This window comes from Aquimarina atlantica (genome assembly GCF_000626715.1).
Classification (GTDB): Bacteria; Bacteroidota; Bacteroidia; order Flavobacteriales; family Flavobacteriaceae; genus Aquimarina; species Aquimarina atlantica.
The window spans coordinates 57672-173014 of sequence record NZ_AQRA01000010.1 but is presented as its reverse complement, the minus strand read 5'-3'; the positions used below and the strand labels follow the sequence as shown (position 1 = coordinate 173014).

Sequence of the window (115343 nt, the reverse complement as noted above, 5' to 3'; positions counted from 1 at the left end):
GGTAGAACTTACAGCAACATCATCAAGATCTTGCTTAGAAATTTCTTCTACAGTAAAATCATTTTGTACACCATAAGAAGCAAGATCTGTAATATTAGAATTACGATTGCGCCCAAACCGATGATCATATCCTATAATAACATGTTTTGCTTTAAGACAATCGATAAGCATTTGTTGTACATACTCTCCTGCACTTAGACGAGAGAATTCTTTGGTAAATGGATGAATAACCAGGTTGTCTAGCCCTGTTTTTTCTAATATCTGTATACGTTCATCAATAGTATTGATAAGCTTGATATCAGAATCCTGTTGTAATACCATTCTGGGATGAGGAAAAAAAGTAAGAATAACCGATTCCAGATTATTTTTTCTGGCACTTTCTACGAGGCGTTCTATTATTTTTTTGTGGCCAATATGCACACCATCAAAAGTACCTATAGTAACTACAGAATGGGTCTGGCTATCATATGTTTTTGCATTTGAATAACGTTTCATCTGTTTATTTTTGATTTGATTTCAACTGTCAGATAGAATTCGTTAATGAATAATATAGCCTGTCTGTTGCCAGGTAGATAAGCGTTGATATGATTGTTATGGCTCATTTCGAGAAGTAAGATTTTAAGCAGTTGTAAAAATAAAAAATAGTTCTGAGACATTTCTTTATTTTCCGTTAAAGGTATTCATTGTATTTGATGTTCCTGCAGTAGCAAAAGATTTGATCAAAGCGATTCCTTTTTCTAATCGTTCTGGTATAGCAGATTCTTCTTCAGGACTCCATTCTCCCAGTACATAATCAACTTGCCTGCCTTTACCAAATTCATTGCCAACTCCAAATCTAAATCTGCAATATTTAGAAGTTTGTAATTGAGCTTCGATATCTTTAAGCCCATTATGACCACCGGCACTACCTTTGGATTTGAGTCGGATTGTACCAAAAGAGAGATTGATATCATCGGTTATGACCAAAAGGTTTTCTAAAGGTATTTTTTCTTTCTCCAGCCAATACCGAACTGCTTTTCCGCTAAGGTTCATATAGGTATTAGGTTTGAGAAGGATAATGGTTCTCCCTTTGTGTTTGTATGTAGCAAGGTCACCTAGTTTTTTGGTTTCGAAAACGAGATTTTCTTCTTTGGCCAAAGCATCCAGGATTTTAAAACCGATATTATGACGAGTGTTATGGTATTTTGGACCAATATTACCGAGACCGGCAACAAGAAATTTTTTCATGAGATCTTCTTGAGTTTCATAGGGTTGTTTAGAAAATAATTTTTTAATTATCGAAAACATGTTGTTTTTATTTGCGTAAGGGATAGGAGCGGCATCCTTTTTTTGTAATCCAGAGACTAGTCGAAGGATTGCAAAAAAAGATACAGCATATAGCCCGGCCTCCACGCCAAAGTGGGGGTACGCCCAAAAATTTCTATAAAAATAAAAAAAGCATTCTGAATACAATTCGGAATGCTTTTATATTATATGAGACTATAAAATTATGCCTCTGCTGCAGGAGCTTCTGCACCTTCAGCTGCACCTTCAGTTTCATCTTCATCTTCATCATCGTCTGCAACTGCTGTACGAGATGTCTTAACCATACAGATAACGGTATTATCTGGATGTAGGATAGTATAGTCATCACTTGCTACATCGGTAACATACAATTTGTTTCCGATTTTTAGATTTGTGATATCTCCTTCGATTACGTCTGGTAATTTAGCAGCAAAACCTTTTACTTTAATACGTCTTAAGTTAAAACGTAGTACACCACCATTACGGACCCCTCTAGAGTTTCCGACAGTTTTAAAAGGAAGTTCTACTGTGATTGGTTTGTCGTCAAAAATTTCGATAAAATCGATGTGTAAAATTTTATCGGTTACAGGATGAAATTGGATATCCTGTAGGATAGCATTTATTTTTGTACCATTATCCAACGCTATTACCACGGTATGAACGTCTGGAGTATACACTAAGTTTTTGAAAGCAATTTCTGGTGCTGCAAAGTGTACAATAGTGTCTCCACCATAAATAACACAAGGTACCTGTCCAGCATTACGTAAGGCTTTTGTTGCTTTCTTGCCTACGCTTTCTCTTTGAGATGCATTGATTGTTAATGATTTCATTTTAAAAATTTATTAATTATTATTTACATTATAAAGTTAGAACTGATCGACTGGTTGTTATGAACTCGGTTCATCACATCTGCAAATAGATTTGCACAGCTTACAACTCTGATTTTATTACTTTCTTGTTTTAGAGGAATAGAATCGGTTACAATTAACTCTTCTAATTTTGAATTTTCTAGTCGCTCATAAGCATTACCAGAAAGGATAGGGTGAGTACAGATTGCTCTAACACTTTTTGCACCTCTCTCTATCATTAGATCTGCTGCTTTAGTTAATGTTCCGGCAGTATCTACCATGTCATCTACTAATACTACATTTTTTCCGGTAACATCCCCAATGAGTTCCATATGCGAAATTACATTGGCTTTTGCTCTTTGTTTATAGCATATTACTACATCACTCATTAATGCTTTAGAATAAGCATAAGCTCTTTTTGACCCTCCCATATCTGGCGAAGCAATCGTAAGATTATCCAGATTTAAAGACTGTAAGTAAGGTAAGAAAATAGTAGATGCAAAAAGGTGATCTACCGGCTTTTCAAAGAATCCCTGGATTTGATCTGCATGTAAATCCATTGTAATGATTCTTGTAGCTCCTGCTGTTTCCAGCATTTTTGCAATTAACTTTGCAGCAATAGGAACTCTTGGTTTGTCTTTTCTATCTTGGCGAGCCCATCCATAATATGGCATTACTGCTGTAATATGTCTTGCAGAGGCTCTTTTGGCAGCATCAAGCATTAATAACATTTCCATAAGATGATCAGAATTGGGATGAGTTGACCCGATAATAAAAACTCTGGATCCTCTTACAGATTCTTCAAAAGAAGGTTGAAACTCACCATCACTATAGGTAGATGTAATAACATTACCTAGTTTAGCACCATAAGCAGTTGCTATTTTTTCTGCAAGTTCGGTACTTTGACTACACGTAAAAAATTTTGCTTCTGTAACTGCGGATTGCATAGGGTAAAATGTTGTATTGTAATGAGTTAAAACTTTTTTTCTGAAAACAAGGTGCAAATTTAAAAATTTATTTTCACTCTGACCTTTATTTTGTTACTTATTTAATGGCTGAAAAAAAATATTTTGCTAATTTTGCCATCCAATATGCTCGAGTGGCGGAACTGGTAGACGCGCTGGATTCAAAATCCAGTTCTTTCGGGAGTGTGGGTTCGATTCCCACCTCGAGTACAAAAGCCCTAATAGATGAAAATTTATTAGGGTTTTCTTTTTATTAGGGTAATTTTTGAAATAAAATAGTTAGTGCACTGCTAAACATTACAGAAGAATCACTTTAACAGGGATATACCAACCTACTAATTTTTTATTAAAATTAGTAGGTTGGTATGAAAGATATCTATATATGCAATCTATTAATATCCAGGATCTGTATCATTTTTAAAATCAAAATCACGAGGCATATAGTAATTATCAATTGAAATAGGTAGCTGATCTAACTCTCCAGATTTTACACGTTCATTTACTTTATTAATCAAAATATCTGTACTTCTTTTTATACCATTACTATCGGTTATTGTACCTGCCCAACTACTTGAATGTTTAAACCCTAAAGTATGACCTATTTCATGATTAATAACTGCATACGACCATTTTGTGACATGGTTTTTCAATTGACCTGGCCCTACACCTAGGGTTGAACCACCACCAAGGCCAGAAACATGTGCTACTACTCCTAATCTATAGAAGGGTTTGTTGATTAGTTTATTATATGTTGCTTCTCTTTCCTCTCTGGTCTGTAATACCTTATCATTCTTAAATAAAGGTTCATTTAGAATGGATTCTTTATATTCTTCACGTAATACTGTATATCCATAATTGATAATAAAACTACTCCATCTGCGCCAATCATGTGGTGTAGGATCAAGTTTCCAATTCCTGTCTGGATTGTTATCGTCATTATAATCGTGATAAGCGATTTCCCAATTCAATTTTGCCAATGACATTAGCTTTTTTGCGATCTGAGATTCTCCGCTAAAATTAAAAGTTATATGATTTGGGTTTACTCCAGAAGTAACCAGAGATGTTAAATCAACTTTATTTCCGTCTATATCCAAAGTGTGTTTTTTACCATCTATAAATAAATAAGGCATTACACGTTGAGCATGAGCTCTTAACTTTTTAATCTTAAAAAGTTGTATATCTTTTTCAAAGCCATTAATAGTTGCTATAATGGTAATATCCTCAAGGTCAATGGGGGCAAAATTAGTAACCTCTATGTTAAACTCATCTATAGGGCGTACCCTAATCACTTTACCAATATGATAACGGCCTAAAGAGGAGGTTGTTTCTTCAACAGACATACCATCTTGTAATATCAGTTTAGAATTTGAATCAGAATCTAAAGCTATAATTGATACAGCAGCGGTATCATCAATTATCAAATCATTGTCAATAAACGATGAAGTGGAATCGTCGTTAGAACATGACAAGAAAAATAATAGCAGAGGGAAAGCTAAGTATTTCATAAATATTTATTTAAAGTTTATGTTTTGGGACTAAAAAATGTTATCTATTAATTATTTACTATATTTTACAATAGATTCCAGAACATGAATATCTATCTAGTAGTTGTATCCATTTTAGAGAACACTAAATCAGCATTAAAAGAAGCCAAATTGTTAGAAACATGTTTTCTAACATTCATATAATATGCTACCTTTTGTTTTAATGTTTTTACTAACAATATTTAGATTAATCTATAGATGTTAATTTTTAATTATTTCATTTCTATGTTTAATTCCCCAGTCTATAATCCCTTGTATTAAATCTTCAAGAGTTTCCCCATGTTGAGTTATAGAATATTCTACACTAACTGGTTTAGTATTTTTAACATTTCGAATCACTAATTTGTTTAGTTCCAAATCTTGTAAATCCCTTACAAGTTTTTTTGAAGCGATTCCGTGCAAACACCTTTTTAACTCCATAAAACGTAATGTGTGACCTCTAATTAAAACACTAATTATATGTATTTTCATTTTCCTGATAATAATTCCATAGTATCTCTAATAGCTCTTAATTCTCTGACACAATGATCAGAAAGTTCTTTGTCTTGATGGTTAAACATACGGCGAATATACATATTAGTTTCTGCAATTTTATTTCCTTAATAGTTTCCTAAAGGAAACTTCTCAAATGTTCTATATCAAGGTTTAGTAACAAGTATTTATTTTATTTTCGTCAAGAAACCAAGTCTATATGAATACAAAAATATTCTTAACTATTCACGGATTAATCTATACTTTATTTGGAGTTGGGATGTTTTTATTCCCAAACATTTTTTGGGAAACATATGGAGCTAAATTAAAAGATAAATACACTTTCTTTTTAGTACAGCATACTACAATATTTCTAGGAGGATCGACTATTGTTATTTCATTCTATGGAGATTTTAAAGAAAACTCAGAAAAAGCAAAGAAAATTTTATACGACCTACTTTTTACTAGTATCATAGGAGATATAATCACATCACTTGCAATCTTTAAAAGTATTTTTTACGACTTTAGTTGGATTGACTTGATATTTTTTTTGGGTATATGCATATTGACCTTAATAAAATTGAAATAAAAGTATCGTTTATATTCATTGTCGATAAAATGCGTATAGAAACCGATAACTATTATAATAATAAGATGATCTTGTGTTTATAAAAAACGTCATTCTAATTATCCAAATAAAGCATATTTTGCTTCTCAACCACATAGTAGTAGGAATATAAATTCTTATTAAATAAGTTTTTTTCCACTTTTTGTTAAGTACTTATTAAAAACATAATAGATGTAATTATTTGAACTATAATATGTTGTGATCATTTGAATCTGCTCGAAAAATGCAATGTGTTCAAATTGTTATTTATACTGGTATTCACAATAAAATTAACATAAAATTAAGAAGATATATGAGAAAGTCATTATAATTTTACTGGTGAAATAATCTTTGTTAAAGAAACAAAGTGAAATTTCATTATCATTTCTTGTTCTTTTATTAGAAATAAGAAATGTTTAAAAGGAGAGCACAGGTCAAGCAAATTTTGCTAATTGACCAACCCCCGGTGTGATTTTCGAATCTTATCGAATTTTAATAATACCAATACCCCACTAATTACTTTTTAAAACAAATAAAAATCAGTTGATTGGAAAATGCTAATTGACCAGCTTGTAGTATGCCCAATCGTAAAAATACTTATTTACAACCACACGTCGAATTAAGGTTATTTCTTAATGAGATTAAAGATTATTATCAACTCTTAAAACAAACCAACTTAAATAATGACTACACCTAAACCACACCAGATTTTTTTAAAAAAATAAGAATCAGTTGATTAGAAAATGCTAATTGACCAGCTTGAAGTATGCTCAATTGTAAAATTTATATCCACAACCACATGTCTAATTAAGGTTATTTCTTAATGAGATTAAAGATTATTATCAACTCTTAAAACAAACCAACTTAAATAATGACTACACCTAAACCACACCAGATTTTTTTAAAAAAATAAGAATCAGTTGATTAGAAAATGCTAATTGACCAGCTTGTAGTATGCCTAATTGTAAAATTTATATCCACAACCACATGTCTAATTAAGGTTATTTCTTAATGAGATTAAAGATTATTATCAACTCTTAAAACAAACCAACTTAAATAATGACTACACCTAAACCACACCAGATTTTTTAAACAAATAAGAATCAGTTAATTGGAAAATGCTAATTGACCAGCTTATAGTATGCCCAATTATAAAATATACTCACAACCACACACCTAACAAGGCTATAGCTTTTTTAGTAGATCTTAATAAAATTAAAGATCATTATCAACTCTTAATAAACCGACTTAAATAATGAATACAGCTAAATCTAATCAGACCATATATCCTAGAGCGGTATTGGAAAGAAGAAGAAAAAGAAATGAAAAAAACTGGTATATTTTTTATACCTCTCCACGTGCCGAAAAAATAGTATATAACGATCTTTTGGCAAGAGAATATGATGCATTTCTTCCATTGACTAGAACATTGAAAGTATGGAAAAATAGACAGAAGAAACTTATAGAATCTCCACTTTTTCCAGGTTATATTTTCGTAAATACCATAATGAGCGAGATTTATGATATCTCGAGACTACCCAAAATAGCTACATATATTAAATGTGGACAAAATCCTTCAGTCATTTCGCCAAATGATATAAATACGATCAAAAAAATGCTATTACTTGAAGAAGGTGTTTCTGTAGAAACTACTTTTTATGAAGGAGAACAAGTAAAAATTATTCATGGACCATTAACCGGCCATGAAGGCATTTTGGTAGAGCAAAAAGGTAAAACAAGATTTGGGATTCGTCTCAAAGAAATAAATCATACCGTGTTTATTAATGTTTGCACCAATATTTTACAAAAAGTAAATAGTCCCTGCCCGGTTAAATAAAAGTAACCATATCCTCCCTTTGTATTTTCAACATATCCCTTTGGTGTTAATCTAGATTATTATCACTATCCACACCTCGTGTCTTTAAAATTAAATTTATAAAACACGAAAAAGCAATTTTAAGCTAGGGAAATGGAACGAGCAGGTCTTAATAAATTTTTATAAGAAGTATCAGAGATATTTATCGATTTTATGTAGTTACTATACTACAAAAATTTAAAAAACATTAACTATTCAGATACTTTTTCATAGTTACTACACAAGAAAATGATAGATAAAGAAATACTATTAGAATCAACAGAGTCTTATCTTAAGTCTCTTATATCTCAATTTAGTCAAGTACCAATTGGAGATAATTGTGTATCTACTCCATTTCAAGAGTTAGGAATCGATTCATTTCGTATTCTGCAGATTATCAAAAAATTAGAAGAAGAATTCGGAACTTTACCAAAGACTTTACTTTTTGAAAATTTCAATATCGGTGATCTAAGTTATTATTTCGTTGATAAGCATGAAGGAATACTAAGAGAGAAATTTAAGCAAGAAAAGGAAGGTAATGATCGAGCTGTATACTCTAATGAAGAATCATCAAATTCAACCGAAGAAATTACAGAAATATTTGATAATCGTTATGATGTGAATAAGGAAGAAACTCCTGTTCTTATATTAGAAAAAGAAGCTAATAAACACCCAGAATTACTAAAGCTGGTAGAAAAACTATTTAACCAATATAAGAATGAAGGCTCTGCATCAAGAGGAACAAGAAATATAGCTCCTAATCTTTTTATTGGGGCAGAAAAAAAAGGGTACTTTAATTATAGTCGTTATAAGGATATCATATTAGTATATAGCTATACAGGAGCCAAAGATTATCTATCTGTTATAACAGAAGAAATATATCAATACTGTATCAACAATAATTTTGAACTCAATCTTTTCACGGTCGATCAAGTAGAATCGATAAGAGGGGTTTTATTTACAGCTACTCCTTTTGGCGTTTTGTCAAGGGTAAATATAAAAGATTTCACGCTTCAAGGAAGCAAGATGCGTCGTTTACGATATCAGGTATCAAAGTTTGAAAGAGCAGGAAAATGTAGAATTGAAGAGTATCAAAATGGTTCTGATAAAAAAGTAGACAAAAATATTACCCAAATTATTGATGAATGGTGTGCACCAAGAACAATGGTTAACCCGCTCATTCATATAGTTAAAGAAGAAATTTTATCTGGTAACTTAAGTGCAGAACACAGACTTTTTCTAACATATCTTGATGATGTCCTGCAGAATGTAATCCTTATCTCAAAATTGTCATCAGAAGAGAATGGATATTTAATGGATTTAGAGTTCTACCCAAAGAGTATGCCTCTGGGAGGATTAGAATATGCAATTGTAGAGATTATCAAAACTTTAAAAGCCGAAGAGTATACTACTTTAAGTTTAGGAGGTACATATGGTTGCAAACTAAACTCTTCATCGAATGCAGATCCAGAATTAGATAAAACACTAGATTATCTGCGCGGGCAAAATATTTTTAATGATGAAGGAAATTTGCAATTCAAAAATAAATTCAGGCCAGAACATAATACTGTATTTCTTTCCAGACCCGTAGGAAGCAATCCTGATAATGTAACCGATATTATTATGATGATTGCAGATCCGATGAAAATGCAAACTTCAGACGAAGAAAATCATACGTTCACCAAATTAGATAAGCAAACCGTTGCATTAGAGTCAAAAACAGCAAGGCAAAATACATCAAATTCAAATGGAGAGTTTAAGCAAGTAAAAGAAAACCCACAAGTAGAGAAACATAAAGTGGTGATTGAAGGAGAAGAGCGATCTATTATGCTATCGGATTATGGTTATAATCCTTTAAACATACCAGGTGATCAGGTTACATTTGATCTGAAAACCGATTCGTGGGCCCAATTAGAGCTACCTGTTATTCAAAATCAGTTAAGCTTTTTATATACACAGTTACAACAACCGGTCGATCTTGTCGAGAGTTTAAAAAATATATTTCCTTTTTCTTATTTTACGTTAACCACTGCAGGCCGTACTGCAGAACGTGCTTTTTGTAAATCATGGCCTAAAAAAGGAAAAGTACTTCAGAACCTGCTTTTTCCTACCATGATTTTTAATCAGATCGAAAACGGATTTACACCAATAGAGTTACCACATCCAGGGGTATACAAGTTAGATGCTGAAGACCAATATAAAGGAAACCTAAATTGGGAAGCTCTTAAAAAACAAGTAGAAGAAGACCCAGAGTCGATAGCTTTTGTTTTTATCGAAATGAATGATAATGCTGCCGGAGGAGCACCAGTGTCTTTACAACATCTCAAACAAGTCAAAACCTTCCTTTCAGAATATGCTATTCCTCTTGTTTTTGATACCACAAGAATTGTAGAAAATGCATTATTTATCCTGGAACATGAAAACGAATTTATTGGGAAGAATGTATGGGATGTAGTACGGGAAATGGTCTCTTATGCAGATGCAATAATTGCAAGTCTGGCTAAGAATTTTTGCGTAGATAAAGGAGGATTGATAGGTACCAATGATGTTGAACTTTACAATAAAATTCAAAACTTTATTCAGGAAGAAAGCATTGGACTTGATGTAATCGATAAAAAAGTTATTGGATTATCCTTTCATAACAGAAATAAGATAGAGGCTTGGGTTCGCAATAGACTACAATCTGTACAGACAATCTGGAGGGTTTTAAAACAACAAGGAATTCCTGTTGTGCAACCAGCATTGGGGCACTGTATATTAATTGATGTTAAACAAATTCCTGAATTTGAATTATTTGAATACCCGGTTGCATCATTTGTATCCTGGTTATATTTAAATACAGGGATTCGTGCAGGAGCTCATAATGTAGGAATGCAAAAAGATACAGAAATTAATAATCTGGTACGTCTGGCTATACCTGTGGGCTTAAAACAGGAAAAAATAGAGGAAATCGCTAATAGGCTTATTAAAGCTTTTCAGAAAAAGACTAATATTCCTGAGATTTTACCCAAAGACAATCAATCAGAAACATTTGGTAATATACATACCAATTTCAACCTCAAAAAGTATCATAATACTTCTGGAAAAGTAGTTTCAAAAACACTCAATTCTGAAACCTCTTCAATAGATAACGATAATAATTTCTCTATTACAGAAAGCACAGGAAAATCTACCCAAACTGATTCAGATATTAAAGTAAAAGAAACCGGGGCAAATCAGAATATACAAAATGATAAGCCATACCAAACGGGCGATATTGCTATTGTTGGGATAGCCGGCCGTTATCCTAAGGCCAAAAATATGAACGAATTCTGGAATAATCTGGTTCAAGGAAAAGATTGTGTCGAGGATATACCAGACGTTCGTTTTGGACAACGTCTTCATAATAAGTTTTCAGAAAAATATCGAGGTGGCTTCATCGATGATATAGACAAGTTTGATTCACTTTTTTTTAATATCTCTCCTAGAGAAGCTGAATATCTTGATCCACAGGAAAGACTTTTTCTTGAAGTAGCCTGGGAAGCTATCGAAGACGCTGGTTATTATCCAGAAACATTAGTAGATGACAATGCTTCTCGAAATATAGGAGTTTATGTAGGAGCTGTATGGACACTTTATCAGGTAATCGGTACAGAAGAAAAGCTACAGGGGAATTTTGTTAGCCCCAGTTCACATTTATGGGGTATTGCTAATCGGGTATCGTACGCTTTTAACCTATCTGGTCCGAGTTTGCCTATAGACACGGCTTGTTCCTCAAGTCTAAGTGCACTATACCTGGCTTGTGAAGCAATTTATAAAGGCGAATGCTCTGGTGCCATTGTGGGAGGAGTTAATCTTGACGCACATCAAAGTAAAATAGACATTAACAAAAGTGGTGGTGCACTTTCAGCAGATGGTGTATGTCGTACCTTTGGTAAAGGGGCCAACGGATATGTGGCTGGCGAAGGTGTAGGTGCAGTTTATATTAAACCTCTTGATAAGGCAATAAAGGATGGTGACCATGTGTACGGAGTGATCAAAGGTATTGCCGTTAATCACGGAGGAAAAACAAGTGGATTTATGGTCCCCAGCCCTAAATCACAGGCGCAGGTAGTTACTACCGCATTAGAAAGCGGTAAAATCGACGCTCGTAGTATTGGTTATGTCGAAGCACACGGAACAGGAACCGAATTGGGAGATCCTATCGAGATTTCTGGTTTAACTGCTGCCTTTCAGGAATATAATGTAGACAAACAGGAGTGTTCTATAGGTTCAGTAAAAACCAATATCGGACACCTTGAAGCTGCAGCTGGTATTGTAGGATTGCATAAGGTGCTCTTGCAAATGAAATATAAAAAACTAGTTCCTTCCCTTCACTCTTCTGAGTTAAATCCTTTTATCGATTTTAAAAATTCTCCATTTTATGTAGAACAAACGGTTAAAGAATGGAAACCTAAGACAATCGAAGGTGTTCAGTATCCACTTCGAGCTGGTATTAGTTCTTTTGGTGCTGGTGGAGCCAATGCACATGTTATCATTGAAGAATATGTAACTCCGATTGAAGAAGAAAAAACACCATCTTCAAAATTTAAGGAGTATATTTTTCCGCTTTCAGCTAGAAATGAAAATCAACTTCGCGAAACAGCAATACGCTTATCTACATACCTTCAGGATGATTTGTCAGGAGAAAAACTACTTACTTGTAAAGATATTGCGCATACGTTACAAATAGGAAGAAAATCTTTTGATCATCGCTTGGTTATAATTGCAAAAACAAAACAAGAACTAGTTCAAAAACTTACTTTATTTATTGATGGTAAGCAAGATAATGCGATGCTTACCGGAGAGGTAAAAAATAGTCAAAATATTACACGATTACTAAACCGTAAAGAAAAAGAAGAATTTATTAAGTTCCTGTCGCAAAGTGGAGATCTAAGTAAGTTAGCGCAGCTATGGAGTGTTGGATTTCTTGCAGATTGGCAAGGAATACAAGCTCTAGAAGCAGGAGCAAAGATTTCTTTACCAACTTATCCTTTTGCAGATAAGAGACACTGGATTTCTGATACTTCAAAATCATCCAACCTTAGCTTGCATTCAACCACTGCTCTTCATCCGCTAATCGATTCTAATGAATCAACATTCGAAAGACAGGTCTTCAAAAAAACCTTTCATGATAAGGATTTCTTTATATACGATCACTTGGTATCTGAAATTCCTACGCTACCTGGTGTTGCTTATTTGGATTTTGCACGTAAAGCAGGAGAACTGGCAACCGGAAGAAAAGTTCAAATAATTAAAAATATTCTCTGGTTAAGTCCCCTTACTGTAGTTGATTCGGTTCCCAAAGAAGTATGTATAGAACTAAAGCCTAACGGAGGATTAGTACATTTTGAAGTATTTAGTGAAGAAGAGAATAATACAAAGCAAATATATTCGCAAGGAAAACTTATATATGCAACTCATGAGGAGCTTACCGCAGAACCCGAATATATTGATTTAGAAGAGATTCGTACAAGATGTGTAAAAGTTACCGACGGAAAGGAAGCATATCCACTTTTTAAATCATTAGGATTAGATTTAGGACCTAGTTTTCAAGTGCTTCAGGATATTTTCAAAAACGATGATGAAATACTAGGAGAACTCCTTATTCCAGAGATCCGAAATAATGATTTTAATGATTACTTGCTCCACCCTTCACTTGTAGATGGTTCTTTTCAAGCAGGAATGGCAGCACAATTAGGAGAGCAAACAGGAGAAATGTTTGTACCATACTCAATAGGCGAAGTCGAAGTTTTACAACCGCTGAAACCAAAATGTTTTAGTTATGTCAAAAAAGTAGATGAACCAGGGTCCAAGGTTTCCAAAGTGAATGTTTTTATTGTGGATGAAGACGGAATGATACTTGTGAAAATTAGAGAGTCTATAGGAGTTCCACTGGTTAGTGTTCACGAAAAACCAGATCAAACTAAAGAAGAAGAGGAGTATTCAAAGTTATATTACTCTCATGAATGGAAGAAATCTCTATTAGAACAAGAAAAAGTATTATCTAATGAATCAGGGCCTATTTTACTTTTTAGCCCGGATGAAAAACTCCAAAAGGTTTATAAAGATCGTTATAAAAAGAATGAAGATATTATACTGATCGAACCTGGAGATAAGTTTAAGAAATTAGGAAGCCATAAATATAAGATCAATCCGCAAAACCCAGCAGATTTTAAAAAGCTTTTTGAAGCTTTGAATAAAGATATCATCAAAAATATATGTTTTGCCTGGCCGATAGGTGATGAATTAAAAGATGATGATGAATATGAAGAAGGTTTTATTCAGAAATCTTTTGATAATGGAATTTATTCATTCCTTATGCTCTGCCAATCTTTGATAGAGCAAAAACTAGATAATGTTCAATTGTTATATCTGTATTTAGGACAAATAGGCACTTCCCAACCACATCATGAAGCGATAAATGGCTTTGCCAAAACCCTTCAGATGGAGCATCCAAAATTGTATTGCAAAATTCTGGAAATCCAGCAGTCAAAAAAATCTTACGATAAAATTCTGGATATAGTTTTAACCGAATTGCATTCTGATAATTCTAATGAAATGACTATTCGCTATCAGGAAGAAGAGCGATATGTCAGAAAAGTAAAAGAATTTTCCTTACTTCAGGATCAAGATTCAGATAGGACTGATAGCTTTGGGCTAAAAGAAAAAGGCGTATATATTATTACTGGTGGCGCAGGAGGATTGGGACTTATATTTGCAGAATATTTAGCTGCTCAATGTAAAGCACGGTTAGTACTTACCGGAAGATCAAAACTCTCGGGCGAACGTCAAACAAAATTAGATAGATTAAGTGAGGTTGGTGCAGAAGTAATGTATATACCGGCAGATGTTTCGATAGCTAAAGATGTCGAGAACCTGGTTAAGAAAGCAAAATCGAAGTTCGGGAAAATTAACGGAATTATTCATAGTGCAGGTGTTTTAAGAGATTCGTACGTAAGGAGTAAAACGCGCGAAGAAATGGAAGCGGTTTTTGCTCCAAAAGTATACGGGACACTTTATTTGGATAGAATAACCAAAGATGAAGACCTGGACTTTTTTGTAACGTTTTCATCCCTGGCAGCAGTAGGAGGAAATGCAGGGCAGTGTGATTATTCGTTCGCAAATCACTTTATGGATTCCTTTGCAGAAAAACGTAAGTTGTTACAAGAAAAAGGAGAAAGATCAGGAGTAACGTTAAGTCTTAACTGGTCTTTATGGGCAGATGGAGGAATGAAGTTGGATGAACAAACTGAAATTTTCTTTAAAAAGAATCTGGGGATAAAACCTTTAAGTATAAAAACTGGCCTGGAAGCATTTGAAAAAGGACTTCATACCAGAAAAGCACAATTTGTTGTATTAGAAGGAGTACAGGAAAAAATAGAACGAGCCTGGGGTATTAAGGAAAAGGAAACCCCGGAAGCTGTAGCAACAGACTCTAAAACTTCTACTGACTCTGAAGTACAGGTGGATCAACAAGCAGATAAAGAATTATTTATAGTAGTTCGGGACGCACTATCTAAAATTGTTATGGAGATGTTGAAACTGGATCCAGAAGACATTTCGTACGATAAGATATTATTGGATTTAGGGTTTGATTCTATAGGTTTAACAACCTATGCAAACAGAATCAACGAACTTTATGAATTAGATATAACTCCGGTACTCTTTTTTGAATATCCATCAATTAAGGAAATAGCAACATTCCTCTCTAGAGAACATAAAAATGAAGTACAGAAAACTCATGAAGTTTCAGGAGGTACTTCTACCTCTGATATCAAGAAAGAAGCTAGTCAGCCGGCAAAAAGAAAAGAGGAATATTCGGATGCAGAGAAAGGCATATTAAGCATTAATAAAGGATGGAATGCAAGTGCATTAGATCAGCAATCTCAATCCCCAGGAGAAGCATTATCTACAGAAAGCCGTTTTATAGATCAACCCATTGCAATAGTTGGTATGAGTGGAGTTATGCCAGGATCAGAAAACCTGGAAGAATTCTGGGAAAACCTTGAGAATGAAAAGAACTTAATCACTGTGATTCCTGAAGATCGATGGAATTGGGAAGACTATGATGGAGATCCTTTTAGAGAGAAAAATAAAACCAATTCTAAATGGGGAGGTTTTATGAGTGACGTGGATAAATTCGATCCTTCATTTTTTGGAATTTCTCCCAGGGAAGCCGAAATGATGGACCCACAACAGCGAATATTTTTAGAAACAGTATGGAAAGCTATTGAAGATTCTGGACATAAAGTTTCTGATCTATCGGGTACTAAAACAGGATTATTTGTTGGAGTAGCAACAAGAGATTATGCAGATTCATTAGTAGATAATCAAATTCCGCTTGACGGATATACCGCTTCGGGAAATTCACACTCTGTATTGGTTAACCGGGTTTCTTTTCTATTAAATCTTCGAGGGCCAAGTGCTCCACTTGATACAGCATGCTCCAGTTCTTTGATTGCAGTTCATAGAGCAATAGAATCCATACATACTGGGAGTTCTGATATGGCAATAGTTGGAGGAGTACAGTTAATGCTCACTCCTGCTGCCTATATTTCATTCGGAATGGCTGGTATGTTAAGTGGTGATGGTAAATGCAAAACTTTTGACAAGAGTGCAAATGGATATGTAAGAGGAGAAGGTTCTGGAGCTATATTTCTTAAACCTCTGGATAAAGCAGAAGCCGATAGAGATCATATTTATGCTGTTATTAAAGCAACTACCGAAAATCACGGAGGAAAGGTTACCATGCTTACAGCACCTAATCCCGTTGCTCAAACCGATTTACTTGTAGAAGCTTATCAAAAGGCTCATATTGATCCCTCGACAGTTGGATATATCGAATGTCACGGTACTGGTACCAGTTTGGGAGACCCTATTGAAATTCAGGCGTTAAATAAAACCTTTTCAGAATTATATAAAAAACATAATAAAGCTCCTGCAAAAACTCCTCACTGTGGTTTGTCTTCTGTAAAGACTAATATCGGTCACCTAGAAACAGCAGCTGGAATAGCAGGAGTACTTAAAGTACTGTTATCTCTTAAACATAAAAAAATACCAGCAACACTTCATTTTGAAGAACTCAATCCATATATCAATCTTAAAGATAGTCCACTCTACATTGTAGATAAAACACAAAATTGGGAGGTTATAAAGGATGATCAGGATAATACTTTACCAAGAAGAGCAGGAGTAAGTTCGTTTGGTTTTGGAGGTGCAAATTCACATATCGTTTTAGAAGAATATATTCAGGAAGAAGATCATTCTCAAATTCAATTAGATGAACCACATATTATTGTACTTTCAGCAAAGACTGAAGATCGACTTAAAGCATACACTCAATTATTATATAATCATGTAGAAAAACATGATATTAATCTTACTAATCTTGCTTTTACACTTCAGGTGGGAAGAGATGAGATGGATGAACGATTGGGATTGGTGGTAAATTCGATTGAAGAACTGAAAGAGAAACTTTCGGACTACCTAAGTCAAAAAGAAAACATAGAAGATATTTTCTATGATAGAGTTAAACAAAATAGTGCAGCTGTTATAGACTCCACAGAAAAAAATGATTTCTCAGAAACGCAGATAGATAAATACATTAATGATAAGAATTATTCTAGGTTAACCGAAGCTTGGGTAATGGGTATTCATATAGATTGGGCACAGCTTTATAAACAAGTAAAACCAAGACGTATTAGCTTGCCAACATATCCTTTTGCTCGTGAGAGATACTGGTTTAATTTGGTAGATAGTGAAAAATTGAAATCCGCAGGAGAATTTGAAAAACTTCATCCATTGTTACATTATAATTCCTCTACACTAAGTCAGCAGTGTTATACTTCTACTTTCAGTGGTAAAGAATTTTTTATAAAAGATCATAAAATACAACAGCAAAATGTAATGCCTTTTACCGCCTGTTTAGAAATGGCCTATGTAGCTGTAAAAAATGCAATGCCAGATCTTAATGAATCTACAACTCTGGAATTACGAAATACCTTTTGTGTAAATCTACTTACTATTAAAGATAACAAAGAAGTCAATATATCACTCGTTGAAAATAATGATAAAGGAGTTGACTATGAGATTTATAGTATAGAAGGAGAAAAAGAAATCATCCATTGTGAGGGAGAAGTTGTGATTCTAGCAAATCAAAATTCAACAAACATTGATATAGTACAACTCAAAACTCATTTTACAACACAAGCCATTAATCCAGAAGAACTTTATCAGGTTTTAAAGCAAATGGATATGAGTTATGGCCCTTCTTTTAAAGGAATAAAAAACTTTTACAAGGGAGAAGATCAAATTCTGGCCCAATTAAGTTTACCAGAAACTATAACCGATGATTATAAAAACTATGCTCTTCATCCAAGTCTTATTGAGAGTTCGTTACAATTAGCAATCGGTTTATTGACCGATCTGGATTCGAAATTAAATCAACCCATATTACCGTTTGAAATAGGATCTGTGAAATTATTTTCTCCTTGCCAAAAAGAATTATATGCCTGGGTACGATATTCAAAAGGAAGTAAACAGGAAGATGATATAGTGAACGTAGATATTGATCTTACCGATAAGTCTGGTGAGGTATGTGTTAAAATGAAATCTCTGGCATTCGACAGTACTTTATACAAGCAGACAAAGAAAAATACTTATAAAGATTTTGAAATGCTTATAAATGCAATCCATAATGGTGATACGAGGGAACAAGAATATGCCGAGACAGAAAATTCCGAAACTAGTTTTAATCAATTGTTAAAAGATTTATACTAAAGAAAATACAATGACAGTAATTGATAATATATTCGAAAAAATTGTTTCAAAAGAAATTGATGAGAAGGAAGCAATTCAAAGTTTTAAAAATTTACAGGAGTTTGAACAAAAAGAATTGATATCCAAACTTAGATATCAATTATCAACAGGTAATAAGAAGGATTATACTATAAAAAAAACACTAACTCCACTTGATCAAAGAGATTTAAGTGATAAGCAAAGGGAGTTTATAAAAAAACTGGCTTTAGATTATGAAAACTTTGTTCCAAAATCAAAAAATAATGTGATTGAACACCAATCATATTTTGTTGACCAAAGAAGAGCATTTCATTTAATTAAAGAAATTAAGGAATTACATTTTCAAATTACTTATGAAAATGCAGAAGGTGCTTATGTGTATGATATCGATGGAAATAAGTATATCGATATATCGGGTGATATGGGGGTTAATATTTTTGGACATAAGCCTAAGTTCATTTTGGATGCTGTAAAAAAGGCAATGGATCAGGGAATTCCCTTAGCAGGTTATTCAAATGCAATATTTGAAACAACAAAACTTTTTAGTGAGATAACGGGACATGAGAGAGTACTTTTTACACAATCAGGAACAGAATCTGTAATGGTTGCCGTTAGGATAGCACGTGCTGCAACACAGAAAAAGAAGATAGTACTTTTTGAAGGAGCTTATCATGGATTATCTGATGCGGTAATGGCAATAAAAGACCAAGGAGGAAATAGTTTTGCTGCCGGTCCAGGAATGTTGCAGGAATTTGCAGAACAAATACTTGTGTTAGATTATGGTGATAAAAATGCTTTAGACATAATTGAAGACCATATTGATGAACTCGCAGGTATTTTGGTAGAACCAGTACAATCCAGATTTATTTATAATAAACCTATTGAATTTCTTAAAGAGTTACGAAAGTTGACCTTGGAGAAGGGAATACCACTAATTTTTGATGAAATGATTACAGGATTTAGGGTATCCCCCAAGGGTGCTCAGGGGATATTTAATATTAAACCCGATTTAGCAACATATGGAAAAATAGTAGGAGGAGGATTACCAACAGGGGTAATCGCAGGGTCAGCAAAATACATGGATTTGATTGACGGAGGGATGTGGAATTTTAATGATGATTCAATGCCAAAATCAAAACGAACCAGTATGGGGGGAACACATTCACAAAACCCATTAAAAATAGCCTCATGCCATGCTGTACTATCCGAAATAAAAAGAAAACTATCTAAAGATCAGGAGTGTAATAATGATAATTGTAAATGCTTCTTATGTGAGTTAAATGATAAAACGAAACATATGGTAGAGGAGCTCAAGGCATTCTTTTTGGAAAATAGACTACCAATAACAATCGATTATTTTGGCTCATTATTTCGGTTTAGGTATCTGGATAGTTTTTGGGGAGTAACCGAAGCATTGATGTTTATTTTGATGAGAATGAATGGTATTGAAACAAATATTCAAGGGAACTGTTTTTTAACAACTTCGCATACAAATAATGATATCAAAAAGATAATTGAAGGAGTAAAAGATAGTTTGAAAACCCTAATTAAGGAAGGTTTTTTTTATGAGAAGAAAGAAGAAAGAAAAGAGATAATAGAAGAAAAGAAAGTTCATGAACTAGCATTTAAAAAAAATGAATCAGTTACTACTCAGAAGAAAGTTGATAAGAAAATAAATGACGAACAAATGGCTAAGCTTAAAGAGCTTATTGTTAGTGACCTGATTAAAGAACAAGAATTGTATTAGTATGGAAACAGTAGAAGAAACAACTATTTATGATGCAGTAAAAAGTATAGTCGCATCAACCTTGAAAATTCCTTCGGATAAGTTTGATGCCGATTCAAATCTTGAAACTTTCGGGATGGATTCTATCATCGTTATGGAATTGATGACAAATTTAACAAATCAATTAAGCGTTTCTGTTACCCCGGCACAGTTTACCGAAGTAAATACACTAGGAGATTTGGCCGGTATAATAGAGAAAGTAAAAAATGAAAAGCAAGAAAACATTGATGAAATAGATATCGTTGAGGAAGAGTCTTTACCAAAAAATTTGTCTAATGATACTGATATATCTTTAAAAAAGCCTTCTATAGAAATTAATGATAGATTACGTAAAAAGAGACGTAAAAAAAACAGGCCTTTTCAAAGAGTATTAAATTATATCAATCAAAAATATGCTATTGATCTTTCATACAGAAACTTCAAATCTATTGATGAGATAGCAGAATGCCTGATAATAAATCATTATGAAGATTTAACGAACAATATTGATGTTTTTAAAGAAATTGATATTAATAAACCTCAGGTATCTAAAATTTCAAGCCAGAAAATAGATTCTTCTTTCAAAGAAAATCATGATATTGCTATTGTAGGTATAAGCTGTAATTTTCCTGATGCGCCAAATACACAGATGTTTTGGAATAATTTAATTAATAAAAAGAATAGTATTCAGGAAATTCCAGAGTCAAGATGGAATTGGAAAGACTTCTATAATAAATCAACTACACCAAATACAACTATATCAAAATGGGGAGCGTTGATAAAGGATGTGAAATGTTTTGATCCTGGTTTTTTTAATATAAAACCAGAAGAAGCAATCTTTATGGATCCTCAAGAACGACTGCTCATTCAGGAAGTATATAAAGCATTTCAAGATGCGGGAATGGATATCGATAAACTCAAAGGATCTAATACTGGTGTTTTTATGAGTTATGAATATGCAGAGTATGAGAATTATCTAAGAGATAACAAAAATAATATCAAAGGAGTTGATCCAGAGTTTTTAGTTTTTTCTTCTTCAAGTCCATCTTATTATTTGGCAAATAGAATTTCATTTGTTTTTGATTTTTTAGGTCCGAGTGAGTGTATTAATATGAATTGTGCAGGATCTGCGGTTGCCATCAACAGAGCGTATTACTCCTTACTTAATAGGGAAAGTGATGTGGCAGTTGTGGGAGGTGTATCTTTAAACCTATTTGCAGAAGATTATATTTCCTTATCAAAAATTGGAATGTTATCACCTAATGGGACTTGTGCTGTTTTTGATGAGAACGCTAATGGATTTACAAGAGGAGAAGGAGCTGCTTCAGTAGTCTTAAAAAGACTTGATGAGGCAGAAAGAGATAATAATAGAATCTATGGGGTTATTAAGAATAGTCATCAAAAAAATAGAGGTAATGCCAGGTTTTTACAAGAAATTAAAGTAGAGTCGTTTACAGATGTTATTAAAGAATGTTATAAAAAAGCTTCAATAAAACCAGAAACGATAGATTATATTGAAGTTGATGGTTATGCCACAAAATGGGGAGATTCTTTTGAATATGAAGGGATCAAAAAAGTATTTAAAGATAATGAGTCAAAAGAAAAGAAATGCGCTTTGGGTAGTGCAAAAGGAAATATAGGTCACCTTGAATCTGTAAGTGGATTGGTTAGTCTTATTAAACTATCATTATCATTATATAACAAAAAATTTCCGGCAACGATATCAAAAAACAAAACCAGCTCATTCATTGATATTCAAGATTCATCTCATCCACTTTATATTGCAGATTCTGATATCCCATTCGAATCAATACGAAAAGATAGTTCCCCAATAAGAGCGGGGGTTAATTCCTTTTCAGATAGTGGAGTTAATGTTCATATTCTAATGGAAGAATATAATAGGAAGGTTTCTAACGATATTAAAGAAAGCAAGACAGAACCACAATTATTTATTCTTTCTGCAAAGAATCGTAGTAGTCTGGATAAATATGTTCTGAAATATATAGATTTTATATCCACAGCCGATGAGGAGCTTTTTGGTGATATGATTTATACACTACAGACAGGACGTCAGGTAATGGATGAAAGATTAGCTATTTTGGCAACATCCTATAAAGAGTTATCCGAAAAACTTACAATGATCAAACAGGCTAATGGTAAAGAAATATCATTAGAAAAAGAAGGGGTTTTTTATGGAAACATTAATTTAATTAAAGAAAATAGAATAATCAATGCTCTAACACAAAGTGTTATGTCTTCAATGATTGAGCAGAACCTGCATACTGCGCAATGGGAACAATTAGCGCAATTATGGATTTGTGGCCTTCCTATAGATTGGGCGATAGCTTGGAAAGATAAAGAAGTGTGCTCCGTATCTTTACCAGAGTACCCTTTTGAAAAAGAAAAATATTGGGTTGATTTTGATAAGAACGATCAATCAAAGGATAATAAGATGCAAGAATCTATTCCTGATGATAAAGAAAAACTTCATACTACTTCAAAGCAGCCTAAATGGTTTTTCTTTATGTCTAAAGATGCCTCTGAAAAGAGTTCTATGAAACCAAAAGAAAAGATAGATTTATTTTTTAAACAAGAAATAGCTTTACAACTCAAAAAATCTGTTTTAGATATTGCAAATAATCAGAATTTTATTGATTTGGGAATGAGTTCAATAGGTTTAATTTCAATGATCGCTCAAATAAACGATTTACTTCATATAAGCATATCACCAGCTATTTTGTTTGATTACTCAGATATACAAAAACTTACAGAATATTTGGTCGACAACTATGCAGGAAAAATAGAAAACCTGCTTGTAACAAAGGATAAAAAACAATTTTTCAAACAATATTCTTCCCCAGAATTAAAAGAAGAAAAGGTTAATTCTGCAGGTTTTGACAATATGGTTGCAATGAATGTTAAAGGAGAAAAAGAACCTATTTTTGCTGTTCCTGGAGCTGATGGAAATATGATCCCATTACAGCATCTAGTTCATGCATTGGGTAAAGAACAACCTTTTTATGGTATAGAAGCAATTGGACTCGGAAAGAAAGCATTATCTTTTAAAAGTGTTAAAGAAATTGCAGAATTTAATATTGCTACTATAAAAAAAGTAAAGCCTAAGGGACCATATCGTCTATTAGGGTTTTCAAATGGAGGGATAATTGCTTATGAAATGGCTAGAATATTACTTAGTAACAACGAAAAAGTAAGTTCTTTAATACTTTTGGATACTATTTCACCATTGCAACCTTCAATTGATATTTTTGATGACTTGGTAGAAGGTATTAAGGCAGTTTTTATAAATTCATCCGGACAAATATTAGACATAGATGTCGAAGAGCTAAAAAAGGTTCCGGAAGATAAAATAATAGACTATTTTTATAATAATATCAAAGATTTAGGATTCAATTTTCCAAAAGAACAATTGGCTATAAGTATCAATACAGCTCTTGTCAATGATAAAAATTGCCGTTCATATAAGCCTTTAGGATTGCCATCAAAGATCGATGTAATACTCATTAAAGCAACCGAAGGTTATACAGAGGTATATAAAAATGCTCCAGAAGATTATGGATGGAATGAATTATTACAAAAACCAGCTCATATATATTCAATTAAAGCAAATCACTTTTCTATTATAGACAGAGATAATAGTAAAAAAATAGCTAAAAAGATTAATACTTTTTTCAATAGAACTATACCCAAAAAATTATCTGCCCAAAAATAAATGAAGCCATCAAAATACCCCCTGTAGCTTTACTCTGGGTACAGTTTAGTCTCGAGAACTTTTTCTGTTAAAAAATGATTTGTTTACCCTTATCCATTCATATTAGTTTTAAATGAGATTTTAGGATATCAGGATATCGATTTATTTTTTATAAATGGCTTGATGAAAATGTATTAGAAGATAGCAGCGTAAAACCTAGAAACCAATGATAATTGGGTGAAGACTTAGAACAAATAGCTAGATCCTAAGAAGAGCACCCAATGATAAAGCAAGAATAATCTACAAGAATATTAAATAATTAAACGGTTATTATTAAAGAATGTAATAAAACATAACTATGGTCAATATCTCTAAATCCATAACTCACTTTCTTGAAAACACTACTAATATAGTTCGAAAGAAAAGACTGATGATCTGGTTAGCTTTTATAGCTATTACTGTATTTACAATGCTTGGAATACCTAAAACTAAATTTGATATGACCATCGAAGGATGGTTTCCAGATGATGATCCGGTATTAATTGCAATGGATGAGTTTAAAGCAGAATTTGGAAGTAATGAAGGAGTTTATATAGGATATAAACCTATTGATGGAGATGTGTTTTCTTCAAAATCATTAGAGGTAATTAAGAAAATTCGTCAGGATATTCTCGATGCAAAACATAAAGATGATTCAACAATATTAAAACATATTGTTAAGGTCAATACCCTTGTAAATGCCTCTGTTTTAAAAGCTGAAGGTGATGTGTTGGTTTCTCAAAAACTTATAGGTGATAATATTCCAACTACACAGGAAGAGATTGAAAAGGTTCGTAAACTAGCACTATCTCAAAAGTCTTTTCCATTACTTTTCTTTTCAAAGGATATGAAATATGGAGGAATGCTTATTCAAACTGATTTTGGTACCGAACGCTTAGAGGAAGAATCAGATGTCGCTATAGAAGAAGGGGATGAAGATGCAATTGATATGGATGAAATGATTGTTGCAGATATGAGTGAAATCCAAAAAAGTGAAGAAAGGGTTCGTTTTAAACGAGCAGATTTAAGCGAATTGGTTCCTTTGATGGAAGAAATAAATACCATCCTTAATAAACCTGAATATAAGAATCATTTACAATATTATGCGGTAGGAAATGCACCTCTTGCTTATGAACAGCAATCAATAGCTATGAATGAAGCAGGCCCTATTTATTTAGGACTTTTATTAATAATATCATTATTACTGTGGTTTTTTATTCGTTCGTTTAGTGCTGTGGCCTGGTCACTTATCATAGTTATAATAAGTGCTGTTTGGGTAATTGGTTTGGCAGGTTGGTTAGAGGTAGAAGTCACAGTTTTTCTAATGCTAACGATTATGCTGATCCTAACTGTTGGAGTATGTGATGCCGCACATATATTTTCGGGCTATGTATATTTCAGAAATCAGGGAAACGACCGAAAAGAATCCATACAAAAAGTGTTTAAATCAACTAATAAAGCAATTGTATTGACCGCGTTTACTAATATAATTGGTATGCTGGCTTGTTTTTTAATTCCAATTCCTCGTATTCAGGTTTTCGGTATAATGTCAGCTGCAGGGGTCGCTTTTGCTTGTATTCTTACCATTTTCTTTTTGCCCTTGTTACTTGATGTATGGGCACCAGGAAGAGATAGTACACTGCAAAAAAAGAAATTCAGATTATCAACAAATAAATATTTACCTAATTTTTCTCTGTTCCTGCAAAAAAAAATGGGCAATGTATTATCATTGGTACAAAAGAACCCTATCAGTATTATTTTGTTGTTTCTATTAGTTTTAGGAATAAACATTTATGGTGTAACTATACTTAAGGTAGATACAAACATTGCCAACCAATTTGTAGAAGGCAACCCTTACAGAGAATCTGCAGAGATTATTGATAAAAAACTAATGGGAAGTCTGAATATGGAGATTTTTTTAGATCTGTCTAAAACCAATGCTTTTGAAAATCCATCGGTACTGAATACAATTGATGAATTGCAAAGAAAGTTAGAAAGAAAATATGAAGATGTAGTTGTGAGGACATCATCTCTAGTAGAAGTTGTAAAAAAAGCCAATAAAACATTGAATGAAGAGAGGGAAGAGATGTATTCTATTCCAGAAAACCAGAGTGCTCTATCTCAAACTCTTTTCCTTTTTAACCTGGCAAATCCTGAAGATCGAAGAAAACAAGTTTCAGATAATTATAGTAAGTCACATATTTCTGTACAATTATATAATGTGGGTTCTCTTAAATACCTTGATGTATATGCTAATATGCAAAAGGATATTGATGAGGCCGTAACGATACTCAAACAACAATATCCCGACACCAAAGTATCTATAACAGGAGCGTTACCTATGAATATGAGATTTGTACAGGTGATCGCAAGTAATGGTTTACAGGATATTATCATGGTTCTGATTGTCGTAACTATAGTGTTGATTTTTGTTTTTGGATCCATGCAAGGAGGTTTGATAGCAATTATTCCTAATCTTATTCCATCAATGTTAACTTTAGGGTTGTTAGGGTTAACAGGGCGATCTGTAGATGTAGATATATTGTTGTTACTTCCGGTAGTAGTTGGTATTTCTGTAGATGATACGGTTCATTTTATAAGTCATTATCGTGATATGGTAATGAAGGATGGAGATATAAAAAAAGCTTTGTACCATACAGTAAAAGAAGTGGGACAGGCTGTTACGTTTACTAGTTTGATTTTAGGATTAGGCTTTGGGATATTATCTTTTTCGGCGATGGAAGGAACCGCTAATGTAGGAAAATTTGGTTCCATCGCAATTTTTTCGGCTTTAATGTGTGACCTTTTCCTATTGCCAGCTTTGATCTTAGTGTTTAAACCAAAATTTCAAAGGAAAAGGAAACCAAAACTTCAAAGAAAAATGGCAATGCACAAATAAGATGAGAAAACAAAATACTTGCTTGTTGGCGAGACAGGCATATATATTTTCTTCGTTTTTGCAATCATTTTGTGTTTGTTGGTCATATAATAAAATCACTTTAGACTTTTCATAAAGAAATCAAAATCTATTATATCTTAACCCTTTGAATTTGATATGGTTATATTAAAATGTATTTAATATGCATTGGGTAGTAGTGATATTGTTTCTTGTTAAAACTTTTAAACTTAAATAAGAAAATAATGAAAAAAAAACAGATTGTATTACTTGTAGTTACAATGGCCTTAACATCGTCATTTTCAAAAATGCAGTTGCCAACTAAGTCGGCAAAGGATATTATGCTAAAGGTACACAAAGTGGCCAAAGAATCTTTTAACACGTCTGTACAGAGAATAAAACTATCTACTTGTAAATATACAGTGTCCAATAAAAGGATAGTATGTACCGAAGAAGCAAGAAATAAATTATTGGAGAGTGTTGCTAAAAACTATGGAAATAGCAATCAAGATAGTCGATCAATTTCTATAATAATTGAGCCTAAAAAAGAAAAAGGAGTAGGAATGTTGACGTATGAATATGGAGAATTAGGTAAAGATAATGATAGTTGGATTTATTTTCCTGAATTAAGTAAAGTAAAACGCCTGGCATCAAGCAAAGGCAGTAATGATAATAGTGGAAGTTTTTTTGGTTCAGAATTTTCCCTTGAAGATATGGAAGACCTGAAAATTGATGAATATAACTACAAGATTTTGAAGGAAGAAAACTATAAAGGGCGCGAAGTCTGGGTTATTGAATATACCCCAACAGAAACAAAAATAAAAAAATCAAAATATAGTAAAACAATATCGTGGATAGATAAAGAAAGATACATTAGCTTAAAGAAAAAACTGTATGTCAAAGGAAAACTCTATAAACAGTTGACAATGTCAAAAGTTGAAAAAATTGATAATATCTGGATGGCAAGAAAATTAACAATGAATAACCTTGCTACTCGTAACATCAGTATTATGAATATGACTTCTGTGGCTTTTGATCAGGAGGTTTCTGATGATTTTTTAACGACAAGAACTTTGGAGGATTTTACATTTAGAGAACAAAGTTTAGTCAAACTTCGTAATAGTTTGAAATAAGTATAACGCAGATTATGTAATAGAACTTCATTATGAAGCTTTGAGATAAAATAGGTTTTCTATCATATAATATAGAATTAAACCACTCCATTAAGAAATCATAGAAGTTTTATAAAAATGGTATATAAAAAAAGAACCATAATAATTTTATCTATATCAACCGAAAAGGATCATTGATAAATCCCACTGACCAGCCAGCAGACAGGTCTGACTTCTAAAACAATTTTATAAACAGATGAAATATTCAAATAGAGAAGAACATTTTGATGCTATAATAGTAGGTTCGGGCACTTGCGGAGCTACAATAGCCAAAGAATTAAGCAAACAAAACAAAAGAGTCCTTATTCTGGAACGAGGAGGTAACGGACCACTAAAAGAATCCCTTATCGGGTATGCCAAAATTTCTAATGAAATCCGCGTTACAAATAAATTAAAAGATTTACGTGCTTTTACTACCGGAGGTACAACAGCTATGTATTTTGCAGTGGCAGATCCACCACCTATAAAAACTTTTCAAAATATGGGAATTGATCTTACTCAGGATCTCGAAAATGTACGTAAAGAACTACCAGTTGCCGAAATATCAGATGAATTAATTGGTAGTCAAGCAAAAAAACTTGGAGAAAGCGCAAGACAGTTGGGATATGAATGGAAAAAAAACCTGATGTTAATAGATCAATCCAAGTTTAATCATAAAAACTATTATGAAGTAAAGTGGAAAGCTAGAACATATGTAGAAGAAGCTTTAAAAAATGGAGCTAAGCTGACCAATCAGGCAACGGTTGAAAAAGTTATCTATGAAAATAACAAAGCGGTTGGAGTAGAGTATACTATTGGGAAAAAAAAGAAAATATTTAGGGTTTATGGAGAAAAAATAGTCCTTTCGGCTGGATCTTTGGCAACTCCAATTATTTTGAAGAATAGCGGAATAAAAAATGTAGTGGATCATGGGTTTTATATCAATCCAAGTATCGGTTTAATAGGATCTGTACCAGGGCTTTCATCTGGAGAGAACTTTTGCGGTTGCATGGGTGGAAGATTAGATAATGATATTGAGTTAATGGATGCAAATTTTCATCGTTTTCTTTTTAATGTTGGAATGCTCGTTTCTGCAAAACCTTTGCGAATAGCTTCATATCCCAAGCATATCGGAATTACTGTTAAAGTAAAAGAGCCACTAGGAGGGCAACTTACAGAAAAAGGAAAGTATCTTAAAAAACTGACAGAAGAAGATCATAGAAAATTAAAGAAAGGAATGGAAGTGGCTCATGAAATACTAAAAAACACTGGAGCCAGAAAAATCTTTAAAACAAACCTCATATCTGGAGGGGCACTGGGAACAGTGAAGATTAAGAAACACATAGACGAGAACCTACAAACCGAATACAATAACTTATACGTATGTGATGGGTCTGTATTACCTGAAAGTGACAGGGTAACACCAACTCTTACACTTGTTTGTCTGGCTAAATATCTTTCCAGGCATTTGATAGCCTCTTAAAAAAGTAAGCAACTAAATATTTTAAAACAGGTAAAACTCATGGTTTTGAATCATAACACAAAAAACAAATAATATTATGGAACATTCTAAGAAGAATAAGACCAATAGCTTTTTATTGATATTGGTACTTTTAAGTATTGCAGTAGGAGCAGTAGCTCCCTTTGTATGGAACAGATTTATTGATGGGCAATTAGGGATTATAACTTTAGTTTTGGCCGAAGTATTATTACTGACATTTATTTTGACTTCAGCACATTCTCTTTGGAAAAAATCGGGATCAAGTCAATGGAAATTGAAATCTGATAAAAAACAAATGAAGGTCTATACGCTGAAAATTCCCGGAGAAAAATTGTTAAAAATTAAAATTGTTGGAAGACTAAAGTCTATTAGGTTAGCTAGCATTTTGACCCTAATGAGAAATCCAGATTCGGCAGAAGATGTAAATATGTTTGATTCGCATTATATAGATGATTCAATGTATCCAGAACTTGTATATTATACTTTTAAACAGAAAGTTTTTCCTCCTTTTAAAGTTAGAGAATATGTGGTTAAATCCGAGTTTTCACAAGATCCTGTTAGTAAAGAAATGAAATTTAATTTTGTTGGTGTACCAGATAAATTACCCATCAATAAACGTTACCACAGGGTAACTAAAATGCATAACAAATGGAGATATACTCCTTTGAAAAATGGTGAGATCGAGTATGAGTTTATTTATGATGCAGAGGATCCTGGGGGGTATTTCCCGTATGCGCTGGCAAATTGGTTAATCCCTAGTATGTTACCTTTTGCATTTGCAAAAATGCCCAAAATATTAGATAAAGAAAAATACCGTAATGCAGTAGTAGATTATGTTCGGGAAGTTGATCAACCCGAAGAAATGATGATATAAAAATCAGATATAATCTCTTTACTTAATTTTTTATTGCAATAGAGCATACGTTAGAGAAAATTTCTAAAAGAGGTGCATTATATATACATCCTACCCATTGAGATCTCAAATTATATTCAATTAACCAAGGTTATAAAAAGTTTGGTATAGGATTGTTTCCCAATTTTAATGATTATAAATACAATGAATAAAGTGTCTGAAAATCGAATATATAGTTTAAACATACCACAAATGTTATGGGATGGTCTGTCCGAAAACTGGTTAATGAAAGAACTAGGTGATATACACTGGAAAATGATATCAGAAGGACTGAAAACAGAATCAGACAAGTTGATTGATAGTAATGGAAATAGGTTGTATGCTAGCTTTGTTCGAATAAAATGGGAATCTAATAATTGCCTGGGTGAATTTAGTGAAAACGAAGAAATAAAGATTAAAAGCCATCTGTCAAAGTATGGTAAAAAGATGTTTTTTAGTAATGGTCAGGTGAGCGGAGATAATAAAGACATAAAAACAGAATTAATGTCCGTTTTTTCTTCTCGAAATTCCGGAAATAACCAGAAACTGGAAAAAGGAACACCCTTAAACGTAGAGCATAAAAATATTCCGGCCCACAACAAACTTCCTGAAATTGCAAAAAACTTTTTTAAAGTGAAATCCTGTTTTTTTCAGTCAGAAAAAAATGAAGAATATAATGATGTAAAAGAAATAATTCTTAATGATAGCTCTTTTAATATCTCTACCGATATAGAACCATTGTTTCAAAAAAAATATCAAATTGATTCTTATGATGATATCAATGGTGTTGGACTTTTATATTTTGCTTCGTATCCTAAAATAAGCGATAAATGCGAATTGAGTTTTTTTCAGGAAAATTACATTGGAGAAATCGACAACTATAATTGGGCTAAGACCAGTTCTACGATTGCTCGGGATATACACTATTATGGAAATGCTAATGCAAATGAAGAGTTAGTATATAATCTGGAACAGTTTTCTTTCCTGGATAAGGACACAATCAAACTAAGTTCTTCTCTTGTAAGAGAAAAGGATGGGATGCTGATAGCAAAGATATTTACGATCAAAAAACTATCGAAGCCATTAAACATTGCAAGCATTTGGGCTAGAGGAGAAAAAGAAGAGGAAAAAAAGCCTTTTTCAATACCAAATACACCTGATTTGAAAACTGCTAAGTTTTCGGATAATCGCTCAATATTTAATCAAAATATTAAAAAGAATAGTGATTTAAGTGAAGAACAATTATGCGAAACTATAATCAGCTTTTTTTCTAAAATTTTAGAAAGTAATGAGGTTACAATCCATACAGATTTAAGAAGATTTGGCGTTGAGTCCATTGTATATACCGAACTTTCAGAACATCTCAATATAGAGTATGATTTGCAAAGTAATCCAAGTACATTTTATGGATTATTTACAGTGAAAGAAATTGCATCTTTTCTACTTTCTGGCCATAGTGCTTTATCTGATTTAAAAGAAGATAATGAAGTTGTAAATACTAAGAGAAATCATATAAATTCTGATGATATTGCGATTATAGGGCTTTCATTAAAAGTGCCTGGAGGAAATAATAAAGAAGAGTTTTGGGAAAATTTAGTGAATGGAAATTCTTGCATCACTAATACTCCCGAAGAGAGGTGGGAATGGCCAGAAAATATAGATATAGGTGGTATTCATAAAGGCATCAACTATGGAGGGTATATCAAAGATGTGGATAAGTTTGATGCATCTTTTTTCGAAATATCTCCACGAGAGGCAAAATTAATAGATCCTCAACAAAGAATTCTTCTTGAATTGACCTGGGAATTAATTGAAAATTCTGGCTATAAACCTTCTTTACTAAAAAATAGTAAAACCGGTGTATTTATAGGAGCTAGCGGTAGTGATTATGAAACTTTACTACATAAAAATCCTGAAATTAAAGAGTTTTCAGCTACCGGAACAGCAATGGCAATGCTTTCGAATAGGATTTCATATTTTTATGATCTTGATGGACCAAGTTTAACCATTGATACAGCTTGTTCTTCATCTTTGGTTGCCATAAATAATGCAGTTGTAGCCATCCAACAAAACCAATGCGAACAAGCCATAGTTGGAGGTATTCACCTTATGTGTGAACCAACAAAGAGTATTGCTTACAAAGAATCCAATATGTTAAGTGTCGATGGTAAATGCTACACTTTTGATGAAAGAGCTAATGGATATGTACGTGGCGAAGGCGCTGTAATGCTTCTTTTAAAACCGTTATCCAAGGCAATAGCAGATAATGATAATGTGCTGGCTTTAATTAAAAGCACAGCCATAAATCATGGAGGCTACTCAGGAGGGGTAACGGTTCCTAACCCAAACAAACAAAAACAGCTCATTGAAGAAGCTTATTCAAAAGCCAATATTGATATTCAAAAGGTATCATATATAGAAGCTCATGGTACAGGAACCAGTTTGGGAGATCCTATAGAGATTTTGGGTTTGACGAAGGCTTTTCAATTATTACAAGATCAAAAAAATAAAGAATATGCACCTTGGTGTGGAATAGGATCCGTAAAAACCAATATAGGTCATTTAGAAGCGGCATCTGGAATTGCCGGATTGCTTAAAGTAATTTTGGCAATGAGGCATAATTATTTACCTCCAACCCGGAATTTTGAAAATATAAATAACAAAATTGAAATAGAGAATAAACCTTTTCATATCCTGGAAAATGGAATGGAATGGTTCCCCGATAAAAATAAAACAACCGTAATTGCAGGAGTAAGTAGTTTTGGAATTGGTGGAGCAAATGCCCATGTAGTTGTTGAATCTTATGAAAATGATAAGATAGAGAATTCCAATGTAATTGAGGGGCCACATTTATTCGTGTTATCAGCAAGACGAGAAGAAATACTGAAGAGTTATGCAAAAAACATGTTGGAGTATGTAGATCAAAACCCTGCTATAACTCCCTATCAATTAGCATATACTTTACAAACCACCAGGGAAGAGATGGAGCATAGGTTAGCTTTTCCATATCATACTCTGGAGGAGCTTAAAACATGTTTGAAAAACTTTTTGGAAGGAACATCTAAGCCTGACATTTACCTGGGTAGTATTAAAAAATCAAAATTAAACCAGCTGGAAAATAACAACGTTAATATTGACAGCTTGGATTTGAAGCATATAGCAGAGCAATGGTGTTTGGGACAGAATATAGACTGGATAAAATTATGCCCTGTAGCAACTAAAACTCTTGAGATTCCAACATATCCTTTTGACCATAAAAAAGGATATTGGGCTTCTTATAAAAAACAAAAGGATATTGTAAAAAAACATTCCGAATTAACTCCTCTGAAACTTCAGGAAAAAGATAACACTTCGGTAGAAGTCCAGATTCCTTTAAGAGTCTTAGATACCAAAGAAGATAACGTTGTATCTTCTGATCAGGATCTTGATAAAGAATCATTATCCAAACCTGCCAATATTTTATTACAAAATTTACATGAAACACAGGAAAAAGCAATTCAAGATGAGGTAATACCAAAAGCACAGTTTAGCTTAGCCACCACCGGAACTACATCAGTTACTTTAAAAAAATCAAAGACAATCTCTGATATAAAATTATATAATCGAAGTCAGGGTGTTTACAGTCTTGAGATAGATACAGAACAGGATAATTTTCTTTCAGAAGAACTTATAGGAGATTTGGTACATAGCTTTGATTATGTAAAAGATCTTCAGGGATTAAAAGTTTTGATAATAAGAGGAACGACTAAAACTTTCCTTCAGGGAGGTCGTGACTCTTATAATGAGTGTTTAGCTCAGGGGCTTTACAATGCAGTCGCATCTTTTCCTTATCCAATAATAGCAGAGATGCAGGGAGATGCAAAGGGAGCAGGTTTCTTGCTTGGAGCCTTATGTGATTTTATGGTTTGTAGTAAGGAATCTCGCTATGGATATACCGACACTGAAGAAGGACTATTTCCTACTAAGGAAGAGGAATCGTTATTTACCGAGCGTTTTGGCGCTGTATTATCCAGGGATTTTTTATATCGTTTTGGAGTATGTACAGGTGCTTCTTTGAAGAAAAGAGGTTGGAGTATTCCGATTGTAGCTTCTAATGAAGTTGACCAGTATGTAGAGGATCTATCCCGATCCTTGAGTGAGAAGCCTGTAACTTCTCTTGGTTTATTAAAACAACATCTTGGTCGTAATCTAGAAAAGCAAGTAGCAGGATTATTACAGGTAAATATCTTTAGTACAGAAGAATTTACAGGGTCTGATAATAGGGTAACCACCCGATCCAAATATTTACAATTAGATATTCCGATATCAGGAGTGTTAAGTATTCGAATAGATACGGGTAGTAAAAACTATAAGTTAAAGACTTTAATTTCAGGTTTAGAAGATATTTTAAACCAGATAGAAAATAGATCGACTTATAAGGTAATTGTTCTTAGTAGTGCTGCTAAAGATTTTTTAAGCGTATCTGATTTATCAAGTTCAGTAGAGGAAATCAAACAACTTCAAGATTTATTGATTAAAGCTTCTGTTCCTGTTATTGGAGTTTTTGAAGGCAATGCTACAGATCTGGGTTGGCTACTGGGTGAGTGTTGTGATATGTGTATCTATCATAGCGAAGGTATGTATTGTGCTTTGGGTCTGGTTGGAGTTTCAGAATTGGGTAGGATATCGCTTCCGTTTTTTGTTCGTGGGTTAGGAGATTATATGGCCCAGGAGGTACTGTTAACAGGTAGGGAGTATAGTGGATTAGAGTTACAACAAGAGGTTGGTTCTGTAGTGGTTTCGGCAGATCCTATTACCGAGGCCTTAGACCAGGCAGGATACTGGTCATCGTTACCTATTGCAGTTATAAAAACCTGGAGAAAGGCCCAGGGATCATTGATAGGATCGGTACTAGACGAGTCACCATTATGGGTTATAAATGAAGAAGGATCCACGACATTTCCAGAGGAACCAACAAGAATAGCCTTACAATCAGAAGTAATCAAAGCTATTTTACATCCTGAGGGTATTGTCGAGATCATTATGGAAGACCGGGAGGCGAGGAATATGTTTTCAGATGCCTTCATGGAAGGTATGATAGAGGTTTTTGATCATATAGAAGAGTCTTCAATCTATAAAGTAGTGGTATTGACAGGGTATGATAGTTATTTCATCTCCGGAGGAACCAAAGAAATGCTACTAGATATTCAGGAAGGTAAAATTAAATTTACTGACACTGCAATATATCACTTAGCTATGGACTGTAATATTCCGGTGATTGCAGCGATGCAAGGTCATGGTATTGGAGCAGGCTGGTCAATGGGTATGTTCAGTGATTTCCCCATCTTGAGTAAAGAGAGTCATTATGTAAGTCCTTATATGAATTATGGTTTTACACCGGGAGCAGGTTCAACATTGATTTTTCCTAATCGCATTGGGTACGATCTTGCTCGTGGGACTCTACTGACAGGGACTGAATATCCTGGTCAGATACTAAAACAAAAAGGAATACCCTTACCAGTAGTGTCACGTAAAGAGATAAGTGAGTTTGCATTTACATTGGCAAAAGAGCTAACTCGTAATTCGAGAAGTAGCTTAATTGCGTTCAAGAATCAAATGACCTCTTATATCAAAGATCGTTTGGAAGATACGTATACCTTGGAACTAGCTATGCATGAGAAGACTTTTGTAGGACGATCAGATACCCTGGAACGCATTGAAGGTAATTTCAATAATACTTCAGAAGATGCTCAGGAATATACATCCCTTGAGGAAAAACCTGTTTTAGGGATTGCTGAAAAACAACAACAGCAAGCGGCTGATGTATTACCAATGATTAAAACCAATCTCAAAACCTTGTTGGCTCAGGAACTACATATGGAAGAAGAAGAGATTGAAGAAGACAGCCAGTTTGTGGATCTTGGTTTAGATTCAATCATTGGAGTAACCTGGATTAGAAAGATCAATGAAAAATATAAGATTTCTATTAACGCAACCAAAATATATAGTTATCCAAACCTTATAGAATTTAGTGGTTTTGTTAAAGAAGAAATGAAGAAGTTAGGAGTATTACCTGTTCAGAAGGAAGTAATACCTGTTATCGATACACCAATAAAACCTCGGGATATAGATGTTTTATCATCAGATCAAAGAGAAATTGCTTCAAAATCAGAAGTATCTATAAAAAAACAGGAGGCAAAATCAAACGATCAACTACAATCCATAGCCATTATTGGTATGGCAGGTCAGTTTCCTATGGCAAATGATGTAGAAACCTTTTGGAGTAATATAGCAGAAGGAAAGAACTGCATCAGTGAAATTTCCCAACAACGATGGGATATTTCAAAATACTATCACGATGGAGAAGCTACCCCTGGAAAAACGTATAGTAAATGGATGGGTGCACTTGAAGAATATGACCTTTTTGATCCTTTATTTTTTAATATTTCACCATCCGAAGCAGAATGTATGGATCCACAGCAAAGGCTGTTTCTACAAACTTGCTGGCATGCCATAGAAAATGCGGGTTATAATGCTCAATTATTAGAGAAAAGTAAATGCGGCGTGTTTGTTGGTTGTGGACAAGGAGACTATCATTTGTTATCCGATCATATACGAACAAGTGCTTACGGTTTTACAGGAGGAAATAATTCGATACTGGCAGCAAGGATATCCTATTTTTTAAACCTGCAAGGCCCTAGTTTAACAATTGATACAGCTTGCTCTTCCTCATTGGTAGCGATTGCTAATGCTTGTGATTCATTAATTTTAGGTCAGAGTGATCTTATGTTGGCAGGGGGTGTGTACGTGGGTGCGGGAGCAGACATGCATATCAAGACTTCTCAAATGGGGATGTTATCAGCAGATGGCAAATGCCATACCTTCGATCAAAAAGCCAATGGTTTTGTTCCGGGCGAAGGGGTTGGAGTTGTTATGCTAAAACGACTTGAAGATGCCGAAAGAGATGGAGATAATATTCTGGGAGTGATCAAAGGTTGGGGTATTAACCAGGATGGAAAGACAAACGGGATTACAGCACCGAATACTGAAGCCCAATCAAAGCTACAACAGGAAGTTTATAATAACCACAAAATAGATCCATCCTCTATCCAGTTGGTTGAGGCACACGGGACAGGAACTAAATTGGGAGATCCAATTGAAGTAGAAGCTTTAGTAGAATCCTTTAAAAGATATACTTCAGAAAAAGAATATTGTGCAATTGGTTCTGTCAAAAGTAATATTGGTCATTGTTTAATGGCTGCAGGCGTCGCTGGGGTAATCAAGCTTTTGATGTCATTGAAATATAAAAAGTTACCTCCAACTATTAATTTCGAAAACCTGAATGAGCATATCAATATAGATAACAGTCCATTTTATGTTAATACTCAGCTCAAAGATTGGTCCATAGACCAAAATCAACAACGACAAGCGGCAATTAGCTCGTTTGGATTCAGTGGTACTAATGCTCATATGGTCATATCCGAATATAATTCCGGAGATACTAACACTCTAAATTCAAAAAATAATCATACAGGCTATATTTTCCCTTTATCTGCAAAAACAGAAGAACAGTTAACACAAAAAGCTGTTGACATACTGGAGTATGTAAATAAACAAAAACAATCTTGCGACCTTGATCGGATAGCATATACGATGCAAGTTGGAAGAATGGAAATGGAATACCGCTTGGGAGTAGTAGCAAATACTCAGGATCAGTTGGTAGAAAAACTGAAAGAATTTATTGATGGTAAAAAACAAGTTCAGGATGTATTTGTAGGAAAAACAGAAAATAATGAAAATACAATTTCATTATTTTCAAAAGATACAGATTTACAAGAAACGATAGATAAATGGATACAGCAGAAAAAGTTATCCAATCTGGTTAATTTATGGGTTCAGGGCTATAACCTGGATTGGAATAAATTGTATGGAGAAATTAAACCCAGACGTATTGAATTACCACTCTATCCTTTTACCAAAGAGCGATATTGGATTGAGGAGAATGAGAGCAAAAACAGCATAGAACCAGTAGCTGAACAAGAGATAACTCAGACACTATTTTTTGACGAATATTGGAAAAAGGAACAACATACAATTACTCCAATAAAGAAAAGAAATCACTCAACTATAGTTTTTGCTGATAATGAGTTCAGCAAAATGCTGGCAAAAGAAATACCAGAAAACGGACCCGAGATTATAGTTGTAGAACAGTCTGATCGCTATCAAAGAGCCACATCTCAATTATATAAATGTAGTCCGGAGAATACAGCAGATATAGAAAAAATACTTGCTGTTGTGAACCATCAGGAGCACAAACCAATACACATTCTTTATTTATGGGCAAAAGACATGGGAGAAGAAGGTGTTTACAGATTATTTGATCTGTTTAAAATGATCAGATCATCTGCTTTACCTGTTGATAAAATAACACTTGTTGGACATTATGATATACAGGAAATAAGTACCTGTTGGGATTATTCCTGGATTGGCTTTGAAAGATCCTTAAAACTCCTTTTACCAAATACAGAATTATCACTGTTTTATATCAATTCACCGATTTATCCAATCGAGTTGATGACTGAAACATTACAGAGTAATGGGATAGTATGGTATAAAAATGATCAAAGACATAAGTTGTCTTTACGACCTTTCGAACCGGGCAAAATAACCAACGAATCAGTTCTTAAACAAAAAGGGAATTATTTAATTACCGGAGGATGTGGAAAACTAGGTTTACAATTCGCTCATTTTTTGGCAGAAAATTACCAGGCAAATTTACTACTGATTGGTAGATCTCCAATATCTTCAGTAATTGAAGAGCAAATTGAAATAATAAAAAATGCGGGAGCAGGACAGGTATATTATCGTTCGGTTGATGTAAGTAATGAAGAAGCGATGTTGGCATTGCGATCACAACTACCTTTTGAGGTTTCGGGGATTATTCATGCGGCAGGAGTGGCTTCTTCCCAACCGTTTGATCAGAGATCAACAGACGATATTAAAACTACACTTTACCCCAAAACCTTAGGGACTATTATGCTCGATAAGATATTAGATCAGTCTTCTTTGGATTTTATCTGTTATTTTTCTTCAGTATCAGCTTTCTTAGGAGATTTTGGGTCTTGTGATTATTCCATTGCAAGTCGTTTCCAAATGGCGTATAGTTTTTATAGAGAGCAAAAAGAAGGGATAGGAAGTAAGACTATGGTGATCAATTGGCCATTATGGGAAGAAGGAGGAATGGGAACCAGTGATGCAGAACAGGCTTCTTTTTATTTAAAAAGTAGTGGGCAGGAACCTTTAAAAACATCTCGGGGAATAGCTTTATGGCAGGATTTGTTAAAAACAGATAAACTGCAAACCTTGGTTATGTTAGGTAAACCATCAAGGATAGAGCAGGTTTTAAATCGTTTGTACGATACAGAGCAACTACACAGAATAGAAAATGTATTGACTAACACAAACGACCTTGGAGAAAATAAAAAGAAACTTTACGATCATGGAATTTCCATAAAAGAGTATGTAACCAATGATCTAAAACAACAAATAGCAAATCTGACCAAAATCAACCCTGGTCAATTAAGAATAGATAAAAACCTTACAGAATATGGTTTCGACTCCATTAGTTTAAGCAAATTGGCCACCAGGTTAACGACTTATTTTGGAGTAGAAATAACACCAGCAGTATTCTTTAGTGCAACTACAATTCAAAAATTAACAGACTATATTCTGGAGGAGTATGTTGATCAGATAAACGATTTTTACATTACCGAATCCAAAAATACTGATTATAAGAGAGTTAATAAAAAAACTGACAAGTCGTTTCCTTCGCAGTTTTATTCGAAACACTCAGTTTTATCTAATAGCGAACCTATTGCCGTGGTGGGAATGTCAGGACGTTTTCCACAAGCACAAACAGTAGATCAACTTTGGTCAATACTCGCAGAAGGCAAAGATGCCATTACCGAAATACCTGCAAACAGGTGGGATTGGAGTGATTATTACATAACACGGGGAAATAACAATAATAAGATAACAACTAATAAAGGAGGTTTTATTCCTGGAGTTGATGAGTTTGACCCTTTGTTTTTTGGAATTTCACCTCGTGAAGCTGAGTATATGGATCCGGCAGAACGTTTGTTACTGATAGAAACCTATAAAGCTATTGAAGATGCCAGAATATCCCCAAAAGATATCAAAGGAGAAAGAATAGGGGTTTTTGTAGGAATGGAAGAAGGGCAATACGATCAAATTACCGGGAAACAGGGAATAACTACTACCGGTAATGCAATGATAAGCTCAAGACTTTCTTACTTTTTGGATCTTCAAGGGCCTACTATAGCTACGAATACAGCTTGCTCTTCAGGATTAGTAGCACTCCATCAGGCAGTTTCCAGTTTACGTTTGGGAGAATGTAAAGCAGCCATTGTTGCTGGAGTTTCATTATTACTTTCTCCGGAAAGTTACGTGATGATGAGTGATGCAGGTATGCTCTCGGAAGATGGACGTTGTCATACGTTTTCAAAAAATGCCAAAGGTATTGGAGTAGGAGAATCTGTAGTAGTTCTAATGCTGAAACCACTATCCGCTGCTATCGCAGAAAATGATACAATCTATGGTACTATTAAAGCTAGCGGAATTAACTTTGACGGAAAGACAAATGGGGTTACAGCTCCGAATGGAGATAGACAAGCTGCATTAATTGAGAAAATCTATACTGATCATCAAATCAACATAAATGATCTCTCATACATTGTTACTCACGGTACTGGAACTAAGTTAGGTGATCCGGTTGAAATAAATGCATTGGCCAAAGCTTTCAAAAAACTAAAAGGAAACCAAAATTCCATTACACAACAAGGGTATTGTGCATTAACCAGTTGCAAAAGTAATATAGGACATACATTGGCAGCATCGGGATTGGTAAGTGTAGTTAACCTACTGAAAGCAATGCAACATCGTCAAATACCTGCAAGTCTCAACTGTACAGAAGAAAACGATTATATAAACTGGAAAGATAGCCCTTTCTTTATCAACAAAGAGACAAGAGAATGGAACAGAGATCAAGGTAACCCTTATATAGGAGCTGTCAGTTCTTTTGGAAGAAGTGGTACCAATGCACATGTGGTAATAGAAGAATTTTTGGTTTCTGAAGAGAGTAAATACACTTCTCCTACCGAGATAAATGACGAAAAGGTAATGATCCTACTTTCTGCAAGAACAGAAGAGCAGTTGCATCAAAAAACTCAGGATTTGCTGGATATGATCTCAATATCCACAGACACTTTCGAATTACCGGATTTAGCATATAGTCTTCAGGTTTGTAAAGAAGAGTTTGATGAAAGACTAGGGATCCTGGTGAATACGAAGTATCAATTAATCGAAAAACTTGAAGCATATCTAGAAGGTTCGGAAACAATAGAAGGAGTCTTTTTCGGTAAAGTAAAACAAGATCAGGAAGATATGAATATCATCAATGGAGATGATGATATGAAAGAAGCAATTGAAAAATGGATTGTCAGAAGAAAACTGTACAAACTGATGGAGTTATGGGTGAAAGGCTTGAGTATCGATTGGAAAAAATTCTATGGAGAAAACCTGCCCAAACGCATTGCATTACCTGCTTACCCTTTTGCACAAGATCGTTATTGGACGGATATTTCTCAAAAATATTCGAAAATAGCTGGTAATAGCATCCATCCATTAATACATCATAATACCTCAAATCTTATTGAACAAAATTATAGTTCAACTTTTAGCGTAGAACAGCCTATTATCGCTGGGTATCGATATCAGGAGAATACAATAATTACAGCAGGGGTATACCTGGAAATGGCAAGAACAGCGGTCGAAGAGGCTGTACCTTCTATAGAAAACTCTATGGCTATAGAATTAAATAATATAGAGTGGAGAGTGCCATGTCTGATTGATAAAGATAAAAATATAGGGATTTCATTATCGGTAGCCAATGATAACAGAATTCTATATGAAATAAAAAATCAAGAGAAAGAAACTCAGGAAACTTATTGTGTTGGAAATGCAACACTAATAACAAAACCTGAAATCCCAAAATTGAATATTTCAGAACTTAAAAAACAAATCAAAACAGAAGAGATAGAAATATCCGGTATATATAATACTTTAAAAAAGGATGAAGTAAACTATGAGAAATCTTTTCAGGTTCTTGATGAAATTTACTTTGAGGATGGACAAATATTGACAAAACTTGTATTACCATTTACAGAGCATAAAAAATATGTCTTACATCCGGGGATAATTGAAGGTGTTTTACAAGCGAGTACAATGCTATCTTCAGGAACAAAAGCATTGATGCCCTTAACCCTGGAAACTCTGATGGTGATTGCTCCTTATACAGAGGAAATGTTTGCCTGGATTAGAATAGTATCAAAAGAAGAGTCCCAAAACAATTTTATAAAACTAGATATTGATCTATGTGATGCAAACGGTAAGATTATTGTTATTATGAGAGGTTTAGAGTTGATAAAAACTTCTGAGTTTTTATCTCTTTATAGCAAGACATCTATGATAGCAGATGACCTGAATTGGGATGATCTTAGTTATCAACCGCAATGGGAAGAACAACCTGTTGAACCATCAAGAATTGAAACAACTCATAAAAACATATTGGTCGTATGTAGTGGAAATACCTCAGGATTTGAAGAAGAAATACAAAAATATTATAACCGGAATAAAGGAAATGAAATTTTTGTTATTAGGATTTCAGATAAAACAGTAAAGGTGTCAGATAAAGAATGGCAATGTGGAATACACGACCCTAAAGGTTTTCAAACCTGTTTACAAAATATGGGTGCGATAGATATCTTGTATTTCCTTTCTCTTGAAAAGAAATTTTCTCAACCAATTAATCAAACAAAATTAAAGCAAAATTACGAGGCGCAAGAGATCCAGTTTTTACGTCTTATCAAATTCCTTAAACAGGAAAATAGCATTAACGAAAAAATTGAAACTTATGTATTAACATTGGATACACATAAGATCCATCATACAGAGGCAAATCAATTTAATGGAGCAGGAATTACAGGTTTAGCCTATTCCCTTGCACAAGGGAGTTATCAATTCCGTATTAGAAATTTAGATGTATCTGCAAAAGATTTAGAGACGGCAAAAGACCAGGCTCAATTACTACAAATGACTCTACAAGAACCTCCTTCGGATAGAGGAGAAGTATTTAAGATCAGATCTGGAAAAAGATACCAACAGAAACTATATAAGTTAAACTGGAATAAACAGGATATAACTGCAATTCGTCAAAATGGTGTCTATCTGATTATTGGAGGGAGCGGTACTGTAGGAAAGATTATTACTCATCAATTGATAGAAAAATATGAAGCTTCTGTAGTATGGATAGGAAGAAGCGAAATAACCTCCGAAAAGGTGAAAACTGCTATGCAATCCTTTGATGAATACAAAGGTAATTTAGAGTACTTGCAAGCAGATGTAACAAACCTGGAAGCTATGAAGGAAGCTATGTCCTCCATAAAACAAAAATACACTACTATTAATGGAGCTATTTTTTCAGGAATGGTCTTCAATTTTGAAAATTCCTTAGATCAAACTACAGAAAAAGAATTTAGTTCCATTTTTGACCTGAAAGCTCAGGGGAGTTGGGTTTTCTATACGGCCCTGAAAAAAGAGGCACTGGATTTCATGTGTTATTTTTCATCAGGACAAGCCTATTCTTTTTCAGGAGCATCCAAACTGTCTGCTTACGCTAGTGGAATAACATATGCCGATAGTCTGGTGCAATCAGTAAGAAAAGAGTCAAAATTTCCGATAGGAATTATAAACTGGGGATTCTGGAAATCCTCATTGGATACAATGAAAGAAGGTAATGAGGAAATTTTGACAGATAATTTTAAAGCCCTTGAAGACGATGAAGGTTACACATGTTTCGAACAATTTATCACGGAACTGCGCAATGGAAGAATTCGTCAGGTTTTATGTATGAAAGCATCAGAACCTATAAAGGAATTAATGAATTGCAACCAAAAAGAGTTCATTTCTTATGAAAAAAAATCAGTATTACCTTCAATAGAACTGTCTGCACAGGACATTGAAATTCCACAAGAAAAAATAAATCAACTAAAAGCGGCTGAAGAAAAAAGCGAACTCGAAGATAGGCTACTTCAAATGTTATATTGCCAAATAGAACAGTTGATACAATCAAATAATCAGGAAAAATTCCTTAAAATTTCTGATGTAAGGAAACAATGTGGGATTATAGATAAATATGCTTCCTGGTGGGATAACTGTTTTAAAAGGTTTAATCAAAACGGATATGTTAAGTTTAAAAAAGGGACTATCAGCTACCTGAAAAAGAAGAATGTAGAGGAAGTATGGAATAAGTGGGAAGTAGAAAAAGAAAAACACATACAAAACCCTGATCAGAGAGCATGGATAACACTTGTTGATAATTGTCTGGAAAGATTACCAGAGATTTTAACTGGTAAAGTTTTAGCGACAGATATAATATTTCCGAATGCTTCTATGGAAAAAGTTGAAGGGGTATATAAAAACAACTTAAAATCAGATACCTTTAATGAAATAATAGCTAATGCAGTTGCTACGTATGTACAACAAAAATTGGAATTTGATCCGGAAGCAAAACTTAGAATATTGGAGATTGGAGCAGGAACGGGAGGAACATCAGCGATAGTTTTTTCAAAATTAAAGCCCTTCAAAACTTCTATAGATGAATATTGCTACACAGATCTTTCAAAGGTTTTCTTTTTTCATGCAGAAGAAAAATATGTACCAGACAATCCTTACGTACGTTGTCAGCGATTGGATATAGAACAACCAATAGAAGACCAGGGAATTGAAGCAGGTTCATATGACCTTGTAATAGCAACTAATGTGTTGCATGCAACAAGCGACATCCGACAAACCTTATGTAATGCAAAAGCTATACTGAATTCTGATGGATATTTATTTATCAATGAATTAAGTACTCCGGCACTTTTTAATCATCTTACTTTCGGATTATTGGATGGATGGTGGCTTTTCAAAGATGCTGAGGTAAGGATGGAAGGAAGCCCTGGAGTAACACCTGAAGGATGGCAGAAAATTTTGGAAGAAGAAGGTTTCCAAAAGGTTATTTTCCCAGCCGAGGAAACACATAGTCTGGGACAACAGATAGTTTTGGCTCAAAGTAATGGTGTAGTAAGACGTAAAACATTTAAAATACAAAAACAGAAAGGACTTTCTCATATACCTGTTTCGGGGAAAAACAAACCGGAACAACCTAAAAAGAAGATATCAAGACCTTTAAAAAGCTCTGGTTTAAGCCCAAAACCTTCACAAAATATTTCAGAATATACTCGAGGGGTAATTTTGGATAGCCTGTCAAAAACTTTGAAAATTTCTCTAACAAGTATCGATCACAATATTGCCTTTTCAGACTATGGGATAGATTCAATACTTGGAGTAAGTTTTATCAATCAAATTAATGAAGCTCTTGCTATTACCTTAAATACAGCAATCATCTTTGAGCATTCTTCGGTAAACCGCTTAGAGAAACATATTGTCAATACATATAAGGAAAAAATAAAATTACCTGTAGAACAACAACAAGATGTTTTAGCCATAGAAGACCCGGAAGAACTATCAAAAAGTCATAACAATAAGGAAACTGTTATACCTTTTAATTTAACGGGAAATAGATTCCAAATTAATAAAAACTCTTTTTCAGAATTATCTTCGGAACAAACGAATCCAAACTTATCTGAAATTGCAGTGGTAGGAATCTCCGGAATGTTCCCTAAAGCAGATAACATTGAAGAATTTTGGAACAATTTGGAGAATGGAATTGATGGTGTGAGTGAGCTTCCGGATTCTTACTTGGATCAAAGCAATTATTTTAGTACCACAAAACAGCCAGGTAAAACCCGATGTAAATGGGGAGGAATCTTAGAAGAAAGAGATTGTTTTGATCCGTTGTTTTTCAATATTTCTCCTAAAGAAGCAGAATCTATGAATCCTCATCAGCGATTGGTGCTGCAAGAAAGCTGGAAAGCAATTGAAAATGCAGGGTACAATCCTCGGGATTTTTCAGAAACTCAAACCGGAATATATATTGGTGCTGAACCCACTGGATATACGGGAGATACTTTTACAGGATATTCTGATGCTATTATAGCTTCTCGATTATCCTATATTTTAAACCTGAATGGTCCTTCTTTTGTGGTTAATACCGGTTGTTCATCTTCAGCCGTAGCCTTGCATTTGGCATGCGAAAGTTTAAGAAATAAGGAAACAGATGTGGCCCTGGCGGGAGGAGTAAATGCTTGTTTGGATCAGAATGTATTAATTCGACTGGATAAAATTGAGATGCTATCACCAAAAGGTCGATGTTTTACCTTTGATCAGACTGCCGATGGTACTATCATGTCAGAAGGAGTTGGTATTGTTGTATTGAAACGCCTGGAAGATGCGGTGAAATCCGGAGATAAAATTTATGGAATTATTTCAGGATCAGGAATTAATCAGGATGGGGCAAGTAATGGTATAACAGCTCCTAATGGAGCTGCGCAGGAAAAACTTATCGTAGATATTTATAACAAATTTAATATCGATCCGGAAAAAATCAATTATGTAGAAGCACATGGTACCGGAACTAAGCTGGGGGATCCTATAGAAACAAATGCTTTGGTAAGAGCTTTCAGGAACTTTACTGAGAAAAAAGAATTTTGTGCTGTTGGTAGTGCCAAATCTTATGTTGGTCACGCGGCGGCCGCGGCAGGTGTTATTGGTTTAATAAAGGTTTTGTTATCCTTACAAAAGAATAAGATTCCTAAGTTGTTGAATTTTAAAACTATGAATCCCCTGATTGAATTTACAGATTCACCTTTCTATATCAATACAGAAGTCCTTGATTGGAGACCATTAGAAAGAACACCTCGAATGGCAGCTATAAATTCTTTCGGACATAGTGGAACCAATGCACATATTGTAGTAAAGGAATATTTGTATCCTGAAGAGCAAAAGATAATTAGCAAGAATAATCCTGTTATTATTCCAATTTCTGCCAGAACCCAGGAGCAATTATTGCAAAGGGCTACTGATTTGCTGAATTTTATTAATAATCAAAAAGAAAAGAATCAGTCAACCGAAATTATAAATCTAACAGAGTTGGCATATACTCTACAGGTGGGTAGGGAAGCAATGGAAGAACGTTTAGGATTCATTGTAGATTCTATAGAAGAATTAGTTAAAAAGCTGGAGGCCTTTATCAATGGAGAACGTACCATTACGAATACCTGGATCGGAAGAGTTAAACAAGATAATGATATTCAAAACCTGTTTGGCGTTGATGCAGATCTACAACAAATTATTGATAAATGGATTATTGAAAATAAGTTGTCAGGCTTAATAGATCTATGGATTAAAGGTCTGAAACTGGATTGGTATAGGTTATATGAAGGAGAAAAAGTCAATCGAATCCCTTTGCCTTCATACCCTTTTGCTAAAGAAAGGTATTGGTTAAATACATCAAAAAATAAGGAAGGTATACAGGCATCAGAAACATTAGTTTCAATGATACACCCTTTATTACACCAAAACATTTCTGATTTAAACCAGCAATGCTATATCACCACTTTTGATGGTCAGGAATTCTTCTTAAAAGATCATAAGGTAAATGGATATAAAGTATTACCCGCAGTAGCATATCTGGAAATGGCAAGAGCAGCATTTTATCATGCCTTAGCAATTTATGAGGAAAAATGTATTGTAGAACTACAAAATGTAGTCTGGCTAAAACCAATGTATGTTAATACGAATAAACAAACTTTCATTAGTTTGTTTACTAGTGAAGAAGGAAATAATACAGAAGAAAAAATCGATTTTGAAATTTATAGTATTGATACTAAAATACAGAATCAACAAGAGGGGATATATTGCCAGGGACAAGCAGTTTTAATACATAATGAAACTTCAATTAAACGAGATATAAATCAACTCAAAGCACAAATGCAAGATGGCAGTATTGAGTCTCGTACGGTTTATTCCAGCTTTAAACAAATAGGAATGGATTATGGCCTTTCCCATCAAGGTGTATCTATTATTTATAAAGGAGATGAGCAACTTTTGGCAAAACTTACTTTATCAATAAAAACAAAAGATGACCCTAATCATTTTATTTTGCATCCGGGTATCATGGATAGTGCGCTTCAGGCATGTATTGGCTTAATGGTTGATATAAACAACTTACCTGCCAGACCATTACTGCCTTTTGCTTTGGAATCCGTACGTATAATTTCTAAGTGTACTTCCAAGATGTATGTTTGGATACGTTATGCCCCGGATTGTAAACCGGGAGATAGAGTTATTAAATTAGATCTGGACCTGTGTGATCAAGAAGGAAATGTATGTGTACAAATGCTTGGATTCTCATCCAGAATTTTGGAAGAAAAAATAGAGAGTACTTCTCAGGATACTATACAAAATCAATACTTTGATGATAATTTTTATAACGATGTAATTGAGAAAGTTTTGAATAATGAAATCTCAATAGAGGAAGCTGCAAAGCTAAATTGATCTTGGAGCTAATACACAAGTGCTGAGGAATTTTTTAGAGTTACTTCACCTCAAAAAGAACAATTAATAACATGTAATGTGAGAGCAAAACGGTAGTAATGATTTCTGTTTTGTAATGTTCTTATTTCTAATTAATTAATAAAATTTAGACGAGTGAAATTTGAATTGTTAAACATATATAAGGATGTTTCCAGTGGGAAGCTGACACAAAAAGAAGCATTAGAAAAAATCAAAGCTGTAAAACAGCGGGATCTGAGAGAAACCAAAGGTATACTGTTGGCAAAATCCGATTGGTCGCCAAAGGTATTGAATGTTTCTTCTGGTGATAAAATAGAGTATGAGCAATATCATTTGCTTTTGTGTGAGATATCACAATTAACAGAAAAACATATAAATAGTTCACTCTCAACAAGTAAAGTTTGGAAACTCCAGGTAGATCAAAAACAACACATTTCTGATAGATTTCAGGCATATGCTTTGTCCTGTTTTGAATTGATTCAAAATATACTTACCGATAAACCAGAAGGAAAAGTACTGATTCAGTTGGTTGTACCTAATGAAGGGGAGGGTACAATTTTAGCAGGGCTTTCGGGGTTGTTGAAAACAGCTGCTTTAGAAAATCCATTACTAATTCCTCAACTTATTTTAGTTGACCCAAAAGCTACTACTAATGATCTTGTAGTGCAATTGAAGGATAACCAATCGAATCCAAATGACGAAATAATAAAGTATGATCAAGGTATCCGTTATGTTCTAAAAAGAGAAGAAATAGAGGCTACACAAGTACATCCTAAAATAGTCTTTAAAGATCAAGGTGTTTATTTGATCACGGGCGGTATGGGAGGTCTTGGACTTTTGTTTACCAAAGAAATTCTTAAGCAAACTACTCGTTCCCAAATCATATTGACAGGTCGATCCGCATTGACTCAGGAAAAGAAGGCATTTTTGGAAGAACTTCCTATCCGAGAGAACAAAGTTGAATACCAACAATTAGCACTTGACAATGCAGAAGAAGTTACTAAGGTTATCTCCGGTATAGTTAAAGAAAAAGGAGGATTACAAGGTATTCTGCATTGTGCAGGGATGACCTCTGATAATTTTATTATAAAAAAGACAGTAGAGGAGTTTTCGAGTGTATTGTCCCCCAAAGTAATTGGTACGTATAATTTGGATCAGTCCAGTAAGGATATAGATTTGGATTTTATGGTATTGTTTTCCTCGGTAGCTTCCCAATTAGGAAATGTTGGACAATCGGACTATGCAGCTGCAAATGGTTTTATGGATGAGTTTGCCATATATCGTAATCAACAGATTACAAAAGGACACCGCAAGGGACATACTGTATCCATCAATTGGCCATTATGGGAAGAAGGAGGAATGCAAATAGATGAAGAGAATCAGGAGTCATTACGTAGAAAATTTGGAATGTATCCCATGCCTGCAAATTCAGGAATAGATGCATTTTATAAAATTTTGGAGTTAGGTTATGGACAAGCTTTGGTGGTAGGAGGTAATTTAACCCAAATAAAGAAAGCATTTCTCGAAAATCAAGAAAAAGCAGCAGAACCTATATTAGAATTTCCTAATGTTGAACAACAGGTAGTTAAGACGATAAATACAGAAAGTCTTCAAGAAAAAACAGAAAAATACTTGTGCGATCAATTTGCAGTTTCATTAAAACTAGCTTCTCATAGAATAGATTCTAATGCACCATTGGAGAAATATGGTATAGACTCCATTTTAGCCATGAGTTTGACAGATAAATTGGAAAAAACATTTGGCTCTTTACCTAAGACACTATTTTTTGAGTATCAAACTATTCAGGAATTAGCAGAATACTTTTTAAAGTTTCATACTTCCCAATTATCAAAGCTTTTTATACCGGAAAAGAAAATTGAGGAAAAAGTAGTAAAAGAAGCATCTAAACAAGAGATAAGAAGTGATCGTAAAATACGATTAAATCGCAAACGTAGAATTGTAATTCCAAAAGAAACAAGTAAATCAATAGCATCAGATCCGATTGCGATAGTGGGGTTAAGTGGCCGTTATCCAGAGTCAGAAAACATTGATGCTTACTGGACTAACCTTCGGGAAGGAAAGGATTGTATTACAGAAGTACCAAAAGATCGATGGGACTGGCGTGATTACTATAGTGATGATCGTACAGAAGCAGGTCGTCATTATAGTAAATGGGGAGGATTTATAGCAGGAGTAGATGAGTTTGATCCAAGATTTTTTAACATATCACCGAGAGAAGCTTCTAATATTGATCCACAGGAGCGCTTGTTTTTACAACACGTTTGGATGGCTATAGAGGATGCAGGGTATACCCGTTCCAGTTTACAGATTCCTCATAAGGATGGACTGCCAGGTCAGGTTGGAGTATATGTTGGGATGATGTATAGTGAGTACCAGTTGTTCGGAGCTGAAGAAAGTATGAAAGGTAATCCGATGTCCCTATCGGGTAGTTATGCCAGTATCGCTAATCGCGTATCTTATTTTTTAAACTTACACGGTCCCAGTATGACGTTGGATACGATGTGTTCTTCATCTTTGACTGCGATCCATTTGGCCTGCCAGGATTTAAAAGAAGGTCGTACGGATTTAGGAATAGCAGGAGGTGTTAATGTTAGCGTTCACCCGAATAAATACCTGATGTTAAGTACGGGTCAGTTTATTTCCAGTGATGGTCATTGCCAGAGTTTTGGAGAGGGGGGAGATGGTTATATTCCTGGAGAAGGAGTAGGTACCGTTATTTTAAAGCGTCTTTCCGAAGCCGAAAGAGATGGTAACCATATTTATGGTATCATCAAAGGAAGTTCCTTAAATCATGGAGGTAAAACCAATGGATACAGTGTTCCGAACCCTAAGGCCCAGGCGGGTGCTATCCGTCAGGCGTTGGCAGTGTCGGGTACGGATCCACGTCATATCAGTTATATAGAAGCCCACGGTACAGGAACCAAACTTGGGGATCCGATAGAGATATCCGCTCTTACCAAAGCATTTGAGGGAGCTACGGATGATATTAAAACAGGTTATTGTCAGATAGGTTCAGCCAAGTCTAATATAGGTCATTGCGAATCTGCAGCCGGTATCGCTGGTGTTACCAAGGTATTGCTACAGATGCGTTACCGTCAGATAGTTCCTTCGCTACACTCGAGTCGTTTAAACCCCCATATAGATTTTGATAAAACACCATTTATTGTTAACCAGGAACTCCGGGATTGGGATGCCCCTGTGTTGAATGGAAAAGAGCTACCCCGTATAGCCGGTATTTCGTCTTTTGGCGCAGGAGGTTCAAATGCTCATTTGATCATAGAAGAATATATTGGTTCAGAGATACCTTCCTTTAACGGATCGGACTCTGAGTTTTTGATCCTGTTATCCGCAAAGAAACCATTGCAATTAGAACAGAAAGTAAGTGATTTATTGGATTTCCTTCGCTTTTCAAACAAGGAGAAGAACTCCCTGGACCTTAAAGCTATGTCTTATACGCTTCAGGTAGGTCGTGAATCGATGGATGAGCGTATTGGTTTTGTGGTTAGCTCAGTTGAGGGGTTAATTCAAAAACTGGAATCTTATCTAAAAGGTATGGATGATATAACAGGTATTTACAAAGGACAGGTCAAACGTGACCGGGATTTGCTTTCAGGTTATGCAACCGAAGGATTGGACTTGGAACAAATGGTTCATCAATGGATAAAAGATGGTAATTATTCATCATTGGTAGAGGTATGGAGCAAAGGTCAGGATATTGACTGGCAGAGGTTGTATGTTAATACCCGTCCCAAGCTGATGAGCCTTCCTACATATCCATTTGCCGGGGAGCGATACTGGATAGATATAGTAGATAGTAAAGAATCAATAAAGGGTAAGGTTACTTCAGTACTTCACCCATTGCTTCACAGTAATATTTCAGATCTGTCCCATCAGGTTTATAGTTCCACTTTTATAGGAGATGAGTTTTATACTTTGGGTTCTGGTAAGAATGAACTTTCTGTACCTGTGTATTTAGAGATGGCCAGAGCAGCGTTGGCAGACTCTTTACCAGATAAGGAAAGTGCTATTACTGTTGAGTTTAGGGATGTTGTGTGGACTGGTCCAGTACCGATTAAAGAAACCTTACGAGTAGCTATTGCTTTGCTACCTCAAAGCGAAGAAGTTATAGATTTTGAGATTTATAATCCAGAAGGAGAAGAAGAGTTGGTGTATTGTCAGGGTAGTAGTGTTATATCAACAGGATCCTCAAAGGCTGTTTTAGATATAGTTGAACTTAAGCAGCGAATCGGAAATGAAGGGATAAATAGTGTTTATGACCTTTCATTATCAGAGGTTCTGAGTGTATATGGTAATAAGAAAGAATTATTGATAGCGTTAACCCTTCCGGAATCGTTGATATCAGAAGAAGATATCTATAGGTTAGACCCAACCATGTTGGAGAATGCTTTACAGTTGGGGAGTCAATTATTATCAGGAGATCATCAGTCTTTTATTCCGATAGAAATAACTTCTTTAAAGGTAATTGATAGCTGTTCTCGAGAGATGTTTATTTGGATCCGACCTTCAAGTCAAACAGATACTTTAGATATCGACCTGTGTAACAAACAAGGTGAAATATGTATTCAAATTAAGGAAGTTTACTATGAACTATCAGATAAAGAAATAAGGAATGAAGTTGATAAAAAAGAAGAAGTAAGTAGTAAATCATTGCCGTTAAGAGCGGTTGAGAATCAGCCAAAAGAACTTTCAATTCCAACTCGAATTATAAATACTACAGAACGTAGTATTTCAAAGGATCAGGATCTAGATAAAGGATCATTATCCAAACCTGCCAATATTTCATTACAAAGTTTACATGAAACACAGGAAAAAGCAATTCAAGATGAGACAATACCCAAGGCACAGTTTAGCTTAGCCACCACCAGAACTACATCAGTTACTTTAAAAAACTCAAAGACGATCTCTGATATAAAATTATATGATAAGGGTGAAGGTGTTTACAGCCTTCAGGTAGCTACAGAACAGGATAATTTTCTTTCAGAAGAACTTATAGGAGATTTGGTACATAGCTTTGATTATGTAAAAGATCTTCAGGGATTAAAAGTTTTGATAATAAGAGGAACGACTAAAACTTTCCTTCAGGGAGATCGTAACTCTTATAATGAATGTTTAATCCAGGGGCTTTACAATGCAGTCGCATCTTTTCCTTACCCTGTAATTGCTGAGATGCAGGGAGCTACAATGGGAGCAGGTTTCTTATTAGGAGCCTTATGTGATTTTATGATTTTGAGTAAGGAATCTCGATATAGTTATACAGATGTAAAAGGAGGAGTGTTTCCTACTCTAAAGGAGGAATCTCTGTTTGAAGAGCGTTTTGGAGCTGTATTATCCAGGGACTTTTTATATCGTTTTGGAGTATCGACAGGTAATACTTTGAAGAAAAGAGGTTGGAGTACTCCAATAGTTACTTCGGATCAAGTGAGTTCTTATACAGAAGATCTTGTACGATCTTTGAGTGAAAAACCACAAAACTCTCTTCATTTATTAAAGCAACATCTCATTCGTGGTATAGCAAAGCAGGTAACAGAATTAAAACAGGTTAACACTTTTAAGATAGAAGAATCATTAGCTGGATTAGAAATTCAGGTAACCACTCGTTCAAAATACCTACAGTTAGAGACTTCTATAGAAGGAGTATTAGCTATTAAGATAGATACCGGAGCTAAAAACTATAAGTTAAAGACGTTAATTTCCGGAATAGAAGAAGTTCTAAAGCAGGTAGAAAATACCTTGGTTTATAAGGTAATTATTCTTAGTAGTGCAGATGAAGGATTTATAAGAGAATCTGACTTATCGAGTTCATTAGAAGAAATCATACAACTTCAGGAGGTATTGATCGGTGCTTCGGTACCTGTGATTGCAACCCTGGAAGGAAATGCCAGGGATCTGGGTTGGCTAATAGCTCAGAGTTGTGATGTTTGTATCTACCATACAGATGGGATTTATTGTGCTTCGGAATTGGTAGGAGTTCCGCAATTAGGCAGGTTATCCCTTCCGTTTTTTAATAGTGGCCTGGGATCTTCTTTATCCCAGGAGATATTGCTTACAGGTAGAGAATATAGTGGTTCGGATTTACAGGAACATACAGGTTCCGTACAGGTTTCATCAGATCCAATGGCAGAGGCTATGGAACAGGCCGGGTATTGGTCATCATTTCCAATAGAAGTTATAAAGGACTGGAAGAAGAACCAGGCTTCAGAGCTGAGAGCTGTATTAGAAGAATTACCGTTATGGGCGATAAAGGAAGAAGAGGTTACGACATTCCCAGAGGAAGCAACAAGAATAGCCTTAGAATCAGAAGTAATCAAAGCTATTTTACATCCTGAGGGTATTGTAGAGATCAGGATGGAAGATCGGGAGGCCAGAAATATGTTTTCAGATGCTTTTATAGAAGATATGGTAGAGGTTTTTGATCATATTTCAGAATCTTCAAGCTATAAGGTGGTGGTATTGACGGGGTATGATAGTTATTTTGCTTCCGGAGGGACTAAGGAGAGTTTAGTTGCGATCCAGGAAGGAAAAGCCAGGTTTACAGATACCAAGATCTTTCAACTAGCTTTGGATTGTAATATTCCGGTGATTGCAGCGATGCAAGGTCACGGAATTGGAGCAGGTTGGTCAATGGGTATGTTCAGTGATTTCCCTATTTTAAGTAAAGAGAGCCATTATGTAAGCCCTTATATGAATTATGGCTTTACACCCGGAGCAGGGGCAACCTTGATTTTTCCGGAGCGTATAGGACATGATCTTGCACGTGGCACCTTGCTTACAGGGGTTGAATATGCAGGTCAGACATTAAAAGAAAAAAGAATATCCTTACCGGTAGTATCCCGCAAGGAGATCAGTGAGTTTGCATTTACCTTGGCAAGAGAACTAACGCGTAATTCGCGAAGTAGTTTAATTGCTTTTAAGGATCAAATGACGCGTCATATCAAGGATCGTTTAGAAGATATTTGTGCACAGGAGTTATCTATGCATGATGAGACTTTTGTAGGGAGTTTGGATACCCTGAAGCGTATAGAAGGTAACTTTAATACAACATCCGCAAGTGGAAAAGATCCATTACCTCTTACTAATACTGTATTATCCACACCAGAACCTGTATCACAAGGTAAATATACATTACCTATGATCATTGCTGATCTTAAGTCATTATTGGCCGGGGAGTTACATCTGGAGGAGGAAGAGATAGATGAAGACAGCCAGTTTGTGGATCTGGGACTGGACTCCATTGTAGGAGTTACCTTTATCCGTAAGATCAATGAGAAGTTTGGTATTACATTACAAGCTACGATTGTATATAGTTATGCTACCCTTTCCGCATTGAGTAGTTATGTATTGGAAGAAACCGGGCAAGAAGAAAAAGAGGAAGTAGCACCTATTGGGCAACCCGTATCTACTATTGCTTCAACAAAGGCGGTAACTACAGGTATTAGAAAACAGTCAGATATATTATCGGATTTAAGAGGGTTATTAGCAACGGAATTACATTTGGAGATAGAGGAGATAGATGAAGACAGTCAATTTGTTGACCTGGGGCTTGATTCTATTGTAGGGGTTACTTTTATCCGTAAGATCAATGAGAAGTTTGGTATTTCATTACAAGCTACAATTGTGTATAGTTATGCCACCCTTTTAGCATTAAGCCAGTATATACAGGGAGAGTTAGGAGTTGAAGAAGAGGAGGTATATACCCCAGCTGTTAATTCCCTTAAGAAAGAAAAAACAGTACAGGTAAAGCAGTTTACCCGAAGAGTACTTACATCGATACGCAAGGGAAGGTCTTCACTTCGTACTACTTCAAATAGAGAAAAAGATAGTATTGGAGGCATAGCCATTATAGGTATGTCGGGTCAGTTTCCCAAGGCAGAGGATGTTGATGTTTTCTGGCAGAATATAGCTGAAGGCAGGGATTGTATTAGTGAAATCCCTGGAGATCGATGGGATATTGATCGTTATTACCAGCAAGGGGATGCTGTTACCGGGAAGACGTATAGCAAATGGATGGGTGCCCTGGAGGGATATGACCTGTTTGATCCTATGTTTTTTAATATATCCCCGATTGAGGCAGAGAGTATGGATCCACAACAACGTTTGTTTTTACAATCCTGTTGGCATACTATGGAGAATTCAGGATATAACCCACATGCATTTTCAGGTAGTAAATGTGGGGTATACGTTGGATGTGCTTATGGAGATTATCAAATGTTATCAAGAGAAGATCAGCTAAGTGCTCAAGGATTTACAGGAGGTTCAACTTCAATTCTGGCAGCCCGTATTTCTTACTTTTTAAATTTGCAAGGTCCTTGTATTTCTATGGACACGGCTTGCTCTTCTTCATTGGTTGCTATTGCTAATGCTTGTGATGCCCTGATATCAGGTAGTATTGATGCTGCTTTGGCAGGAGGGGTTTATGTTATGGCTGGCCCGGATATGCATATTAAAGCAGCTCAATCCGGTATGCTTTCTCCTGATGGGAAGTGCCATACTTTTGATCAGCAGGCAAATGGTTTTGTACCAGGAGAAGGAGTTGGGGCAGTAATGCTCAAAAGAGTAGAAGATGCAGAAAAAGACGGCGACAATATCCTGGGATTGATCAGGGGATGGGGAGTAAACCAGGATGGAAAAACCAATGGTATTACAGCACCAAATACAGAGTCACAAACCCAATTGGAGCAACAGGTCTATGATCAGTTCAATATAGACCCGAATAGTATCCAGTTGATAGAAGCACACGGTACCGGTACCAAATTAGGAGACCCTATTGAGATAGAAGGATTACGTAAGACCTTTAAAAAATATACCCAGGAAAAAGAGTATTGTGCTTTAGGGTCAGTAAAGAGTAATATCGGTCACTGTTTAACTGCTGCAGGAGTAGCTGGGGTTATCAAGGTAGTTCAATCCTTAAAATATCAACAGTTACCACCTACTATAAATTTTGAACAGCTAAACGAACATATCAGTTTGGATGATAGTCCATTTTATGTAAATACTAAGCTTAGGGATTGGAAGATTAATGAGGGGCAACAACGACAAGCCGCAATCAGCTCGTTTGGATTCAGTGGTACCAATGCTCATTTGGTATTGCAGGAATATGTTCCTCAACCTAGGATAGCAACTCAAAAACCAGTTCAGGTTGTTAAGGAAAATGGAGCTTTTATGATCCCTTTATCAGCCCGATCAGAAGAACAGCTGCAACAAACAGTATCAAACCTGTTGCGATTTATAGAAGAAAGGAAAGGGACGCTGGATTTAATAGAGGTAGCATATACCCTTCAGGTAGGTAGAGAAGCTATGGAAGAACGTCTTGGGCTTATGGTAAAAGGAAAAAATGAATTGATAGAAAAGCTTCAGGAGTATACTCAGGGTAAAGAAAATATCCGTGGTGTGTATCGAGGACAAGTAAAACGAAATAAAGAAGGTTTACGTATCATCAGTAATGATGATGAGATGAAAGATACTATTGTAGAGAAATATATAAGTCAGCAAAAACTATCAAAACTACTTGATTTATGGGTTAAAGGATTGGAGTTTGATTGGAACAAGCTCTATGGTTCGCAAAAGCCTAAACGTATGAGTTTACCAGTATATCCTTTTGCCAAAGAGCGATACTGGATAGAAGAAACTATAAACAATACCACAGAAGGAAAAGAAAGAAACATAGAGGTATTACATCCTTTGGTGCATAAGAATACCTCTGATTTTAGTAAGCAACGTTATAGCGCCTCATTTAGTGGAGAAGAGTTTTTCTTAAAGGACCATTTGGTTTTTGACCAGAAGATTCTTCCTGGAGTAGCATACTTGGAAATGGTTCGTGTTGCCATAGAAAAATCTATGCCAGAACCTTTAAAACTATCTGATGTAGAGCTTTTTAATGTTGCCTGGATACAACCTTTTAAAGTTGATCATAGAAAAGAAATTAATATAACCTTGCTTTTGGACGATTCAGGTTCAACAGAAAAAGATCAAATCCTTTGCGAAATATATAGTCACCAGGAGAATGAAGAAATTATTCATTTTCAAGGGCAGGCAACTTTTAGTAATTCCGTCGTGCAGGAAAAAACAAATATCAATAAGCTTAGAGAACAAATGACATTGGATACGTTGAACAGAAGCTTAGTTTATGATGTTTTTTCCAAAATGGGACTTCAGTATGGACCTTCACATCAAGGTGTAATAGAAATCTATAAAGGAGAAGGACAGGTACTGGCAGATATAGTTCTACCTGCTGTAATTGAAACAGAACAAAATGATTACGTTTTGCATCCAAGTATAATGGATGGCGCTTTGCAAGCATCTATTGGATTATTTCAGGATTTAAGTAATACGCCATCCCAACCATTTCTGCCTTTTGCATTAGGATCTTTAAGGATTAAATCTGCTTGCACGAAAAGAATGGCTGCCTGGGTTCGATATTCTCCTAAAACTAATCATGATAGTAAGATTACAAAACTGGATATCGATCTTTTTGATGAAGAAGGGATCATATGTATAGAAATCAGAGAATTCGCTTTTCGTGTTATAGAAAATAGTATTGAACCTTTAGATAAAATATCTACAAATGGATCAACAGATAATACTGATATAAATAATTCTGTTTTTAATGAAACGTATTATCAAAGCCTTATCCAAAGTGTATTGAATAAAGAGCTTTCTGATGAAGAAGCTGTGGAATTAGTTTAACACTGAATTTTCGAGAAAAATTTGAAAGAAAAGATGAAGGAAAACCTAAAAAAAATATTCCAAGATATTTCCAAAGGAAAACTTACACAAACTGAAGCATTAGAAAAAATTAAAACTATAAAGTTACAAGAACAAGGTAAAGTTATAGGAACAATGCTCTCTACTCCAGTTTGGAGAAAAGATATGCCAGTATCTGAAGTTGAAATAGAATATACTGAGCATCATATCATTTTATGCGAAATGCCTCATTTAAAGGAGAATGAAATCAAAAAGTTTCTTCCAGATAGTCATTTTGTAAGTTTATCCTCAGGAGCGGATCAAAGTATTGCTGATCGATATGAACGTCATGCTATGTCTTGTTTTGACTATCTCCATCAGATACTTTCTAATAAACCTTTGGGTAATATATTGATTCAAATAGTCATTGGTAATGATGTAGAACAAGTTGTTTTTATGGGGCTTTCGGGCTTGTTACAAACAGCTACTCTTGAGAATCCAGTACTAAAAGGACAAATCATACGTACTCAGCTTGATATAGAGGCAAAAGAACTTTCTTCACAGCTTCGGGAAAATGTATCGAGTTTTGAGGATCATCAGGTTAAATATGATCAGAATATCCGCTATGTTTTAAGAAGGAAAGAAATACAAGCGAGTGATGTAAGTCCCAAAATAGCATTCAAAGACCGTGGTGTATATCTTATTACCGGAGGTATGGGAGGTCTGGGTATTTTATTTACCAAAGAAATCCTAAAACAAACCACTTATTCCAGGGTTATTGTAACAGGTCGTTCTGCATTAACAATAGAGAGAAAAGCAATCCTCGAAGCATTACCAGTACGTAACAATACAGTTGAATATCGACAATTGGACTTAAGTAATTCAGAACAGGTAAACCAACTTATAATTACTATATCCAAAGAGTATAAACAATTAAATGGGATTCTCCATTGTGCTGGTATGACTTCTGATAATTTCATTGTTAAAAAGACAAGAGATGAATTTGGTAACGTACTCATTCCAAAAGTAACAGGTACTTTCAACCTGGATCAGGCCAGTAAGGATATTGACTTAGATTTTTTGGTGTTGTTTTCTTCTGTAGCATCTCAAATAGGTAATGTAGGTCAGGCAGATTATGCAGTGGCTAATGGATTTATGGATCAATTTGCTGTGTACCGTAATCATTTGGTGCTAAAAGACCAGCGACAGGGGCACACTTTATCTATCAACTGGCCACTATGGCAAGACGGTGGTATGCAAATAGATCAGGCAAGTCAGGAGATATTAAAACAAACCATGCAAATACAACCGATGGAAACTATCGTTGGAATGCATGCATTTTATTGTAGCCTGGAATTAAACCAAGATCAGGTTCTGGTAATAAAGGGTGATTTACTTCAATTACATGACAATAAAAAAATAGATAAAGAGATTATAAATGCTTCAATGATTACCAACAATAGTCATAATGATCTTTTTGAAAAAACTGAAGATTACTTGTGTAAAGAATTCTCTTTACTGTTAAAGTTGACTACCCGTAAAATTGATCCTCAGGAGCCATTAGAAAAATACGGTATCGACTCTATACTGGCGATGAAGTTCACAAGCCAATTAGAAGAGACTTTTGGTGCTTTACCAAAAACATTGTTTTTTGAATACCAGACTATTAGAGAGCTTACAGAGTACTTTGTGAAATCTTATCAGCATCAACTAACCATACTTTTTAATACAGCACCAGATGATAATATTAGTATTAAAAAATCAACCGATATTAAATCTAAAACTGATGAAAGAATAGCGCATAAATTGATTTCTGGTAAACGCTTTAGTCGTCCTCGTCCTTCTATCGATTTAACCAATTCTACACACTCAGTTTCTGTAGACCCTATAGCCATTGTGGGGCTTAGTGGCCGTTATCCTAACTCGGTTGATATAGCTGCATATTGGGATAACCTTAAAGAAGGCAGGGATTGTATTACAGAGGTTCCTAAAGAGCGCTGGGACTGGCGGGCGTATTACAGCGAGGATCGTAGCAAAAGTGGTTATCATTATAGTAAGTGGGGTGGTTTTATAGAAGGAGTAGATGAATTTGACCCAAGATTTTTTAATATTTCTCCCAGAGAAGCCGCATCAATCGATCCTCAGGAGCGTTTATTTTTACAACACAGTTGGATGGCAATTGAGGATGCTGGATACACTCGTTCTAGCTTACAGATACCTCGTAAAGAAGGATTGGCAGGTCAGGTAGGAGTTTATGCCGGTGTGATGTATGGAGAATATAATCTATCTGGAAGCTTGGCTAGTATAGCTAACCGTGTTTCTTATTTTTTAAACCTTCATGGTCCTAGCATGACGTTGGATACGATGTGTTCTTCTTCACTAACTTCAATTCATTTAGCCTGTCAGGATTTAAAAGAAGGTCGTACAGATTTAGGAATAGCCGGAGGAGTTAATGTGAGCATTCACCCGAATAAATATCAGATGCTTAGTTCTGGTCAATTTATCTCGAGTGCAGGTCATTGCCAAAGTTTTGGAGAAGGAGGGGATGGTTATATTCCCGGCGAAGGAGTCGGAGTTGTAGTTTTAAAAAGATTATCAGAGGCCAAAAGAGATGGGAATCATATCTATGGAGTGATCAAAGGAAGTTCTCTTAACCATGGAGGTAAGACTAATGGTTATAGTGTTCCTAATCCTAAGGCTCAGGCAAATGCTATTACAGAGGCACTTAAAGTATCAGATACTGATCCTCGTCATATTAGTTATATAGAAGCCCATGGTACAGGTACAAAGCTTGGGGATCCTATTGAGATAGCTGCATTATCTAAGGCGTTTGAAGGAGATCAAGCTGAAAAAAATACAGGCTATTGTTTATTAGGATCAGCTAAGTCCAATATTGGGCATTGTGAATCAGCAGCAGGTATTGCAGGTTTGACCAAAATACTATTACAGATGGAGCATGGTCAAATAGTTCCATCGTTACATTCTAAGCGATTAAATCCACATATTGATTTTGATAATACTCCTTTTATTGTAAATCAGGAGTTAAGAGATTGGGATCCTCCTTTGATTTTGGGTAAGACCTATCCTCGTATTGCAGGTATTTCCTCTTTTGGAGCAGGAGGTTCTAATGCTCATATTATTCTAGAAGAATACATTGATGTACATCGTTCTGTTCTAAATACTAATCAAGTTACTAATGTAGGAATTGTTTTATCGGCACGTACCTTTGATCAATTAAAACAAAAGGTGGTTGACCTGTTGAGTTATCTCCGGAAGTTTGATCAAGAGAGTATTGATCTTGATTTAACTTCGATGTCTTATACCTTACAAATAGGTAGGGAGGCAATGGATAAGCGTTTAGGCCTTGTTGTTAATTCGGTAGTTGAGTTGAAAGAAAAACTAGAATCCTATCTCGATGATACAAAAGGAGTAGAAGGGATGTATCGGGGTGAGGTCAAACGAGATGAAAATTTTTCTGAGTTAGCTACTGATACGGTGATTCAAGAATGGTTATCAGGTAAAAAGATAGCTAAACTATTAGATGTTTGGGTAAAAGGTGGTGCTGTGGATTGGCACCAATTGTATGGTGATGTACTTCCCGGACTAATGAGTCTTCCGACATATCCTTTTGCCAGAGAACGTTATTGGATAGCTGTTAGTGATACTGTATCACAGGTAGAAAATAATACAGCAATCTCGGTATTGCATCCTTTAGTACATAGTAACACTTCAGATTTTAAGGATCATAAATATAGTTCGACTTTTAGTGGTGATGCATTTTTTATCTCTAATTTATCTACTGGTCATAAGGAAATCTCGGTAGTTGTTTATTTAGAAATGGCTCGCGTAGCAATTGCAGAAGCATTACCCAAAGAAAAAGCTCCATACTTCTTAGAGTTTAGTAATACAGTTTGGTCAGGTCCCTTAATTTTTAAAGATGATATAGAAGTGCATATCGCCTTGTTTGAACAAACAGAAGAAGGTGTTTGTTTTGAGGTGTATAGTGGTATTGAAGAGAAAGAAGTAATTTATTGCCAGGGAGAGGCTATAGTACATGATGAGCTTCCTTTAACAACAGTAGATATCAAGGTTCTTAGATCCAAAATGCAAAGAAGTGTATTACCTTCTTCTCACCATAATATAACTTCCATCTTCCAGGAAGATAAGCAATTACTGGTAGAGTTGAGTTTGCCAGAAGATTTGTTTTCGGAAGAAGAAGTTTATGTTTTACACCCGGGTATTCTTAAGGAAGTATTACAATCGGGCTTATTATTATTTTCTGGTACAGCTTTAGAACCTACAAGTATAGATTCTTTACAAATCAAGAGTAATTGTACAGCTAATATGTGGGGATGGATTCGTTATAGTTCTGGTAGAACAGATGCTTTAGATATCGATTTATATGATAAAGAAGGTAAGGAATGTGTACAGATGTATGGAGTTGTTTACCAGGAAGTGGTTCACGACTTTATAGAGGATAATTTTAGTCAAGAAGAAGTAGTAAAACCATCGTTAGATTTAGAAGAAATTCAGAGATTGCCACGAGAACTATCCATACCAATTCTTTCAAAGATAGTATTAGAAAACTCAGAAGTAGAAAAGTTTACAGAGAATACATTAGAAAAGCCAACTCAAATTTTATTAGTTACTCCAGATACTTTTGGTATAGAAGAAATGGAAGATTCTGTGTTGGATAAAACAACTACTACTCTTTCTGATATAACATCTTATAATGATCAGAGAGGAGAATTTTCTAACGCTTCATTAATCAAGTTATTTGATCACGATAAAGGGTTGTATTCACTAGTTATATCTGCACCTGATAAAAATACGCTTTCTTCAGATTTGATTTCAGAATTGGTAGAAGCTTTAACATATGCAAAAGAGATTTCTTCTTTAAAAGTATTGTTATTACGTGGGGGTAATGTTTTTTTACAAGGGGACAGAACATCCTATAATGAATCCGTAAAATCAGGATTATATCAAACTATAGCATCTTTTCCTTTTCCGATAATTGCCGAGATGAAGGGGTCTGCTATTGGAGCTGGATTTCTAATAGGAGGGTTATGTGATTTTATGATATGCAGTGAAGAAAGTAACTATTCTTATACAAATTATAAGGAAGGATTTTTCCCTGGTTTAGAAGAAGAGTTATGGTTTAAGGAACGATTTGGAAATGCTCTTACTCATAGCTTTCTATACCAATCGGAAAAATTAACAGGCAAAGCTTTACAAGAGCAAGGATGTAGTTGTCCTGTTCTTGCATCGAATCGGATAAGTTCTTTTATAGAGAGTTTTGCATTAGATCTTTGTGAGAAATCAAAGGATGCTCTGCAGCTATTAAAGCAACATTTGGGGCACAAGTTACTTACATTGGCAGAACAACTGGATGTAGTACCAACAATACAGGTAGAGAGTATAGTAACTACAAAACCACAACTTACCTTTGATTCAAAGTATTTGAAGTTAGAAGCCGATACAGATCATGTATTAACAATTACACTACATAAAGGTGAGAAGAACTGCTCATTAGAAAATATCGTTTCAGAATTAAAAACTATTTATGCCCAACTAGATAAAGACAATTACTATAAAGTGATTGTTCTAAGCAGTGATATTGCTGATTTTGTTTCAGTATCCGATTTGATGAGTTCGCAGGAAGTCGTTTTAGAATTTCAGGATCAAATCCTGAAATCCCCGATTCCTATAATTGCTGTAACAAATTCTAATGCTAAAGATATTGCCTGGTTGATTTGTTCGTCTTGTGATGTTTGTATTTACCATGCACAAGGTGAGTATTCTGTATCAGGTCTTGTAGAAGTTCCAGAGTTGGCAATGCGATCAGTTACGTTATTTAGTCATCGGTTAGGATGTACTATGAGTAACGAATTACTACTGGCAGGTAAGACTTATACTGGGATAGAGCTACAAGATCAGGTAGGTTCATTGATTGTAACCAATGATGTTTTTTCAGAAGCATTAAATCAGGCATCAAAGTGGGTGAAATTACCTTTAGAAGTTGTACGGACTTGGAAAAAGACACAAACTTCATTATTAAAGAAAACGATAGAGGAGTTACCTGTTTGGTCGAAAGAACAAACGAAAACTTCGGAGGTATTACCAAAAACTATAACAAGCATTACTCTTAGCACAAAAGTTATAAAGGCAAAGAGTTATCCAGAAGGTATTATTGAGATTACAATGGAAGATCGGGAGGCAAAAAATATGTTTTCAGATGCTTTTATAGAAGGAATGATAGAGGTGTTTCAGCACATAGCAGAATATCCTTTTTATAAGGTGGTAGTATTGACAGGTTATGACAATTATTTTGCATCGGGAGGTACTAAGGATAGTTTGTTAGCAATTCAGGAAGGCAAAGCTAAGTTTACAGATACTAAGATTTTTGAATTAGCTCTGGACTGTAAGATTCCGGTGATTTCGGCGATGCAGGGTCATGGTATTGGAGCAGGTTGGTCTATGGGTATGTTTTCAGATTTTGTTTTGTTTAGTGAAGAGAGTCGTTATGTAAGCCCATATATGAGATATGGATTTACTCCCGGAGCAGGAGCTACTTTGATCTTTCCTGATAAAATAGGATATGATCTTTCTCGGGAGACTTTATTGAGAGGAGTTGAATATTCTGGAAAAGTATTACAAGAAAAAGGAATGTCTTTCCCTGTTTTTCCCAGAAAAGAGATCCATTCAGCCGCACTTGTACTAGCTCGGCAAATAACAAGATATTCTCGCAAAAGCTTAGTTGTGATCAAAGACCAATTGACAGCACATCTTAAAAAGCGATTGGAAATAACGTATAGTCATGAACTGGCAATGCATGAAAAAACATTTGTAGGAAGACAGGATACGTTACAACAGATTGAGAATCATTTCTATCAAGATCGTACAATTTCTAAAGAAGCTATCAATATCAATGCTACAGAAAAATCACTTGCTGTAAATATTGAAGATACTATTTCACATATAGATGCATTACCAAACATTATCTCAGACCTCAAAAAACTATTGGCAAAAGAGTTGCATTTATCAGAAGATGAGATTGGTGAGAATAGCCAATTTGTAGATTTGGGACTGGATTCTATTGTAGGGGTAACCTTTATACGAACTATTAACGAAAAGTATGATCTTTCTTTACAAGCTACTATTGTATATAGTTATTCTACACTGGCAACATTAGGGGCTCATATTAGGGAAGCATCAGAAAAACAGGGTATATCTGTAAGTAAATCAGTAACATCGACAATCACAGATATACCTAAAAAAGAGCCAAAGGCAAATACTCAAGATGTATTTCCTAATATTCTTTTAGATTTAAAGAAACTACTGGCCAAGGAACTGCATTTATCAGAAGATGAGATCGATGATAACAGTCAGTTTGTAGATTTAGGATTGGATTCTATTGTAGGGGTTACTTTTATACGTACTATTAACGAAAAATATGGGCTTTCGCTACAAGCTACCATTGTTTATAGTTATTCAACTCTGAATGCTCTTAGTGATCATATTCAGGATGAAATAAAGCAACAGGGAGTATTTATAACAGATTCTGCTATTTCTACTGATATCCCCGAAAAGATTTTTCAAAGTGATATTCCAAAAGCAGTTAGAAGAAGGCATCTTACATCATTACGTAAAGGTTCACAGGGAAATACTACTCAATTCAGAAAACCATCCTCCCGATCACAATCTATTGCAGTTATAGGAATGTCGGGTCAGTTTCCAAAGGCAGGTGATGTAGAATCATTTTGGCAGAATATTGCTCAGGGAAAAAATTGTATTGATGAGGTTCCTAAGAAGCGTTGGGATATTGAAAAGTATTATCAGGCAGGAGAAGCTGTTGCAGACAAGACGTATAGCAAATGGATGGGAGCTTTAGAAGGATATGATCTTTTTGATCCAATGTTTTTTAATATTTCTCCGATTGAGGCAGAAAACATGGATCCGCAACAGCGATTATTTTTAGAAGCTTGTTGGCATGCAATAGAACATGCAGGATATAATCCGCATGTGTTTTCGGGAAGTAAATGTGGGGTATATGTAGGATGTGCAGCGGGAGATTATCTTCAGCAATCCAAAAAACATCAATTGAGCGCTCAGGGATTTACTGGTGCTGCCGGTTCTATATTAGCTGCACGTATTTCATACTTTTTAAATTTACAAGGCCCTTGTATCTCTATAGATACTGCTTGTTCCTCTTCATTAGTTGCTATTGCTAATGCATGTGATGCTTTAGTGTCAGGTAATATTGATGCTGCTCTCGCAGGAGGCGTCTATATAATGGCAACACCTTCTATGCATATTATGAGTTCACAATCCGGGATGCTTTCTCCAGATGGTAGATGCCATACTTTTGATCAGAAAGCCAATGGTTTTGTCCCGGGCGAAGGAGTTGGAGTAGTGATGCTAAAAAGGTTAGAAGATGCAGAGAAAGATAATGACACTATTTTGGGAGTGGTACAGGGATGGGGTATTAACCAGGATGGAAAGACTAATGGGATTACAGCCCCTAATACAGAATCTCAAACACAACTAGAACAACAAGTATATGATCAATTTGATATAGATCCGAATAACATCCAGTTGATCGAGACGCATGGTACAGCCACCAAATTGGGAGATCCTATTGAAGTCGAAGGATTACGTAGGTCTTTTCAAAAATATACAGAAGAAACAGCATATTGCGCCCTGGGATCAGTAAAAAGTAATATTGGTCACTGTTTAACAGCAGCAGGAGTAGCCGGTTTTATTAAAGTGCTACAGGCTATGAAGTACAAACAGTTGCCACCCACTATAAATTTTGAACAACTAAACGAACATATCAACCTGGATGATGGTCCTTTTTATGTAAATACAGAATTAAGAGATTGGGAGGTTAGAAAATCACAGCAACGTCAGGCCGCAATCAGTTCTTTTGGATTTAGTGGCACCAATGCACATTTGGTGATGGGTGAGTACGTTTCTAGGAACCAGGAAATGATTAAACAACCTGTTCAGGTCATTACACAAAACTCAGAGGTTATAGTTCCTTTATCAGCCAAATCCGAAGAACAGTTAAAACAAAAAGCTTCAGATTTATTGGATTTTATTAAAAAAGAGAAAGGAGAGTTAGATTTAGTCGATATGGCGTATACTTTACAGGTAGGTAGAGAAGCGATGGAGGAACGCCTTGGTTTTATGGTAAAAGATATCGATCAACTTACAGAAAAACTTCGAGCTTATTGTAAAGGAGAAGATTCTATTCGTGGTGTCTATTTGGGACAGGTGAAACGTAATAAAGAAGGTTTACAGATCATTAGTAATGATGATGAGATGAAAGAAACCATTGTAGATAACTATATAAGTCAAAGAAAACTATCGAAATTACTGGATTTATGGGTTAAAGGTCTGGAGTTGGGTTGGAACAAACTCTACGGAAACCATAAACCTAAGCGTATCAACTTACCATTGTATCCATTTGCCAGAGAACGGTATTGGATTGAAAAAACGACCGACAGCTATAAAAAAGAGAATAAAAATGCTCTAGAAGTACTTCATCCATTAGTACATAAGAATACTTCAGACCTTCGTCAGCAAAGCTATAACACCATATTTGATGGTGAAGAATTTTTTATCAGAGAAAATAAGATTCAGGGCGATAGCGTCTTACCAGGATTAGCTTGCCTGGAAATGGCTCGAGCTGCTATGGTAATGGCAAATCCTCCTCAGGATGAATCCGCAGTAATTGAATTACACCATATATCTTTTACAAAACCAATTGTAGTTGAGGAAATAAAGGAAGTTAAAATAGCATTATTTGCATCTGAAGAAGGTCATGTGGGTGAACAAATAGGTATTGAAATTTATAGTACTGAAGAAGAAGAACAAGAATTGTATTTTGAAGGACAAGTTATGTATAGTCTTCTAAATGAAACTACTACGCTTGATATTTTGCAACTCAAAGATGAAATGAAACAGATTGCTCTGAAACCTAAAGATATATACACAGATCTATCGAAAAGAGGATATGTGTACGGTTCTAATCTTCAGAGAATCTCAAGTATTTACCAAGGAGATAATCAATTATTAGCAGAAGTAAGCATACCTCTTTTAGAGGAAAATGATCAAAAAGAATTTGTACTCTATCCTTCGATCATGGAGGGAGTGATGCAGGCATGTATAGGTTTAGTTGCTGATATCGAATCTCTAGGTCAACCGTTATTTCCGACTTCATTAGATACTGTACGAATACTATCTTCCTGTACCAGTGAAATGAATATCTGGGTACGGATTAAAGATATAAAGGCTAAAAATCACATACTAGATATTGATCTTATAGACCAACAAGGGAATATTTGCGTAGAAATAAGGGGAATATCCTTACAATGTCTTGATGAAAAAACAAACACTTCTGAAAATTTAGAAAAAGAGGTTGAAGTATACCAAGACAAGTATGATGATACTGTTTTACAGCCAGAAGAAGTATCTCAAAAGTTATTTTTTAAAGAGTATTGGAAAGAGCAACCTCTTGCTTTAGGTAGTTCATTAACCAATAATAGGCAGATTATCATTTTTGCAAATAAAGAGTTTAAAGACAGCATTATAAATAGCGATAATACCAATCAGTTTGCAAAAGCAATTTTTGTATTTCAAGAACAGAAATATGAAAAAGTTTCTGAAAACTTTTATCACTGTCGCTCCAATAATGTGTTAGATATTCAAAAAGTGCTTAACGATGTAAACGATAAGAGTAATAAGTCTATAGGACTGATATATACCTGGGCAAAAAATACTAAGGAAAAAGGCGTTCATGCATTGTTTAATGTATTTAAAGCCATTAAAAGATTTGACAATCCTATCGACGTAACATTGGTAGGTAACTATGATCCTTCATCTATAGAAACGTGTTGGGATTATTCCTGGATAGGCTTTGAGCGTTCTCTAAAATTGGTAGTACCTAACTCAAAGATATCATTACTTTATACCGATTCATCTGGATCTATATCTCAGCAGTTATTAGATGCCATACAACATCCCGGAGTAATTAGATATAAAGATGAGCAAAGGTTTGAATTGTCGTATAAACCATTTGATCTTGATAGTACTGTAAAAACACCAGTACTCAAGAAAAACGGTAGTTATTTAATTACAGGAGGTGTTGGAAAACTTGGGTTTGAGCTAGCACGGTATTTAGCTAAGGAATATCAGGCAAAACTGTTACTACTTGGTAGAAGACCATTAGTCTCTGGGATTCAGGAAAAGATGGATCAATTAAAGCAGGAAGGAGCCAAAGAAGTTCACTATTATTCTGTTGATATTAGTAATAGAAAGGCAATAACATCCTGGGCAAAAAATATTCCTTTTAACCTATCAGGGATTATTCATGCAGCGGGAGTTGAAGGTTCTGAGGTTTTCTACGAAAAAACAACAAAAAGGATCAATGAAGTGCTTCAACCTAAATCTAAGGGAATAATAGTATTAGATGAAGTACTGAATCAACAACCTCTGGATTTTGTGTGTTATTTTTCATCTTCGGCTGCTATGCTGGGTGATTTTGGATCTTGTGACTATGCAATAGCAAATCGTTTTCTAATGGCTTATGCTTATTATCGTGAGCAGAAAAACCAAAATAATGGAAAATCTATTGTTATAAACTGGCCTTTTTGGAAAGATGGCGGCATGGGTAAAGGTGACTTTGAACAAGCTGCATTTTATCTTAAAAGCAGTGGTCAGGAGGTACTCGAAACACCAGAAGGAGTAACGATATGGGACGACATTATCAAATCAAATCAAACACAAACATTGGTACTTAAAGGTAAACCTAACCGTATTAAACAATTCTTAGATCGTATCTACACAACCAAGCTACTTGATCAATTACCATTTAATGTTCAAAACCAACAGGCTCACATGGGTAAAGGATGGAAGATACAATATCAAGATCTTTCACTACAAGAATGCGTTTATGCTGATCTTATCAAGCTTGTATCTATGAGTTTGAAAATACCTTCAGAAAAACTGGATGGTGTGACTAATCTGGCAGATTATGGTTTTGATTCTATCAGTTTAACAACATTTGCCAAGAAACTAGGAACACATTTATTTATTACCGTAACGCCTGCTATATTCTATAATTATTCTACTATTAAGAAGTTAAGTGATTACTTCGTTCAGGATTATCATAATCACTTAGAAGAATTTTACAACAAACCACAGAGTGAAATAGTCGAGAGACAACAGGTAGATACGAAAAAACCAGTATTAAGGAAAACTACAATCCAGAAACGCTTCTTACAAACTAAATCTAAAGATACTTCATACCTTTCGAGCTTAGCTCAAGAACCAATTGCCATTATAGGTTTGTCGGGACGTTTCCCAGGAGCAGATACAGCAGATCAATTATGGGAAATGTTAGAAAAGGGAGAGAGTGGTATTAGCGAGATCCCTTTATCACGTTGGGACTGGCGTGATTATTTCTCAAAATCCGGAGATTCTGATAATAAAATCAGCACTAATAAAGGAGGTTTTATTAATAATGTAGATGAATTTGACCCCTTGTTTTTTGAAATTACGCCTAGAGAAGCAGAAGCAATGGATCCTGGCCAAAGAATGCTTTTAATTGAAGCGTATAAAGCAATTGAAGATGCTCAAATCGATCCTTCATCACTACGAGGAACCCCCGTTGGTGTTTTTGCAGGAATGGAAGAAAGTCAATATAGCTCACTTATTTCTGATGAACAAGGAGTTGGTAATAGTGGTAATGCCATGATATCTTCTAGATTATCATACTATCTCGACTTACAGGGACCTACCATCGCTACCAATACAGCCTGTTCTTCAGGGTTGGTAGCCATGCATCAGGCAATCATGAGTTTACGAAACAGAGAATGTGAATCAGCATTAGTTGCTGGTATCTCTTCTTTGATTTTATCGCCAGAATTCTACGTTAAGATGAGCCAGGCAGGAATGCTTTCGGAAGATGGTCAATGCTATAGCTTTGCTAAAAAAGCCAATGGTATTGGCGCTAGTGAAGCAGTTGTAGTGCTTATGTTAAAACCCCTATCCGCAGCTATTGAAGCAGGTAACCCTGTTTATGGAACCATTAAAGCCAGCGGTATTAACTTTGATGGGAAAACTAATGGAGTTACAGCACCTAGTGGTAAAAGCCAGGAAACACTAATCAAAAATGTTTATACCAACTATAATATCAATCCTCAGGACATTTCACATATTATTGCACATGGTACCGGGACAAAATTGGGTGATCCTATTGAACTAAATGCCTTAAACGATGCCTTTAAAAAACTCATTGAGAAGCAACCAGACTCAAAACAAACAACTCATTGTGCCATAACAAGTTGTAAGAGTAACCTGGGGCATACAATGGCCGCCTCGGGATTAGTAAGTGTAGTGAGTTTGTTAAAAGGACTACAGCATAACAAAATACCAGCGACTATTAACTGTGAGGATGAAAATGATTATATAAACTGGGAGAACAGCCCGTTTTATATTAACAAGATCACCAAAGAATGGAAAAAAGAACAAGATAAACCTCGTATGGGAGGTATAAGTTCCTTTGGACGTAGTGGTACTAATGCTCATGTAGTCATTGAAGAATATATAACACCAATGACTTCTCAATTTTCTTCTGTTGCACATCCTGGAAAAGATACACAAATCATGATTGTTCTATCAGCTAAAACAGAAGAACAATTACTACAAAAGGTTAGTGATCTGCTAGTTTTAATAAAAAATCCAGATCAAACTATTGATCTGCTTTCCATGGCTTATTCCTTACAGGTTACCCGTGAAGTTATGGAGATACGTTTAGGGTGTATTGTAAACTCTGTAGAGCAGTTAGTAGATAAACTACAGGCATATCTTAATTCAGAAAAAAATATTGAAGGTATTTACAGAGGAGAGGCAAAACACTATGATACCTCGATATCTATATTTAATTCAGATACCGATTTACAGGAAACTATTAACAAATGGATAGCAAATAAAAAACTTTCGAAAGTACTCGAATTATGGGTTAAAGGTCTGGAGTTGGATTGGAACAAACTCTATAGAGAAGTTAAACCCAAATGCATCAATCTACCCAAATATCCATTTGCCAAAGAACGATACTGGATCAATAAAACAGCTTCAGAAAAAGTTCCTGAAAACCTCTCAATTCGTGAAAATGGAAATTATGAAATTATCGAAAATTTAATTGATCAGATTGAAAGTGAGAGCATAGAAACAGAACAAGGTATTGACCTATTAAAAAAGTATAGTATTCACTAATATAATTTAAGACAAGCCGGATCATGCAAAATATAAAAGAAACCATCATACCCCTGTTAAAAGAAGAATCTTCCACAATCATAAAAGGTGAAAATGGAATTACCACGATAACTTTTTATCGTGGAGATAAAGAACAAGCATCTAAAGTAATTCGCTCAAGGTTTAAGGAAATAGTCAATGGCAATACTTGGTTAGTTGGTAGATTGATCAAAAATGGGAAGCATAAAAATATACAGTTAGCTTATCCTTCTGCTCCCATATCTGATGATGTAATAGATCGTATTTTTTTTGATAGTCCCGCCAATATAAAAATAGGTTCGGAAACTGCATATGAAGAATTGTTCAAATCAGCTAAACCCGCTATAGTAGAAAAAGGTGGGAAGTTGATTAATAAACAAGGTCTTGTTAGCAGGTTGACCTTAGTTCCGGATATGCATTCGGGAGGAAAAGGATTTGCGCTTATTTTTTCTATTTCACATGTCGTAGCAGATGGATATACGTATTACAAAATATTTAATCAATTATTTACAGATAAGTCTGTCGAATCGTTAGAAGTAAAGAGAAAACAGGATGCTGCTGATAGGGTTACCGAAATTGTTGGAAAAAAATCATTTAAATTCTTTCATTCGGCACCTTTTATTCTAAACCTTGTAGGGGGGGCTATTTTTGGCAAAAAAACAAAAAGTTATGGATTCTATATAGAGCCCGAAAGAATCAATAAAGTCAAAACTCAAATAAAAGAAAATTCTGGATCAGGGGTTGATTATATTTCAACTAATGATATCCTAAGTTCAAGTTTTGCAAAAGTAACGAATTCCCGTATTTGTATTATGGCTGTTAATTTGAGAAGTTGGATAAAAGATATTAGAAATGATGATGCAGGAAACTATGCAGGAGGACTTCTGTTTGATAATCATACAAGCTACCACCCAGTTAATATTCGTAAGTCTTTTCAAGCAGAATTACCTGTTCCTGCAAATGCAAAACCTCTTCCCAAATTTTGGGAAGCGTTACGATGTAAACTTGGTTTAATCAGTAGTTGGGCCGATTTTCAAGAAAGCCATGATTTAGAAAAATGTGAACAATTATTTCATATACCACTGTATGATGCCAAAAATGCTTTCCCTCTGGATTCTGCGGTAGTATTCAAAGCAAAACCAGATCAATTGGCTGTTATATATTTTACAAAAACAGTAGAACGAGAGAAGTTTTTATCTCATTGTGAAGTTGGAGATTCAATATCTTCCAGAACTTTTCACTAAAAAAGTTGAAAATATTTTCAACAACATCTTAAAACCTATAATCCATAGCCAGTACCATAATGATTGATTTCATAGAATATGTAGTTTTAGAATTAAAGAGCAAGAGACTTTCAAAAGCCAATGCTCTGGATCTTATTAAACAATTTAGTCACCGTACAGTAACTCATGCTAACAGGGATATTATACATCCTTTGTTACATAAGAATACATCCGATTTAAGCCAGCAGAGTTTTAGTACGACATTTAATGGAAAAGAGCTATTTCTGAAAGATCACATGGTTAAAGATCAAAAGGTTTTACCCGGAGTTGCCTATTTAGAAATGGCTAGAATGGCTTTGAGACAAGCTTTACCTTTTCAAGAAGAATCAATTGTCGAATTGCGCAATGTTATATGGGCTCAACCAATTATAGTTGAAAATCCTAAAGAAGTCACTATTGCTTTATTTGCTGATGAAGCCGAAATAAGTAATGGACAGATAAATTATGAAGTTTATAGTACAGAACCTGGCACAGAAGAAAGTGTAAAAGAAACGATTCATTGTCAGGGGCAAGCTGTCTATATCAATACTTCAAAACCTACACGATTGGATATTGATAAGCTCAAGATAGAGATGCAACAAGGAGAGCTAAAATCCACACCTATTTATGCTGCGTATTCAAAATTAGGATTGAAGTATGGGCCAACTTATCGAGGTATAAAAACGATATTTCGGGATAATGGACAATTACTGGCACAATTAGAATTAAGTGAGATTGCAAAATCAAACTTCGAGGAGTATGTCTTACATCCAGGTGTGATGGATAGCGCGTTGCAGTCTGCTATTGGCTTATTGGGAGATTTAGATCAAATTCCTGATAAACCATCATTACCATTTGCTCTAGAATCTCTAAAGGTTTTTTCTGGTTGTACCAAAGAAATGTTTGCATGGGTTCGATATTCAAAAGGAAATAAACCTACTAATAAAGTTACCAAACTCGATATAGACCTATGTAATGAGAAAGGAGAGGTTGCTATACAAATGAAAGGATTTTCTTCACGTATGCTTAATGAAGATTCGGTGACCAAAGAAGCCACTGTAACAAAAAAAGGAGTCTTATATGGAGCTCCTGTTTGGCAAGTGACAAATGATATGAAGCCTTTCAGCCAAAATGGAACAGATATAGTGAAGCACCGATATGTTTTTCTATGTGAAGTTCCCCAGGTAGATACAAAACAACTGGAATCTCTTCTTACTTCTAGTAAAGTGATACACCTGCAAAATACTCAGCAAAAAAATATAGCAGAACGATTCAGCGAATATGCACAAATTTGTTTTGAACAACTCCGTATGATACTCGGGGATAAACTTCAGGAAAAAGTGCTCATTCAGATTGTAACCACTAGTAAAAGTGAACAATCTATATTTACAGGTCTTTCTGCATTAATTAAGACTGCTACCCTTGAAAACCCTAAGCTAGCGGGTCAGGTTATCATTACTCATCCAGAAATAACCACAGAAAAATTAATAATACAACTAGAGGAAAATCAAAATAAGACGCAGGATACAATTATAAAATATGAGCAAGAAACCCGACAGATTCTGCGTTGGAAAGAAATACCGCTAGTACATAATAAACCCAAAATTGTTTTTAAGGATAATGGTGTATACCTTATTACAGGAGGGCTGGGAAATCTGGGAAAAATACTTGTTAGAGAAATTTTAAAACAAACTCAGAATGCCAAAATCATTGTAACAGGTCGGTCAGAACTTACCGAAGAAAAACAAATCTTGATAGATGAAATAGATGGTAAAGCTGGTCGGCTATTCTATAAACAATTAGATATCGTAGATCTCGATAAGGTAAAACGAATCATTACTTCAATAAAAAAAGAGCATAAAGGGATTCATGGTATCATTCATAGTGCAGGAATGATTTCAGATAGCTTTATTTTGAAAAAGACATCAGAAGAGTTTAGCAAAGTTCTCGCACCTAAAGTTTTAGGAACTTATAATTTGGACGAAGCCAGTAAAAATATTGATCTTGATTTCTTAGTTTTATTTTCATCAATATCCTCTATAACTGGCAATGGTGGTCAGGCAGATTATGCCACAGCCAATAATTTCATGAATCAGTTTGCGATGTATCGTAACCAACTGGTTGAAGCCAAACAACGATCAGGGAAAACCATGACTATCAATTGGCCATTATGGGAAAAAGGAGGAATGAAGATTGATCAGTTGAAACAAGAAATGTTAGAACAGAGTACAGGGATGCTACCTATGAGTAGTGAGACTGGAGTGCATGCATTTTATAGAAGTTTAGAGCTAACGCAAGATCAATTACTAGTTGTAGAAGGCAATGTAGAAAAATTACATCAGACATTATTTAATGATAATGCTTCTGAAACCTCTTTGTCTGGTAGTATTACTTCTGTGAAAGAAGAATTAGTTGTCGAAATGGATGAAGAAAATCTGGAGGAGCAAACCCAGAATTATATTAAAAAACAACTTTCCGAATTGTTCAAGCTTCCACCTCATAAGATTGATTCATTTGCTCCTTTAGAAAAATATGGTATTGACTCTATCTTGGCAATGAATCTAACCAATGAGTTAGAAAAAACTTTTGGTTCTCTGCCAAAAACTCTCTTTTTCGAATATCAAACAATTCATGAGCTTACAAACTACTTTATAAATTCACATTTATCAAAACTGACAGCGCTTTTTATTTCTGGATTTGAAAAAGATAATCTGGAAAAAAATAAGGATATGTCTATCGATTCACCTATCGAGGCACAATCAAAACAAGGAAAGTCAAGAAGTATTAAGCGTTTGCGGAAGATTGGAGTTTCTGTTGATAAAAAAAATAGTGTTGATACAGACCCCATTGCAGTTATAGGCTTAAGTGGTCGCTATCCAAAAGCTTCTAATATTGAAGCATACTGGAATAACTTACGTGATGGCAAAGACTGTATTACTGAGGTACCAAAGAATAGATGGGACTGGCAAGAGTATTACAGCCCGGATCGTAGTAAAAGTGGATATCATTATAGTAAATGGGGAGGGTTTATTGATGGTGTTGACGAATTTGACCCGTTATTTTTTAATATTTCCCCACTCGAAGCAGAGATACTGGACCCACAGGAACGATTATTTTTGCAACATACATGGATGGCCATAGAAGATGCGGGTTATACCAAAGCCAGTTTGCAAATACCACACGAGTTTGGACAGGCAGGACAAGTTGGTGTGTATGCCGGAGTTATGTATAGCGAATATCAACTTTATGGGATCGAAGCCAGTAAAAGGGGACATCGAATGGGAGTTCCCGGAAGCTATGCCAGTATTGCCAATAGAGTATCATATGTATTAAATCTTCATGGACCAAGTATGACAGTTGATTCTATGTGTTCCTCATCATTAACAGCAATCCATTTAGCATGTCAGGATCTAAAACAGGGACGAACCAGCTTGGGAATTGCAGGAGGAGTCAATGTTAGTATACACCCTAATAAATATACGGTGATTAGTGCAGGACAATATATTTCAAGTGAAGGACATTGTCAGAGTTTTGGAGAAGGGGGTGAAGGCTACATCCCAGGCGAAGGCGTAGGTGTGGTGGTATTGAAAAGACTATCTGAAGCCGAAAAGGATGGAGATCATATCTACGGTATTATCAATGGGAGTACCCTTAATCATGGAGGAAAGACTAATGGGTATAGTGTACCTAGTCCAAAGGCACAATCTAATCTCATAAGTAATGTATTAAAAGAAACAAACACAGATCCTAGGCATATAAGCTATATAGAAGCACACGGAACAGGAACTAAACTAGGAGATCCTATTGAAATATCAGCCTTAAATAAAGCATTTAAACAAAGTACTTCAGATATAGGGTTTTGTTTACTTGGCTCTGCCAAATCCAATATAGGTCATTGTGAGTCAGCAGCTGGTATTGCAGGGTTAACCAAAGTATTACTACAATTAAAACACCAACAAATAGTTCCATCTCTGCATTCAAAAAATCTAAACCCTAATATAGATTTTGAAAAAACACCATTTATTGTTAACCAAACATTAAGAACGTGGGAACAACCCATAATTAATGGGATCCCACAACCTCGGATAGCCGGTGTTTCATCTTTCGGTGCCGGAGGAGCAAATGCACATATTATTGTTCAGGAATATATAGTACCAACAAAAGTAAGTCAGCCTAAGATTTCAATTGATTTAGATTCAAAAGCAATCATTCCTTTATCAGCCAGAACGCAAGATCAACTTAAACAAAAAGCTATTGATCTTTATGATTTTCTTCAGAAAACTAAAATAGAAAAACAAGAACAGGTTATTGCACCGATTGACCTTACCGAAATGGCATATACGTTACAAGTAGGAAGAGAAACTATGGATATGCGACTTGGTTTTATGGTAAACTCGGTTGAAGAGTTGATACAAAAACTTAAAGCATATATTAATGGCGAAAAGAATATTGAAGACACATACCAGGGGCATACAGACACGGATAAAGACACTTTATTAGTATTCAATGCAGACGTAGATTTTGAGCAAACTGTAGATAAATGGATAGCTCGAAGAAAGTGGTCTAAACTTCTGGATCTATGGGTTAAAGGCTTAAATCTTGATTGGAATAAATTCTATGAAGGCAATACACCTAAGCGTATAAGCTTACCTGTGTATCCTTTTGCTAAGGATAAGTATTGGATTGATATAAAAATGAATGATCAAAGTACAGTTGATAGAAAAATCACATCGGTACTACATCCTTTACTACATAGTAATACCTCAGACCTTAGCAAACAGAGTTATAGTTCTATCTTTAGTGGCGAAGAGTTTTTTCTTGCCGATCATCAGGTAAAAATTAAAGAAGGTAAGATAAGTAAAGTATTACCAGCTGTAGCTTATCTCGAAATGGCACGAGTAGCAGTAGAGAAAGCCGTTCCTGTTAAGGCTAAATCTAGTATTCTGGAACTTCATAATACCGCATGGGCACAGCCACTTGTTGTAGAGAAAGATAAGCAGGTAGAAATAGCTTTGTATATCAAAAAAGAAAACCAGATAGATTATGAAATTTATAGTACAGATAATGAGCAGGATATTATTCACTGCCAGGGAGTAGCTACATATAGCACGCATCTTTCACTTGAAAAATTGAGTATAGAACAACTCAAAGAACAAATGAACAGAGGTAGTATAGAAGCAGCTAGCCTATATTTTACATTTAAATCTATGGGGCTGGTTTATGGCCCAGCTTATCAGGGAATCACTAAAATTTATCAAGGAGAAAAACAACTCTTGGTACAGTTGAATTTACCGTCGGTTGTTAAAACAAATCAGAATGACTACTTGTTACATCCGAGTTTAATGGATAGTAGTTTGCAAGCTGCTTTTGGTTTGATCGATGATTTGACCACGATTCCTTCACAACCTTCGGTACCTTTTGCTTTAGAGACTATTCGAATACTATCTGCTGTTACCGAACACATGTTTGCTTGGATTCGTTACTCTGAAGGGAGTTTAGCTACTGATGCGGTTACCAAACTGGATATTGATATATGTGATCAAGAAGGAAATATATGTGTACAAATGAAAGGAGTTTCTTCTAGGCAATTAAGTGAAGATACTATTGATTTTAAGAATGAAGATATAGGAATTTTGATGGCTAAACCTTTATGGAAGAGCTTCAAAATACCTCAGATACCAGAAACTCCCAAAGCTGAATTTGCAGAGAAACATGTTATTCTGTGTGAAATGTCTGATATAGAAACAAGTCAGCTTCAAACATTAATTCACTATAACCATTGTATACAACTTGAAGCTTCACAAAAAAATATAGCAGAGCGTTATACAGATTATGCATTAACTTGTTTTGAACATGTTCAAACAATACTAAAGAATAAGCCTAAAGCAAAGATTCTTATTCAAATCGTAATTACCGATAACAAGGAACAAGCACTTTTTTCAGGATTATCAGGGTTACTAAAAACTGCTGCTCAGGAAAACCCTATGCTAACCGGTCAAATGATCCTTACAAAATCAGCTATACAAACAAAGGAGTTGGTAAGGCAATTACAGAAAGCAACAACAATATCAGAAGAATCTATTGTAAAATATGAAAACGACACTTCATATATTTTACAATGGGATGAAGTAAAAGCAAATCAGGAAAACAGTAAACCTGTATTTAAAAATCAAGGTGTTTATTTGATTACCGGAGGCCTTGGTGCTTTAGGAGTATTGTTTGCCAAAGAAATTTTACAACAGACCAACGAGACAAAAATCGTTGTGACCGGTCGCTCTGAGTTGACAGAGGAAAAGCAGATAATTTTAAATGAACTGACCTCAGATACCAATCAGGTTGAATATCAACAACTAGATCTTAATAGCTTAGAGCAAGTAGAAAAACTCATAGCTACTATTGAAAGAGAAAACGGGAAACTTAATGGTATCATTCACAGTGCAGGTATGATATCGGATAACTTTATTCTGAAGAAAACCAGCGCCGAATTTAATAAAGTACTAGCTCCCAAAGTTACCGGGACTTATAATCTGGATCAAGCCAGTAAAGATATACATCTTGACTTTTTAGTATTGTTTTCATCATTATCAGGTGCAATGGGTAATCTTGGGCAATCAGATTATGCAACGGCTAATGCTTTTATGGACCAGTTCACCAGATACCGTAATCAATTAGTAGATCAAAAATTAAGGCAAGGGCATACTCTTTCTATCAATTGGCCATTGTGGGAAAGTGGAAATTTGAGTATTGCACAAAAAAATATTGAAATCCTCTGGCAAGAAACAGGAATATCTCCTATCCAAACTTCGTCGGGTATCCAGGCATTATATAGTAGTATGACCTTACAAGGTAATCAGGTTTTGGTTATGGAAGGAAATGTTAATAAAATCCGCTCAATCTTGCTTTCTAAGCAAACTCGTAAGGTAGAACAGATGTCAAAGTCTACAAGTAGTCAAAATGTTGAAACTGCAAAAACCGCTACGATAGATTCAAATACACTTTTAGATAAAACGATAAATTATCTTCGAAAACTGTTTGCAGAGGTTTTAAAAATTAAAACTAAGGAACTTGATCCAAAAGCCCCATTAGAGAATTATGGTATTGATTCTATACTCGCTATGAGGTTAACTAATATACTTGAAAAAACTTTTGGCTCTCTTTCTAAAACGTTGTTTTTTGAGTATCAGACCATAAAAAGCTTAGCAGAATTCTTTGCCAGAACATATCCCCAAATTATTCAGGAGCGTACAGGGATTCAGCAAACAGTATCTTCATCAATAGAATTGCCACAGGATTCAATCAAGAAACAATCACTGGTTTCTCAAACGTATTCCAGTAATCGTTTCTTTAATACCACAACCAACACTCAGAAAGAAGTTGCTATTGTAGGATTAGGGGGTAAATATCCACTGGCAGAGAATGTGGAAGAATTTTGGGAAAATCTCAAAAAGGGTAGAGATTGTATTACAGAAATTCCAGAGGGACGTTGGGATACAGATCGTTTTTTTGATCCCAAGCGTAATCAAGTAGGAAAAAGCTATAGCAAGTGGGGAGGATTTATTTCTGATGTTGATAAATTCGATCCGTTATTTTTTAATATATCACCAAAAGAGGCTGAATTAATTGATCCCCAGGAACGACTTTTTATCCAAACTGCATGGCAAACTATTGAGGACGCCGGATATAGTAAGGAAAGTATCTCTACACTTGGAAGAGTAGGTGTATATGTCGGAGTTATGTATGGACAATACCAACTCTACGGCGCAGAAGCTATGTTGGCAGGTAATGCTGTGGTCCCGGGGTCGTCTTATGCATCGATCGCAAATAGAGTTTCTTACTTTTTGGATCTACACGGACCCAGTATTGCTTTAGATACTATGTGTTCGTCATCATTAACGGCTATTCATCAGGCTTGTGAAGAAATACGGAAAGGTGAAATAGAAGCAGCCATTGCCGGAGGGGTTAATGTTTCTATACATCCTCATAAATATCTCATGCTAAGCCAGGGTAATTTTGCCGCCAGCGATGGCAGATGTAGAAGCTTTGGAGAAGGTGGAGATGGATACGTTGCAGGTGAAGGTGTTGGAGCTGTTTTACTTAAATCTTTGGATCAAGCTATCAAAGATGGTGATCATATATACGGTATCGTGAAATCGAGTGTAATTAACCATGGAGGAAAAACCAATGGCTATTCTGTTCCAAACCCTAACGCACAAGGCGATTTGATTCGGGAATCACTTAAAAAAGCTAAAATTAGTCCTTCGACATTAGGCTATATCGAAACTCACGGTACAGGTACAGCATTAGGAGATCCTATCGAAATTACCGGGTTAAATAAAGCTTTTGGAGAATCAACACCACAAAAACAAGTTTGCCCGATAGGCTCTGTAAAATCAAACATCGGGCATCTGGAATCAGCAGCAGGAATAGCAGCCGTTACCAAAGTATTACTTCAGTTGAAACACAAAGAACTAGTTCCTTCTTTACATGCAACTACATTAAATCCAAATATCAATTTTAAAGAATCACCTTTTTATGTACAGCAGGAATTAGCGCCCTGGAAAAGTAATGAAGAACATCCCAGGCGTGCCAGTATAAGTTCTTTTGGTGCAGGAGGCTCGAATGCACACCTCATTATAGAAGAATATAAAAACAATACTAGCAAAGAAACCGAATCTTACTACAATAGACCACAATCATTTGTTCTGTCTTCGAGAGATAAAAATACACTCTTGAGGTACGGTAAGAAGATGACGGACTTCCTTAGAAGAAACAAAAATATTGAATTAGAGGATTTGGTATACACTTCACAGGTAGGAAGAACACCAATGAATGAACGTCTTGTGATCGTAACTACCCATATTAATGAGCTTATCGAAAAACTGGACCAATGGCTATCCATATACGAGACAGAAGATGATACGCTATTAAAAAGAAGTGCAGATGAGTTAGAAGGTGTATTTTATGGAAACATTAAGAATGCTTCTTCCGATACCATTACCTTATTAGAAGGAGAGGAAGGCAAAGCTTATCTGAAAGTAATTATAGAGGCCCATAATCAGGAAAAATTAGCTAAGCTATGGATATCAGGAGCAGATATTGATTGGTCTTTGCTCTATCAGAATGTTCAACCAAAGCGTATTTCCCTTCCAACATATCCTTTTGCTAAAGAGAGATATTGGATTACTAAACCTGTATTACCTATAGCTACCAATTCATTAGAAATACAAGAAAACAATGCAGAAAACACATCTGAAGAAGAGAAAAAGAAATTACATTATTGCACCAAATGGATTGAACAAAATCTTGACGTGTCTGAAGAAAAATCTTCCGAAAATGGTTTCATACTCATCTTGGATACCTCAGATGAACTGTTCCTTACTCTAAAAAAACAATCACATCAATATCTGCAAGGAAATTCATATATTTTGTTAAAACCTGGATCTGCTTTTGAGGAAATAGAACCATCTGTTTTTACTATTGATTTTCAGAAAGAAGAAAACTTTACACAACTTGTAGAGCACCTTAATATAAAAGAACAACTTCCTTATCGAATTATTCACAATGGATTAGAAATAGGTAGTTTAGATAAAAAAGAAAACATAACTCATCAGCTTAACTATAGTATTTATGCTCTGTTTAATCTATGTAAGACATTAATAGAACAAAAACATCAGGTTTCGCTTCAGATCTTGTCGATCTTCTTGGGCGATACAGATTTAACAGTTCCATGCAATGCTGCATTAGGGAGTTTTTTCAAAACCTTAACCCTAGAGAACCCTTACTATAAAGGAAAAATTGTTGAAGTTAAGGATAGTAAGCAAACCCCTATAGTAGAGAAGATTCGTATGATTGAGAATGAATTCAGTGATGAAAACTGGAGGAAGAATGAAATTCGCTATGATCTCCGAAAAAATGAACAAACCTATGTTCGTTATGTTAAAAACCTGATTCCACTTACCGATGTTGAACGTAATATAAATCGTTTGCCAATAAAGCAGAATGGTGTTTATATTGTATCGGGAGGCTTAGGTGGATTAGGTCTTATTTTTAGCGAGTATTTGGTTAAAAATTATCAGAGTAATTTGGTTCTTTTTGGCAGATCTCCTCTCAAAGCAGCACAAAAGAAAAAACTCGATAGACTTAAAGCTTATGGTTCTAAAATCCTGTACCTGCAAGCCGATGCATCAAAATTAGAAGATGTAGAAACCATTGTAAAGACAGCAAAAACCAATTTTTTACAAATCAATGGAGTGATTCATAGTGCAGGAATTAATCAGGATTCATTTATTCTGAAAAAACCTAAAGGACAAATAGATAGAGTATTAGCTCCCAAAATTTATGGAACAACTAATTTGGATTTAGCTACCAGAGACGAAAACTTAGATGTTTTTATCATGTTTTCTTCAATCGCAGGAGTATTGGGTAATGTAGGACAATCTGATTATGCCTATGGAAACCATTATCTCAATTCATTTGCAGAAAATAGAGAAACCTTGGTAAGAGAACGAAAACGCCATGGAAAAACATTAGCTATTAATTGGCCATACTGGGAAGAAGGAGGGATGCATATTTCTAATGAAGAAGTTACTTTGATTCAAAAAGAAACCGGTCTTTGCCCAATACCTGTAACAGAAGGAATTCAGTTTCTAGAAGAGTTTCTGTTATCCGATATCTCTCAGTGTATTCCACTATATGGTTTTCCTTCCAAAATCAAGACATATATTGATCAGACCACTAAAAAAACTGAGAAAAATAAACTTACGCAAGCTAATATAATAGATACTGATACTCTTTTCGAAAATACAGTAGAATATCTTAAAACGTTGATCGGAAAAGAGATTAAACTTGATCCAAACCGAATTGATCCCGAAGAACATTTTGAGTCTTTTGGTATCGACTCTATAAGTATTAACCAGATCAATTTGAGTCTGGAAAGAGATTTGAGAGATTTGTCAAAAACGTTGTTTTATGAATATTCTACCATAGAAGAATTGGCCAAATATCTAATCCAGGAAGAGCAGGAGACGTTAATCCAGTTTTTACATAGTGAAGATTTGATAAACGTATCAAGTAATCACGTTAATCCATTATATGAAACAAAAACCCAGAGAGAGCCTATAAGAGAAGACAAACGGGAAATGAAGGATGTAATGGATACACCAATTGCATATGAGGATTCAGAACCGATAGCCATTATCGGAGTGCATGGAAGCTATCCTCAATCTGAGGATTTGGATTCATATTGGGAAAGCCTGAAGCAAGGGAAAGACTTAACAGATCTAGTACCTAAAAGCCGATGGGATTTTGAAGAATTTTATCATGAGGATCCGGAGAAAGCATCTGAAGGGAAAATTTATGGAAAATGGGGAGGTTTTATAAGTGATGTCGATAAATTTGATCCTCATTTTTTCAATATCACTCCAGAAGAAGCCAGGATAATGGATCCACAAGAGCGACTTTTTTTACAGTCCGTTTGGGCTACTATAGAAGATGCAGGATATACAAAAGATAGCTTGAAGAAACGATATCCTAAAGCCAAAAGTGCCAATGTAGGAGTTTTTGTAGGCGTTACAACAAATACTTATAACTTATTAGCATCTGAAGAATGGAGTAAAGGAGACACGATTCCTAGTGCACACCCTTGGTCAATTGCCAATCGAATATCCTACTTATTCGATTTTAACGGACCTAGTATGCCTGTAGATACAGCTTGTTCATCTTCTTCAGTGGCGATACATCTTGCTTGTGAAAGCCTTAAAAAACAAGAGTGTAAGGTTGCTGTTGCTGGTGGTGTAAACTTATATTTGCACCCTTCCAAATACCATTCATTATGCAAGAATCGAATGGTGTCTCTAGGAGGAAAATGCCATAGTTATGGTAAAGGTGATGATGGTTTTGTTCCTGGTGAAGGAGTAGGATCAGTTTTATTAAAACCACTTAGTAAAGCCATCGAGGATGGGGACCACATATATGGTGTACTTGCAGGAAGTGCATTTGATCACAGTGGCAAGTCGAATGGATATTCTGCTCCGAATCCTAATTCCCAGGCAAACTTAATAGAACATACTCTTCAAAAGGCTCAAATCCATCCAGAAACTATCAGTTATGTAGAAGGACATGGTACAGGTACGCAGCTAGGAGATAGTCTCGAAATTGTGGCTTTAACCAATGCATTCCAAAAACAGACCATTCAAAAGCAAATTACTGCTATTGGATCGGTTAAATCTAATATTGGGCATCCCGAGTCTGCAGCAGGAATTGCAGGCGTAGCAAAAGTACTGTTACAGATGAAACATCAACAATTGGTACCCACAATTAATTCTGATCAAGTAAATCCAAATATTAATTTCAAAGAATCACCATTTTATCTTCAACATAAGCTAACACCATGGGAACCTCCTTCGGGTTATCCTCGTAGAGCACTTATAAATTCGTTTGGAGCAGGAGGAGTGAATGCATGTTTAATACTAGAAGAATATAGAAAAATAAAAGAAGTATACCCCAAACAGGGACCACATCTTGTTATATTTTCTGCAAAAAATGAAGAACGTCTTCAGGAATATGTCAACCGAGTACTTAATTATATAGAAAAAGAAAAGCAAGTGAATCTTGCAGACTTATCTTTTACCCTACAAGTTGGCCGGGAAGCGATGTCAGATAGGTTAGCAATTGTTGCTTCAAATAGAGAAGAGCTTATAATTAGGTTGAAAGATTGGAAGCAACAAAATGAGTCGAACTATATTTTTTGGGGTAAGCTGAATTCTAACCAAAGAAGAAAGAAAACTCTGAATAGAGAAGAGGAGTTTCGCTCTCTATTTGATAGAGGTGATCTGGATAAACTTGCACAATTATGGGTTGGCGGAGTTGAAATAGATTGGGAAAAGTTATATACTAATAATAAACCCAATCGGATATCACTACCTACTTATCCTTTTGCTAAAGAAAGGTATTGGGTGTCAGATCGTGTAATTGAAGAAAAGAAAACAGCTACCGAACCTATAGATGCTCAACTGCACCCATTAATTTCATATAATTCATCCACATTAAGAGAAGTTCGTTTTAGCTCATGGTTATCCGATACCGAGTTTTATGCATCAGATCATCAGGTTAATAAAGAGAAAATCTTTCCAGGTTCAGGGTTTATAGAAATTGCCAATATTTCAGGAAACCTGGCAGGAGAACAAAAGGTTAGCAAGATTAAAGATATTGTATGGGCTCACCCATTAAGTTTTAAGAAAGGCTCACAGTTCATTAATACATTATTAAAGCCTAATGGTATTGGTACCGAATTTAAAATTACGTCACTTGATGATGAAAATGAACAAATAGTACATTCTGAAGGAAAGTTGTTTTTTCAGAACGGCAATAAACATTTAGCCAATATTGAAAATATTTCAATACAAAAACTTAAGGAACAATGTGCTGATCCTCATGATGGTTCTTACTACTATGATATTTTTAACCAAGTAGGTTTTAATTATGGTTTAGCATTTAAAACTATTCAGGAATTTTATATCAATGAATCTTTTGCTTTATCTAGGTTAAAATTAACAGACCATTTATTAGTTGATTCTGATCGGTTCATTCTCCATCCTTGTATTGTAGACGGAGCTTTACAAACTGTTGCGGGATTAATTGGGCAGATGGAGTCAGTAACTCCGCATGTACCATTCGCAATTGATGAAATAGAAATATTTCGCTCATTACCTCATACGTGCTATGCTTATGTGCAGCGTGTAGAGGAAGAGGCCAGGTTACAGGCAAACATCAAAAAATTCAACATAAAAATTATCAATGAAGCAGGGGATGTTTTAGTTAAGATTAAAAATTTTTATGTGAGAGCATTTGATAATACAAATATTGATCAGGTTAAAGAATCTAATAGTATGGCTTTTGCCGTAAGCCTATAATGTAGATGTGTATGAATTCGGCAAAATCACATTTCAATATCACAAAACTGTCACACTAAGAAACACAAAAAGTACCCTGGTTGTACAAAGGGTTTGTTTCAATAAACATAATCCAATCTTTTTAGAAGAAATGGGCTATGAACTATATATAATTAAAAACTCACTAAAATTTCCATTATGAAGGCTATTAAAGAAGGTTTAAAAGTATTATCCAGAGGGACTTGCGGAACAGCATTTTGTTCTCTGTTAAATAGCGAGTATGGTGTTCCGAACGAAATAGCAGAGATTGCAGCATCTCCTTTTGCAGGAGGACTATTAAATAGAGGATTTCAATGCGGAATGATCGGAGGAGCTGTTTTGGCTGCCGGGGCCGAGTCATACCGAAGAAATGAAGACACAGGAGAAGCAATAGCAATGGCCATAACAGCTACACAGCATCTGATGGAATCCTTTAAAAAAAGAACAAATACAATAAGTTGCCGGGATATTACCGAGATGGATCTTACAGGTAAATTAGCTCCGTTAAAGGTATTGTTTACAGGAAAAGCTTTTGGTTGTATGAAGCTGGCGGGAAGATGGGCTCCCGAAGCGATTAAATCAGCAGATGAAGGCTTATCGGATGAATCTGTAAGCTTCTGTCCAGGGTCGGTAAGTTGTGCATCCGAGGTAGTCAGAAAAATGGGAGCTACAGAAGAAGAAATGCTTATGGTAGCAGGATATGCAGGAGGACTTGGTTTAAGCGGAAAGGAATGCGGAGCACTAAGTGCTGCGATTTGGTATAAAATGGTGGATTGGATAAAAAAGAATCCTGGTAAATCACCATCGTCATTTGATGACCTGGAGACCAAAAAGATGCTGAGAGCCTTTTATGTTCAAACAGACTCTGAAGTATTATGTAGTAAAATTACAAACAAAGAGTTTAAGGATATAGATGATCACTCCGAATATATTAAGAATGGAGGCTGTAAGAAGATCATCGATGCACTTGCTGCACTATAATTTAAAATATAATTGCCATGCTAAAACAAATATTGAACAAACGAAATATTTATTTCGATCATAACGCAACAACCCATATAGCACCATCTGTAAGAAGTGTAATGAGCCGAGTATTAAAGTCCTATTGGGGAAATCCCTCGTCGGGATATTCAAAAGGGAAAATGTCTGCGCAAATTATTGAAAAAGCCCGTGAACAAGTTGCAGCGGCTATTGGTGCTCATTCGCATGAAGTGTATTTTTCTAGTTGTGCGACAGAATCTAATAATGCGTTATTGAAAACAATAAGTACTCATTTCTATCCCGATAAAAATAAAATAATATCTACACCAATAGAGCATCCATCGGTGATTCAAACATTAGAGTATTTGAAGACTCAAAATATAGATGTTCAATATTGTCCTGTCGATAGTTCTGGTCGTGTATTGCTTAAAGAGCTCGAAAATATGATAGATGATAAGACTTCTATAGTTTGTTGTATGTTGGCTAATAATGAAATAGGAACGATTCAGGATATTAAAAAAATATCAGAAATGGCAAAGGCTAAAGGTGCTCTGGTTTTTTCTGATTGTGTGCAGGCATTAGGCAAAATTCCTATAAACGTAAAGGAACTAGGAGTTGATTATGCAACATTTTCTGCTCATAAACTTTATGGTCCTAAGGGAATAGGTGCCTGGTATGCTAAAATTAGCTGCCCTCTAGAACCTTATATTCATGGAGGACATCAGGAAGAAGGAATGCGAGCAGGTACAGAATCCATTCATAATATCGCAGGTTTTGGAGAAGCATGTAGGCATGTAAATAAACTTGTTTCTCTTTCAATAAAAAATGAACCTTTTAAAAAAATATTCATTAATGAATTGAAAGCAATAAAAAGTGATATAATTATTAATTCTCCAATAGATAACTGTTTGACAAATACCATTAATTTAACCTTCCCGGGTATTGGCAGTGGCGATTTAATGAAGTCATTAGATTATAAAGGAATTGCCGTTTCTTCTGGCTCTGCATGTAGTACATCATCTAATAAACCTTCTCATGTTTTAAAAGCAATAGGCTTAACAGATGAGGCAGCACAGGAATCGATCAGGATAAGTTTTGGATCGAAGACAAAACACCAGCATATCAGATACGCTTTAAAGGTGATGAAAGAATATATTGAAGAAATAAAAAGTGAAAAATTAAACTCACCTGTTAAGATCAATAGACCAGGTCTGAACTATAATAGATAAGAATACTCGCTCAGATAAAAAATAAAATAGCGCATTAAAAATTTTAAACAATTACTTAATGTAAAGAAATGGTTAATTCTTTAATGTAATATGGAGTGTTTACACTTAGTCTCAATTTTATAACTAATTTAGGAATAGGTGATTATTGAAATTTAAATGTGCAAAAATGTATAAATCTGAAAAATTTTGGGATAAAAGCGCTACTGGATACGATAAGGAAGAAATGAAAGATAAGGAAGTGCGAATTAAAATTCTTCAAAAAATCAAAGAGTATCTTAAAAAAGAGGATAATGTTTTGGATTATGGATGTGCCACTGGCATATTAGCCAATGAAATTGCTAGTAATGTTGATAGGGTTTATGGCATTGATATATCGTCTGAAATGATTCGAATTGCTCAAAAAAAGGCCGATGAACTACATATTCAAAATGTGGAGTACTCGCATACTACAATATTCGATGAGAATTATAAGTCAGGAGACTTTAATATGGTATTAGCAGTGTATATGCTTCATTTATTAGAAGACTTGCCTAAGGTTTTGGAAAGAATCTATGAATTGTTAAAACCGGGAGGAGTATTTATTTCTGTAACACCTTGTTTGAGGAAAAGATCTCTTACTGGCATAGGACTATCATTGGTAAGTAAAATCGGATTAATTCCGAAACTGAAAGCATATACCGTTTCAGAATTAGAAAACTTAATAAAAGATACGGGATTTGAAATTTTTGAAATCGAATGTTTGCACCGAAGAGGAAAGCAACATTTCATTGCAGTACGAAAGAATTGAAAAACTTAATGTTACTAAAATTATTTAAAAATAAGAACAGATTAAAAATCAAATAAAACCAGGTTCAAATGGAAACAACTATGTACAACGAGTATGGATCATCAAACGTTAGCCAGCTCAAACAAGAAGAAAATGGTATGCAAAAGGGTAATGAATCAGAAACAGCATTTGCTGAGCTGGAACGTGGAGTGCATGCAGCGCTAGAAACTTATTCCAACGTACATCGTGGGAGTGGACACAATTCAATGGTATCTTCTCATCTATATGAGCATGCCAGAGATATTGTTTTAGAATATATGGGACTTAACAAAGAAAAGAATATTACCATTTTTTGTTCCTCCAAAAGAACAAATGATTTAACCTCTCAACTTAAGTCGGGAAGCTATCAATTCCTGACAAGTAAAGAGGTAGGTTTACCATTGGGCATAACTGCAGTTGTTGTCGGAAAAAAAGCATTACCCAAAGGTGTACCATCAGAATGTGGGGGAGGAACGGCCAGACTTGTTGCTGCAAACTGGATAATCTGGAATAATGGACCTGATAAATTTGAAGCCGGTACTCCAGCTATTGTTAATGTCATTGCGTTTAGTAAGGCACTTCTCTTAATGAAACAATATGGAAAAGACATCTTTAAGAAATTATCTCAAAAAGATCTTAGTGTAAATGAATTGGTATATAAGGATGGGTTGGAGAAATACTCTGGACCAGAACTTATGAAGGAACTTAAACAAACTTTAATTGGACGAGGTATGATTGTACCAACCATGGAAGGTGAGAGACAATTCGTAAATCTGGATAACAGTGCCAGTACCCCCACGTTTACTCCAATTTGGAACACGTTTAGGCAAGCATTACGTTTGCCAGAGAAAAGAAGACAAGAGGTAGTACAAGAAGTAAAAACTATTTGTAGCGAAATCCTGGGTGCACCTCTCGAAAACTATGATATCATTTTTACCAAAAACACTACTGAATCTATCAACCTTGTATCTGAAAATCTGATTAATAATCCCGAAAATAACATTGATCCAGTAGTAGTGATCTCTCTGCTGGAGCATTCCTCTAATGATTTGCCATGGCGTATGATTTCTCCAAACTCTTTGGTCAGATTAGGTGTGAATAAAGAAGGCTTTATAGATTTAGTAGAGTTAGAAAAAAATCTTCGAGAATATAATCTGGAATATAAGTACGCAAAGAAACGAATTAAAATTGTTGCTCTAAGTGGTGCTTCTAATGTTTTGGGGTCGTGTCATAATATTAAGGAAGTAAGCTCAATTGTTCATAAGTATGGCGCAAAACTTTTGGTAGATGGTGCTCAGGTAGTTGCTCACCTTAAGGTTGATATAGAAAAAGATGGGATCGATTATATGGCTTTTTCAGCACATAAAGTATATGCACCATTTGGTACAGGAGTATTAGTAGTGAGAAAAGGGCTACTCAATTATAACCTGAATGAGAAGAAACGTATCCAATTGTCTGGAGAAGAAAATATAGGAGGTATTGCCTCTTTAGGTAAAGCACTTGTGCTTTTACAACGTATCGGTATGGATGTGGTTCATAAAGAAGAACAAGTATTGACCAAACGAATATTAGATGGGATGTCAAAAATACCTGGACTTACAGTTTTTGGGGTAAATGACTCAAAATCCCCTCAGTTTAATGATAGGATTGGGGTTATTGTTTTCGAAACTAAAGGAATTTTGCATAACACGCTGGCAGAAGAGATGTTCAGAAAAGGAGGTATTGGTGTACGATACGGTTGTCATTGTGCCCATTTACTGGTTAAAAAAATAACAGGTATTAGTCCTGTACTCGAACAAGTGCAACGTGTCGTTCTAACTGTAGCTCCAAAAACCCAATTACCAGGGGTGGTTAGGGTAAGCCTCGGGATAGAAAATACAGAAGAAGATGTTGATATTTTAATAGAGGTGTTACATAAACTAATTCAACAAATGAAAGAAAAACCTAGTGGAGCACAAAAAAAGGCAAATTCGAAAGCAGAAGCCGATTTCCAGAAACAGCTGGATGATTTCTCTCAGGCCGCAGTTCAAAGAGTTTATGCTTAGTAGTTAGGATGAACTACACTATATATACATTAATGTCTATGAATAGGAAATAATAATCTTATCCCAAAACATAATCAATCTGGTTTTGGAGAATTCCTAGGATTCAAATTTTATTTACAAGAATTTCATTAGATAGGCTGAGGTAGGATTTTGTATACATATCCGGATGATCTTATTCATATCAGATCATCAAGTCAGCAATTCAATATTCAGGATAGGCATCAGGAAAAATAATTGATCTTGATTGAATACTTGATAATCGAGACTCAATGTTCTATTGATCAAATAATGATTGATGACCTATCATAAATCAAATATTACCAACACACAGTATAATCAAAAACTAAGATACAGGTAATGTAGCTTACTCTGGTATACTCAAAAGATTCGTATGCCAATCACACAAAAACTTAATTTTTAACCATTTATAATAGAAAAACATATGCGTATAGCAGGAATTGAAGCAATGAATGTCTTCGGAGGCACAACATTTTTGGATGTAGAAAAGCTTGCAGAATATCGTAAATTAGATACTTCTCGTTTTAAAAATCTTCTTATGAAAGAGAAAACGGTGGCATTACCATATGAGGATCCAGTCACTTTTGGAGTAAATGCTGCTAAGCCTCTTATTGATGCTCTTAGTCCAGAAGAAAAAGATAGAATCGAACTGGTCATTTCATGTACAGAATCTTCCTTTGATTTTGGGAAATCAATGAGTACTTATTTTCATGAAATTTTAGGCTTAAATCGTAATTGTCGTTTGTTTGAATTAAAAAATGCATGCTATTCGGGAGTAGCTGGTTTTCAAATGGCGATCAATTTTATTTTATCCCAAACTTCACCTGGGGCAAAAGCTCTGGTAATTGCCACAGATGTATCCCGCTTTATGATAGAAGAAGGTGGAGATGCACTCACCATGGAATGGTCATTCGCAGAACCTAGCGGAGGAGCAGGAGCAGTCGCTATGCTGGTTAGTGAGAAACCTTATGTGTTTCAGGTGGATATCGGAGCTAACGGTTATTATGGTTATCAGGTTATGGATACCTGTAGACCTACTTCAGATGGTGAAGCAGGAGATTCTGACCTGTCATTACTTTCTTATTTAGACTGTTGTGAGAATTCTTTTTATGAATACCAAAAACGTGTTCCAGAGGCAGATTATGCCAAGACTTTTAGCTACCTGGCATTTCATACTCCTTTTGGAGGAATGGTCAAAGGAGCACATCGTAATTTAATGCGTAAAGCAGTGAAAGCAAAGCCTAAGGATATAGAAACAGATTTTGAGAATCGAGTAGTTCCCGGGTTGATCTACTGTCAGCGTATCGGTAATATTATGGGAGCGACAGCTATGATGTCACTCGCTAGTACGATTGAGAATGGTAGTTTTGATGCACCACAAAGAGTAGGATGTTTTTCTTATGGGTCTGGCTGTTGTTCTGAGTTTTTTAGTGGTATCGTAGGTGAAAAAAGCAAAGAAAGTATACAGAAATTTAAGATCAAAGAGCAATTTGATAAAAGGTATGAACTAACAATGGATGAATACGAAAATTTATTGGTAGGGAGCAATGCAGTAAAATTTGGTACCCGTAATGTAACACTGGACACCGATTTTATTTCTCAAGCCAGAAAAACACTTGATAGAGAAACACTTTTTTTAAAAGAGATTAAAGAATTTAAAAGAGAATACGAATGGATATCATAAGTAATGTAACATCATACGAGACTATAAAAACCAGATTTGAAGGAGATATTTGTTTTATTCAAATCGATCGTCCAGAAGCTAAAAATGCAATTAATAATACATTGATCGAAGAGTTTACAAATGCACTCGATCTGTGTGAAGAGTTGGCAAAAATTGTAGTTGTCGAAGGTTCTTCTAAAGTATTTTGTTTTGGTGCAGATTTCAAAGGGATCCAACAAAGCTTTGAAAACGGAACCCAGCACGAGGAGCAAAATCCAGAACAAATGTATAATCTATGGCAAAAACTGTCCTCGGGCCCATATATTACTATTGCGCACGTTAGAGGAAAGGCTAATGCTGGAGGAATGGGTTTTGTGGCTGCTTGCGATATAGTACTCTGTGAAGAGAAAGCCGTTTTTAGTTTATCAGAACTTCTTTTCGGACTAATGCCTGCATGTGTTTTACCTTTTCTGATCCGTCGAATAGGATTCTCAAAAGCACATTATATGACATTAATGACTCAACCCATATTAGCAAAAGAAGCATATGACTGGGGATTGGTAGATGCATATGACCAGAATAGTAAAAATCTGTTGAGAAAACATTTATTACGATTACGTCTACTTTCTAAAGAAGGAATCACCAGTTATAAAAATTACCTGAATAAATTGAATGATTTTCCAGATGCTTCCAAATCACATGCTCTCGCAGCAAATATTGAAGTGTTTTCTGATGAAAGCAACCTGAATAAAATCACAAGATTTGTGAAAACTGGGCAATTTCCCTGGGAATAAGGATAAATGTCTAAGGGGATAATACCCAATATGGATAGCCCATGTAAGTAGGAAACCTGTATTGTTTGAACCTTTTAAAAACCAAATCATTATTAATTTATTTTTTTAGAGAGAAGTATGAAGAACTGCTCCAACTTCGCCAATAATATTGTAATTAGTATTATCATCTCATTTATAAGTATTACATATGTTTATGGTCAGGTTCCCATAGAAAATGATAGCATAATTGACAGTGAGGATTTTGATATCATTGATATGGAATCTACTTTGATTGAAGAAAAAAAAGACGCTACTTCATGGGTTTCAGATATGTTTAGTGCAATGCGTTTGGGGATACAATATGGGTTTACTTATAAAGTCGAAAAACCGGATAAAATTATGAATAACCGGCTTTCATTTCGGCTAGAATATTCCAAATCTTTTATGGATTACCTTTCACTTCATATAGATACAAAGATGTTTACTTTTCTCAAAAATGATCATAGAATTAGGGATAATAAGGACATAGCATTTGAAGGAAGAACCAGAGAAGCTTATTTACAAACTAGTTTTAATGAAACAAGTATTAAGGCGGGAATTCAGATAGTTGTATGGGGAGAATCAGATTATGCAATTGTTACTAATGAAATAGGCCGTTTGGATTACCGGGAACCATTAAGCCTCAATATGGATGACCTTAGGATTGGACAGCCTATGATAACAGTAGATCAATATTCATCACTTGGATATTGGAGTGCATTTTTTGTACCGTATCCCGAATTTAATGAACAACCTAGAAAAGGAACAGGGTATTATTACAATCCTTTTGACGGAAGAGTTGAGTATTTAAAGGAAAAACAGAAGGGAAATTTTTTTGAGTATGGTTTGCGATGGAGAAAAACCTATGGGAAAAGTGATGTTAGTATTATGGCAGCCAGTCTGATAGATAATCAATATGCGTTACGAATGGTCACTCCTGATCTTATTGCCAAAAGTAAACAGCGGTTTTTTATGGCTGGTATTACTCTAAATCGAGCAATTAGTAATTTACTCGTTAGAGGCGAAGTAGCTTTAAAATCCCGAAAAGCATATAATGATGCATCATTTCAGATTGTAAAGAAAAATGCTCTGGATGCTTCACTTGGTGTTGATTATTCTCCCAACAGTACTTTTACATTAAGTATGGAAGCTGTAAATTATCATATTATGGACTGGTCCGACCAAATTCAGGGAATGCCTAGAAATAACTACACATTCCTGATGGCCTTAAGTAAACAACTAATGAAAAATGATTTGTCTTTTAGTTGGGCCTCTATGTATAATGGACCTTATACTAATTTTTTTAATGTGTTATCAGCTTCTTACAATTGGAATGACCATATCACCTTAAATTTTGATGCACTCATTCCAATAGTAGACGATAATAGAAGTGGTTTTTACCCGTATCGTAATCAAAAACAAATTGCTTTTAGGGTTTTATATCAACTTTAATTGTTAAGCACATACTACATGAGGCTTTCTTATCTATAAATAAAAGAAAAACTAAGGCATTGTAGAAGTAAAATACCTAACCAAGTAATTATAAGGTTTTTCAGATTTTCTACTAGTATCAGTTGTAAGAATATGTAAAGGGTTAGAAAACCCTGTCTTAAAAATAAAAAAAATCAAATGAATAAACAGATTATATGTATGTTCTCTGGACAGGGTTCTCAATATTACAAAATGGGTAAAGAACTCTATGAACATAATGAACAATTCAGATATTGGATGGATCATTGCGATGAAATGATTTTTCCGTTACTAAAAACCTCTTTGGTTGATGTTTTATATAATGGAAAAAGAAAGAGTGAGCCTTTTGACAATATTCTTTATACGAACCCTGCGATATTGAGTGTTCAGTATAGTATGTTCAGAGTACTGAAAGAAATGGGTATCCAGCCAGATTTTCTTTTGGGATATAGCATGGGGGAGCTTCATGCAGCCGTTGTTTCGGGGGCCATTTCTCTAGAAGATGGAATAAGAATATCGGTGGATATAGCCAAGCTTACTCATAAAAGAACTCAACCAGCAGGTATGTTGGCTATTATGGGATCAAAATCAATAATGACCCGCTACCCAGATCTTTTTCATAACTGTTGGTTTACAGCAGGGAATTTTCAAGAGAACTTTGTTGTAAGTGGTTTGCCTCATGCCATACAAAACCTTCATCAAAACTTAAATAAAGAAAACATTATATCACAAATATTACCGGTTAAATATGGGTTTCATACTGAGCTTATAGATCCAATTGAAGAAGCGTATACATACATTTTCAAGGATATTAAGGTAGTCTCTCCCAAAATCCCGATGATATCGTCATTACAATCAGGAACAGTCCGGGAACCGAATGGGGATTATGTATGGAAAGCTATTCGTTACCCTGTTAATTTTGAGCAAACTGTACAAAGAATACTAGAAACTGGAGATTATATTTTTATAGACATGGGACCTAGCGGAACTTTATCAACCTTTGTTAAATATATACTTCCTTCAGGTTCAGATTCTATTTCATTACAAATGATAAATCAATTCGGAAGTGATCTCAATGTTATTCAAAAGGTAAGAACCAGTTTATGTTAGTAATCTACTGTAATAAACATTTTTCAGAGGTATTGATGGAACGTATTTTATAAAGAACAATAAAAAAGGTGCTGTACCCAAGTGGATTAAGGGGAAGGTCTGCAAAACCTTTATTTCAGTGGTTCGAATCCACTCTGCACCTCTTTAGAGCATTTTTATCTGTACGTTTTGAAGTTCTAGACTCTGACTAATACGAATGGCGCTGTACCCAAGTGGTCTAAGGGATAGGTTCGCAAAACCTTTATTTCAGTGGTTCGAATCCACTCGGCGCCTCTATACATACAAAATAAAGTACAATAATTTACACATCAATGAAATTTGAAAATCTGATCATGAATGTTGGGTATACGGATACTGGTTATAGCGGTATAGTACAGGTTGTTATATTGAGAATGACTCATATGTCTATGGTAAACTATAGCTATTTGGTGGTTGATCATATTAATAACCAGGCTGTTATTGTAGACCCCGCCTGGGATATGAGAAAAGTAGAGCAGGCCCTGGAGAATACCGAAACAGTTTTAAGCGGGATTTTACTTACACATTCTCATCTTGATCATATTCATTTAGCCAAACCTCTTGCAGAAAAATATCGTTGCCCCATATGGATGTCAAATGAAGAAATTGCATATTCTGGTTATTATGCTCCACGATTAGAGGGCATTAATATAACCCCATGGTCAGTTGGTCAAATACAAATAGAACCTTTATTTACTCCAGGTCATACTCCTGGTAGTATGTGTTATTTAATAGGAAACAGTCTGTTTTCTGGGGATACATTATTTGCCGAAGGTTGCGGCTTATGTTTTGACGTGCAGGGAGCATATAATATGTTTGAAAGTATTGAACATTTAAAAAAAAGGATTACTCCAGATACGCTCATTTTTCCTGGTCATAGTTATGGCAGGGCCCCTGGTCAGAAATTTTCGCAAGTATTGAAGAACAATATATATCTGCAATTTAAAAACAAAAATGATTTTACTGCATATCGCTTAAGAAAGGGACAGAATAAGTTGAACTTTTTTGATTTTCAGTAAAATAAAATCTTAAACCAAAAAGAAGTGTATAATATTTAAATAAATAATAGAAGTTATGTCAAAAGAACATGTTTTTGAAGTAGTAAAAAATGTAATTGTAGAAGTGCTTCCGGATATAAAACCGGACCAGATTCACATCGAAAAAAATCTACGAGAATTGGGTGCTAACTCAATTGATAGGATGGAGGTCGTTACCATGTCGATGGAAGAATTAGATCTGAAAATACCTTTAATGAGTTTCGCTCAAGTAAGTGATATTCAGGGTATGGTAGATGTATTAACAGAGAACTATATGGCATCTGTTGAAAGTAATTAATATCGTTAATAATATCACCAAAGAATATTTAAAACAAATCTAATCATTTTGATTTGTGACTAAAAAGAGATAGACAATGTTGACAACAAATAAAGTTGGAATTACCGGCATGGGAACAGTTTCTTCTATAGGTAATAATGTTTCTACATTTTGTAACTCCCTAAGGAGTGGAAAATCTGGTATTAAAAAAACACCAGCTACAGAGGAACTAAAAGTATCTGTTGATATTGCTGCTAAGATAGAAGGCTTTTCTTTTTCTGATAGTATAGATCGTTTTCAAAATGTATCAGAAGAGAAATGCCAACACGCCAAGCGATTAGGTAGGAGAGCTCCTTTTGTTATCCAAACGTCTATTGTTTCTGCCCTAGAAGCGTGGTCTAATGCCAGACTGCATGATAATAGACCTTTACCAGAACGAGTAGGGCTTATCGTTGCAGGACAAAATAGTACTCAGAATTATCAATATGATTTAATTTCCAAGTTCAGGAAAAATCCAGAATATCTTTCTCCTCGATATGCTCTAGAATTTTTAGAGACCAATCAAGTTGGGGTTTTGAGTGAGTTATTTGATATTAAAGGAGAAGGATTTGCCGTGGGAGGAGCATCTGCCACGGGGAATGTCGGTATTATAAAGGGATATCAACTTGTTCGTGCAGGTTTGGTTGATGTGTGTTTAGTGACCGGCGTAGTTGCTGACCTTTCTCCCATGGATATTCAAGGTTTTATTAACATCGGGGCTATGGGAGGTAAGCAATATCTGGATCAACCAGAAAAAGCTTGCCGTCCTTTTGATACACAACATGAAGGTTTTATTTACGGACAAGCTAGTGCCTGCGTAGTTCTGGAATCTGAAATAAGTGCTAAAAAAAGAGGTGTTTCATTTCTGGCTGAAATCAACGGTTATGCATTAAGCCTTGACAGCAATAGTGCTGCCAATCCAAATGTAGATGGTGAGGCAAAGGCGATGCTTTCAGCATTAAACCAGGCTGGATTATCAGTTTCAGATGTTGATTATATAAATACCCATGGAAGCTCTTCTCCCCTGGGAGATAAAACCGAAGCAGAAGCTATTGGCAAAGCTTTTAAAGATCACACTTCTGATTTGTGGTTAAACTCTACTAAAGGGTTAACCGGGCACTGTTTATATTCAGCAGGCGTAGTAGAGACCATTGCAACAGTTGCGCAAATGCAACAGGGGTTTCTACACCCGAATAAAAACCTGGAAACGCCAGTTTGTGACAATTTGCAGTTTTGTGGTACCGAGGCTATTGACTATGAGTTTGATGTTGCTATGAGTAATTCTTTTGGCTTTGGCGGAATAAATACTTCTATCGTATTAAAAAGAAGATAAAACTAAGATTATAAACCTATATAAAAAACAAGATAAAAATGAAGAAAACATATATGTTTCCCGGGCAAGGTTCCCAGAGAAAAGGAATGGGAGAACAACTTTTTGATGAGTTTCCGGCGCTGACCAAGAAAGCAGATAAAATATTAGGATATTCTATTAAAGAACTTTGTTTAGAAGATCCTAATGATCAGTTGAATCAAACACAATATACTCAACCGGCGTTATATGTTGTAAACGCTTTGTCTTATCAGAAGAAAATTAAGGATGGAGAAAAACAACCAGATTTTTTAGCTGGCCATAGCCTGGGAGAATATAATGCATTGCAGGCAGCAGGCGTGTTTAGTTTTGAAAGCGGTCTTAAACTGGTTAAAAAGAGAGGCGAACTCATGAGCCAGGCTAAAAATGGAGGGATGGCAGCTATTTTAAATTCTTCTGAAGAAAAAATTCAGGAAATACTAAAGGATGCAAACCTAACAACTATCGATATTGCTAACCTAAATGCTTCTTCTCAGATTGTCATTTCTGGTCTAAAAGAAGATATTGAAAAGGCACATCCATTTTTTGAAAAAGCAGATATTATGTTTATACCTTTAAATACCAGCGGAGCATTTCATTCCCGCTATATGAAAGAAGCAGCTGCCGAATTTGAAAAATTTGTAAAGAAAACAAGATTCTATAAACCAAAAATTGAAGTAATTGCTAATGTTACCGGGAAACCTCATTCCCATGGTAATGTAAGTAAACACTTAATAGATCAATTATCCAATAGTGTAAGATGGTCTGAAAGCATGACATATTTGTTGCATCGGGGAGAGATAGAATTTGAAGAACTTGGAGTAGGAGATGTATTGACCAAATTGATTGGATATATCAAAAGAGATTTTGCAAAAATGGCTAAGGAAGAGACCAGTGAAAAGACAGAAGCTGACCAAAAAAAGCATACCCAGGAGATATCCAACGGTTCAAAGACAACAACCAAACCAATTAAAAAAAACAAATCAGTAACGAAAGTAGCAAAGCAAAACAAACTACCTGATCCTGTTAAACTTGTAGAGCAATGGAACGAAGTTTACCCGGTAGGAACACGAGTAATCTCAGATTTTTATGAAAATGAACTAGAAACCAGATCAGAAGCAATAGTATTGTTTGGCCATCGAGCAGCAGTATATGTCAAAGGGTATAATGGATATTTTGATCTAAGAGAGGTAAAACCTGTTCAAAGTAATTAAATGAAAAATAAATTAATATTTATTTTTTTAGATGGAGTTGGTTTAGGAAAAAATGTGAAATCCAACCCATTTACCAAAGCTTTTATGCCTACATTGTTTAGCCTGGTTGGAGAAAAATTAACCGATACCTCAAATGTCGTTAAGCAAAATTTTCTGACAAAAGGAATTGATGCTTGCCTGGGAGTTGAAGGAATACCTCAAAGCGCGACAGGGCAAACTTCTTTATTTACCGGGTATAATGCACAGGCATTTTTAGGGCATCATTTGATGGCATATCCAAATGATCAATTGATTACCATGATCAATAAAAGATCAATTTTTAAATACGCCAAAGAGAATTGTATCAAAAGCATTTTTGCGAACTCCTATACCGATGGGTTTTTTAAATCTTTTGATAAGAATTCTTCAAATTATAGTGTGACTACTCGTTGCGTATTGGCTGCCAAAAATAATTTTAATACGATGACTGATCTTGTCGAAGGTAGAGCTGTACATTGGGATATTACCAACCTTACTTTACAAGATATGCCCAACAATAAGATACCGTTGATAACTCCATTTATAGCCGGAGAAAATTTAAAAAACTTAACAAATGACTATGATTTGATTTTATATGAATGTTTTTTACCGGATTTAATAGGACATAGAAAGGATATGAATAAATCCATCATGTTTCTGGAGATGTTTGATGAATTTCTTCATGGAATAATTTCTGATAAATCAGAAAATATTCATGTTTTAATAACCAGTGATCATGGAAATATTGAAGATCTTTCCTTTGGTGGGCATAGTAAAAATGAGGTTCCGTTTATTTTTATGGGAAAAGAAACACATCACTTTTTAAAAGTGAGTGCCATTAATGAAATATTCAACACTGTATTTACAAAACTATTTGATACAGCCTCTATTACTAAGTTCGAAAAGATTTGAGAATGCACTCTATAGATATTTTTTTTACATCCTTTACAAAACCATTAGAACACAGCCTTTTTTCGGAGTATTTGTCCTTACTACCACCAGGCTTAAGGGAAAAAAATTCAAAATACCTTCGTTGGCAAGATAGACATTCGCATTTGTTCGGGCGATTACTGTTGATCGAAGCATTAAGGAGTTACGATATCAAAAACAACATTTGGGACCTTATCGCATATAGTTCACACAAACGTCCATATTTAACCTTGGATGGATATGATTTCAACATATCTCATTCTGGAGATTATGTGATTTGTGCAATAGGAAAAAATATCAGGCTTGGTATTGATATTGAAGAACACCGAGAGAGAAACTTAAAAGATTTCAGGAACTTAATGACTCTGGATCAATGGGATGAAATTAACAGTGCGAGTTGTTCGTTAAATACGTTTTATAAATATTGGACGATTAAGGAAAGTGTTATTAAGGCAGATGGTCGCGGGTTTTATATCCCTTTAAATGAGCTTGAAGTGACGAATAACACGGTTTGTTTTGAGGATAAATTATGGTTTGTGCAGGATTTTGTATTTACCAAAGGGTATAGTGTAGCAATCGCAACCAATGAGTTATCAACATTTAATATGCATGTTATAAATTTTTATGACTCTTGTATAGTATAGCTCAATGTATAGCATTTATGATTTCAATCTTTTGATCATATTTTAATCTTGTGTCAATCTTTTCATTTTTCGAAGAATAAGATACCTATACAAGAAAGCAATGATTACTTCTTCAATGTACCACTAACTGGAATCATACATAAAAGTTAGTCGAGCGAACAAATTAATTAAAAACTAATTCAAATTAAATTATAGATTATGGATAAGAATGAAAACGAAATTTTTGATTTGATAGCTGCTCACGTGGCTGATATCTCATTGGACATAGCAGATGGTCCGATCATACGTTCTTCAATGTTGTCTCCTCTTGGAATGGATTCTATTGGTAGAGCAGAACTAATTGCAAGGATGCTCGAAGAACTATCATTAACAGCTTCAGCAAGAGATTTTTATAAAGCCAATAATCTTGGCGAACTTGCAATGTTATTTGCAAATAAGCTAAAGGAGCAGTGATTTCAATGCTGTTGACCAAGATTAACAATTGAATATTTTTCATCAAAAACCAGAATTGATATTTTTGACTAAAGGCTTTCAAAAGCTTTTAGATATATCTATATATTTTTTGTTTTCGCTTTGTACTTTTGTACAAAATTAGAAAGACCAGTTAGTCGTGTTTTTTATTACTTATTGAATATTAATACTTATTAAAAAAAGTTTTATAGCAAAAAAAATAGCTTATGTATTTGATAAAAAGTAAAGTAAGATTAGCAGGATTGTTATTTATCGCTGGTATGGTTGCAGGGGTTTTTAGTGTAGCACCATCAATTGATTCTACAAAATATTTAACAGAAGCCGCTGCAAATTCTAATAATGTAATCATAGATGCTTTCTTTCAATTTATGATGTCGCTTGCATATTTAGGAATTGCAATTTTATTATACCCTGTAATCAGAAAGTTTGATGGTAGTTTAGCAATAGGCTTTTTTAGTTTTAGGATAATTTCGGCAACACTCGTAATTTTTGGGACCATATTATTATTGTCCATATTAGCATTAAGCCAGGAGTTTGTATATAATTCACCTCAAAGTTCTCCAGATTTAAAAGCATTAGGAAATGTATTTAAAGTTATGCGGGATTATATAAATCATGTATTTATGGTTCTGGTTTTATGTATAGGAAATTTTATGTTGTATGTTTTATTGGTAAAATCACGATTAGTACCTCGTTGGCTTTCAGTTTGGGGGGTATTCGGTACATTGTTGTCTGCAATAGCAAGTATTTTGATTTTATTTCAGGTTATTGAAATTATCACAGCCGAATACTTAATTTTAAATATTCCAACGGCAATACTAGAATTGATTCTAGGGATATGGTTAATGGTAAACGGATTTGACAAAAGAGCAAATGCAGGAATGCATGAATAAAGAAAGTACCAGAAAACACAAAAGCTCAATACTAATCTTGATTTAGTATTATTTTGTTTAAAAACCTCAATACATATCGTATGTATTGAGGTTTTTATTTTTACTATATGGTATTGATAATCAGATTTTTTTATTTGATATTTTGAAGAGAAGTTAAGAGATATACCTATAAATATTATGGTCATAAGATATAGTGGCTACTTTTTTATGTGAATTTAATTCAGATCTCTGATTTTTAAAATATTAGCATGTTTTGTGTAGATTCTACTCTTCTAATTATTCTAATTTGACAGTATATTTTTTACTTGATACCAGTAAGATTTTTTAAAAAAACAGGATAGAATATTTTTATTTATAATCATTCTTAATAGATTTGCGGCGCATACATTATCTTTATTTATTCTAAATAAGGATAATTTTCTAAATCTATTAATTATAATAAATGAAAAATCAATTACTTATCATTTTAGCATTGCTACTATCAACCTCTTTTTCTTTTTCACAAAACGGAAGTATAAAAGGCACTATCATAGATAACACTCAAACAGCAATACCAGGAGTTAATATTCTGATTAAAAACTCAACTCAAGGAGTGCAATCAGATGAAGACGGAGCTTTTGAAATTACAAACGTTGCAGACGGGGATCATATTCTTGTTGTATCCTATTTAGGATTTAAGACAAAAGAAATCCCTTTTACGATATCGAATAATGAAACCAAAGAATTGGATGCTATTATTCTATATGAAGGAAATGAAATTTTAGCCGAAGTTATAGTAGAAGGTGAGCGCAGAAATAAATTTTCAAGAAAAAAAACAGCCTATGTAGCTAAACTACCCTTAAAAGACTTAGAGAATACTCAGGTTTATAGCACAGTTACTACAGATTTGTTAAAATCACAAGTGGTAACAAACTTTGAAGATGCCTTAAAAAATGCAGTTGGTGTTGAAAAATTATGGTCTTCTACAGGGCGAGGTGGAGATGGAGCCGGATATTATTCTTTACGCGGATTTTCAGTACAACCTCAATTGGTTAATGGAATACCAGGTCTTACCAACGGAACTATTAATGCTGCAAATATTGAAAGAATAGAAGTAGTAAAGGGGCCTTCTGCGACACTATTTGGTAGTGCAGTAACTTCATATGGAGGGCTTATAAATGTTGTTACCAAAAAACCATACATAGGTTTTGGAGGCGAACTTTCTTTTACATCTGGGACCTATGGTTTTAATCAGGTAAGTGGAGATTTTAATACTCCATTAGATAAAAATAATAACATTTATTTTAGATTGAACACATCTTATGCCACAGAACAGAGTTTTCAAGATGCGGGTTTTAGAAAATCTTTTTTTGTAGCTCCATCACTATCTTATCGTGTTAATAATAAATTATCCTTTTCATTTTATGGAGAAATCTCACAGGCAGAACAGACTAATCCTATGTTTTTGTTTTTGAACAGAAGTGCACCTACTCAAGCGAATAACTTAGATGAATTAGGATACAATTATAAATTGTCATTCACGAGTAATGAATTAACCTTAGAAAACCCAACGCAAAATTATCGGGTAGAAATGGATTATAAACTTTCTGATACTTGGCAATCACAAACCGTATTATCAAAAAGTTCGACATCTACAAAAGGGTATTACTCTTATTTGTTTGATTTCGGAGTTTTAGGCAATGACACTTTTTCTCGTTTTATTAGCAAACAAAATTCTAATACCCAGACAACAGATATTCAGCAAAACTTTACAGGAGATTTTAAGTTGGGATCAATTAGAAATAGGGTCGTTTTTGGTATAGATTATTTTAACTCAACTCAAACCAATAATAGTAGCGGCTTTGCTTTTTATGGAAATATAACTCCTGAAGGAGGTTCTAGTGGGGATAATCCTTTTACACCAAATGTAGAGACCGATACATATACGTTATCAGCGGCTAGTGTAGATGCTGCACTCGCATCTCAGGGAATTGCTAATATAAAATCTAAATCGCACATATATAGTGCTTATATTTCTGATGTCGTTAATATTCTTCCATCTTTATCGGCTATGGTAGGTTTACGATTAGACGTATTCGATAATGAAGGCGATCTTGCAAACTTTGAAGATGATTATGATCAAACAGCTTTCTCTCCAAAATTTGGGATTTTATACCAACCTATACTAGATAAATTATCGGTATTTGCTAACTATCAAAATGGATTTACCAATGTTGCACCAGCTTTAGTAGGAGATCCAAATGCTGGTCCACAAACATTACAAACTTTTGATCCAGAGCAGGCTAATCAATTAGAATTTGGTGTTAAGACTAATTTATTTAATAATCGACTAAATGCTTCGGTGAGCTATTATGATATTAAAGTAAAAGATCGTGTTATTACAGATCCCGCTTCACCCTTCAATAAAATACAAGGAGGAGAAGTAGAAAGTAGCGGTTTTGAAATTGAAGTAAATGCTAGCCCTATTGATGGCCTTAATATTAGAGCAGGTTTTAGCAATAATGATAGTGAAACTACAAAATCTGATAATGCAGAAATATTAAACCGTAGACCATTAGAAGCTGGCCCCGAGACACTTTATAACTTTTGGACGAGTTATGAATTTCAAAAAGGTAAACTAGATGGTTTTGGATTGGGCTTAGGTTTCAATGGTGCGAGTGAGCGTTTTGCAATCAACTATGCATCCACCGGAGAGTTTATTCTTCCGAGTTATACTGTTGCTAATGCTTCTATTTTTTATCAAGTTAAAAAGTATAGAATCAGCCTAAAACTGAACAATGCATTTAATAAAGAATATTACAAAGGTTGGTCAACTATAACACCCCAATCTCCGAGAGCTATATATGCAAATTTAATATATAAGTTTTAAAATAATTTAATAGGAAACCACTCTAAATATTTTATTTAGAGTGGTTTGGTTTATAAAAATAGAATGATAACAGTTAGTATATTATTAATTTTTTTTGGAAGTTTTTTATTATACCACACCTCAAAAATGGTACTAATAAGCTATGATTTGCCTATTGAAAAATGGATTCAATTAAATAGAGTCATTTCAAAGGTAATAGCGATTGTGCTTTTATTGGTTTCATTGATCACTATCGTGATTTCTTTTGGAAGAACATCGGGAGTTTTGTTTTGGTTTTTTTTGATGCTAATGATTTTAGGATTGATCATCATTATGGCTCCATTTAAAAAAGTAACGTACAAACAGGTTTCAATTTTATTCTTAGTGTTATTAATACTTGAATTCATATTATAAATTATGCCGGCAAACCCAAAATATTTAGATAAATCTCCCTGGCAACAATTTGCTAAAATTTCGGCAGGAATTTTAGGGGGTTACATTATTTCTGCATTATTGCATATGTGCTTACCACTTTGGTTGCCTAATCCACATGAGATTTTAATTACCTCAATATTTACGTTGTTTATCGTTTGGTGTGCACTTCTAATTGTTCCTTTTTTATTTAAAAATGGATGGAAAGCTTGGTTACTATATATAGTAGTAGCGATAGTATTGTTTGGGATGTATCATTTAGGAAATCAAAATAATCCTTTTGTATAATGAGTAAGAGAAATCATAATATATTCTTTAATACACATACGGTAAGTGGTATAGTGATTAGTGTCGCTTTATACATTATATTTTTTGCGGGAGCATTTGCTTTATTTAAAGAAGAAATTGCAATATGGGAAGAAGGAAAATCTATAAGTCATGTTGAAAGAAGTGATATTGATTATGATAAAATATTTAAAACGCTAGATGATCAATATGAATTAACGGGTAGAGATTTACAACTTAACTTTGGAGAAGACCGTGACCATATTTATGTTTTCATGGGAGCGAGCAAAGACTCACTGGCATCAGAAAAAGGAAAACAGCCTAATTATTTCTATGTTGATATTAATTCTGTCGATACCAAAACATATCCAGAACAATACAGTTTGGGAGAGTTTTTATATCGATTGCACTTTTTTGCGCAACTACCTTCAATCGGGATATACCTAGCCGGTTTTGTAGCACTATTCTTCTTATTTGCTATCGTTACCGGAGTCATTGTTCATTGGAAAAAAATCATTCCTAATTTTTATACGTTTAATCCAAAAGCAGCTTTGAAACGTGTTTGGGTAGATGCTCATACTGCTCTTGGAGTAATAGGACTACCTTTTCAGTTCATTTTTGCAGTTACGGGGGCCTATTTTTGTTTAAGTATTTTGGTATTACTTCCTGCTAATACCTTATATAATAATGATCAAACCAAATTAATGGAGGACTTACGTCCCGAACGAAAAACGTATGAGTGGATTGCCAGAGCAGAAAAAGAAATTCCTAGTTTTAATGCTTTTTCGAAAAATACAACAAGTGATCGATCAGATTTTCACCTAACTAGAGGTTTTGTAAAAAACTATGGAGGCACTAATATGAAATTTGGTGTAATTGGTGAGTACAAAGATAATAAGCGCTTTATTGGTACAGGTCGTACTGTGCTTGATGTTTTTTCGGGAGAAATAGAAGAACAGAAAAATCCTGATAAAACGGTGTATAAAGAAGATGTTCAGCGTGTTATAAGTCGCTTGCATTTTGGTGATTATGGAGGAATCCCAATGAAAATTATCTATTTCGTTTTAGCAATGATAACGTGTTTTGTTATTATTACCGGAGTTTTAATTTGGATTGAGGCGCGTAATAAAAAGGGCATGACAATTAGCCAAAGATTATATACCGCTAAGGTAGGTCACATTTATTTAGCTATTTGTTTATCAATGCTTCCTGTAACTGCATTGGCATTTTTATTTGTCAAATTTTCAAATGGTTATTTTGAAGATAAGCAAACCGCGATCTATTACTTTTATTTTATTGTATGGTTGATAGTTATTTTCTTTTTTCGATTTAAGAGAGATAATTATGCTACCAATAAATATAGTTTATTACTTGGAGCCATTTTTGGCTTTCTGATCCCGATTAGTAATGGAATTATATCTGGAAATTGGATATGGAATACTTTTACTCAACATCAATTTGAAATTGTATTGGTTGATGTGCTATGGATTATAATTGCTTCAATTTCACTTGTTTTTTACTTTAAGATACAACCTCAAGTAAAAGCACAAAGTTCCTTTAATAAAAACCAGATAGATTATAAAAATATTTCAGCGTTAAAAGCTGAAGCAAAACAAAATAGTAGCAATGATATAGAAGCTACTAAATTAGAGGTAAAAGACGACAATCATAATTCTATACCTATGAGAACAAAAATTATCACATTATGGATATTTATTATCCTTGGATTTATATTTCATCACATTTACGGATTGGCTAATGTGTTTTTTAAAGAATCAGTGTTTATTGAAGGTTCAACCGGAGAAACGCCTTTTTGGGCACATCAGTGGCGTATTTTGATGGAAGGATTGGCCTTCTTGTTTGCAGTAATGACCGTGCAAGTATCTAAAAAATGGTTTCGATGGGTTTCATTTATTTGGGGAATTATTGTAGCCTTATTTAATGTGTACCATGTTATTGAAGCAATGATGCATGAAGCTACTAATTACTCTGAGATTTTCATATTACTCTTAATGGCAGTTGCGAGTATCTTTTTAGTTATAAATTTAAATAAGTGGAAAAATATTCAAGTAGCATAAAATAGCTTTCCAATTTGCAGAAATAGCAAATGTAGGTGATCAGCAATAAAAAAAGCCTGGGTTTTATCCGGGCTTTTTTTATTCCCGAATTCCTTAATGTACAGTAGCCCAAACAGGAGTATATTCTGAGTTTGAAGAATTTGTAATTTGTTTTATATCATTTCCATCAATTTTGGTAACAAATAAATCAAAATTATCTGTTGTTATATTTGTAAAGACGATGGCCGAACTGTCGGGAGACCAGGATGATTTAAATCTCCAATACATATTACGATCCTTATAGTAATTGTAGCTATTGTAAGTACTTTGTAGCGTACTGGTCAAATTAATTTGATTTGTACCAGTGATATCCATTTTATACAGATCTAAATACCCATTTCTATCAGAAAAAAAAGCAATATATTTCCCATCAGGAGATACAGATGGTGCAAAATCATTTCCAGATATATTGTTAGTTAAATTTGTAACTTTTTTATTTTTTAAAGCGATACTGTAGATATCGTTTATCCCGTTTTTATCGCTATAGAAAATTATATGGCGACCATCTGCAGACCATACAGGAATTCTATTTTCTTTTCCCATATTGTTGGTAAGTATTGTTTCATCTTTTCCATTTTTATCGGCTATAAAAATATGAGTGTTTCTTCCAACATTTTTTTCATAAACAATCATATCTCCTTTTGGAGAAAAAACACCATTAGTGTAATAGTTTGATGAATAACTAATTTTTTTTGTAGAGGCAGTTACAAGGTTATAAAGAGCCAATTTCCAACCACCATATCGATACGTATTAAATAGAATTGTTTTTCCGTCTGGTGATATATTGGGGTTATATTCTCCCATTCCCGATGAATAAGGAATAACTACTTTTTCGGTAGAACCGTTAGGATCTATACTCAATATAGACCATCCTCTATCATTACCTTGCTTTCTAGCAAAAAGAATTTTGGATTGAGAATATCCTACACTAGTTATCAGGCAAAAAAGAAAAGTTGTTTTAAGTAAATTCATTGGTTTTAATTCTCTGCTTTTTTAAGTAACAAGTTGTCTAACTCTTCAGTATAGGTGTCAATTATCTTATACTGTACATCTATATTCAAACTCTTTAATTTTTTAACTATATTTTGTTTTACTTGTGACGCATTTTTATCTTTTTTAGTGTAAAACAATCGTATAGGGATTTTTAGTTGTGTCAATAGAGTATACTCTTTATTGTTATAATGTTCCCAATAATTACTTGATAATAGCGTAAGAGAGGCAGGGGGATACTCTAAGGCAGTGATATATGTTTGTGCAGGAATACACCCATCTTTATATCCTATAAAATGAATTTTTTGGTGTTTTACTTTATAGCTTTTCTTTACGAATTTTAGAAAATCGTTGAAACCATGATGAATAGGATGACTTAGCCAATCTGGTTCATTAACAGGGACTTTGGGGATAATAATTATATAATCATAATTTTTATGATTCTTCCATAGGTTGTTTACCGACCAAATTGTTTGATCGTTTTTAGCATCAACAGCAGCAAATGCTACTGCTGTATTATATGATTTGTTATTATCATAACCTTTGGGGAGTAACACGGTATACTCGAATGTAATACCATTAAATGCTTTATATCTTTTAAATCCTTTGGTCTGTGCTGATAAAAAGCTTGTATTTACAAAAAGTGCTACTATATATATTAAAAATGCTTTCATTTTAAGTTTTTAAGAATGTGAGAACCTTGTTTCACAACAAAATTATAGAAGATACACTACTAAAAAAACCGATTTGTGATGAATGGTTGATGATGTGACGGTTGGTTAGTTTAGATCATTTTTTTATGATGAATAAAGCAAATTATCACAAAGTTAACGGTCTGTCACAATCTTCTTTCTAAGGGTATACTCCTGTAATAATTTTACATCAATAAATAAATTATAAAATCATATTTAAAAATGTTAAACGGTAAATCTATCAACATGAAAACATTAAAAATTAATCTATGGTTTGTCACTGTTTTGTTATTGACAACTTATAGTTATGCACAGGCCGTAGTAACTACTCCTAAGCGAAGTCCGAGAGCCGAGTTTAGTCAAACCTTCGGCATCACAAAGGTTACTATTAATTATGGAGCACCAAAAGTAAAAGTAGTAAGAGGGGACAGAACAGGTAAAATTTGGGGACAACTAATACCTTTTGGATTACAAAAAATAAATTTTGCTGGTAAAGGAGAAATCCCATGGAGAGCAGGAGCAGATGAAAATACTACTATTACTTTTAGTACGGATGTTAAAGTAGAAGGTAAAGATTTAAAAACCGGAACGTATGGTTTACATATGATCATTAATGACGAGAAAAATGTAACAGTGATCTTTTCTAAAAATACCAGCTCATGGGGAAGTTTTTGGTATACTCCAGATGAAGATGTTTTACGAGTAGATGTAGTAATGCGAGACAATGCATTTCATGATGTACTAAATTATAGTGTGACTAAATTAGATACCAAACAGGCCGAATTTTCTCTAAGTTGGGAGAATAAACAAATCCCATTTAATGTAAGTGCAGATACACCAGTATTGGTTACCGATAACCTAAAAGATGAATTGAGAGGACAATTTGGTTTCGGGTGGAAAGGTAAGTTCCAGGCGGCTCAATACCTTACAAGGGTAAACCACGAACCAGAATTGGCATTACAGTGGATAAATGAATCTATTGGAGTACAGAAAACGTTTCAAAATTTAAGTGTAAAGGCTAATATCCTGTTTCAACAAGGAAAAATGAAAGAAGCTATGCCTCTTTTAGATGAAGCTGCAGACATGGCAAATAATAATCAATTAAATGGATTAGGATATTTACTTATGACAAATAAGCAGTTGGATAAAGCTATATCTTATTTCCAATTAAATGTAAAACGAAACCCTAAAGATGCAAATGTGTATAATAGTTTAGGGGAGGCATATAAAGCTAAAGGTCAAAACAAAGAAGCGCTTAAAATGTTTAAAAAGTCGAATACATTAAATCCTCCAAAATTTGTAAAGGATAGTAATGATCAATTTATTAAAGAATTACAAGGCAAATAATAGTTGAATCATAAAAAATCTAATTCTCTAGAGATTGATTGATGATTGTGTTATCTAGAGTAGCCGGCAGAAATAATATCTTTTTTGATATCATATTCTTTATTGGCATAGCATAATTTAGAATATCCAATCGAGATTTTATCTGCTGGCTTTATCGTATAAGCTCTTACCATTTCATTTGTGGGATTACCCGGAAAATTAAATGTTGCTTTTACTGCTAAATCAATAGTTTGATCCGTCGTATTTAATAGATAAATAACATCACCACATTTGTTTACTTCCTTTTCAAATTTTAAAAAAGAAATAGCTTCCTGACCATACAAATCACCATGTGCATCAAAACCACCGTTATTGTTGTCGTATAGTAAATGATAAATTTCTATATAAGTTAATTCACTAATATCTTTTGAATTAGAATTTGCCGAAGCATTTTTTTCATTCTTACAATTATGAAATAGTATTAAAAAAGAACATAAAAC

44 protein-coding genes and 3 tRNA genes (2 of these 47 cut by a window edge) are annotated in these 115343 nt (G+C 34.6%); 37 read left to right on the top strand and 10 right to left on the bottom strand.

The features are described 5' to 3' along the window. The 4 genes from ATO12_RS21065 to ATO12_RS21050 form a co-directional block, all read right to left on the bottom strand. A protein-coding gene (locus ATO12_RS21065; RefSeq protein ID WP_034246267.1) for a bifunctional riboflavin kinase/FAD synthetase crosses the window boundary here: on the bottom strand, positions 1-495 show its 5' portion. Its footprint begins 438 nt before the window's first position; 495 of the gene's 933 nt are visible here — the first part of the coding sequence; its start codon is at positions 493-495; its stop codon lies off the left edge, out of view. A 165-nt stretch (positions 496-660) separates the two neighbouring features. Further along, positions 661-1287 (bottom strand): aminoacyl-tRNA hydrolase, encoded by a 627-nt coding sequence (pth, locus tag ATO12_RS21060; protein ID WP_034246387.1) that lies wholly within the window; start codon positions 1285-1287, stop codon positions 661-663. A 200-nt stretch (positions 1288-1487) separates the two neighbouring features. After that, a complete protein-coding gene (locus ATO12_RS21055) occupies positions 1488-2114 on the bottom strand; it encodes a 50S ribosomal protein L25/general stress protein Ctc (RefSeq protein ID WP_034246266.1) in 627 nt (208 codons plus the stop codon). A gap of 23 nt (positions 2115-2137) precedes the next feature. Continuing rightward, positions 2138-3079 (bottom strand): ribose-phosphate pyrophosphokinase, encoded by a 942-nt coding sequence (locus tag ATO12_RS21050; protein ID WP_034246263.1) that lies wholly within the window; start codon positions 3077-3079, stop codon positions 2138-2140. Between the two features lie 146 nt (positions 3080-3225). Here ATO12_RS21050 and ATO12_RS21045 point away from each other — a divergent pair. Further along, a tRNA-Leu gene (locus ATO12_RS21045) sits at positions 3226-3307 on the top strand. Between the two features lie 182 nt (positions 3308-3489). Here the strand turns inward: ATO12_RS21045 and ATO12_RS21040 are convergent. Together ATO12_RS21040 and ATO12_RS21035 are read right to left on the bottom strand one after the other, a co-directional pair. Further along, positions 3490-4602: a hypothetical protein gene (locus ATO12_RS21040; RefSeq protein ID WP_034246260.1), complete on the bottom strand. Its 1113-nt coding sequence runs from the start codon at positions 4600-4602 to the stop codon at positions 3490-3492. A gap of 240 nt (positions 4603-4842) precedes the next feature. Continuing rightward, a complete protein-coding gene (locus ATO12_RS21035) occupies positions 4843-5112 on the bottom strand; it encodes a winged helix-turn-helix transcriptional regulator (protein WP_240486163.1) in 270 nt (89 codons plus the stop codon). Positions 5113-5332: 220 nt separating this feature from the next. Between ATO12_RS21035 and ATO12_RS21030 the strand changes: the two genes are divergently transcribed. The 33 genes from ATO12_RS21030 (at position 5333) to ATO12_RS20870 (ending at position 109022) form a co-directional block, all read left to right on the top strand. Then, complete coding sequence (locus tag ATO12_RS21030; protein ID WP_034246258.1) at positions 5333-5701, top strand: hypothetical protein; 369 nt, start codon at positions 5333-5335, stop codon at positions 5699-5701. 1273 nt (positions 5702-6974) lie between these two features. Further along, positions 6975-7556, top strand: a complete 582-nt coding sequence (locus tag ATO12_RS21025) for a UpxY family transcription antiterminator (RefSeq protein ID WP_034246256.1) — start codon at positions 6975-6977, stop codon at positions 7554-7556. A 267-nt stretch (positions 7557-7823) separates the two neighbouring features. After that, positions 7824-18374 carry an SDR family NAD(P)-dependent oxidoreductase gene (locus ATO12_RS21020; protein WP_034246254.1) on the top strand — a complete coding sequence of 3517 codons (10551 nt, stop codon included), beginning with the start codon at positions 7824-7826 and terminating at the stop codon, positions 18372-18374. 10 nt (positions 18375-18384) lie between these two features. Beyond that, positions 18385-20139: an aminotransferase class III-fold pyridoxal phosphate-dependent enzyme gene (locus ATO12_RS21015; protein WP_051575999.1), complete on the top strand. Its 1755-nt coding sequence runs from the start codon at positions 18385-18387 to the stop codon at positions 20137-20139. Between the two features lies 1 nt (position 20140). Next, the gene (locus ATO12_RS21010; RefSeq protein ID WP_034246251.1) at positions 20141-23887 is read left to right on the top strand and encodes a beta-ketoacyl synthase N-terminal-like domain-containing protein; all 3747 of its coding nucleotides are present in this window, start codon (positions 20141-20143) and stop codon (positions 23885-23887) included. A gap of 409 nt (positions 23888-24296) precedes the next feature. Further along, positions 24297-26804, top strand: a complete 2508-nt coding sequence (locus tag ATO12_RS21005; protein WP_034246248.1) for an efflux RND transporter permease subunit — start codon at positions 24297-24299, stop codon at positions 26802-26804. 242 nt (positions 26805-27046) lie between these two features. Then, a complete protein-coding gene (locus ATO12_RS21000) occupies positions 27047-27934 on the top strand; it encodes an outer membrane lipoprotein-sorting protein (protein WP_034246246.1) in 888 nt (295 codons plus the stop codon). Between the two features lie 235 nt (positions 27935-28169). Further along, complete coding sequence (locus ATO12_RS20995; protein WP_034246244.1) at positions 28170-29435, top strand: GMC family oxidoreductase N-terminal domain-containing protein; 1266 nt, start codon at positions 28170-28172, stop codon at positions 29433-29435. Between the two features lie 76 nt (positions 29436-29511). Further along, a complete protein-coding gene (locus ATO12_RS20990; RefSeq protein ID WP_034246241.1) occupies positions 29512-30327 on the top strand; it encodes an SRPBCC family protein in 816 nt (271 codons plus the stop codon). A gap of 183 nt (positions 30328-30510) precedes the next feature. Continuing rightward, positions 30511-48903 (top strand): SDR family NAD(P)-dependent oxidoreductase, encoded by an 18393-nt coding sequence (locus ATO12_RS25735; RefSeq protein ID WP_165583431.1) that lies wholly within the window; start codon positions 30511-30513, stop codon positions 48901-48903. Between the two features lie 153 nt (positions 48904-49056). Then, the gene (locus ATO12_RS20980; RefSeq protein ID WP_034246230.1) at positions 49057-59646 is read left to right on the top strand and encodes an SDR family NAD(P)-dependent oxidoreductase; all 10590 of its coding nucleotides are present in this window, start codon (positions 49057-49059) and stop codon (positions 59644-59646) included. Positions 59647-59679: 33 nt separating this feature from the next. Next, the gene (locus ATO12_RS25730; RefSeq protein ID WP_034246227.1) at positions 59680-73923 is read left to right on the top strand and encodes an SDR family NAD(P)-dependent oxidoreductase; all 14244 of its coding nucleotides are present in this window, start codon (positions 59680-59682) and stop codon (positions 73921-73923) included. Between the two features lie 23 nt (positions 73924-73946). Beyond that, complete coding sequence (locus tag ATO12_RS20970; RefSeq protein WP_034246224.1) at positions 73947-75185, top strand: hypothetical protein; 1239 nt, start codon at positions 73947-73949, stop codon at positions 75183-75185. Between the two features lie 59 nt (positions 75186-75244). Beyond that, positions 75245-89113: an SDR family NAD(P)-dependent oxidoreductase gene (locus ATO12_RS25725; RefSeq protein WP_051575998.1), complete on the top strand. Its 13869-nt coding sequence runs from the start codon at positions 75245-75247 to the stop codon at positions 89111-89113. Positions 89114-89290: 177 nt separating this feature from the next. Further along, positions 89291-90112, top strand: coding sequence for a C-GCAxxG-C-C family protein (locus tag ATO12_RS20960; protein ID WP_034246222.1), 822 nt, complete (start codon positions 89291-89293; stop codon positions 90110-90112). A gap of 17 nt (positions 90113-90129) precedes the next feature. Beyond that, positions 90130-91341, top strand: coding sequence for a cysteine desulfurase family protein (locus ATO12_RS20955; protein WP_034246220.1), 1212 nt, complete (start codon positions 90130-90132; stop codon positions 91339-91341). 166 nt (positions 91342-91507) lie between these two features. After that, positions 91508-92128, top strand: a complete 621-nt coding sequence (locus tag ATO12_RS20950; protein WP_034246218.1) for a class I SAM-dependent methyltransferase — start codon at positions 91508-91510, stop codon at positions 92126-92128. Between the two features lie 68 nt (positions 92129-92196). Then, positions 92197-94191, top strand: a complete 1995-nt coding sequence (locus ATO12_RS20945; RefSeq protein WP_034246215.1) for an aminotransferase class V-fold PLP-dependent enzyme — start codon at positions 92197-92199, stop codon at positions 94189-94191. A gap of 442 nt (positions 94192-94633) precedes the next feature. After that, complete coding sequence (locus ATO12_RS20940; protein ID WP_034246210.1) at positions 94634-95893, top strand: hydroxymethylglutaryl-CoA synthase family protein; 1260 nt, start codon at positions 94634-94636, stop codon at positions 95891-95893. Continuing rightward, the gene (locus ATO12_RS20935) at positions 95881-96666 is read left to right on the top strand and encodes an enoyl-CoA hydratase/isomerase (RefSeq protein WP_034246207.1); all 786 of its coding nucleotides are present in this window, start codon (positions 95881-95883) and stop codon (positions 96664-96666) included. Before ATO12_RS20940 ends, ATO12_RS20935 begins: the two co-directional genes overlap by 13 nt. Positions 96667-96783: 117 nt before the next feature. Then, positions 96784-98136 (top strand): DUF1302 family protein, encoded by a 1353-nt coding sequence (locus ATO12_RS20930; protein WP_034246204.1) that lies wholly within the window; start codon positions 96784-96786, stop codon positions 98134-98136. Between the two features lie 177 nt (positions 98137-98313). Next, the gene (locus ATO12_RS20925; RefSeq protein WP_034246201.1) at positions 98314-99264 is read left to right on the top strand and encodes an acyltransferase domain-containing protein; all 951 of its coding nucleotides are present in this window, start codon (positions 98314-98316) and stop codon (positions 99262-99264) included. A gap of 67 nt (positions 99265-99331) precedes the next feature. After that, positions 99332-99406 (top strand) — tRNA-Cys (locus ATO12_RS20920). Positions 99407-99462: 56 nt separating this feature from the next. Beyond that, positions 99463-99537 (top strand) — tRNA-Cys (locus ATO12_RS20915). 38 nt (positions 99538-99575) lie between these two features. Then, positions 99576-100301: an MBL fold metallo-hydrolase gene (locus ATO12_RS20910; RefSeq protein WP_034246198.1), complete on the top strand. Its 726-nt coding sequence runs from the start codon at positions 99576-99578 to the stop codon at positions 100299-100301. A gap of 55 nt (positions 100302-100356) precedes the next feature. Then, entirely contained in the window at positions 100357-100617 is a 261-nt protein-coding gene (locus ATO12_RS20905; protein WP_034246195.1) for an acyl carrier protein, read from the top strand. Positions 100618-100693: 76 nt separating this feature from the next. Next, positions 100694-101968 carry a beta-ketoacyl synthase N-terminal-like domain-containing protein gene (locus ATO12_RS20900; RefSeq protein WP_034246192.1) on the top strand — a complete coding sequence of 425 codons (1275 nt, stop codon included), beginning with the start codon at positions 100694-100696 and terminating at the stop codon, positions 101966-101968. A gap of 38 nt (positions 101969-102006) precedes the next feature. Next, a complete protein-coding gene (gene fabD, locus ATO12_RS20895; protein ID WP_034246189.1) occupies positions 102007-103197 on the top strand; it encodes an ACP S-malonyltransferase in 1191 nt (396 codons plus the stop codon). Continuing rightward, a complete protein-coding gene (locus tag ATO12_RS20890; protein WP_034246185.1) occupies positions 103198-104127 on the top strand; it encodes a phosphoglyceromutase in 930 nt (309 codons plus the stop codon). A gap of 2 nt (positions 104128-104129) precedes the next feature. Then, entirely contained in the window at positions 104130-104789 is a 660-nt protein-coding gene (locus ATO12_RS20885; RefSeq protein WP_034246182.1) for a 4'-phosphopantetheinyl transferase family protein, read from the top strand. A 198-nt stretch (positions 104790-104987) separates the two neighbouring features. Then, positions 104988-105242 (top strand): phosphopantetheine-binding protein, encoded by a 255-nt coding sequence (locus tag ATO12_RS20880; protein ID WP_034246179.1) that lies wholly within the window; start codon positions 104988-104990, stop codon positions 105240-105242. 224 nt (positions 105243-105466) lie between these two features. Continuing rightward, positions 105467-106153: a DUF4386 domain-containing protein gene (locus tag ATO12_RS20875; RefSeq protein ID WP_034246176.1), complete on the top strand. Its 687-nt coding sequence runs from the start codon at positions 105467-105469 to the stop codon at positions 106151-106153. Positions 106154-106595: 442 nt separating this feature from the next. Next, entirely contained in the window at positions 106596-109022 is a 2427-nt protein-coding gene (locus ATO12_RS20870; RefSeq protein ID WP_034246174.1) for a TonB-dependent receptor, read from the top strand. A gap of 167 nt (positions 109023-109189) precedes the next feature. Here the strand turns inward: ATO12_RS20870 and ATO12_RS20865 are convergent, their stop codons facing one another. Continuing rightward, positions 109190-109408, bottom strand: a complete 219-nt coding sequence (locus tag ATO12_RS20865; RefSeq protein ID WP_034246172.1) for a hypothetical protein — start codon at positions 109406-109408, stop codon at positions 109190-109192. Positions 109409-109418: 10 nt separating this feature from the next. Between ATO12_RS20865 and ATO12_RS20860 the strand changes: the two genes are divergently transcribed. Next, the gene (locus ATO12_RS20860; protein WP_034246161.1) at positions 109419-109721 is read left to right on the top strand and encodes a hypothetical protein; all 303 of its coding nucleotides are present in this window, start codon (positions 109419-109421) and stop codon (positions 109719-109721) included. Next, positions 109721-111796, top strand: coding sequence for a PepSY-associated TM helix domain-containing protein (locus tag ATO12_RS20855; protein ID WP_034246159.1), 2076 nt, complete (start codon positions 109721-109723; stop codon positions 111794-111796). Before ATO12_RS20860 ends, ATO12_RS20855 begins: the two co-directional genes overlap by 1 nt. Positions 111797-111889: 93 nt before the next feature. Here ATO12_RS20855 and ATO12_RS25130 read toward each other — a convergent pair whose 3' ends face one another. Together ATO12_RS25130 and ATO12_RS20845 are read right to left on the bottom strand one after the other, a co-directional pair. Continuing rightward, complete coding sequence (locus ATO12_RS25130) at positions 111890-112807, bottom strand: TolB family protein (protein ID WP_051575997.1); 918 nt, start codon at positions 112805-112807, stop codon at positions 111890-111892. Positions 112808-112812: 5 nt separating this feature from the next. Next, positions 112813-113499 (bottom strand): hypothetical protein, encoded by a 687-nt coding sequence (locus ATO12_RS20845; protein ID WP_034246156.1) that lies wholly within the window; start codon positions 113497-113499, stop codon positions 112813-112815. A 264-nt stretch (positions 113500-113763) separates the two neighbouring features. On the opposite strand from ATO12_RS20845, the gene ATO12_RS20840 reads away from it, so the two are divergent. Continuing rightward, complete coding sequence (locus ATO12_RS20840; protein ID WP_165583430.1) at positions 113764-114864, top strand: DUF2911 domain-containing protein; 1101 nt, start codon at positions 113764-113766, stop codon at positions 114862-114864. Positions 114865-114914: 50 nt separating this feature from the next. On the opposite strand, the gene ATO12_RS20835 is transcribed toward ATO12_RS20840, so the two are convergent. Next, positions 114915-115343: the 3' portion of a hypothetical protein gene (locus tag ATO12_RS20835; protein WP_034246154.1), read on the bottom strand. The gene runs 21 nt beyond the window's last position; the window shows 429 of its 450 coding nt (coding positions 22-450); its start codon lies off the right edge, out of view; its stop codon occupies positions 114915-114917.

Excerpts from the sequence above, each read along its gene's own strand:
- pth (WP_034246387.1), bottom strand. The coding sequence starts at position 1,287 with ATGTTTTCGATAATTAAAAAATTATTTTCTAAACAACCCTATGAAACT.
- ATO12_RS21055 (WP_034246266.1), bottom strand. The coding sequence starts at position 2,114 with ATGAAATCATTAACAATCAATGCATCTCAAAGAGAAAGCGTAGGCAAG.
- ATO12_RS21050 (WP_034246263.1), bottom strand. The coding sequence starts at position 3,079 with ATGCAATCCGCAGTTACAGAAGCAAAATTTTTTACGTGTAGTCAAAGT.
- ATO12_RS21040 (WP_034246260.1), bottom strand. The coding sequence starts at position 4,602 with ATGAAATACTTAGCTTTCCCTCTGCTATTATTTTTCTTGTCATGTTCT.
- ATO12_RS21035 (WP_240486163.1), bottom strand. The coding sequence starts at position 5,112 with ATGAAAATACATATAATTAGTGTTTTAATTAGAGGTCACACATTACGT.
- ATO12_RS21030 (WP_034246258.1), top strand. The coding sequence starts at position 5,333 with ATGAATACAAAAATATTCTTAACTATTCACGGATTAATCTATACTTTA.
- ATO12_RS21025 (WP_034246256.1), top strand. The coding sequence starts at position 6,975 with ATGAATACAGCTAAATCTAATCAGACCATATATCCTAGAGCGGTATTG.
- ATO12_RS21020 (WP_034246254.1), top strand. The coding sequence starts at position 7,824 with ATGATAGATAAAGAAATACTATTAGAATCAACAGAGTCTTATCTTAAG.
- ATO12_RS21015 (WP_051575999.1), top strand. The coding sequence starts at position 18,385 with ATGACAGTAATTGATAATATATTCGAAAAAATTGTTTCAAAAGAAATT.
- ATO12_RS21010 (WP_034246251.1), top strand. The coding sequence starts at position 20,141 with ATGGAAACAGTAGAAGAAACAACTATTTATGATGCAGTAAAAAGTATA.
- ATO12_RS21005 (WP_034246248.1), top strand. The coding sequence starts at position 24,297 with ATGATCTGGTTAGCTTTTATAGCTATTACTGTATTTACAATGCTTGGA.
- ATO12_RS21000 (WP_034246246.1), top strand. The coding sequence starts at position 27,047 with ATGAAAAAAAAACAGATTGTATTACTTGTAGTTACAATGGCCTTAACA.
- ATO12_RS20995 (WP_034246244.1), top strand. The coding sequence starts at position 28,170 with ATGAAATATTCAAATAGAGAAGAACATTTTGATGCTATAATAGTAGGT.
- ATO12_RS20990 (WP_034246241.1), top strand. The coding sequence starts at position 29,512 with ATGGAACATTCTAAGAAGAATAAGACCAATAGCTTTTTATTGATATTG.
- ATO12_RS25735 (WP_165583431.1), top strand. The coding sequence starts at position 30,511 with ATGAATAAAGTGTCTGAAAATCGAATATATAGTTTAAACATACCACAA.
- ATO12_RS25730 (WP_034246227.1), top strand. The coding sequence starts at position 59,680 with ATGAAGGAAAACCTAAAAAAAATATTCCAAGATATTTCCAAAGGAAAA.
- ATO12_RS20970 (WP_034246224.1), top strand. The coding sequence starts at position 73,947 with ATGCAAAATATAAAAGAAACCATCATACCCCTGTTAAAAGAAGAATCT.
- ATO12_RS25725 (WP_051575998.1), top strand. The coding sequence starts at position 75,245 with ATGATTGATTTCATAGAATATGTAGTTTTAGAATTAAAGAGCAAGAGA.
- ATO12_RS20960 (WP_034246222.1), top strand. The coding sequence starts at position 89,291 with ATGAAGGCTATTAAAGAAGGTTTAAAAGTATTATCCAGAGGGACTTGC.
- ATO12_RS20955 (WP_034246220.1), top strand. The coding sequence starts at position 90,130 with ATGCTAAAACAAATATTGAACAAACGAAATATTTATTTCGATCATAAC.
- ATO12_RS20950 (WP_034246218.1), top strand. The coding sequence starts at position 91,508 with ATGTATAAATCTGAAAAATTTTGGGATAAAAGCGCTACTGGATACGAT.
- ATO12_RS20945 (WP_034246215.1), top strand. The coding sequence starts at position 92,197 with ATGGAAACAACTATGTACAACGAGTATGGATCATCAAACGTTAGCCAG.
- ATO12_RS20940 (WP_034246210.1), top strand. The coding sequence starts at position 94,634 with ATGCGTATAGCAGGAATTGAAGCAATGAATGTCTTCGGAGGCACAACA.
- ATO12_RS20935 (WP_034246207.1), top strand. The coding sequence starts at position 95,881 with ATGGATATCATAAGTAATGTAACATCATACGAGACTATAAAAACCAGA.
- ATO12_RS20930 (WP_034246204.1), top strand. The coding sequence starts at position 96,784 with ATGAAGAACTGCTCCAACTTCGCCAATAATATTGTAATTAGTATTATC.
- ATO12_RS20925 (WP_034246201.1), top strand. The coding sequence starts at position 98,314 with ATGAATAAACAGATTATATGTATGTTCTCTGGACAGGGTTCTCAATAT.
- ATO12_RS20910 (WP_034246198.1), top strand. The coding sequence starts at position 99,576 with ATGAAATTTGAAAATCTGATCATGAATGTTGGGTATACGGATACTGGT.
- ATO12_RS20905 (WP_034246195.1), top strand. The coding sequence starts at position 100,357 with ATGTCAAAAGAACATGTTTTTGAAGTAGTAAAAAATGTAATTGTAGAA.
- ATO12_RS20900 (WP_034246192.1), top strand. The coding sequence starts at position 100,694 with ATGTTGACAACAAATAAAGTTGGAATTACCGGCATGGGAACAGTTTCT.
- fabD (WP_034246189.1), top strand. The coding sequence starts at position 102,007 with ATGAAGAAAACATATATGTTTCCCGGGCAAGGTTCCCAGAGAAAAGGA.
- ATO12_RS20890 (WP_034246185.1), top strand. The coding sequence starts at position 103,198 with ATGAAAAATAAATTAATATTTATTTTTTTAGATGGAGTTGGTTTAGGA.
- ATO12_RS20885 (WP_034246182.1), top strand. The coding sequence starts at position 104,130 with ATGCACTCTATAGATATTTTTTTTACATCCTTTACAAAACCATTAGAA.
- ATO12_RS20880 (WP_034246179.1), top strand. The coding sequence starts at position 104,988 with ATGGATAAGAATGAAAACGAAATTTTTGATTTGATAGCTGCTCACGTG.
- ATO12_RS20875 (WP_034246176.1), top strand. The coding sequence starts at position 105,467 with ATGTATTTGATAAAAAGTAAAGTAAGATTAGCAGGATTGTTATTTATC.
- ATO12_RS20870 (WP_034246174.1), top strand. The coding sequence starts at position 106,596 with ATGAAAAATCAATTACTTATCATTTTAGCATTGCTACTATCAACCTCT.
- ATO12_RS20865 (WP_034246172.1), bottom strand. The coding sequence starts at position 109,408 with ATGAATTCAAGTATTAATAACACTAAGAATAAAATTGAAACCTGTTTG.
- ATO12_RS20860 (WP_034246161.1), top strand. The coding sequence starts at position 109,419 with ATGCCGGCAAACCCAAAATATTTAGATAAATCTCCCTGGCAACAATTT.
- ATO12_RS20855 (WP_034246159.1), top strand. The coding sequence starts at position 109,721 with ATGAGTAAGAGAAATCATAATATATTCTTTAATACACATACGGTAAGT.
- ATO12_RS25130 (WP_051575997.1), bottom strand. The coding sequence starts at position 112,807 with ATGAATTTACTTAAAACAACTTTTCTTTTTTGCCTGATAACTAGTGTA.
- ATO12_RS20845 (WP_034246156.1), bottom strand. The coding sequence starts at position 113,499 with ATGAAAGCATTTTTAATATATATAGTAGCACTTTTTGTAAATACAAGC.
- ATO12_RS20840 (WP_165583430.1), top strand. The coding sequence starts at position 113,764 with ATGAAAACATTAAAAATTAATCTATGGTTTGTCACTGTTTTGTTATTG.